Source organism: Kineococcus terrestris (assembly GCF_041020755.1).
Taxonomy (GTDB): domain Bacteria; phylum Actinomycetota; class Actinomycetes; order Actinomycetales; family Kineococcaceae; genus Kineococcus; species Kineococcus terrestris.
The window spans coordinates 57,426-158,026 of the sequence record NZ_JBEUEI010000006.1 but is presented as its reverse complement, the minus strand read 5'-3'; the positions used below and the strand labels follow the sequence as shown (position 1 = coordinate 158,026).

88 protein-coding genes (1 of these 88 only partly in view) are annotated in these 100,601 nt (G+C 77.0%); 21 read left to right on the top strand and 67 right to left on the bottom strand.

The window, feature by feature from the left end; all coding sequences use genetic code 11:
• Positions 1–365: 365 nt before the first annotated feature.
• From tyrS to infC, 17 genes are all read right to left on the bottom strand, one after another.
• Positions 366–1,634: a tyrosine--tRNA ligase gene (gene tyrS, locus AB8M62_RS06090; RefSeq protein ID WP_369068955.1), complete on the bottom strand. Its 1,269-nt coding sequence runs from the start codon at positions 1,632–1,634 to the stop codon at positions 366–368.
• A gap of 84 nt (positions 1,635–1,718) precedes the next feature.
• Entirely contained in the window at positions 1,719–2,366 is a 648-nt protein-coding gene (locus AB8M62_RS06085; protein ID WP_369068954.1) for a DNA-3-methyladenine glycosylase, read from the bottom strand.
• Positions 2,351–3,814, bottom strand: coding sequence for an argininosuccinate lyase (argH, locus tag AB8M62_RS06080; RefSeq protein ID WP_369056521.1), 1,464 nt, complete (start codon positions 3,812–3,814; stop codon positions 2,351–2,353). The genes AB8M62_RS06085 and argH overlap by 16 nt, the downstream gene beginning before the upstream one ends.
• Positions 3,811–4,443 (bottom strand): arginine repressor, encoded by a 633-nt coding sequence (locus tag AB8M62_RS06075; RefSeq protein WP_373694861.1) that lies wholly within the window; start codon positions 4,441–4,443, stop codon positions 3,811–3,813. The genes argH and AB8M62_RS06075 overlap by 4 nt, the downstream gene beginning before the upstream one ends.
• Positions 4,440–5,366, bottom strand: a complete 927-nt coding sequence (gene argF, locus AB8M62_RS06070; protein WP_369068953.1) for an ornithine carbamoyltransferase — start codon at positions 5,364–5,366, stop codon at positions 4,440–4,442. The genes AB8M62_RS06075 and argF overlap by 4 nt, the downstream gene beginning before the upstream one ends.
• Positions 5,363–6,655 carry an acetylornithine transaminase gene (locus AB8M62_RS06065; RefSeq protein WP_373694860.1) on the bottom strand — a complete coding sequence of 431 codons (1,293 nt, stop codon included), beginning with the start codon at positions 6,653–6,655 and terminating at the stop codon, positions 5,363–5,365. Before AB8M62_RS06065 ends, argF begins: the two co-directional genes overlap by 4 nt.
• Positions 6,652–7,575, bottom strand: coding sequence for an acetylglutamate kinase (gene argB / locus AB8M62_RS06060; protein WP_369068952.1), 924 nt, complete (start codon positions 7,573–7,575; stop codon positions 6,652–6,654). The genes AB8M62_RS06065 and argB overlap by 4 nt, the downstream gene beginning before the upstream one ends.
• Positions 7,576–7,583: 8 nt before the next feature.
• Entirely contained in the window at positions 7,584–8,735 is a 1,152-nt protein-coding gene (gene argJ, locus AB8M62_RS06055) for a bifunctional glutamate N-acetyltransferase/amino-acid acetyltransferase ArgJ (RefSeq protein WP_369056523.1), read from the bottom strand.
• Positions 8,732–9,790, bottom strand: a complete 1,059-nt coding sequence (gene argC, locus AB8M62_RS06050) for an N-acetyl-gamma-glutamyl-phosphate reductase (RefSeq protein ID WP_369068951.1) — start codon at positions 9,788–9,790, stop codon at positions 8,732–8,734. The genes argJ and argC overlap by 4 nt, the downstream gene beginning before the upstream one ends.
• A gap of 45 nt (positions 9,791–9,835) precedes the next feature.
• Positions 9,836–10,675, bottom strand: coding sequence for an SDR family NAD(P)-dependent oxidoreductase (locus AB8M62_RS06045; RefSeq protein WP_369056525.1), 840 nt, complete (start codon positions 10,673–10,675; stop codon positions 9,836–9,838).
• Positions 10,668–13,241, bottom strand: coding sequence for a phenylalanine--tRNA ligase subunit beta (gene pheT / locus AB8M62_RS06040; RefSeq protein ID WP_369068950.1), 2,574 nt, complete (start codon positions 13,239–13,241; stop codon positions 10,668–10,670). The genes AB8M62_RS06045 and pheT overlap by 8 nt, the downstream gene beginning before the upstream one ends.
• On the bottom strand, positions 13,241–14,395 hold the full coding sequence (pheS, locus tag AB8M62_RS06035) for a phenylalanine--tRNA ligase subunit alpha (protein ID WP_369056527.1): 1,155 nt from the start codon (positions 14,393–14,395) through the stop codon (positions 13,241–13,243). Before pheS ends, pheT begins: the two co-directional genes overlap by 1 nt.
• Positions 14,396–14,492: 97 nt before the next feature.
• Positions 14,493–15,722: a sensor histidine kinase gene (locus tag AB8M62_RS06030; RefSeq protein ID WP_369068949.1), complete on the bottom strand. Its 1,230-nt coding sequence runs from the start codon at positions 15,720–15,722 to the stop codon at positions 14,493–14,495.
• 62 nt (positions 15,723–15,784) lie between these two features.
• A complete protein-coding gene (locus AB8M62_RS06025) occupies positions 15,785–16,690 on the bottom strand; it encodes a TrmH family RNA methyltransferase (RefSeq protein ID WP_369056534.1) in 906 nt (301 codons plus the stop codon).
• Positions 16,691–16,733: 43 nt separating this feature from the next.
• Positions 16,734–17,120: a 50S ribosomal protein L20 gene (rplT, locus tag AB8M62_RS06020; RefSeq protein ID WP_369056529.1), complete on the bottom strand. Its 387-nt coding sequence runs from the start codon at positions 17,118–17,120 to the stop codon at positions 16,734–16,736.
• Between the two features lie 115 nt (positions 17,121–17,235).
• Positions 17,236–17,430, bottom strand: coding sequence for a 50S ribosomal protein L35 (rpmI, locus tag AB8M62_RS06015; protein WP_369056530.1), 195 nt, complete (start codon positions 17,428–17,430; stop codon positions 17,236–17,238).
• Positions 17,431–17,500: 70 nt separating this feature from the next.
• Entirely contained in the window at positions 17,501–18,118 is a 618-nt protein-coding gene (infC, locus tag AB8M62_RS06010) for a translation initiation factor IF-3 (protein WP_369053647.1), read from the bottom strand.
• A 291-nt stretch (positions 18,119–18,409) separates the two neighbouring features.
• Here infC and AB8M62_RS06005 point away from each other — a divergent pair, with 291 nt between their 5' ends.
• Both AB8M62_RS06005 and AB8M62_RS06000 read left to right on the top strand, forming a co-directional pair.
• Positions 18,410–18,820, top strand: a complete 411-nt coding sequence (locus AB8M62_RS06005) for a DUF1844 domain-containing protein (RefSeq protein ID WP_369068948.1) — start codon at positions 18,410–18,412, stop codon at positions 18,818–18,820.
• A 173-nt stretch (positions 18,821–18,993) separates the two neighbouring features.
• Positions 18,994–19,560: a DoxX family protein gene (locus AB8M62_RS06000; protein ID WP_369068947.1), complete on the top strand. Its 567-nt coding sequence runs from the start codon at positions 18,994–18,996 to the stop codon at positions 19,558–19,560.
• Between the two features lie 49 nt (positions 19,561–19,609).
• Here the strand turns inward: AB8M62_RS06000 and AB8M62_RS05995 are convergent, their stop codons facing one another.
• The 9 genes from AB8M62_RS05995 to AB8M62_RS05955 all read right to left on the bottom strand — a co-directional run bounded on the left by AB8M62_RS05995 (position 19,610) and on the right by AB8M62_RS05955 (position 27,792).
• Positions 19,610–20,215, bottom strand: coding sequence for an SseB family protein (locus AB8M62_RS05995; RefSeq protein ID WP_369068962.1), 606 nt, complete (start codon positions 20,213–20,215; stop codon positions 19,610–19,612).
• Between the two features lie 200 nt (positions 20,216–20,415).
• Positions 20,416–21,174 carry a bifunctional 1-(5-phosphoribosyl)-5-((5-phosphoribosylamino)methylideneamino)imidazole-4-carboxamide isomerase/phosphoribosylanthranilate isomerase PriA gene (priA, locus tag AB8M62_RS05990; protein ID WP_369068946.1) on the bottom strand — a complete coding sequence of 253 codons (759 nt, stop codon included), beginning with the start codon at positions 21,172–21,174 and terminating at the stop codon, positions 20,416–20,418.
• Positions 21,175–21,249: 75 nt separating this feature from the next.
• Entirely contained in the window at positions 21,250–21,930 is a 681-nt protein-coding gene (gene hisH, locus AB8M62_RS05985; RefSeq protein ID WP_369068945.1) for an imidazole glycerol phosphate synthase subunit HisH, read from the bottom strand.
• 5 nt (positions 21,931–21,935) lie between these two features.
• On the bottom strand, positions 21,936–22,535 hold the full coding sequence (gene hisB / locus AB8M62_RS05980; RefSeq protein WP_369053483.1) for an imidazoleglycerol-phosphate dehydratase HisB: 600 nt from the start codon (positions 22,533–22,535) through the stop codon (positions 21,936–21,938).
• Positions 22,532–23,668: a histidinol-phosphate transaminase gene (locus AB8M62_RS05975; protein WP_373694863.1), complete on the bottom strand. Its 1,137-nt coding sequence runs from the start codon at positions 23,666–23,668 to the stop codon at positions 22,532–22,534. The genes hisB and AB8M62_RS05975 overlap by 4 nt, the downstream gene beginning before the upstream one ends.
• A 129-nt stretch (positions 23,669–23,797) precedes the next feature.
• Positions 23,798–24,778, bottom strand: a complete 981-nt coding sequence (locus tag AB8M62_RS05970) for a C-terminal binding protein (protein ID WP_369053485.1) — start codon at positions 24,776–24,778, stop codon at positions 23,798–23,800.
• Positions 24,779–24,868: 90 nt separating this feature from the next.
• A complete protein-coding gene (locus AB8M62_RS05965; protein ID WP_369053487.1) occupies positions 24,869–25,432 on the bottom strand; it encodes a hypothetical protein in 564 nt (187 codons plus the stop codon).
• Positions 25,429–26,742, bottom strand: a complete 1,314-nt coding sequence (hisD, locus tag AB8M62_RS05960; protein WP_369053651.1) for a histidinol dehydrogenase — start codon at positions 26,740–26,742, stop codon at positions 25,429–25,431. Before hisD ends, AB8M62_RS05965 begins: the two co-directional genes overlap by 4 nt.
• Before the next feature lie 129 nt (positions 26,743–26,871).
• On the bottom strand, positions 26,872–27,792 hold the full coding sequence (locus AB8M62_RS05955; RefSeq protein WP_369068943.1) for a PhzF family phenazine biosynthesis protein: 921 nt from the start codon (positions 27,790–27,792) through the stop codon (positions 26,872–26,874).
• Positions 27,793–27,851: 59 nt separating this feature from the next.
• On the opposite strand from AB8M62_RS05955, the gene AB8M62_RS05950 reads away from it, so the two are divergent.
• Both AB8M62_RS05950 and ybaK read left to right on the top strand, forming a co-directional pair.
• Positions 27,852–28,532, top strand: a complete 681-nt coding sequence (locus tag AB8M62_RS05950) for an LON peptidase substrate-binding domain-containing protein (protein ID WP_369068942.1) — start codon at positions 27,852–27,854, stop codon at positions 28,530–28,532.
• Between the two features lie 23 nt (positions 28,533–28,555).
• Entirely contained in the window at positions 28,556–29,068 is a 513-nt protein-coding gene (ybaK, locus tag AB8M62_RS05945; protein ID WP_369068941.1) for a Cys-tRNA(Pro) deacylase, read from the top strand.
• A gap of 18 nt (positions 29,069–29,086) precedes the next feature.
• On the opposite strand, the gene AB8M62_RS05940 is transcribed toward ybaK, so the two are convergent.
• The 4 genes from AB8M62_RS05940 to AB8M62_RS05925 all read right to left on the bottom strand — a co-directional run bounded on the left by AB8M62_RS05940 (position 29,087) and on the right by AB8M62_RS05925 (position 32,481).
• Positions 29,087–29,617 carry a hypothetical protein gene (locus AB8M62_RS05940; RefSeq protein ID WP_369068940.1) on the bottom strand — a complete coding sequence of 177 codons (531 nt, stop codon included), beginning with the start codon at positions 29,615–29,617 and terminating at the stop codon, positions 29,087–29,089.
• Between the two features lie 50 nt (positions 29,618–29,667).
• Positions 29,668–30,564 (bottom strand): glycosyltransferase family 2 protein, encoded by an 897-nt coding sequence (locus AB8M62_RS05935; RefSeq protein WP_369068939.1) that lies wholly within the window; start codon positions 30,562–30,564, stop codon positions 29,668–29,670.
• 238 nt (positions 30,565–30,802) lie between these two features.
• A complete protein-coding gene (locus AB8M62_RS05930; protein ID WP_369068938.1) occupies positions 30,803–31,279 on the bottom strand; it encodes a hypothetical protein in 477 nt (158 codons plus the stop codon).
• A gap of 254 nt (positions 31,280–31,533) precedes the next feature.
• Positions 31,534–32,481, bottom strand: a complete 948-nt coding sequence (locus AB8M62_RS05925) for a glycosyltransferase family 2 protein (RefSeq protein WP_369068937.1) — start codon at positions 32,479–32,481, stop codon at positions 31,534–31,536.
• Positions 32,482–32,939: 458 nt separating this feature from the next.
• Between AB8M62_RS05925 and AB8M62_RS05920 the strand changes: the two genes are divergently transcribed.
• Both AB8M62_RS05920 and AB8M62_RS05915 read left to right on the top strand, forming a co-directional pair.
• On the top strand, positions 32,940–34,322 hold the full coding sequence (locus AB8M62_RS05920) for a glycosyltransferase family 2 protein (protein ID WP_369068936.1): 1,383 nt from the start codon (positions 32,940–32,942) through the stop codon (positions 34,320–34,322).
• Entirely contained in the window at positions 34,319–36,493 is a 2,175-nt protein-coding gene (locus tag AB8M62_RS05915; RefSeq protein ID WP_369068935.1) for a glycosyltransferase, read from the top strand. Before AB8M62_RS05920 ends, AB8M62_RS05915 begins: the two co-directional genes overlap by 4 nt.
• 18 nt (positions 36,494–36,511) lie before the next feature.
• On the opposite strand, the gene AB8M62_RS05910 is transcribed toward AB8M62_RS05915, so the two are convergent.
• The 3 genes from AB8M62_RS05910 to AB8M62_RS05900 all read right to left on the bottom strand — a co-directional run bounded on the left by AB8M62_RS05910 (position 36,512) and on the right by AB8M62_RS05900 (position 41,129).
• On the bottom strand, positions 36,512–37,843 hold the full coding sequence (locus tag AB8M62_RS05910; RefSeq protein WP_369068934.1) for a lipopolysaccharide biosynthesis protein: 1,332 nt from the start codon (positions 37,841–37,843) through the stop codon (positions 36,512–36,514).
• Between the two features lie 128 nt (positions 37,844–37,971).
• The gene (locus AB8M62_RS05905) at positions 37,972–38,865 is read right to left on the bottom strand and encodes a beta-1,6-N-acetylglucosaminyltransferase (protein WP_369068933.1); all 894 of its coding nucleotides are present in this window, start codon (positions 38,863–38,865) and stop codon (positions 37,972–37,974) included.
• A complete protein-coding gene (locus AB8M62_RS05900; protein WP_369068932.1) occupies positions 38,862–41,129 on the bottom strand; it encodes a hypothetical protein in 2,268 nt (755 codons plus the stop codon). Before AB8M62_RS05900 ends, AB8M62_RS05905 begins: the two co-directional genes overlap by 4 nt.
• 317 nt (positions 41,130–41,446) lie before the next feature.
• Between AB8M62_RS05900 and AB8M62_RS05895 the strand changes: the two genes are divergently transcribed.
• Complete coding sequence (locus tag AB8M62_RS05895; RefSeq protein ID WP_369068931.1) at positions 41,447–43,216, top strand: glycosyltransferase; 1,770 nt, start codon at positions 41,447–41,449, stop codon at positions 43,214–43,216.
• A gap of 22 nt (positions 43,217–43,238) precedes the next feature.
• Here AB8M62_RS05895 and AB8M62_RS05890 read toward each other — a convergent pair whose 3' ends face one another.
• The gene (locus AB8M62_RS05890) at positions 43,239–44,369 is read right to left on the bottom strand and encodes a glycoside hydrolase family 16 protein (protein WP_369068930.1); all 1,131 of its coding nucleotides are present in this window, start codon (positions 44,367–44,369) and stop codon (positions 43,239–43,241) included.
• Between the two features lie 196 nt (positions 44,370–44,565).
• Between AB8M62_RS05890 and AB8M62_RS05885 the strand changes: the two genes are divergently transcribed.
• Positions 44,566–45,699: a glycosyltransferase gene (locus AB8M62_RS05885; protein WP_369068929.1), complete on the top strand. Its 1,134-nt coding sequence runs from the start codon at positions 44,566–44,568 to the stop codon at positions 45,697–45,699.
• 30 nt (positions 45,700–45,729) lie between these two features.
• On the opposite strand, the gene AB8M62_RS05880 is transcribed toward AB8M62_RS05885, so the two are convergent.
• Positions 45,730–46,275, bottom strand: a complete 546-nt coding sequence (locus AB8M62_RS05880; RefSeq protein ID WP_369053507.1) for a serine acetyltransferase — start codon at positions 46,273–46,275, stop codon at positions 45,730–45,732.
• 319 nt (positions 46,276–46,594) lie between these two features.
• Here AB8M62_RS05880 and AB8M62_RS05875 point away from each other — a divergent pair, with 319 nt between their 5' ends.
• A complete protein-coding gene (locus tag AB8M62_RS05875) occupies positions 46,595–47,449 on the top strand; it encodes a glycosyltransferase family 2 protein (RefSeq protein ID WP_507237568.1) in 855 nt (284 codons plus the stop codon).
• A gap of 137 nt (positions 47,450–47,586) precedes the next feature.
• On the opposite strand, the gene dnaE is transcribed toward AB8M62_RS05875, so the two are convergent.
• The 22 genes from dnaE to mraZ form a co-directional block, all read right to left on the bottom strand.
• On the bottom strand, positions 47,587–51,126 hold the full coding sequence (gene dnaE / locus AB8M62_RS05870; protein ID WP_369068927.1) for a DNA polymerase III subunit alpha: 3,540 nt from the start codon (positions 51,124–51,126) through the stop codon (positions 47,587–47,589).
• Between the two features lie 151 nt (positions 51,127–51,277).
• Positions 51,278–52,201 (bottom strand): RluA family pseudouridine synthase, encoded by a 924-nt coding sequence (locus AB8M62_RS05865; protein ID WP_369068926.1) that lies wholly within the window; start codon positions 52,199–52,201, stop codon positions 51,278–51,280.
• Positions 52,194–52,835 carry a signal peptidase II gene (gene lspA, locus AB8M62_RS05860; RefSeq protein WP_369068925.1) on the bottom strand — a complete coding sequence of 214 codons (642 nt, stop codon included), beginning with the start codon at positions 52,833–52,835 and terminating at the stop codon, positions 52,194–52,196. The genes AB8M62_RS05865 and lspA overlap by 8 nt, the downstream gene beginning before the upstream one ends.
• 78 nt (positions 52,836–52,913) lie before the next feature.
• Entirely contained in the window at positions 52,914–53,438 is a 525-nt protein-coding gene (locus tag AB8M62_RS05855) for a TraR/DksA family transcriptional regulator (RefSeq protein ID WP_369068924.1), read from the bottom strand.
• A gap of 124 nt (positions 53,439–53,562) precedes the next feature.
• Positions 53,563–54,294, bottom strand: a complete 732-nt coding sequence (locus AB8M62_RS05850) for a DivIVA domain-containing protein (protein WP_369068923.1) — start codon at positions 54,292–54,294, stop codon at positions 53,563–53,565.
• Between the two features lie 109 nt (positions 54,295–54,403).
• Positions 54,404–54,700 (bottom strand): YggT family protein, encoded by a 297-nt coding sequence (locus AB8M62_RS05845; RefSeq protein ID WP_369068922.1) that lies wholly within the window; start codon positions 54,698–54,700, stop codon positions 54,404–54,406.
• A 101-nt stretch (positions 54,701–54,801) separates the two neighbouring features.
• Positions 54,802–55,341: a cell division protein SepF gene (locus AB8M62_RS05840; protein WP_369053517.1), complete on the bottom strand. Its 540-nt coding sequence runs from the start codon at positions 55,339–55,341 to the stop codon at positions 54,802–54,804.
• 82 nt (positions 55,342–55,423) lie between these two features.
• Complete coding sequence (locus tag AB8M62_RS05835; RefSeq protein ID WP_369068920.1) at positions 55,424–56,179, bottom strand: YggS family pyridoxal phosphate-dependent enzyme; 756 nt, start codon at positions 56,177–56,179, stop codon at positions 55,424–55,426.
• The gene (locus AB8M62_RS05830) at positions 56,176–56,934 is read right to left on the bottom strand and encodes a purine nucleoside phosphorylase YfiH/LACC1 family protein (RefSeq protein WP_369068918.1); all 759 of its coding nucleotides are present in this window, start codon (positions 56,932–56,934) and stop codon (positions 56,176–56,178) included. The genes AB8M62_RS05835 and AB8M62_RS05830 overlap by 4 nt, the downstream gene beginning before the upstream one ends.
• 44 nt (positions 56,935–56,978) lie before the next feature.
• Complete coding sequence (ftsZ, locus tag AB8M62_RS05825) at positions 56,979–58,373, bottom strand: cell division protein FtsZ (RefSeq protein WP_369053523.1); 1,395 nt, start codon at positions 58,371–58,373, stop codon at positions 56,979–56,981.
• A gap of 240 nt (positions 58,374–58,613) precedes the next feature.
• Positions 58,614–59,714, bottom strand: coding sequence for a cell division protein FtsQ/DivIB (locus AB8M62_RS05820; protein WP_369068917.1), 1,101 nt, complete (start codon positions 59,712–59,714; stop codon positions 58,614–58,616).
• On the bottom strand, positions 59,714–61,165 hold the full coding sequence (gene murC, locus AB8M62_RS05815) for a UDP-N-acetylmuramate--L-alanine ligase (RefSeq protein ID WP_369068916.1): 1,452 nt from the start codon (positions 61,163–61,165) through the stop codon (positions 59,714–59,716). The genes AB8M62_RS05820 and murC overlap by 1 nt, the downstream gene beginning before the upstream one ends.
• Positions 61,158–62,270, bottom strand: coding sequence for an undecaprenyldiphospho-muramoylpentapeptide beta-N-acetylglucosaminyltransferase (gene murG, locus AB8M62_RS05810; protein WP_369068961.1), 1,113 nt, complete (start codon positions 62,268–62,270; stop codon positions 61,158–61,160). Before murG ends, murC begins: the two co-directional genes overlap by 8 nt.
• Positions 62,271–62,272: 2 nt before the next feature.
• Complete coding sequence (ftsW, locus tag AB8M62_RS05805; protein WP_369053529.1) at positions 62,273–63,619, bottom strand: putative lipid II flippase FtsW; 1,347 nt, start codon at positions 63,617–63,619, stop codon at positions 62,273–62,275.
• A gap of 3 nt (positions 63,620–63,622) precedes the next feature.
• Positions 63,623–65,233, bottom strand: a complete 1,611-nt coding sequence (gene murD, locus AB8M62_RS05800) for a UDP-N-acetylmuramoyl-L-alanine--D-glutamate ligase (RefSeq protein ID WP_369068915.1) — start codon at positions 65,231–65,233, stop codon at positions 63,623–63,625.
• Entirely contained in the window at positions 65,230–66,315 is a 1,086-nt protein-coding gene (mraY, locus tag AB8M62_RS05795) for a phospho-N-acetylmuramoyl-pentapeptide-transferase (protein WP_369053533.1), read from the bottom strand. The genes murD and mraY overlap by 4 nt, the downstream gene beginning before the upstream one ends.
• Positions 66,312–67,769, bottom strand: coding sequence for a UDP-N-acetylmuramoyl-tripeptide--D-alanyl-D-alanine ligase (locus tag AB8M62_RS05790; RefSeq protein WP_369068914.1), 1,458 nt, complete (start codon positions 67,767–67,769; stop codon positions 66,312–66,314). Before AB8M62_RS05790 ends, mraY begins: the two co-directional genes overlap by 4 nt.
• Complete coding sequence (locus AB8M62_RS05785) at positions 67,766–69,436, bottom strand: UDP-N-acetylmuramoyl-L-alanyl-D-glutamate--2,6-diaminopimelate ligase (protein WP_369053653.1); 1,671 nt, start codon at positions 69,434–69,436, stop codon at positions 67,766–67,768. Before AB8M62_RS05785 ends, AB8M62_RS05790 begins: the two co-directional genes overlap by 4 nt.
• Before the next feature lie 118 nt (positions 69,437–69,554).
• The gene (locus AB8M62_RS05780) at positions 69,555–71,375 is read right to left on the bottom strand and encodes a peptidoglycan D,D-transpeptidase FtsI family protein (protein ID WP_369053537.1); all 1,821 of its coding nucleotides are present in this window, start codon (positions 71,373–71,375) and stop codon (positions 69,555–69,557) included.
• 62 nt (positions 71,376–71,437) lie between these two features.
• Positions 71,438–71,878 (bottom strand): cell division protein FtsL, encoded by a 441-nt coding sequence (ftsL, locus tag AB8M62_RS05775; protein WP_369068913.1) that lies wholly within the window; start codon positions 71,876–71,878, stop codon positions 71,438–71,440.
• Positions 71,878–72,990 (bottom strand): 16S rRNA (cytosine(1402)-N(4))-methyltransferase RsmH, encoded by a 1,113-nt coding sequence (gene rsmH / locus AB8M62_RS05770; RefSeq protein ID WP_369068912.1) that lies wholly within the window; start codon positions 72,988–72,990, stop codon positions 71,878–71,880. The genes ftsL and rsmH overlap by 1 nt, the downstream gene beginning before the upstream one ends.
• Before the next feature lie 234 nt (positions 72,991–73,224).
• Positions 73,225–73,656: a division/cell wall cluster transcriptional repressor MraZ gene (gene mraZ, locus AB8M62_RS05765; RefSeq protein WP_369053543.1), complete on the bottom strand. Its 432-nt coding sequence runs from the start codon at positions 73,654–73,656 to the stop codon at positions 73,225–73,227.
• 457 nt (positions 73,657–74,113) lie between these two features.
• On the opposite strand from mraZ, the gene AB8M62_RS05760 reads away from it, so the two are divergent.
• The 3 genes from AB8M62_RS05760 (at position 74,114) to AB8M62_RS05750 (ending at position 78,893) form a co-directional block, all read left to right on the top strand.
• Entirely contained in the window at positions 74,114–75,133 is a 1,020-nt protein-coding gene (locus AB8M62_RS05760) for an AAA family ATPase (RefSeq protein ID WP_373694859.1), read from the top strand.
• A 137-nt stretch (positions 75,134–75,270) separates the two neighbouring features.
• Positions 75,271–76,593: a DUF58 domain-containing protein gene (locus AB8M62_RS05755; RefSeq protein WP_369068911.1), complete on the top strand. Its 1,323-nt coding sequence runs from the start codon at positions 75,271–75,273 to the stop codon at positions 76,591–76,593.
• Positions 76,590–78,893, top strand: coding sequence for a transglutaminase TgpA family protein (locus AB8M62_RS05750; RefSeq protein ID WP_369068910.1), 2,304 nt, complete (start codon positions 76,590–76,592; stop codon positions 78,891–78,893). Before AB8M62_RS05755 ends, AB8M62_RS05750 begins: the two co-directional genes overlap by 4 nt.
• A gap of 179 nt (positions 78,894–79,072) precedes the next feature.
• Here AB8M62_RS05750 and AB8M62_RS05745 read toward each other — a convergent pair whose 3' ends face one another.
• The 6 genes from AB8M62_RS05745 to AB8M62_RS05720 form a co-directional block, all read right to left on the bottom strand.
• Positions 79,073–79,474, bottom strand: coding sequence for an SCO2097 family morphological protein (locus tag AB8M62_RS05745; RefSeq protein ID WP_369053549.1), 402 nt, complete (start codon positions 79,472–79,474; stop codon positions 79,073–79,075).
• A 148-nt stretch (positions 79,475–79,622) separates the two neighbouring features.
• Positions 79,623–80,915, bottom strand: coding sequence for a DNA polymerase IV (dinB, locus tag AB8M62_RS05740; protein WP_369068909.1), 1,293 nt, complete (start codon positions 80,913–80,915; stop codon positions 79,623–79,625).
• A 66-nt stretch (positions 80,916–80,981) separates the two neighbouring features.
• Complete coding sequence (locus AB8M62_RS05735; RefSeq protein WP_369053553.1) at positions 80,982–81,728, bottom strand: methyltransferase domain-containing protein; 747 nt, start codon at positions 81,726–81,728, stop codon at positions 80,982–80,984.
• A gap of 139 nt (positions 81,729–81,867) precedes the next feature.
• Positions 81,868–86,106 (bottom strand): DNA polymerase III subunit alpha, encoded by a 4,239-nt coding sequence (locus AB8M62_RS05730; RefSeq protein ID WP_369068958.1) that lies wholly within the window; start codon positions 86,104–86,106, stop codon positions 81,868–81,870.
• 95 nt (positions 86,107–86,201) lie between these two features.
• On the bottom strand, positions 86,202–86,741 hold the full coding sequence (locus tag AB8M62_RS05725; RefSeq protein ID WP_369053555.1) for an SAV_6107 family HEPN domain-containing protein: 540 nt from the start codon (positions 86,739–86,741) through the stop codon (positions 86,202–86,204).
• Positions 86,742–86,899: 158 nt separating this feature from the next.
• Complete coding sequence (locus AB8M62_RS05720; protein ID WP_369068908.1) at positions 86,900–87,361, bottom strand: DUF6504 family protein; 462 nt, start codon at positions 87,359–87,361, stop codon at positions 86,900–86,902.
• Positions 87,362–87,660: 299 nt separating this feature from the next.
• On the opposite strand from AB8M62_RS05720, the gene AB8M62_RS05715 reads away from it, so the two are divergent.
• The 7 genes from AB8M62_RS05715 to AB8M62_RS05685 all read left to right on the top strand — a co-directional run bounded on the left by AB8M62_RS05715 (position 87,661) and on the right by AB8M62_RS05685 (position 93,888).
• A complete protein-coding gene (locus tag AB8M62_RS05715; protein ID WP_369068907.1) occupies positions 87,661–88,338 on the top strand; it encodes a YbaK/EbsC family protein in 678 nt (225 codons plus the stop codon).
• 61 nt (positions 88,339–88,399) lie between these two features.
• Entirely contained in the window at positions 88,400–89,335 is a 936-nt protein-coding gene (locus tag AB8M62_RS05710) for an alpha/beta fold hydrolase (RefSeq protein WP_369068906.1), read from the top strand.
• 9 nt (positions 89,336–89,344) lie between these two features.
• Positions 89,345–90,067: a monooxygenase gene (locus tag AB8M62_RS05705; protein WP_369068905.1), complete on the top strand. Its 723-nt coding sequence runs from the start codon at positions 89,345–89,347 to the stop codon at positions 90,065–90,067.
• Positions 90,068–90,138: 71 nt separating this feature from the next.
• Positions 90,139–90,375 carry a hypothetical protein gene (locus tag AB8M62_RS05700; protein WP_369053565.1) on the top strand — a complete coding sequence of 79 codons (237 nt, stop codon included), beginning with the start codon at positions 90,139–90,141 and terminating at the stop codon, positions 90,373–90,375.
• 84 nt (positions 90,376–90,459) lie between these two features.
• Positions 90,460–91,272, top strand: coding sequence for a carotenoid biosynthesis protein (locus AB8M62_RS05695; RefSeq protein ID WP_369053567.1), 813 nt, complete (start codon positions 90,460–90,462; stop codon positions 91,270–91,272).
• The gene (locus AB8M62_RS05690) at positions 91,269–92,402 is read left to right on the top strand and encodes a glycosyltransferase family 2 protein (RefSeq protein ID WP_369053569.1); all 1,134 of its coding nucleotides are present in this window, start codon (positions 91,269–91,271) and stop codon (positions 92,400–92,402) included. The genes AB8M62_RS05695 and AB8M62_RS05690 overlap by 4 nt, the downstream gene beginning before the upstream one ends.
• A 7-nt stretch (positions 92,403–92,409) precedes the next feature.
• On the top strand, positions 92,410–93,888 hold the full coding sequence (locus tag AB8M62_RS05685; RefSeq protein WP_369053571.1) for a phytoene desaturase family protein: 1,479 nt from the start codon (positions 92,410–92,412) through the stop codon (positions 93,886–93,888).
• A 9-nt stretch (positions 93,889–93,897) separates the two neighbouring features.
• Here the strand turns inward: AB8M62_RS05685 and AB8M62_RS05680 are convergent, their stop codons facing one another.
• Complete coding sequence (locus tag AB8M62_RS05680; RefSeq protein ID WP_369053573.1) at positions 93,898–94,566, bottom strand: CDP-alcohol phosphatidyltransferase family protein; 669 nt, start codon at positions 94,564–94,566, stop codon at positions 93,898–93,900.
• Between the two features lie 215 nt (positions 94,567–94,781).
• Here AB8M62_RS05680 and AB8M62_RS05675 point away from each other — a divergent pair, with 215 nt between their 5' ends.
• Positions 94,782–95,876: a polyprenyl synthetase family protein gene (locus AB8M62_RS05675; RefSeq protein WP_373694862.1), complete on the top strand. Its 1,095-nt coding sequence runs from the start codon at positions 94,782–94,784 to the stop codon at positions 95,874–95,876.
• Complete coding sequence (locus AB8M62_RS05670; protein WP_369053576.1) at positions 95,873–97,447, top strand: phytoene desaturase family protein; 1,575 nt, start codon at positions 95,873–95,875, stop codon at positions 97,445–97,447. The genes AB8M62_RS05675 and AB8M62_RS05670 overlap by 4 nt, the downstream gene beginning before the upstream one ends.
• A gap of 13 nt (positions 97,448–97,460) precedes the next feature.
• Here AB8M62_RS05670 and AB8M62_RS05665 read toward each other — a convergent pair whose 3' ends face one another.
• The 3 genes from AB8M62_RS05665 to AB8M62_RS05655 form a co-directional block, all read right to left on the bottom strand.
• Positions 97,461–98,615 (bottom strand): bifunctional 2-methylcitrate synthase/citrate synthase, encoded by a 1,155-nt coding sequence (locus tag AB8M62_RS05665; protein WP_369068904.1) that lies wholly within the window; start codon positions 98,613–98,615, stop codon positions 97,461–97,463.
• An 88-nt stretch (positions 98,616–98,703) separates the two neighbouring features.
• Positions 98,704–99,624 (bottom strand): methylisocitrate lyase, encoded by a 921-nt coding sequence (gene prpB / locus AB8M62_RS05660; protein WP_369068903.1) that lies wholly within the window; start codon positions 99,622–99,624, stop codon positions 98,704–98,706.
• Positions 99,624–100,601, bottom strand: the 3' portion of a protein-coding gene (locus AB8M62_RS05655) for an MmgE/PrpD family protein (protein WP_369068902.1). 540 nt of this gene lie beyond the right edge of the window; only the last 978 of its 1,518 coding nucleotides appear in the window; its start codon lies off the right edge, out of view; it ends in the stop codon at positions 99,624–99,626. The genes prpB and AB8M62_RS05655 overlap by 1 nt, the downstream gene beginning before the upstream one ends.

Sequence of the window (100,601 nt, the reverse complement as noted above, 5' to 3'; positions counted from 1 at the left end):
CGAGGAGAATGGAGGACAACACCAAAGGAAAACCCACGACCACCACACGCACACAACGCACGAAGATGGCCACAGGGGTTACAACATTGGCATCAACACTTGGCACACTGTTGAGTTCTCAAGAACCGGACGTCACGCCTGGGACGGCCACTCGGTGAGCGGACCTCCGCAGGGACAACTTTCCCATCATAACCTCGTCAGCGGCCGTGGAAGACCACCTTGGAAGTGTCCTGCGTCACCCCTCGCTGCAGGCGGCTCGTCGTGCCTCTCGGCCCTCCGTGCTGCCCCCGCTCGCGGCGACGTGAAGAACAGTAGACGCCCGGGGGGCCGCGGGGCAAATCCGCGGCGGCCCCCGGGCCGATCCGCTACTGCGGCAACGGGATCGAGGCCGCTGCGAGGGCCTTGCGACCCCGTCGCAGCACCGCCCAGCGCCCGTGCAGCAGCGGCACGTCCGCCAGCGTCGCGTCCGCCTCGGCGACCTTGACGTTGTTGACGTACGCACCGCCCTCGGCGATCGTCCGGCGCGCCGCCGAGCGGCTGGCCACCAGACCCGTCTCAGCGAACAGCTGCGCCAGCGGCACCTCGCGCGAGGCCGGCTCGGCCGTGGGCAGCTCCGCCAGGGCCGCCGCCAGGGTCGCCGCGTCCACCTCGCCCAGGTCCCCCCCGCCGAAGAGCGCCGCCGCCGCCTGCTCGGCGGCGCGGGCGGCGTCCTCGCCGTGGACCAGGACCGTGACGTCGTGCGCCAGCGCCCGCTGCGCCGCGCGGGCCCTCGGCTCCTCGCGCGCCTGGCGCCCCAGCTCGGTGATCTCCTCCCGGGAGCGGAAGGAGAACGCCTTCAGGTAGCCCTCCACCTGGGTGTCCTCGGCGTTCAGCCAGAACTGGTGGAAGGCGTACGGGCTCGTCAGCTGCGGGTCCAGCCACACCGCGCCCGACTCCGTCTTGCCGAACTTGGTGCCGTCCGCCTTGGTCAGCAGCGGCGTGGCCAGCGCGTGGACGGTCGCGCGGTCCACCCGGCGGACCAGCTCGCAGCCGGCGGTGATGTTGCCCCACTGGTCCGAGCCGCCCAGCTGCAGCGAGCACCCGTGCCGGCGGTGCAGCTGCAGGTAGTCGTTGGACTGCAGCAGCACGTAGCTGAACTCGGTGAAGCTGATGCCCGTGGTGGCCAGCCGCTTGGCGACGGCCTCGCGGTCCAGCATCCGGTTCACGCTGAAGTGCTTGCCCACGTCCCGCAGCAGCTCGATCGCCGTCATCTGCGACGTCCAGTCCAGGTTGTCCACCATCGTGGCCGCGGCCGGGCCCTCGAAGTCCAGGAACGGCGCGATCTGCTGCTGCAGGCGCCCCACCCACCCGGCGACGACCTGCGGGTCGTTCATCGTCCGCTCCGCGCTGGCGCGCGGGTCCCCCACCAGGCCCGTCGCCCCGCCGACCAGCACCAGCGGCCGGTGCCCGGCCAGCTGCAACCGCCTCGCGGTCAGCACCTGCACCAGGTGCCCCACGTGCAGGCTGGCCGCCGTCGGGTCGAAGCCCACGTAGTACGTGAGCGGGCCGTCCGCCAGAGCCTGGCGCAGCGCGGCCTCGTCGGTGGACTGCGCCACCAGGCCCCGCCACCGCAGTTCCTCCCAGACGTCGCTCACGACTCTGCTCTCCTCGTGTCTCCCGGCCCCGCCGGGCGGGCGCCGATCGCCCGCCGGACAGCGTGCCACGGCCCGCGGGCGGCCTCAGGCGCCCGGTCGGGTGCGCCGGGCGCGGCGGGGCACCGCCGCCCGGTACGCCGAGACGGTCGGGTCGCCGTCGACCCACGCCCGCCACTCGGTGGTCCCGCCGGGCCCGGACACCCCCACGCGCGGTCCCCACCGCACGACCTCGTCGCCCACCGGCTCGCCGGCCAGCACGTGCAGGGGCCCGTCCGCGCACACGTCGGCGCCGTCCCGGGCCCGGTCGACCCCCAGCGCCGACGTCAGGCGCGCCGGTCCGCGGGCCAGGTCGGCGTCGCGGCGGGCCGCCGCGCGCCGCGAGCGCGCCAGCTCCACGCCCTCGACGACCTCGCCGGCGCGCAGGAGGACCGCCGAGGCCGTCCCCTCCGGCCCGCAGACGAGGTTGGCGCACCAGTGCACCCCGTAGGAGAAGTAGACGTAGGCGTGCCCGGGCGGGCCGAACATCACCGCCGTGCGCGGGGTGCGCCCGCGGTAGGCGTGCGAACCGGGGTCCAGCGGACCGGCGTAGGCCTCCACCTCGCTCAGGCGGACCACCACCGCGCCCTCGGGCGTGCGGTGGCGGACCACCCGCCCCAGCAGGTCGCGCGCCACGACGAGCACGTCGCGGTCGAAGAACGCGCGCGGCAGGGCGCCCGTCAGCTCGTCAGCCACGCCCGGTGCTCCGCGAGCGCCGCGCGCGCCGCCTCGAGCTGCTCGGCCACCCGCACCGGTGCAGTGCCCCCGACGCCGTCGCGCGAGGACAGCGACCCCTCGAGGCTGAGGACGGAGCGGACCTCGGGCGTCAGGTGCGGGGAGATCCCGGCGAGGTCGTCGTCGGTGAGGTCCCACAGCTCCACGCTCGTGCCCTCGGCCGCCGAGCGCTCCTCGCAGCGGCGCACGCAGGCCCCGGCCACCACGTGCGCCTCGCGGAAGGGCACGCCCCGGCGCACCAGCCACTCGGCGACGTCCGTGGCCAGCGCGAAGCCCAGCGGGGCCAGCTCGGCCATCCGGTCGGTGTGGAAGCGCAGCGTGCCGACCATCCCCGCGACGGCCGGGAGCAGGACCTCCAGCGTGTCGACCGCGTCGAAGACCGGTTCCTTGTCCTCCTGCAGGTCCCGGTTGTAGGCCAGCGGCAGGCCCTTGAGGGTGGCCAGCAGGCCCGCCAGGTCGCCGATCAGCCGGCCCGCCTTCCCGCGCGCCAGCTCGGCGACGTCGGGGTTCTTCTTCTGCGGCATGATGCTCGACCCCGTCGACCAGGCGTCGTCGAGCGTGACGAAGGAGAACTCCTTCGTCGCCCAGGCGATGACCTCCTCGGAGATCCGGGACAGGTCCACGCCGATCATCGCGGCGACGAAGGCGAACTCCGCGGCCACGTCGCGCGAGGCCGTGCCGTCGATGGAGTTCTCCACGCTGGCGGTGAACCCCAGCTCGCGGGCCACCGCCGCGGGGTCCAGGCCGAGCGAGGAACCCGCCAGCGCGCCCGAGCCGTACGGCGAGACGCCGGCGCGCACGTCCCAGTCGCGCAGCCGCGACACGTCGCGCAGCAGCGGCCACGCGTGCGCCAGCAGGTGGTGGGCCAGCAGGACCGGCTGGGCGTGCTGCAGGTGCGTGCGTCCCGGCAGGGCCGCTCCCGGGTGGGCGGCGGCCTGCTCGCACAGGGCCTCCACGACGTCGAGGACGCCCGCCGCGACCACGCGCGCGTGCTCGCGCAGGAACATCCGCAGCAGCGTGGCGATCTGGTCGTTGCGCGAGCGCCCCGCCCGCAGCCGGCCCCCGACCTCGGGCCCGGTGCGCTCCAGCAGGCCCCGCTCGAGCGCGGAGTGGACGTCCTCGTCGTCCTCGGCGGCGGTGAAGGCGCCGGAGACGACGTCGGCCTCCAGGGCGTCCAGCCCGGCCAGGAGCGCGTCCAGGGTCGCCTCGTCGAGCAGGCCGGCGGCGCGCAGGACGCGGGCGTGCGCGCGCGAGCCCGCCAGGTCGTAGCGCGCCAGGCGGAAGTCGAAGTGGGTGGACTTCGACAGCGCCGCCATCGCGGCCGCCGGGCCGGACGCGAACCGCCCGCCCCACAGGCCCTTCTCCCCGGCGGTGCCCGGTGCGGGCGCGGGGGCCTGGTGCTGCGTCACGGTCGCTCCTCGTCGTCGGTGTGCAGGTCGTCGGTGTCCGCGACGTCGACCTCGACGTCGTCGCCGGCCGGGTCGTCGGCCGCCGGGGAGTCTGCCGCACCCGCGGCGGCGTCCCGGCGCGCCAGGGCCAGGAACCGCTCGGCGACGGCGGGACCGCCGGCGGGGTCGCGGCAGATGACCAGCACCGTGTCGTCGCCGGCGATGGTGCCCAGCAGCGACGGCAGGACCGAGTGGTCGACCGCGGAGGCCAGGAACTGCGCGGCCCCGGGCGGGGTGCGGAGCACCACGAGGTTCGCCGACGCCTCCGCCGACACCAGCAGCTCCTCGCACCAGCGCGCCAGGCGGGCGTCCAGCACCTCCTGCCCCACCCCGCTGCGCGGAGTGCGGTCACCGCCCTCGGCCGGCAGCGCGTACACCAGGCCGCGCTCGCCGTCGCGCACCTTCACCGCGCCCAGCTCGACGAGGTCGCGCGAGAGCGTGGCCTGCGTGACCGCCACGCCCTCCTCGGCCAGGTGGGCGGCCAGCTCGGTCTGCGAGCGCACCGGCCGCCGGGCCAGCACGGCGGCGATGCGGTCGTGGCGGAACGCCTTGGTGCCCGCGCCGGCGGTCCGGGCCGACGCCTCGCTCACGCGCTGCGCGAGCGCTCGAGCAGCCAGACCAGCAGCGCCTTCTGCGCGTGCAGCCGATTCTCCGCCTCGTCCCACACCAGCGAGCGCGGGCCGTCGAGGACCTCGGCCGCGATCTCCTTGCCGCGGTAGGCGGGCAGGCAGTGCAGGACGACCGCGTCCGGCGCGGCGGCGGCCAGCAGGCCGCTCGTCAGGGCGAAGGGGGCGAAGCGCTCGGCGCCCGCGGAGTCCTGGCCCATGCTCACCCAGGTGTCGGTGGCCACGACGTCCGCGCCCTCCACGGCCGCGGTCGCGTCGTGCACCACGCGGACCGACCCGCCGGTGCGGGCGGCGACCTCCTCCGCGCGGCGCACCACGTCGGGGTCGGGCAGGTCGGTGGCCGGGGTGCCGACGCGCACGTGCAGACCGGCCGTCGCCCCGCCCAGCAGGTACGAGTGGGCCATGTTGTTGGCGCCGTCCCCGACGTAGGCCAGGGCGCGCCCGGCCAGGTCGCCGCGGTGCTCGGCGACCGTCAGCAGGTCGGCCAGCACCTGGCAGGGGTGGAACAGGTCCGACAGGGAGTTCACGACCGGCACCCGGGAGTGAGCGGCCATCTCCTCCAGCCCGCTCTGCGCGGAGGTGCGCCACACGATGGCCGCGACCTGCCGCTCCAGGACGCGGGCGGTGTCGGCGACCGGCTCGCCGCGGCCCAGCTGCGAGCCGGCGGCCTCCAGCACCAGCGGCACGCCGCCCAGCTCGGCCACCCCGACGGAGAAGGACACCCGGGTGCGCGTGGACGGCTTGTCGAACAGCAGCGCGACCGTGCGCGGGCCCTCCAGCGGCCGCGCGGCGAAGCGGTCGGCCTTCAGCCGGGCGGCCAGGGCCAGGACCTCGGCCTGCTCGGCGGGCGTCAGGTCGTCGTCGGCGAGGAAGTGCCGGACGGTCACGGGGTTCCTCCTGCGGTGGTGGTCTCCGCCAGGGCGGCGTCCAGGAGCGCGGGCAGCGCGGCCGTGAACAGGTCCGCCTGGTCGGTGGTCAGGACGAGCGGCGGGGCGATCCGGACCGTGTCCGGGCGCACCGCGTTGACGATGAACCCGGCGGCCAGCGCGTGCCGGGCCACGGCCGGGGCGACCGGCTCGGCCAGGCCGATCCCCAGCAGCAGGCCCGCCCCGCGCACCCCCGTCACGAGCGGGTGGCCCAGCGCCTCCACACCGGAGCGCAGGTGCCGGCCGGTGCGGCGCACGTGCTCCAGCACGCCGTCGCGCTCGATCGCGTGCAGCGTGGCCAGGCCCGCCGCGGCCGCCACCGGGTTGCCCCCGAACGTCGTGCCGTGCTGCCCGGCGCCCAGCAGGGCCGCGGTGCGCTCGCCGAAGGCGATCGCGGCGCCCACGGGGACACCGCCGCCCAGGCCCTTGGCGCTCGTCAGGACGTCGGGCACGACACCGCCGTGCTCGCTCGCCTGGTGGGCGAACCACTCCCCGCAGCGCCCGATCCCCGTCTGCACCTCGTCCAGCACCAGCAGGGCGCCGTGCGTGCGCGTGATGGCGCGGGCGGCCTCCAGGTAGCCCGGCGGTGCCGGCGTGACACCGCCCTCGCCCTGCACGGGTTCCAGGAACACCGCGGCCGTGGCGCCGTCCACGGCGCGCCCCAGCGCGCCGACGTCGCCGTAGGGCACGTGCTCCACGCCACCGGGCAGCGGCTCGAACGGCGCCCGGTAGGCCTGCTTGTGGGTCAGCGCCAGCGCGCCCAGCGTGCGGCCGTGGAAGCCGTCCACCGCCGCGACGATCTTCGTGCGGCCGGTGCGGCGGGCCATCTTGAACGCGGCCTCGTTGGCCTCGGCGCCGGAGTTGCAGAAGAACACCCGCGAGCCCTCCGGCGCGCGCGCCACCTGCAGCAGGCGCTCGGCCAGCGCCACCTGCGGGACCGTGGCGAAGAAGTTCGACACGTGCCCCAGCGTCGCCAGTTGCGACGTCACCGCGGCCACCAGCAGCGGGTGCGCGTGCCCCAGGGCGTTGGTGGCGATCCCGGCCAGCAGGTCCAGGTACCGCTTCCCGTCGGCGTCCCAGACCCAGCAGCCCTCCCCGCGCACCAGGACGCGCTGCGGGACGCCGTAGGTGCCCATGACCGAGGAGGAGTAGCGGGCCAGCCAGGCCTCCGCACCGCCCTCGGCGACGGGCAGGGCGTCGACCCCCGCCTCCCGCGCCGCGCGCTCGACCTCCACCGCTCCCCCTCTCACGGCACGACCATCGTGCCGTTGCCGGAGGTCGTGAAGACCTCCAGCAGCACCGAGTGCGCGAGCCGGCCGTCGATGACCGTCGCGCGCGGCACCCCGCCGCGCACGGCCCGCAGGCACGCCTCCATCTTCGGGACCATCCCCGACTGCAGCGACGGCAGCAGGTCCGCCAGCTCCGCCGCGCTGATCTCGCTGACGAGCGAGCTGGTGTCCGGCCAGTCCCGGTACAGCCCGGCCACGTCCGTCATGACGACGAACTTCTGCGCGCCCAGCGCGACGGCGATCGCGGAGGCCGCCGTGTCCGCGTTGACGTTGAGGACCGAGCCGGGCACGAGCGCGCCGTCGTCGTCGACCTCGGGCGCGACGGTGGACACGACGGGGATGCGCCCGGCGTCCAGCAGGTCGGTGACCGCTCGCGGGTCCACCCCCACGACGTCGCCGACCAGGCCCACGTCGACCAGCTCGCCGTCGACCAGTGCGGGCCGCCGGCGCGCGCGCAGCAGCCCCGCGTCCTCCCCCGACAGCCCGACGGCCAGCGGCCCGTGGGCGTTGAGCAGGCCGACGAGCTCGCGGCCGACCTGGCCGGTCAGGACCATCCGCACGACGTCCATCGCCTCGGGCGTGGTCACCCGCAGCCCGCCGCGGAACTCGCTGGGGATGTCCAGGCGGTCCAGCATCGCCGAGATCTGCGGGCCGCCGCCGTGCACGACGACGGGCCGCAGGCCGGCGGTGCGCAGGAACACGACGTCCTCGGCGAACGCGCGCTTGAGGTCGTCGTCGACCATCGCGTTGCCGCCGTACTTGACGACGACGAGGGCGCCGCGCCAGCGCTGCAGCCACGGCAGGGCCTCGACGAGCACGCGGGCCTTGTCGGTGGGCGACAGGTCCGCCGGGTCGGGGGTCGCGCTGTCCTGGGGTTCCACGGCTCCGCTCACGTCGAGTAGGCGCTGTTCTCGTGCACGTAGGCGTGCGTCAGGTCGTTGGTCCACACCGTGGCGCTCGCGTCCCCGGCGTGCAGGTCGACGAGCACGTGGACCTCGCGCGGGGCGAGGTCGACGTCGGCCGGGTCGGCGTGCGGGGCGCCGCCCACGCACACCGCGACACCGTTGAGCGAGACGTCCAGCGCGGCCGGCTCGAACGCGGCGCCCGTCGTGCCGACGGCGGCCATGACGCGGCCCCAGTTGGGGTCGCGGCCGAAGACGGCGGTCTTGAAGAGGTTGTTGCGCGCGATCGAGCGGGCCACCTCCACCGCGTCGTCCTCGCTCGCCGCACCCACGACCTCGACGGCGATGTCGTGCTCGGCGCCCTCGGCGTCGGCCACGAGCATCCGGGCCAGCTGCGCGCACACCGCGCGCACCGCCTCGTCCAGCGCCGCGGGCTCCGGCGTCGCGCCGGAGGCGCCGCTGGCCAGCAGGACGACCGTGTCGTTGGTCGACGTGCAGCCGTCGGAGTCCACCCGGTCGAAGGTGGTGCGCGTCGCGGCGCGCAGGGCGCGGTCGAGGTCCTGCGCGCTCGCGACCGCGTCGGTGGTCAGGACGACGAGCATCGTCGCCAGGCCCGGCGCGAGCATGCCCGCGCCCTTGGCCATGCCGCCCACGACGAACCCGTCGCCGTGCACGAGCGCCTGCTTGGACACCGTGTCGGTCGTCATGATCGCCGTGGCGGCCTGCGAGCCGCCGTCGGCGTCGAGCTGGGCGTGGGCGGCATGGGTGCCGGCCAGCACCCGCTCGCGGTCCAGCGGCACGCCGATGAGCCCGGTGGAGCAGACCACGACGTCCGCGGCCCCGCAGCCGACGAGCTCGCCGACGAGCTCGGCGGTGGCGTGGGTGGTCTGGAACCCCTCCGGGCCGGTGAAGCAGTTGGCACCGCCGGAGTTCAGCACCACGGCGCGCACGCGCCCGTCCGCGCTGGCCCGCTCGCTCCACAGCACCGGGTGCGCCTTGCAGCGGTTGCCGGTGTAGACCGCGGCGGCGGCGTCCAGGGGGCCGTCGTTGACGACGAGGGCGACGTCGGGCCGGCCGGAGGCCTTCAGCCCGGCGGTCACGCCCGCGGCGCGGAAGCCGGCGGCCGCGGTGACGCTCACGGCGCCACCCCCGTGGCCGGCAGGCCCGTCGTCTCCGGCAGGTCCAGGGCGATGTTCACGCTCTGCACGGCTCCTCCCGCGGTGCCCTTGGTGAGGTTGTCGACGGCGGCCACGACGAGGACGCGCCCGGCGCGCTCGTCGACCGCCAGCTGCAGGAGCACCGCGTTGCTGCCGAGGACGGCGGCGGTGCTGGGCCAGCGGCCCTCGGGCAGCACGTGCACGAACGGCTCGCCGGCGTACGCGTCGGCCCACGCCGCGCGCACCGCGGCCGGGTCGGCGCCCGGCGCCAGGCGCGCGGTGCAGGTGGCGAGGATGCCGCGGGCCATCGGCGCCAGCGTCGGGGTGAAGGAGACGGTGACCGGCCCGCCGCCCGCGGCGGCGAGGTTCTGCTCGACCTCGGGGGTGTGCCGGTGCGAGCCGCCCACGCCGTAGGGGCTCATCGACCCCATGACCTCCGCGCCCAGCAGGTGCGGCTTGAGGCTCTTGCCGGCCCCGGAGGTGCCCGAGGCGGCGACGACGACGACGTCCTCGCCGGCCAGCAGCCCGGCGGCGAAGCCGGGCGCCAGGGCCAGGCTGACGGCCGTCGGGTAGCAGCCGGGGACGGCGATCCGGCGCGCGCCGCGCAGCCGCTCGCGCTGGCGGCCGCCGCCGGCCAGGGGCAGCTCGGGCAGGCCGTAGGGCCACGTCCCGGCGTGCGGGGTGCCGTAGAAGCGCTCCCACGCGGCGGGGTCGGCCAGCCGGTGGTCGGCGCCGCAGTCGACGACGAGCACGTCCTCGCCCAGAGCGGCGGCCACGTCCGCGGACGCGCCGTGCGGCAGGGCGAGGAACACGACGTCGTGGCCGGCGAGGACCTCGGGGGTCGTGGGCGCGAGGACGCGGTCGGCCAGCGGGTGCAGGTGCGGCTGCAGCTCGCCGAGGGCCGTGCCGGCGTTGGAGGCGCCGGTCAGCGCGCCCAGCTCCACCCGCGGGTGCTCCAGCAGCAGCCGCAGCAGCTCACCGCCCGCGTACCCGCTGGCGCCCGCGACGGCGACCTTCAGCCGCCCGTTCGAGATCATGTGCATGACCATACACGCGAGCGCGTGCTCATGCAGACGGCGGGGTCAGGCCAGCGGGTCGTCCGGTCCCCACGGCACCACGTCCAGGCGGCGGGCCCGCGGGTCCAGGCCCCGGGCCGCCGCGGCGGCCAGCGAGGCGGGCGTGTCCGCACCGACGCGCACGAACCGGCCCGAGAACGCGTCCAGCTCCCCGCGCGCCACGGCCAGGACCATCGCGACGACGTCGGCGGCGTCCGTCCACTCCGTGCGCCCGGCGTGCTGGGCCATCCCGGTGGACATCCCCGTGCGCACCACGCCCGGCGAGAGCTCGAAGGCGCGCACGCCGTGCTCGGCGCCGGCCGCGGCCACCGCGCCGCCCAGGCGGAACAGCGCCGCCTTGCTGGCCCCGTAGGCCGCGTGCAGGCCGGAGTCCTTGTGCGCCGCGCCCGAGCTGAGGTCGACCACCCGCCCGGCGCCGCGCGCGACCATCCCCGGGACCACGGCCCGCACCAGCGCGAACGGCCCCAGCACGTTGGCCTCCAGCACCGCGCGCACCTGGTCCAGGTCCGCCTCCCACACGGGCACCTCGTCGGCCTCGATGCGCCCGGCGCAGTTGACCAGCAGGTCGGTGCCGCCCAGCTCGGCCTCCAGGGCCGCCACGGCCGCCGGGACCGCGGCCACGTCGGTGACGTCCAGGACGGTCGCCACCGCGCGGCCGCCGGAGCCCGCCGCCCGGCACCGGTCGGCGACCTCCTCCACGAGCGCGTCCAGGGCGTGGGCGTCGCGCGCCAGCGCCCCCACCGACCAGCCGGCCGCGGCCAGCCCCAGCACCAGCTCGCGGCCGATCCCGCGCGAGGCGCCGGTGACCAGGGCGGTGCCGGGCCCGGTCGCAGCGGCCTCAGCCACGCTGCACCGCCCCGGTGCGCCGCGCCGCCTCGGCCACCGCCGCTTCGCGGGCGGCGCTGGCCTCCTCCGCCGTCAGGGTGCGGTCGGGGGCCCGGAAGCGCAGCGCGTAGGCCAGCGACCTGCGGCCCTCGCCGACCTGCGCGCCGGTGTAGACGTCGAACAGGCGCACGTCCTCCAGCAGCTCGCCGGCCCCCTCGCGCAGGGCGGCCTCGACCGCGGCCGCTGCCACGCCCTCCTCCACCACCAGCGCGACGTCCTGGGTGGCCGCCGGGTACCCCGACAGCTGCGCCACCTGCGGGGGCGCGCCGACCCGCGCCAGCAGGACGTCCAGGTCCAGCTCGAACGCCGCCGAGCGCGCCGGGAGCTCCAGCGCGGCCAGCGCCGCCGGGTGCAGCTCGCCGGCGTGGCCGACGAGGTGCCCCGCCGCCGTGCTCACCCGCGCGCACCGGCCCGGGTGCCACGGCGCGCGCTCGGCGGCCTCGACGACGACCTCCACGCCCACCGCCGCGGCGACCGTGCGCACCGCGTCGACCGCGTCGGCCCACAGCACCGGCTCGCCGCCGCGGGCGAAACCGTCGGCGGCCGCGCCCGGCGGGCGACGGGTGCCGGTGAGCACACCGGCCACGTGCAGCGGCTGGACCGGCACCGCGGCGAGCAGGGCGGCCAGCTCCTCCTCGCCCGGTCGCCCGCCCACGCCCGGCACCGGGGCCGGTCCGGCGCCGGCGACCGGGTGGGTCACGCTGCCGAACTCCACCAGCGCCAGGTCGCGCAGACCCCGCGAGACGTTGCGGCGCACCACCTCCACCAGCGAGTCCAGCACGCTGGTCCGCATCAGCGGCTGCTGCTCCGACAGGGGGTTCGCCAGCCGCAGCGCCGCGCGCCGCGGGTCGTCGGCGGGCAGGCCCTGCGCGTCGTGCACGGCGGCGGCCACGAACGGGTAGGACAGCACCTCCACGAAGCCGTCGTCGGCCAGCGCGCGCGCCGCCGACCGCCGCGCGCGCTGCCCGGCGGTCAGGCCCCGCCCGGCCGGGGCGGCCGGCAGCACCGAGGGGATCGCGTCGTAGCCGCGCAGGCGGGCGACCTCCTCCACCAGGTCCACCGGCTGGGTCAGGTCCGGGCGCCAGGTCGGCGGCACGACCGCGAGGTCCGCGCCGTCCGCCGTCACGGTGCAGCCGACCTCCTCGAGGGCGGCGACGACCTCACCCTCGGTGAACGGCGTGCCGACGACCCGCTCGGCGAGGGACACCGGCACCCGCAGCGCGGCCGGGGCTCCGGGGGCTCCGGGGGCGACGACGTCGGTGGCCGCCGGGTCGGCGGTGCCGCCGCCGTGCTCGACGAGCAGGCGCACCGCCAGCTCGGCCACCTGCGCGGTCATCGCCGGGTCCACGCCGCGCTCCCAGCGCTTGGCGCCCTCGGTGTGCAGCTTGTGCCGGCGGGCGGTGCGCGCGACGGAGACGGGCGAGAAGTGCGCCGCCTCGACGAGCACGTCCGTGGTCGCCGCCGACACCTCGGTGCTCGCACCGCCCATGACACCGGCGAGCGAGAGCACCCGCGAGGTGGAGGGGTCGCCGGGCACCTCGTCGGTGATGAGCAGGTCCTCGGGGTCCAGGAGGCGCTCGACGTCGTCGAGGGTGGTCAGCCGCTCCCCCGGGCGGGCGCGGCGCACCACCAGCTCGCCCTGCAGCTTCGCCAGGTCGTAGGCGTGCAGGGGCTGGCCGGTCTCGAGCATGAGGTAGTTCGTCACGTCCACGGCCAGCGAGATCGAGCGCATGCCGGCCTGCCGGACCCGGTCGGCGACGAACCGCGGCGTCGGGGCGGTGGGGTCGATCCCGCGGACCACGCGGGCGACGAACCGGTCGCAGCCGACCGCGCCGCGCACCGGGGCGTCGTCGGCCAGGCGCACCGGGTGACCGGGGCCGGACGGGGTCGGCACGTCGACGGCGACCGGGTCGCGGAACACCTGCGCGACGGGGCGGCGGGTGCCGTGCGCGTACTCGCGGGCGATGCCGCGCACGCTGAAGCAGTACCCGCGGTCCGGGGTGACGTTGACCTCGACGACCTCCTCGTCCAGGCCCAGCAGCGCCAGCGCGTCCTGCCCCGGGGTCAGCCCGGCGCCGGGCAGGTGGCGCTCGAGGACGATGATCCCGGAGTGGTCCGCGCCCAGGCCCAGCTCCTTCGCCGAGCAGATCATCCCGTCCGAGACGTGCCCGTACGTCCTGCGCGCGGCGATGGCGAAGCCGCCGGGCAGCACCGCGCCCGGCAGCGCGACCACGACGGAGTCGCCGGCGGTGAAGTTGTGCGCGCCGCAGACGACGCCGCGGTGCCCGTCGGGGCCGTTGTGCTCGGGCCCGACGTCGACGTGGCACCAGTTGACCGTCTTGCCGTTCTTCTGCGGCTCGGGCACGAGGTCGAGCACGCGGCCGACCACGAGGGGGCCGGTCACGTCGGAGGTGTGCACGCCCTCCTCCTCCAGGCCCACCCGCACCAGGGCCGCCGCCACGTCCGCGCCGCGCGCGCCGGGCTCGAGGTCGACGTGCTCGGCCAGCCAGCTCAGGGGGACCCGCATCAGAGCTCGTCCTGCCCCTCGCCGGCGGCGGCCGGGACGCGGCCGCCGAGGACGTCGGCCACCCCCGACGCCGACAGGTCCTCCACGCCGAACGCCCGGCTGAACCGCACGTCACCCTCCACCATGTCGCGCATGTCCGTCACCCCGTTGCGGAACATCAGGGTCCGCTCGATCCCCATCCCGAAGGCGAAACCCCGGTAGCGCTCCGGGTCGACCCCGCACGCGCGCAGCACGTTCGGGTTGACCATCCCGCAGCCGCCCCACTCGATCCAGCCGCGCTCGGCCTCCCGGCCCAGGGAGAAGCGCAGGTCCAGCTCGGCACTGGGCTCGGTGAACGGGAAGTACGCCGGGCGCCAGCGGGTCTCGACGGCGTCGCCGAACATCGCGCGCGCGAAGTGGTCCAGCGTGCCCTTCAGGTGCGCCATCGTCAGGCCCTCGTCGACCGCGATGCCCTCCAGCTGGTGGAACACCGGCGTGTGCGTGGCGTCCAGCTCGTCGGTGCGGAACACCTTGCCGGGGCAGACGACGTACAGCGGCACGCCGCGGGTCAGCAGCGAGCGCGCCTGCACCGGGGAGGTGTGGGTGCGCAGCACCAGGCCCGAACCCGCTCCGCCGCCCTCGTCGGCGACGTAGAAGGTGTCCTGCATCTGCCGGGCCGGGTGGTCGGCGTCGAAGTTCAGCGCGTCGAAGTTGAACCACTCGGCCTCGACCTCGGGGCCCTCGGCGACCTCCCAGCCCATCGCGGTGAACACGTCCGCCACGCGCTCCATCAGCAGCGGCAGCGGGTGGCGCGCACCGCGCTCGGGCCGGCGCGCCGGCAGGGTGACGTCCACGACCTCCGCGCGCAGGGCGCGCTCCTCCTCCTGCGCGCGCAGGAGCTCGGTGCGGGCGGCCAGGGCCTGGTTCAGGCGGCCGCGGGCGGCGCCCACGCGCTTGCCGGCGGCGGCCTTCTCCGGGCCGGGCAGGGCGCCGATCTCCCGGTTGGCCAGCGCCAGGGGGCTGCGGTCCCCGGCGTGCGCGAGGCGCACCGCCTTCAGCTCCTCCAGGTCGGCGGCGCCGGCCACGGCCGCCAGCGCGGCGTCCAGGGCCTGCTGCACGGCCTCCTCGGCCACGGCTCCTGCGGCCCGGGCTGCCGGGTCCTGCTCTGCGGGCATGCGCTCCGTCCTCGTGTCTCGCCGATGCGCGGTGCGGGCGGGCCCGCGGCGGTGATCCTCCCAGACGGGCGCGGCCGGGGGCGGGTCGGGCGGCGGGTCAGGCGGCGGGGGCGTCCTCGCCGGGCGGGGGGCCCGCGGGCAGCCGGACCGTGAAGCGGGCACCGCCGGAGGCGGCCTCGTCGACCGTGACGTCCCCGCCGTGCGCCTCCAGCAGCCCGCGCGTGACGTACAGGCCGAGGCCGGTGCCGCTGCGCTGGCCGCCGTGCCAGAACTTGGAGAACACGTAGGGGCGGTTCTCGGCCGGCACGCCGTCGCCCTCGTCCTCCACCGCGAGGACGACCTCGCCCGCCCCGCCCGGCTCGACGGCGGGGTCGTGGGAGACGGTCACCGTCACCGTGCCGGCGCCGTGGCGCAGCGCGTTCTCCACGAGGTTGGTCAGCACCTGCGCCATCCGGTCCGGGTCGGCCCACAGCTCCGGCAGGTCACCGGCCAGGTCCAGGCGGAAGCGGTCGTCGTCGTAGCCGGCGAGCAGCAGGCGCTCGACGTGCTCGCGCACCAGGGCGGGCAGGTCGAAGGGGCGCCGGTGCACGCGCAGGCGGCCGGTGTCCACGCGCGAGACGTCGAGCAGGTCCCCGACCAGCCGGGTGACGCGGTCGGCGTCGGCGGCCACCGTGGACAGCATCAGCCGCTTCTGCTCGTCGCTGAAGCGCTCCCAGCGGCGCAGCAGGGTCGCCGTGAACTGCTTGACGGACGTCAGCGGCGAGCGCAGCTCGTGGGCGACGGTGGCGATGAGGCTGGCGGCGTCGGACTCCGCGCGCCGGCGCTCGCCGGTCCCGCGCAGGGCGACGACGACGCGCGCGGGGCGCCCGGCGGCGTCGCGGACGGTGCGGGCGGTGACCAGCAGCTCGGAGCCGCCCGGCAGCAGGAGCATGCGCTCGGGGTGGCGGTCGGCGTCCGCGCCCGCCGTCCCCGCCGCGGCCCCGTCGGCCGCCGGTCCGGTGCTCCGCCAGCTGTCCCACCAGCGCCGGCCCGAGGTGTCCTGCAGCGGCAGCGCGCGGCGGACGTGGACCCCCACCAGGCGGGCGGGCTCGCGGTGCAGCAGCGCCGCGGCGGCGGCGTTGACGGCGGCGATGGTGCCGTCGGCGTCGACGACGAGGACACCGTCGGGCAGGTCGTCCAGGGCCAGCGGCGGGTCCGGCGCGGCGGGGGCCCCGGGGGCCCCGGGCGCGCCGGCGCCGTCGGGACCGGTGTGCGGGGCGGGTGCCGCGGGCAGCGGGGACGGCACGGCCGCGGCGGCGGCCTCGGCGCTCCCCCTCGCCTCCGGCACGGGGCGAGGCTAGGGCATCCTCCGCCGGGCACCACCCCGCGCGCCGCGCGCCGCCCGGCCGCTCACCCCGCGGGCGGTGCCGCCGGGGCGTGCCCGGCGGCCGGGTGCCGGCGCTGGGCGCGGGCGCTGGCGTACAGGCAGACCACGGCCGCGGTGGCCAGGTTCAGGCTCTCCGCGCGCCCGTGCAGGGGCACCCGCACGACGGCGTCGGCGCCGTCGCGGCCCGCGTCGTCCAGGCCCTGCGCCTCGTTGCCGAACAGCCACGCGGTGGGCCGGCGCAGGTCCGGCCCCGCGACCGGTGGGCCGCTGCCGGCGAGCGCGGCGGCGTCGGCCAGGTCGTCCAAGTCGTGCTCGCCCGTGCCGTCGGCGGCCAGGACCTGCACGCCCGCGGCGCGCAGGGCGTCCAGCAGCGCCTCCAGCCCGGCACCGGCCACGACGGGCAGGTGGAACAGGCTGCCGGCGGTGGAGCGCACGACCTTGGGGTTGTGCACGTCGACGCTGGCGGCGCTCAGGACGACGGCATCGGCGCCGGCGGCGTCCGCGGCGCGCAGGACCGTGCCGGCGTTGCCGGGGTCGCGGACGCGGTCCAGGACGGCCAGCAGGCGCGGGCCCGCGGCCAGGACGTCGTCCAGGCGGGCCGGGCGCTGCGGGCAGACGGCCAGCAGGCCCTGCGGGGTGACGGTGTCCGTCATGGCCGCCAGCACCTCGTCGGTGACCTCGACGACGCGCACGCCGCTGCGCTCGGCGGTGCCGACGACGTCGGCGTACCGCTGCGCCGCCGCGGCCGTCACGTAGAGGTCGTGCACGACGGCACCAGCGCCCGACGAGGCGCGGGCGGCGGCGTGGGCGGCGACCGCCTCGCGCACGGCCTGCGGCCCCTCGGCGAGGAAGGTGCCGGTGCGCGAACGCACCGAGCGCCCGGCCAGCGCCCGCACCGACCGCACCCGCTCGGAGCGGGGGTTGGTCAGCACGGTCGCGGCCGGGCGCCCGGTGTCCTGCGCGGGGGCAGGATCAAGCGGCGGAGCTCTGCGCCGCCGGGGCGGCGGGCAGGGCGGCCCGGGAGACCTGCACGAGGGCGGCGAACGCCGGGGCGTCGGAGACGGCCAGCTCGGCGAGCATGCGGCGGTCGACCTCGACACCGGCGGCCTTCAGGCCCTGGATGAACCGGTTGTAGGTCATGCCCTCGGCGCGGGCGGCCGCGTTGATGCGCTGGATCCACAGGCGGCGGAAGTCGCCCTTGCGCGCCTTGCGGTCGCGGTACGCGTAGACGAGGGAGTGGGTGACCTGCTCCTTCGCCTTGCGGTACAGCCGCGAGCGCTGGCCGCGGTAACCGCTGGCCTGCTCGAGGACGACGCGGCGCTTCTTCTGGGCGTTGACTGCGCGCTTCACGCGTGCCACGGGGTGTTCTCCTCACATGTCGAGCCGCGGGCGCCGGCGGTCCGTCGGACGACGGTCGCGCGCTCCGCGGCGGGGGTGGTCGGGGCCGCCCCGGGGGTGCCCGGCGCGGCGGCGGTCAGCGGCCCAGGAGCTTCTTGATCTTCTTGGCGTCGGCGGGGGCGACGACCGCGTCCATCGACAGCCGGCGGGTGCGCTTGGTCGCCTTGTGCTCGAGCAGGTGGCGCTTGCCGGCGCGCTCGCGCAGGACCTTGCCGGAGCCGGAGATCCGGAAGCGCTTCTTGGCGCCGGAGTGGGTCTTGTTCTTGGGCATGCTGATCTCCTGGATCGTTCGTGGTCTGGCCCGGGCCCGCGGCGCCCGGCGGGCGCCGCGGGCCCCGGTGTCAGGACGCGGTGGCGGCCGACTCGTCGGCGGCGGCGACCTGCTCGTCGGCGGTGGTCCCGGCGGCGTCCGCCTCCTTGCGGCGACGGTCCTCGGCCTTGGCCTCGGCCTTCTTCTTGTGCGGCCCGATGACCATCACCATGTTGCGGCCGTCCTGGCGCGGCGAGCTCTCGACGCTGCCCAGGTCGGAGACGTCCTCCGCGAGGCGCTGCAGCAGCCGGAAGCCCATCTCGGGCCGGGACTGCTCGCGCCCGCGGAACATGATCATCACCTTGACCTTGTCCCCCGCCTTGAGGAACCGCTCGACGTGGCCCTTCTTGGTGCCGTAGTCGTGCGGGTCGATCTTCAGGCGGAAGCGGATCTCCTTGAGGATCGTGTTCGACTGGTTCTTGCGGGCTTCGCGGGCCTTCATGTCGGACTCGTACTTGAACTTGCCGAAGTCCATGAGCTTGCAGACCGGGGGACGCGCCTGCGGGGCGACCTCGACCAGGTCGAGACCGGCCTCGTCGGCGAGCCGCAGCGCGTCCTCGACGCGCACGATCCCGACCTGTTCGCCGTTGGGGCCCACGAGCCGCACCTCGGGAACACGGATGCGGTCGTTGATGCGGGGCTCGCTGATGTGCTGCTCCTTCGTCGTTCGTCGGGGGGCCGCCGGACACGAGGAAGGCCCCCGCGCGCGGACGCGCACGGAGGCCTGCCTGATCCGGCGCCGGACGCGGATCACCCACGACGACGACGCCTCGCCCGCCGTCCGGGGACGGCGAGCTGGACCGGGACCCGGCGGTGCGCTGCACCGCGGGTGGGAGGAGGCCTCCGCTTCGCGCTCCGGCCCCACGAACGCCGCCCGGGCCGCCGGAGCGGCCGCGGGACCGGTGACGTGAGCCGGTCGGTCACCTGCGAGGGTACCAGCATGTCCTCACCCGATCCCACCGGCGACACCCCGGGCAGCGTCCCGGGCGGACCCGCCGACGCCGCCGCCGCGGACGCCACCGCCGCCGACGCCGCCCGCGACATCGCCGAGGTGCCCGCCGCCGAGCTGGTCACCACCGCCTGCGTGCACCTGATGAGCGCCGCGGCCGTCAAGTGCGGCCTGGCCGAGGACGCCGAGGAGGCCGGGCACCTGGACCTGGCCGAGGCGCGGGTGCTCATCACCGCGCTGGCCGGGCTGGTGACGGCCGCCGCCCCCGAGATCGGCGACCGGCACGCGCGCCCCCTGCGCGACGGCCTGCGCTCGCTGCAGCTGGCGTTCCGCGAGGCCTCCGTCGTGCCCGACCCGCCGGGGCGGGGCCCCGGGGAGAAGTACACCGGCAGCGTCGTCTGAGCCCCGGGCCCGCGCTCGGGCGCGGGGGCGGGCGCGCCGCGGCGGGCCGGAGGTGGTTGAGTGCCGGACGACCACGGGCGCTCGGTCCGCCCCCGTGCGTCCGGGCCGCTCCGGGGCAGGGACAGGACGACAGAGCGACACCGCTGCAGACCGCGCACCACTGGAGGACCACCGTGACTCTCCCCACCAGCGACCTGGGCCTGCTGGCCCTGCGCCTCGGCGTCGGGGGCACCCTCGCCGCGCACGGCGCGCAGAAGCTGTTCGGCGCCTTCGGCGGCGGCGGCATCGAGGGCACCGCGGGCGCCATGCACGCCATGGGCTTCCGCCCCGGTCGCCAGAACGCGATCCTCGCCGGGCTGGGCGAGACGGCCGGCGGCGTGCTGCTGGCCGCCGGGCTGGCCACCCCGGTCGGCGGGGCGGCGACCGCGGCCACGATGGCCGCCGCCTCCACCGTCCACGTGCCCAACGGCTTCTGGGCGACCTCCGGCGGGCTGGAGTACCCGGCCGTCCTCGGCCTGGCGGGCGCCTCGCTGGCCGTGGCGGGCCCGGGCCGCTACTCCCTGGACGCCGCCCTGGGCGGGCGCCTGAACAAGCCGTGGATGAGCGCGCTGGCGCTGCTGGGCGCCGGGCTGGGCGCCGCGCTGACGATCCGCAAGCGGCAGGCCGCCGTGGCGGCCGAGGCCGCCGAGCAGTCCGCGGACGCCCCGGCCGACTCCCCCGCCACACCCGTCGCCTCCTGAGCGCGAGCGCCGGCCCGGTCCCCGGGCCGGCGCACGGGCCCGCCGGACCTCAGGCGGGCAGGACCCGCAGCTCCAGGCTGTCCACCCGTGTCGCCACCTCCAGCACCGCCACCCGCCGGCCCACCTCGGCGGTCAGCTCGGCGAGGGCGGCCCGGTCCAGGCCGGGCGCGACGCCCAGCACCAGGCGCAGCTCGGCACCCTCGCCGGCCTCGCAGCGCACGCCCCGCAGCGCGGTCAGGTCGCCCAGGCCCGCGCGCAGCCCCTCGGCCACCTCCGGGTCGAACGGCGAGGGCGTCCACGCCTCCTGCCGGGCCAGCGCCCACAGCGCCGGGCGGCGCACCACGAACGTCACGGGCCCGGCGGGGTCGAGGACGAGCGCCTCGCAGCGCTCCTGCACACCCGACAGCGCGGCGCGGGCCGCGTCCACGGGCACCGGGCGCGCGTCGGCGCGCCAGCGGCCCAGCGCCTCGACCGCGGTGAACAGCGGCAGGGCGCGCCGCCCGTCGGGGCGCGTCAGCAGGGCCAGCGCCATGTCGGCGCTCTTGTCGCCGGCCGGCCCGGCCGGCCGCGGGTCGGCCTCGCCGAGCACGGCGACGACGGGGGCGAACAGGCGCGTGCCGGCCAGCGCGGCGACGACGGCCTGCTCCGCGCGCAGGCGCCCCGCGGGGTCGACCGCGGCACCCGCCGTCCCGCCGTCGAGCGCGGCCCACGCCCGCAGCGCGCCGGCCAGGAGCTCGTCGCGGCCGCCGTCGTCGGCGGCGAACGGGTTGGGCAGCAGCGTGCGCCCCGCCCACGGGACGCCGGCGGAATCGGCGGGACCGGGTCCGGCGGGGTCCTGGGGGCGCTGGGGGCCGGTCAGGGCCGTCCCGCCACGTCCAGCGCCTCGGGCAGGGTGAACGCCTGCGCGTACAGCGCCTTGCCGACGATCGCGCCCTCCACGCCCACCGGGACCAGCTCGCGCAGGACGCGCAGGTCCTCCAGGCTCGACACGCCGCCGGAGGCGACGACGGGGGCGCTGGTGCGCGCGCACACCTCGCGCAGCAGGTCGGTGTTCGGCCCGCGCAGCGTGCCGTCCTTGGTCACGTCGGTGACGACGTAGCGCGAGCAGCCGTCGGCGTCCAGGCGGGCCAGGACCTCCCACAGGTCCCCGCCCTCGCGGGTCCAGCCGCGCGCGGCCAGCGTGGTGCCGCGCACGTCCAGGCCCACCGCGATCCGGTCGCCGTGGCGGGCGATGGCCGCGCGGGTCCAGTCGGGGTCCTCCAGCGCCGCGGTGCCCAGGTTGACGCGGCGGCAGCCGGTGGCCAGCGCGGCCTCCAGGGAGGCGTCGTCGCGGATGCCGCCGGACAGCTCGACGGCCACGTCCAGGCGGCCGACGACCTCGGCGAGCAGCTCGCGGTTGGAGCCGCGGCCGAAGGCGGCGTCGAGGTCGACCAGGTGCACCCACTCCGCGCCGGCCTCCTGCCAGGCCAGGGCGGCGTCCAGCGGCGAGCCGTAGAACGTCTCGCTGCCCGCCTCCCCCTGCACGAGGCGCACGGCCTGCCCGTCGGCGACGTCCACGGCGGGCAGCAGCTCGAGGCGGGCGGGGTTGTCGGTGGAGCGGGGCGCGTCGGTCACGGGGGGCCACTCTAGGGCGCCCCCCGGGCGGGGTCCGCGGTGCTCCCGACGGCCCCCGGGCCGCCCGGGAACCGCTCAGCCCAGCGAGCGCACCCAGTTGCGCAGCAGCTGCGCGCCGGCGTCTCCGGACTTCTCCGGGTGGAACTGGGTGGCCGACAGGGGCCCGTTCTCCACCGCGGCCACGAACGGGGCGCCGTGCTCGGCCCACGTGACCCGCGGCGGCTCGACGAGACCGCCGGTGGTGTCCACCAGCTCCCAGCGCTGCACGCCGTAGGAGTGCACGAAGTAGAAGCGCTCGTCCTCCACGCCCTCGAAGAGGACCGAGCCCGCCGGCACGTCGAGGGTGCTCCAGCCCATGTGCGGCACGACGTCCGCGGGCAGGCGCTCGACGGCACCGGGCCACTGGCCCAGGCCCCGCTCGTCCCCGGCACCGGGCTCGGTGGAGCGCTCGAACATCACCTGCAGGCCCACGCAGATGCCCAGCACGGGCCGCCCGCCCGCCAGGCGGCGGTCCACGACCTCCTCGCCGCCGACGGCGCGCAGCCCCTCGGCGACGGCCGCGAAGGCGCCGACCCCGGGCACGACGAGGCCGTCGGCCTCCGCCGCGGCGCGCCTGTCGGAGGTCAGCTCCACGTCGGCGCCGACGCGCTCCAGGGCGCGCACCGCGGAGCGGACGTTGCCGGAGCCGTAGTCGAGGACGACGACCTTCTTGCCGGTGCCGCCGCGGGTGGTTCCGGTCTCGTTCGTGCTGGTCACACCGGTCACAACGCGCCCTTGGTCGACGGCACTCCCTGCACGCGCGGATCGGGCTCGACGGCGTAGCGCAGGGCGCGCGCGAGCGCCTTGAACTGCGCCTCGACGACGTGGTGGGGGTCGCGGCCGGCCAGCACGCGCACGTGCAGGGCGATCTGGGCGTGGAAGGCGAAGCTCTCCAGCACGTGCCGGGTCAGCGAGCCGGTGAAGTGCCCGCCGATGAGGTGCAGCTCCTGACCGGCCGGCTCGCCCGAGTGCACGCAGTACGGGCGGCCGGAGACGTCGACGACGACGTGGGCCAGCGCCTCGTCCAGCGGGACGGTGGCGTCGGCGAAGCGGCGGATGCCGCTCTTGTCGCCCAGCGCCTGCCGGAACGCCTGCCCGAGGACGATGGCGGTGTCCTCGACGGTGTGGTGCACGTCGATGTGGGTGTCGCCCTTCGCGCGCACCGTCAGGTCGACGAGGGAGTGCTTGCCCAGCGCCGTCAGGACGTGGTCGTAGAACGGCACCGTCGTGTCGATGCTCGTGCGGCCCGTGCCGTCCAGGTCGAGCTCGACCAGGACGCTCGACTCCGAGGTCGTCCGCTCCACGCGCGCCGTGCGGCTCACCGCTGTCCTCCCGTGCTGTCCGCGAGCCGGCCCTCCGGCCGGCCCGTCACCTCGTCCAGGGCGTCCTGGAACGCCGTCATCTCCCGCTCCGTGCCCACGCTCACGCGCAGCCAGCCGTCCGGGCCGGTCTCGCGGATCAGGACGCCGCGCTCCAGCAACCCCCGCCACACCGCGTGCCGGTCGGCGAAGCGGCCGAACAGGACGAAGTTCGCGTCGCTGTCGGCGACCTGGAACCCCTTGCGCCGCAGCACGTCCACCGTCTCGTCGCGGCGCGCGCGCAGCTCGTCCACGCGGCCCAGCAGGAGCTGCGAGTGGGCCAGCGCCGTCCGGGCCACGGCCTGAGTGACCGCCGACAGGTGGTAGGGAAGGCGGACCACCCGGAGCGCGTCGACGAACGCGGTCGAGGCGGCCAGGTAGCCGACGCGGGCACCGGCCAGCGAGAACGCCTTGCTCATGGTGCGGCTGACCGCGAGGTTGCCGTGCTGCGGCAGCAGCTCCAGCGCGCTGGGCACCCCGGCGCGGCGGAACTCCCCGTACGCCTCGTCGACGACGACGACCGCGCCGCCGGGCAGTTCTCGCACGGCGTCGAGGACGGCCTCGACGGTGGCCAGCGGCAGGGCGGTGCCGGTGGGGTTGTTCGGGCTGGCCAGCAGCACCACCGACGGGCGGTGCCGGGCGACCTGCTCGCGCACGTGCGCGACGTCGAGGGTGAAGTCCTCCGCGCGCCGGCCCGCGACCCAGCCGGTGAGGGTGTCGCGCGCGTACTCCGGGTACATGGAGTACGTCGGGGCGAAGCTGAGCGCCGTGCGGCCAGGACCGCCGAACGCCTGCAGCACGTGCAGCATGACCTCGTTGGAGCCGTTGGCGGCCCACACCTGCTCGGGCACGAGCTCGGCGCCGGACTCGGTGCGCAGGAACGCGGACAGGTCGGCGCGCAGGTCGAGGAACTCCCGGTCGGGGTAGCGGTTCAGGCCGGTGGCCGCGCGCGCCACGGCGGCCGCCACGTCGTCCACGACGACCTGCGGGACGGGGTGCGGGTTCTCGTTGACGTTGAGGACGACGGGCACGTCCAGCTGCGGGGCGCCGTACGGCTCCTCCCCGCGCAGGTCGTCGCGCAGGGGCAGGTCGGCCAGGGTCGTGGCCGCCGCGGGCGCCGGCGAGGTGCCGGTGCCCGGGCCGGTGGGCGCGCCCGGCGAGGTGTCGGTCGTCACGGCGCCAGTCTCCCAGACCGCGCGGCGCCCCCGGGACGGCCGGGGCGGCGCTCACGCGCCGGCGTCACCGCTCCCGCGCAGCGCCCCCGGGTTGAGCACGTGCGGGCTGCCGCGCCCGGACAGGACGTCGACGACGTTCTGCACGGTGCGCCGCTTCAGCTCGCCGTAGGACTCCTCGGTGTACCAGGCCAGGTGCGGGGTGAGGACCACCTGGTCCAGCTCGGTGAGGGGGTGCCCGGCCGGCAGCGGCTCGGTCTCGAAGACGTCCAGGCCCGCCCCGTGCAGCCGGCCCGCGCGCAGCGCCTCGACGAGGGCGCCGGTGTCGACGACCCCGCCGCGGCTGGTGTTGACGAGGACGGCGTCCGGGCCGAGCAGGGCGAGCTCCGAGGCGCCCAGCAGGTGGTGGGTGGCCGGGGTCAGCGGCACGTGCACCGACACCACGTGCGCGCGCCGCAGCAGCTGCGCCAGCTCGACGACCTCCACGCCCGCGACCGTGGTCCCGGGCTCGTGGCGGGCGTCCACGCCGAGGACCCGGTAGCCCAGACCGGCGGCCTTGCGGGCGGTCGCCGCGCCGATGAGGCCGAGGCCGAGGACGCCGAAGACGCGGCCGCCGAACCCGTGCAGGGGACGGACCGCCTCCAGGCCGCCCGTGCCCGCGCGCACGCCGCGGTCCATCCACGGGATGCGCCGCGCGGCGGCCAGCGCGAGGGCGATCGCGTGGTCGGAGACGGCCTCGGTGCCGTAGTCGGGCACGTTGCACACCGCGACCCCGCGCGCGGTGCACGCCTCGACGTCGACCGTGTCCACGCCGACGCCGTAGCGCCCGACGGCCCGCACGGTGGGCAGGGCGTCCAGGAGGGCGGCGTCGATCCGCGCGTACTGCACGACGAGGCCGTCCGCGCCGGCGGCCTGCTCGGCCAGCTCGGCGGGGCTGCTCGCCCGGGCGACGACGAGCTCGGCGCCCGCGGCGGCGGCGACCTCGCGCTCGGGCTCGACCGAGTCCTGGTCGATGTCGGTGATGACGATCCGCACGGGTCCTCCGGCCGCTCGACGGGCGCCGGCCGGGGTGCGCCGGCGCGGGACCAGCCTCCCGCAGGACGGCGCCGGAGCGCCCGCCGGGGCTCAGCCCTCCCGGCGGCCCTTGAACAGCTTCCAGAACGCGCCGGCCTTGGAGCCGTCGCCGCCGGCGACGCCGCCGGCCTCGGCCGGGTCGAGGGAGCCGAGGACGAGCCGCTGCACCGTGTCCGGCCACACCGACAGGAGCAGCCCCGCGCGCGGGTCCTCCCCGCGCTGCCCGTCGCGCCAGGTCTGCCCGTCGATGGACTCCTCGCCGCGCAGCAGCAGGACCAGCTCGGCGCCGCGCAGCACGGTGGACAGGGCCTCGGCGTCCCGCTCGCCCGTGGCGGGGTCCTGGGCCACGAGCGCGCAGCCCAGGCCGCGCACGGGCACGACCCAGGCGTGCACGTCGGCGAGGGTGCACACCTCGGCCAGCTTGCGGGCGTTGGTGGCGGGCACGACGAGCACGGCGGCCTTCGGCGGCTTCGGGCCGAACTCGCGGGCGAACTCCTCGTCGAGGGCGTCGAGGTCGAACGACTCCCCCTCCGGCAGGTCCGGCAGGTCGGGGTGCTCGCGGTCCCCGGGGCCGCCGGGGCCGCCGGGGGTCCCGTCCCGCTCGTCGCCGCTCACGCGAACCGCGCCGTGACGGCCGCGCCGTGCGCGGGCAGGTCCTCGGCCTCGGCCAGGGCCACCACGTGGGCGGCGACCTCGCGCAGGGCCGGCTCGTCGTAGTCGACGACGTGGACGCCGCGCAGGAACGTCTGCACGCTCAGCCCCCCGGTGTGCAGCGCCGTCCCCCCGGTGGGCAGGACGTGGTTGGAGCCGGCGCAGTAGTCGCCCAGCGACACCGGCGAGTGCGGGCCGACGAAGACGGCGCCGGCGCCGCGCACCCGCGCGGCCACCGCGCGGGCGTCGGCGGTCTGCACCTCCAGGTGCTCGGCGGCGTAGGCGTCGACGACCGCCAAGCCCGCCTCGACGTCGTCGACGAGGACGACGGCGGACTGCTCACCGCCCAGGGCCTGCGCGATGCGCTCGGCGTGCCGGGCGGCCGGCACCCGCACGGCCAGGGCGGCGTCGACGGCGTCGGCCAGCGCCTCGGAGTCGGTGACGAGGACCGCGGCGGCCATCGGGTCGTGCTCGGCCTGGCTGACGAGGTCGGCGGCCACGTGGTCGGCGTCGGCGGTGTCGTCGGCCAGGACGGCGATCTCGGTGGGCCCGGCCTCGGAGTCGATGCCGACGACGCCCTGCACGTACCGCTTGGCGGAGGCCACGTACACGTTGCCCGGTCCGGTGACGACGTCCACGGGCTCGACGGCGAGCGCGCCGTCCTCGTCGCGGGCGCCGTAGGCGAACATCGCCACGGCCTGCGCGCCGCCGACCGCGTACACCTCCTGCACGCCCAGCAGGGCGCAGGCGGCGAGGATCGTGGGGTGCGGCAGGCCGCCGTGCTCGCGCTGGGCGGGCGAGGCGACCGCGATCGAGGCGACCCCGGCCTCCTGGGCGGGGACGACGTTCATCACGACGCTGGACGGGTACACCGCGCGCCCGCCGGGCACGTACAGCCCGACGCGGCCCACCGGCACCCAGCGCTCGGTGACGCTGGCCCCGCTCGCCAGGCGGGTGGTGGTCTCGGTGCGGCGCTGGTCGGCGTGCACGAGGCGGGCCCGGCGCACGCTCTCCTCCAGGGCGGCGCGCACGCCGGGGTCCAGCTCCTCCAGCGCCCGCGCCAGGACGGCCGCCGGCACCCGCGGGTCCGGCACGTCGACGCCGTCGAAGCGGCGGGTCAGCTCGCGCAGGGCGGCGGTGCCGCGGGCGCGCACGTCCTCGCAGATGGGGGCGACCACGGCCAGGGCGCTGGCCACGTCGACGCCGGCGCGGGGCACGACGGTGCGCAGGGAGGCGGCGTCCAGGTGCTGCCCGCGCAGGTCGATCCGGCGCAGCGGGGCCGGACCGGCGGCGGGGGCCGCCGGAGCCGGTGCGGGGGTCGTCGCGGGGCTCGTCACGGGGCGGCAGTCTACGGCGCCGGGACGCGGCGGCCGAGCCCGGCGGACCCCCGCGGGCGGTGCGGCTCAGGCGAGCAGCTGCGCGTCCAGGACGGTCACCGCGCGGCCGGTCAGCAGCACGCGGTCGCCGCGCAGCTCGACCTCGAGGACGCCGCCGCGCGGGGAGACCTGGTGGGCGGTGAAGCGGGTGCGGCCCAGCCGCGGCGCCCAGTACGGCGCCAGGGCGCAGTGGGCGCTGCCGGTCACCGGGTCCTCCGCCACCCCGACGCGCGGGCCGAAGAAGCGCGAGACGACGTCGGGCGCGGCCAGCGCGGCGTCCTCCGCCACCGGGCGGGGGGCGGCCGCGGCCGTCACGACGACCCCGCGGGCGTCGATCGCCGCCAGCGCCGCCAGGTCGGGCACCAGCGCGCGGACGGTCTCCTCGTCGGCGACCTCCACCAGCACGTCGTCGCCGCCGCGCGCGCACACCTCGACGCGCACCGCGAGCGCCGCGGCGAGCCGGTCCGCGAGGTCGGCGCCCGGGCCGGCGGGGTCCACCGGCGCGACGGGCTTCGCGGGCAGGTCCAGCACCACCCCGCCGTCGCCCACCTCGGCGCGCAGGTCGCCGCTGCGGGTGGCGAAGACGTAGGGGCCGGTCTCGCCGTCGGCGTGCAGGACGTGCGCGGCGGCCAGGGTCGCGTGCCCGCACAGGTCCACCTCGACGGTGGGCGTGAACCAGCGCAGGCCGTAGCGGCCGGGCGCCCCGCCGCGCACGGCGAACGCCGTCTCGGACAGGTTCAGCTCCGCGGCCACCCCGCGCATCCACGCCTCGTCGCCGGCGCGCGGGTGGCCGGCGTCCAGGACGACGACGGCGGCCGGGTTGCCGGAGAACGGGCGGTCGGTGAACGCGTCGACGGTGCGCAGCCGCACGGTCGCCCCGGAGGCGCTCGCGGAGGCGCTCGGGGAGGCGCTCGGGGAGGTGGTCGGGGCGCCCGGCGGGGTGGTCACGGCGCGAGCCTAGGCCCGGCTCCGCGGCGCGCGGCGGACGTCCCCCTAGGGTGAGCCGCGTGATGCGACGCCTGCCGCTGTTCCCCCTGGGCAGCGTGCTGTTCCCCGGTCTCGTGCTGCCGCTGAACGTCTTCGAGCCGCGCTACCGGCTGCTCGTGCAGGACCTCGTGGCCGCCGGCGAGGCGGAGGACGGGACGCCGCAGGGCTTCGGGGTGGTGGCCATCAAGGCCGGGCACGAGGTGGGCACGGGCAACGCGCAGGCCCTGCACGAGGTCGGCTGCCTGGCCCTGCTGCGGGAGGTCACCGAGCTGGACGACGGCCGCTACGAGGTGGTCACCGTGGGGGCGACCCGCTTCCGCCTGCTCGGCATCGACGAGGAGGCCGGCACCCCGTACCTGACCGGGCTGGTGGAGCCGTTCGGGCAGGACGAGGAGGACCTGGAGGACGACGCCGACGTCGCCGCCCTCGCGCAGGGCGTGGCCACCCGCTTCGACCAGTACCGCGAGGCCCTCGACATCGGCGGCTCCGCGGTCCCCGAGGACCCGTCCGTGCTGTCGTACCTCGTGGCCGCCGCGATGGTGCTGCAGGTGCCGCAGCGCCAGGAGCTGCTGGAGGAGCCGGACACCGCCTCGCGGCTGCGCGCCGAGCTGGCGCTGCTGCGCCGCGAACTGGGACTGGTGAGGGCGCTCGGCGCGGTCCCGGCCACCGAGCTGCCCGGCCCGCCGGCCAACCCCAACTGAGACCGGACTGCGGGAGGAGCGGCGTGGCCAAGCGGGGCGGACGGGCGCCGGAGGCCGCCACCCCGGCGCTGGCGGCGCTGGTGGCGGCGGGGGTGGCGCACACCGCGCGCCCCTACGCGCACGCGGCGGACGAGCACGCCTACGGCGAGGAGGCCGTGCGGGCGCTGCGCGCCGGCGGCCTCGACGTCGTCGCCGAGCAGGTGTTCAAGACGCTCGTGGCCGACGTGGACGGCCGCCTCGTCGTCGCCGTCGTCCCCGTGCCCCGCAGCCTGGACCTCAAGGCGCTCGCCGCGGCGGCCGGCGGCAAGCGGGCGGCGATGGCCGACCCGGCGCGCGCGCAGCGCTCCAGCGGCTACGTCCTGGGCGGCATCAGCCCGCTCGGGCAGCGCACACCGCTGCCGACGGTGGTGGACGCCTCCGCCGCGGGGTTCGCGACCGTGCTGGTCAGCGCGGGACGGCGGGGGCTGCAGGTGGAGCTGGCGCCGGAGGACCTGGTGCGGCTGACGGGCGCGACGCTGGCGGACGTCGCCCGCTGACCTCCTCGCCCGGGCGTCTCAGCCCTCCGGTCGGCGCACCCAGTCGCCGACGGCCGAGGCCAGCGTGACCAGCGCGACGACCGCCGCCGCGGCGAACGGCTGGACGAGGACGACGCCCCACGCCAGCAGGCCCACGTGCGCCGGGTCCGCGGGGTCCGCCGGCGGCAGGGCGCTGCCCGTCCCCGCCGCCAGGAGCGCACCGGCCAGGGCGCCGGCCACGGCGGTCAGCAGGGTCGCCAGTGGCGCGGGGCGGGCCGTGCGCAGGACGAGCACGCCGACGAGGACACCGGCGAGCCCGGTGAGCACCGCGAAGGAGCCGTCGCGGGCCACCTGCAGCGCCGCCGGGGTGGCGACGACGGGCTCTCCGACGAGCCACCCCGGCGGGGTGCGGGCCAGCGCCCACCACGCCACGCCCAGCAGCAGGCCGGTCACGGCCTGGCCCAGGAGCAGCAGGACGAGCGGACGGCGGCCGTCCGCGCGCGAGCGCTGGGGCGCTGCCGCGGCCGGCCGGCCCTCCGCAGGGGCCGCGGGTCCGAGGTGATCGCTCACCCCAGGACCCTACGGGTGCCCGCGCGCCGGTGCCGCGCAGTGCCGGCGGTTCAGAGGCTCGCGGTGCGCTCCTCGACCGCGGTCAGGTCGACGACCCGTGCAGCCCGCTCAGCAGGCGCGGCGGCCTGCAGCGCCCGCTCCACGGAGGCGACGTCGACGAGGGGCGCGAGCTCGGCGGCCGGCACCTGGGACGGGATGCGCACCGGCACCCGGACCGGCTTGCGCAGCCGCTCGACGACCAGGGCGGTCAGCACCCGGAAGCCGTCGCGGAAGGTGTTCAGGTTCGACTCGCCGTGGATGCGCGGGTGCTCGAAGCTGGGCACCTCGGTGATCGTCAGCTTCGACTTCGCGATCCGCGTGTTGATGAGCGTCTCGATCTCGAACCCGTCGCCCCAGCGCTTCTCGTCCCTGCTCTCCCCCGAGGGGTCCAGCTCCAGCACCTGCAGGCACTGCGTCCAGAAGGCGTTGTAGCCGTAGCACAGGTCGGTGTAGCGGGTGCCGAACAGCACGTTCGCCACGAGGTTCAGGCCCCAGTTGCCCACCTTGCGCAGGCGGGTGATGTCGGTGCTGCCCCCACCGGCGATGAAGCGGCTGCCCTTGGCGAAGTGCGCGCCGGCCGTCAGCGCGGCCACGTAGCGCTCGATCTCGCCCGGGTGCGCCGAACCGTCGGCGTCCAGCATGACGATGACGTCACCGGTGACGGCGGCGAAACCGCAGGCCATCGCGTTGCCCTTGCCGCGGCGGTTCTGCAGGACGATCTTCACGTCCGGGCGCAGCGCCTTGGCGGTCTCGATGGTCCCGTCGGTGGAGCGACCGTCCACGACGATGACCTCGTGCAGGTCCTCGGGCAGCAGCGCGAACACGTGCGGCAGGTTCGCCGCCTCGTTGTAGGTCGGGACGACCACGCTCACGCGCGGCGCAGTGACGACAGCCTCGTTCTCGGACATGGCGCTCCCCCGGTGCTCGAACGGTCAGGGGCCCGGTTTCGCCTCTCGCTCCCCGCCGGGCCACGGCGACCAAGGACGCCCGACGGATCACAGCTCACCCGATGCTTCCTCGCACGTTCACCGGCGCGTTGCACCGGTGGCGGAGGAACTGCGAGAACGGTAGTTCTTGAGGAAACTGACAGTCACACGATCAGCACTCGATGCACCCGTCCGGACGAGCGGGTGCCGCAGCAGCTCGTCAGGGGAGTTCCCGCGGCCGGGGCGGTCCCTCCACGGTGACGGCTGCGAGTTCCACCCGTTCCAGGAGTTCCTCGAGCAGCCTGAGCAGGACCCGGTCGTCCTGCTCGTGCTGGAGGGCGACGCACGCGGTCAGCCGGCCTCCGGCCGCGGTCAAGGACCCGAGGGGCGGGAGGGCCCCACGGGCTGCCAGCTCCGGCGCCGACACGTGCGACGGCAGCCGCCCGTCCACCGGTGCGGCGCTGCCCCGCACCGCGGACCGCACCGTCCAGCTCTGCTCCCGGGCCGCGGGCCGCAGCTCGACGGACACCAGGAGCACCGGGACGTCGGCGTCCGTCTCGCGGGAGCGGACGAGCACGGTGGTGACGAGCGCACCCCGCCCCGCTCGCACCCCCTCGACGGCGATCTCCACTCCCACCTGGTGGGCCTCCAGGAGCTCCGGCACCGGGAGCTCGCGCTGGAGGTAGAGGAGCGGCACGACCGACCAACCGCAGCGCTCCGTCAGAGTCCTCACGGCTCGGTGGCGCACGGTCGCAGCGCGCCGGCGACGCCGCCGTCCCGTTCCTCCGCCGGTACCCCACACCGGACGACCCCCTCATAGGTCGCAGGGCGTCGAGTGATCTCAGGGCACAGTGTGTCACGGCACCGGGCACCCCGTGAAGGTGCGGGCGAAGCCCCGGGACGACCCCCCGCCGGAGCGACGGACCGTCCCCGTCCGGGCGGCCCGGTGGTTCAGCGGGTGCTGGCGTGCCTGCGCGCGTCAGTGAGGTCGATGACCACCGGGACCTGCTCAGCCGGGGTGAGGACGTCCGCCGCCGGCACCGGCGCGGGTGCGTTCCGCAACGTCTGCTCCACAGCGGCGATGTCGACGACGGGAGCCACCACGGGGACGACACCGTGACGGGTGGCGTGGACGGCCTGCACGGGGATGCGCACCGGCACCCGGACCGGCTTGCGCAGCCGCTCGACGACCAGGGCGGTCAGCACCCGGAAGCCGTCGCGGAAGGTGTTCAGGTTCGACTCGCCGTGGATGCGCGGGTGCTCGAAGCTGGGCACCTCGGTGATCGTCAGCTTCGACTTCGCGATCCGCGTGTTGATGAGCGTCTCGATCTCGAACCCGTCGCCCCAGCGCTTCTCGTCCCTGCTCTCCCCCGAGGGGTCCAGCTCCAGCACCTGCAGGCACTGCGTCCAGAAGGCGTTGTAGCCGTAGCACAGGTCGGTGTAGCGGGTGCCGAACAGCACGTTCGCCACGAGGTTCAGGCCCCAGTTGCCCACCTTGCGCAGGCGGGTGATGTCGGTGCTGCCCCCACCGGCGATGAAGCGGCTGCCCTTGGCGAAGTGCGCGCCGGCCGTCAGCGCGGCCACGTAGCGCTCGATCTCGCCCGGGTGCGCCGAACCGTCGGCGTCCAGCATGACGATGACGTCACCGGTGACGGCGGCGAAACCGCAGGCCATCGCGTTGCCCTTGCCGCGGCGGTTCTGCAGGACGATCTTCACGTCCGGGCGCAGCGCCTTGGCGGTCTCGATGGTCCCGTCGGTGGAGCGACCGTCCACGACGATGACCTCGTGCAGGTCCTCGGGCAGCAGCGCGAACACGTGCGGCAGGTTCGCCGCCTCGTTGTAGGTCGGGACGACCACGCTCACGCGCGGCGCAGTGACGACAGCCTCGTTCTCGGACATGGCGCTCCCCCGGTGCTCGAACGGTCAGGGGCCCGGTTTCGCCTCTCGCTCCCCGCCGGGCCACGGCGACCAAGGACGCCCGACGGATCACAGCTCACCCGATGTCAGCCCCTGCAGAAGACCCGTGCAGACCCACCCCGCTGGGGATCCAGGAGCTGAGTGAGACTCTAACGACCTGCTGGCACACGTGGCTACACGACGAGCACCAATTCATCACAAGAGATGGGTCCGTAGTCCGCTGTGACTAGTCCTCACGGGGGTTCTCCGCACCTCTGCCCGCGCATTTGCTACCGAGAGTGCTAAACAGTGACGCTCAGGTATGACACGTACCCGCGCGGCGCGACCGGCGCGAGCGGAAGCCGCTCCCGTCCTACGATCGGTCCGCCCCTCCGACCCGGCGGCCGGCGCAGGGTTCCGGCCGCCCCACCCGTTCGACACAGCGAGGAGGAGGACGACCGGTGCAGGCAGACAGCGCCGTGCTGGTCGCGACGGCCGACGCGCCGACCGCGGACACCGCGGACGTGGTGGACAGCGTGCACCGAGCGGTCCGGGCAGCCACCCGCACCGACGACCACCACTGCCGCACCGCGTGGGTGCTGGTGACCGTCCGGGGCACGCCCCTGGGCGTCATCCCCCGCGCCCCGCTGCCCCTCGACCGGGACGACGTGACCCGCCGCGTCCGGGAGATGTCGCCCGGCCCCCGACCCCGGACGTCCCCCGTCCTGACGTGCCGCGCACCGCTGTCCAGCGCCACGGTCGTCGTCGCGACCGCCGTCCGGCGGCCCGGTGGCCTGAGAGCGTGCCTGGAGAGCATCGCTCAGCTGGACCACGACGACCACGACGTCGTGGTGGTCGACAACCGGCCGGAAGCCCCTGCGGCCGATGCGCTGCCCGACCTCGTGGCCGGCCTTCCCCGCGTCCGCGTGGTGCGCGAGGCGCGACCGGGCGTGGGGGCCGCGCGCAACGCGGGCCTCGCAGCCGCCACCGGGCGAGTGGTCGCCTTCACGGACGACGACGTGCGCGTCGACCGGGGGTGGCTCACCGCCCTCGTGCAGCGGCTCGACTCCTCCCCCGAGGTGCACGCGGCCACCGGCCTGGTCGTGCCGAGCGAGCTCGTCACCCCCGCGCAGCAGCGCTACGAGCTCCACTACGGCGGCGCCGGTGCGCCGAGGGTGCTCGAGGCCCACGACGTCCGGCTGCGGGCCGGTGCCGGCAAGTGGATCGATCCGCGGTTGCGCGTGCGGACCCCTCGCGGTGGCGCGGGCGTCAGCTCGCTGACCGCCTACGGCGTCGGGGCGTACGGCAGCGGCTCGAGCATGGCCTTCCGCCGGGACGTCCTGGTGGCGCTGGGCGGGTTCGACCCGGCGCTCGGGACGGGGACCCCCTCGTGCGGCGGAGAGGACCTGCGCGTCCTGGTCCAGGTCCTCTACCGGGGAGGCACCGTCGCGTACGAGCCGCGGGCCGTCGCGCACCACCGGCACCGGCGCTCGGACCGAGCGCTGCGCGAGCAGGTGCGCGGCGGGGGCGTGGGCTTCACCGCGATGATCACCTCCCTGGTCCTGCAGGACCCCCGCCACCTGCTGGCGCTCGGCTGCACCGCGCCGACGGCCGGGCTGCGCAAGCTCGCGGGTGCGCGCGCGGCCACCGCAGCACCGCCCCCGGCGGATGACGACGGCGCCGAGCTGCACGAGCTCGCACGGGTCGAGGCGGAGGGCCTGCGCGCCGGACCGGGCGCGTACCTGCGCAGCCGCCGCGCGGCGCGTACGGCGGTCGGGGCGGACGCGGTGGAGTCGGTGACCGTGGCGACGGCCGCGGCGCGAGGACAGGAGGAACGTCGATGACGGGTTCGCGCACGACGACAGCGGTCGTGGTCTGCGCCTACACCGAGGAGCGCTGGGGTGACCTGCTCGACGGGTACCGGGCGCTGCAGCGGCAGACCCTGCCCCCGGACGAGGTCGTCGTCGTCATCGACCACAACGACGCCCTGCTGCGACGCGCCCGCGCCACCCTGACGGCGGCCACGGTCGTCCCGAACAGGCTCGAGCGCGGGCTCTCCGGAGCGCGGAACACGGGTGCCGCCGAAGCCTCCGCCGACCTCCTGCTCTTCCTCGACGACGACGCCGTCCCCTCCGACGACTGGGTGCAGCGGAGCACCACCCCCTTCGAGGACCCCTCGGTGATCGGCGTGGGCGGGTGGGCCGTCCCGCAGTGGAGGGGGTCCACCCGCCCCGGTTGGCTCCCCGAGTCCTTCCTGTGGGTCGTCGGGTGCAGCTACGAGGGACTGCCGCGGCACGTCGCGGAGATCCGCAACCCCATCGGCGCCACCATGGCTCTGCGACGGTCGTCCGTCCTGGACGCGGGCGGTTTCACCTCGGGCATCGGCCGGGTGGGCAAGCACCCCGTGGGGTGCGAGGAGACGGAGCTGTCCATCCGCATGCGGCGGCTGTCACCCGGCGCGCGCATCCTGCTCGAACCGGCGGCCGTGGTCCACCACCGGGTGACAGCCGAGCGCACGACCGGGCGGTACTTCCTCCGCCGCTGCTTCTGGGAGGGGTACTCGAAGGCCCTCGTGGCCCGGGTCGTCGGCACCGACGGTGCGCTCTCGTCGGAGCGCGCCTACTCGACGCGCGTCCTCCCCGCGGCCGTCGCGAGGGGGGTCGCGCGCGCCGCGCGGCACGGCGACCTCGACGCCGGGGCCCAGGCGGCCGCCGTCGTCGCCGGCTTCGGCACGACCGCCGCGGGGTACGCGTACGGGCTGCTGACCGCCGCCCGGGGTGCCGGCACGCCGGACCAGGGGGCCGGAGCTCGTCGCGAGCAGCTGCCCGTGGCGTGCGGTGAGGTGGAGCTGACGCGGGGGCAGGCGGGTGTTCCCGCTCCGCCGCCCGGCGCGGCGTCGCTGCGCCTCCTGCTGAGGTCCCGCGGCGAGGTGCTGGGCTACGCCACCGCCCCGGGTGGGAGCGCTCCCCGCCTCGAGGAGCTCGAGCGGCAGCTGACGCCGGCGGCCCGGCAGCGGGCGGAGTCCGGCGAGAGCACTCCCCTGGCGGCCGTCCCCGCCGACCGGCGGGTGACCGTGGCGGTGTGCACCCGTCAGCGCCCCCGGGAGCTCGAGCGCTGCCTCACCTCCCTGACGGGCCTCACCTACGCCGACCTGGAGGTCCTCGTCGTCGACAACGCTCCTCGCGACGACAGCACGCGCGAGGTCGTGCAGCGGGTGGCGCGCGTCGACCCCCGCGTCCGCTACGTCCGGGAACCGGCGCCCGGGCTCTCGCGGGCGCGCAACCGGGCCCTGCGGGAAGCGGAGGGGGACGTCCTGGCGTTCACCGACGACGACTGCCGCGTGGACCCCCTGTGGGTCGACGCGCTCGTCCGCGGTTTCCAGCGCCGCGAGGACGTCGGGTGCGTCACGGGTCTCGTCTCCACGGCTTCGCTCGAGGACCCCGTCGAGTCGTGGTTCGAGGACCGCGTCTCCTGGTCGGAGGTCCACCCGCCCGCCCTCCACGCCCGCTCCTCAGCGCCCGCCGACGAGCCGCTGTTCCCTTACGCGGCCGGAGGTTTCGGCACCGGCGCGAACTTCGCCGTCGACACCCGGCTCCTGCGCCGGCTCGGGGGTTTCGACGAGGCGCTGGGAGCCGGTACGCCCAGCCGCGGCGGCGAGGACCTGGACCTGTTCGTCCGGGTGCTCAACGCAGGAGCAGCCATCGCCCAGGAACCCTCGGCCGTCGTGTGGCACTACCACCGCGCGGACCTGGCGGCCCTGCGGCGACAGGTGTACGGCTACGGCTCCGGCCTGAGCGCGTTCTACGCGAAGCTGCTGGCCGACCCCACCACCAGGACGGACGTCCTCAAGCGCGTTCCCGCCGGAGCGGCCCGGCTGGCCCTCCTGCGCGAGCGGGCCGCCCGCCCCGGCCGGGTGGGCGACCGCCCGCCGCGGGACCTGTTCGCGCGGGAGCTGAGCGGCATGGCGGCCGGCCCGCTGCTCTACTGGCGCGGCCGCCGCGGCGCGCAGCGCTGAACGCCGGCACCCGGCGGCTCACACGGCGCGCTCACGGCGCTGGGCGAGCCTGATCCGCCAGGCGAACCACGGCAGGCACGCGACCCCCGCCCCGAACAGGAGCCAGCGGTCCACACCCAGCGCCGGCAGCGCCAGGGCGCAGCCCCCCAGCGCGACGGTGCCGCCCGCGGCCAGGACGGTGCGCACGCGGCTGCGGGGCCAGAGCCCCTGGCGACGGGTGTACCACCACAGGCACACCGCCTGGAGCCCGGAGGCCACGACCGTGGCCAGCGCGGCCCCCGTCACCCCCAGAGGTCCGATGAGCACGATGTTGAGGACCACGTTGCTCACCGCGGCGATCAGCACGGAGACGGCGATCGGACGGCTCCTGCGGGCCATGACGAGCGCGCGCTCGGCGGCGGTCGACACGATCGTCGGGAAGGCCGTCACGAGGACCAGGTAGGTGACGGGCACCAGGCTGTCGGTGCGGAACGACGGCGGCGCCACCACCGACAGGACGACCGGGGCGCCGCAGGTGAGACCGATGACGACGGGCAGGAGGATGCCCACCATCTCGTCGCGCGAGGTGCCGAGGACGTCGCGCCGCCGGACCTCGTCGCGGATCGCGCTGAGGCCGGCCGTCCACGCGGCGCTCGTGGCGCCGATGAGGATGACGACGACCGAACCGACCGTGTAGGCGATCTGGTACCTGCCCACCTCCTCCGACCCGAGCCAGCGCTGCAGGATGAGGCGGTCGCTGGCGTTGAGGACGAAGGTGGACAGACCGGCGATCGCCAGGGGCACCCCGATCGCCACGGCACGGGCGACGAGGCCTTCGGCGCGGACCCCGCGCAGGGTGGGACGCGTCAGCACGACCGCGAGCACGGCAGCCGCCGCCAGGCTGACGACCCCTCCCCACGCGTACGCGGCGGCGGAACCGGGCCGAGCGCCCAGGAGCACCAGACCCACCAGTTGCGAGGCGACGGTCGCGAGGAAGTTGAGCACGGTGAAGGCGCGGAGGCGGTCCTGCGCCATGAGCAGCGCGAGGCAGACCTGCACGAAGGCCGAGGGGGCGGTCCACAGCACCGCCGGCCACACGACGTCGACGTGCTGCGAGAGGCCGAGGACCGGCGTCCACGCACCCGCCGTGACCAGCGCGACGGACGTCACGGCCGTGCCGACGACGGCGCTCAGCGCCAGCAGCGTCCGCGCGCCCGCGAGGCCGGAGTCCTGGTTGTGCTCGACCACGACGGCGCGGTCGGCGCCGAGGACGGCGACGACGATCAGGATCTGGTTGAGGGCGATCGCCGAGGACAGCGCGCCGAACTGGCCGGGGCCCAGGGCGTGGGCCAGGACGGGTGAGATGACCACCGAGCTGCCGATCTGGAGGCACCACCCCACGACGAACAACAGCCCCCGGCCGAAGAGGGAGTCGGGAGAACCGCCGGGACCCCGTTCGGGGTCCTCGGCGCCTCCCCGGTCGGCCGCACCCGGAGTCGTCACCGGTCTGCCGCCCGCAGTTCGCGGTCGATCGCGTCCGGGAGCCCGGGGCTGCCGCTCGTCGAGAGCTTGCGCGCGAAGAACATCGGGTGCCCGGTGAGCTGGCCGCCGCGGGCCCGGCGCAGCGCGGGCATGTCGGCCAGCGTCAGCCACGGAGGGCTCTTGCGCCGCTCGGCGCCCCACCCGATGTACCACAGCGCCAGCGAGGTGCTCGAGGCCGCGTAACCGGGGACGAGCCGGGGGGTGTTGAGGACGGAGGGGATGAAGCTCTCGTCCGGGGCCCACGCGCGCCGCCAGAACCGGACAAGACCCGGTTCGTCGTCGACGACCCGCAGCAGGGCCTCGACGTGCTCGCGGGCGAGCACCTTGTAGGCGGAACCCCCGTGGAAGGCGACGTCCTCGGGCAGCCGACGCGGTACGGGCAGGCGCAGCATCTTCCGGCGCCACGAGGTGTGCGCGAAGCGCAACCGGTGCATGCCCCCGGCGACCCCCCAGCCGGGGAACGGGAGGCTGTGGTGCTCGGCGAAGGACGAACCCGGGTGGGTGCCCACGAAGTCGGAGACGGTGGAGCTGCTGGCCAGCGGGTAGTCGCTGCCGCTGAGGAGCGCGACGTGGGTCACGTGCGGCAGGGACAGCGCCCGCCGGTAGCCGTCCAGCTCGACCTCGACGCCGTCCCAGGTGGCCCAGCGGGTCCTGCGCCGCTCCAGCAGGCGGCACCGCGCCGGGAGACCCTCCACCATGGCGCGGAACACGGGTTCCGGTGTCGCGGCGTCGCAGTGCAGGAAGACGGGGAAGGGGTCGAGGGCCTCGACGAGGCGGCGGACCTGGGGCGGGTCGTCGTGGGCCAGGACCACGCACGCCAGCGGTGGACCGGCCGCGGGCACCGCGGTCACCGGCTCCCCCCCGCCCGCCGGTACACCCGCACCTCGGGCTGGTCGAGCACCGTCGTGAAACCCGCGCCGGCCAGCGACGCCTCCAGACGGTCGAGGTCCCCGGGCGAGACGAGGCAGGCGTAGGCGCAGTACCGGGTGGTGGCGTCGGAGAAGACCATCCAGGTGGCCCCCTCCGCGCTCGTCAGGGCCCGCGCGTACTCGTCGACCTCGTCCACCGCCAGCGGCTCGGGCACCTGGCCGACCAGGTCGTTGACGGCCACCACCGGAGGAGCTTCCAGACCGACCGAGACGGGCAGGGGGACGTTCGGGCTGGGCGCGACCACGACGTCCTCGGAGACCGCGCGCTCGGCGATCAGGCGCGAGGCGCGCAGGTCGGCGACGTCGACGTGGAACCTCGACTCCGGCTGCAGGCTGACAGCGGTGAACAGGCTCGCGACGACGAGCAGGGGGACACCGAACCGCACGGCCGACCCCCGCGCGGCGGATCCCGGCCCCCCGCGACCGTCGGCCCGGAGCGAGGGCCACACCGCCCAGGCGGCGGCGACGCTCAGCCACGGGAGGGCGAAGAGCACGACCCGCAGCCGCCCCTCCCCGCCGTAGGTCTGCCCCGCGAGCACGAGAGCCGGGCTGAAGGCCAACCAGAACACCACGAGGGCCTGCCGCAGCATGCCCGCCCGGGCCCGGCGGACGAGCCCGACCGCTCCCCACGCGTAGACGGCGGCCGTGAGCGACCACGTCCCGTAGCCCTGCAGCACGTCGGCGAACGGCCTGGCGGCGCGGTTGCCGGGCGAGTAGGTGGCGTTCGCCACCGGGTCGAAACCGCTGAAGATCCCGAAGCTGGAGCGGATGTAGTCGAGGTTCAGCACGAGGTAGGCCACGGTCACCACGGCCATGGCCACTGGCAGCCCCCGGGGTCGGACCAGACCCAGGACGCTGAGGGGCAGCAGCGCGAGGACGACGAAGTAGGGCGTCAACTGGTGGCTGCTGGTCACCGCGGTGTGCAGCGCCAGCACGAGCAGCGCGGTACCCAGCGCCGACGTCCCCGCGCGCGGCGGCGCGGCGTCGGCGCCACCCGGGACGAGCAGCGCACCGGAACCCCTGCGCGCGCCCAGCACCGTGCTCGCGGCCCGCTCGACGAGGCGGCCCAGGCGTCCCGGCTCGCCACCGCCGGACAGGCTCAGGACGAGGAGGAAGCCGGCCAGGGCGAGCGCGTAGGCGTACGCCTGGGGGGCGAAGTAGTTCTGCCCGATCCAGTTGCCGACGGTGAAGACGAGTCCGGCCGCCCAGGCGGTGCGCCGGGAACGCGTCAAGAGGAACGCGATCGCCACCACCAGGAACACGTTGACCAGCGCGAACCCGGGTTCGGCCCAGGCGGCGTAGGTGGCGGCGCTCGGCACCCCGAGCACGTGGTCCACGATCGCGGCGGCACCGAAGAAGGTGGGCCAGCGCTGGTAGATGTCCGGGTCCTGGCTGATGACACCCGTCCGCACGAAGTAGTCGGCCACGGCCACGTGCTTGTAGGTCCAGGAGAAGCGGGGCACCGCCTCGACGACGGCGGGGGTCGCGTAGTAGACGACCTGCAGCAGGACCAGCGGCACGGCCGGCCACGCTCGGCGACCACCCCGGAGCAGCTCGCCGAGCGCCCAGAGGAGGGTCACGGCGAGAGCCGCGTACCACGTCAGGGGCAGGACCTCGAGCAGGCCCCACACGCCCATCCCGTCGATGTCCGCGCCGAGGACCGCCGTGGACCACAGCGCGAGCACGAGGACCAGCAGGGCCGGGCGCACGAGGAGCCGCGGCCACGCACGCCGCTGGGGACCGGCCCCGGCCACCGGCCCGGCCCCCGCGGGCGGTCGGCCCGACCGGCGGAGCGCACGCGCGCAGCGCAACGACGCCACCGCCGTCCCGACCACCAGGGCGGCGACCGCGGCGGCGGTCGGGTACCACCCCACGAGCTCGAGCTGGACGAGGGCCAGGAGTCCGAGCACGCCCAGGCCCACCGCGGGAGCGAGCGCCCAGCGGGCCCAGGGTTCGAGGTGCCGCAGGCCGCCCACCACGGCCGTCCCGGGCACGAGCACGAGCGCGACGGCGCCGAGCACCGCCGCCGCGGGGGGTGCGGGCAGGCCGCGCGCGCTGGTCGACACGACGACGGCGAGGCCGGCAGCGCCCAGGACGACCGTGGCGACGTCGGCACCGGTCCGGCGCGGCGGTAGCGCGCTGGACGGTCCCGGGCGGCTGTCGACGTCAGCGGCTCGCCCGTGCATGCAGAAACCTCCCGGTGGAACGCGGACGAGGCCTGCAGCCTGCGTGCGCGTCGCGGCAGCTGCTCCTCCCTGTGGACGCCAGTGTCGCAGTCACCATATCCACGGGCGGGCGCTGCGGGAGCGGTGTCGACCGTTCGGGGGCGCGGCGCCCACCACCCGGGTGATGCCCGCCCCGGGCCCGCGCACGGCTGGCATCATGACCGGGTGAGCGTGCAGCGGCTCGTCCCCACCCTTGCTCCGGCGCACCCGTCACGTCCGGCGGTGGGACGCGGCCACCCGCGCGGGGCGGAGCCGCAGCGGTCGCGGGCGTCGGCCAGGTGACCGGCTCACCCGACGTCAGCGTCGTCGTCCCGACGTACGAACGGCGCGAGATCGTCCTGCAGTGCCTCGACTCCCTGGTGCGGACGACGTCCGACCTGTCGTGGGAGGTCGTCGTCGTGGTCGACGGTTCGACGGACGGGACGGCTGCGGCGATCGCAGCGCGCACCTGGCCCGTCGACGTCCGCGTCGTCACCCAGGTCAACCGGGGCTCCGCGGCGGCGCGCAACGCGGGAGCCGCCGCGTCGTCCGCGGAGTTCCTGCTCTTCCTCGACGACGACATGGTGGTCGAGCCGTCGATCCTCGACGAGCACCACCGCTGCCTCACCGCCGGCGCCGACGCTGTGGTCGGCCACATCGACGTCCACCCCTCGTCCACGCCGTCGATCCTCGTCCCCAGCCTGCGGCGCTGGAGCGTGAAGCGCAGGGAACGCCTGCTGGCCGCCGGCTCCGTCCCGCTGCAGGACATGCTGACGGGCCAGCTCAGCGTCCGGCGCGCGCTGTTCGAGGAGCTCGGCGGGTTCGACGCGGACATCACCGCCGCGGGGCGCTTCGGGGGCGAGGACACCGACTTCCTGCAGCGGCTCGTCTCCCGGGGGGCGCGGCTGCGCTTCGCTCCCGGTGCCGTGTCGCACCAGGTGTACGTCCTCACCCCCCGGGCCAACCTCGTCCAGTGGCGCGACAGCGGACGGGCGGACGTGCGCCTCGGCGCCAAGCACCCCGGGCTGGACCTGGAGATGCAGCGCCGCCACGGCAGGGACACCGCCCGCGGGCGCGTCCTGCGGGCGGTCGCCAGGGCGGCGCCGGAGGCGCTGGTGAGCAGGTCGTCCGCGACGGTGAGGTGGATGAACCCCGGGGGCCGCGGAGAGGTCGCGGCCCGCGCCGCGTTCACCGTCCTGCGCGACCTGCACTACTGGGCCGGCGCGGCGGAGGCCGCGGGGCTGGCCCCCGCCTCGTTCCCGCGGGTCCTGGCCTACCACGCGGTCGACCGGACGACCGCCGGGCCGGTGGGCGAGTGGGCCGTCGACCCGGACCTCTTCGAGCAGCAGCTGACGGCGCTCCTGCGCGCCGGGTACACCTTCCTCACGACGGCGGAGCTGGTGGCGAGCGTGGCCGGCGGGCGACGGCTCGGCCGGTCCCTGCTGCTCACCTTCGACGACGGGTACGCCAGCCTGCTGCGGCACGCCCTGCCCGTCACCCGTCGCCTGGGCGTCCCCGCGACGGTGTTCCTGGTCACCGGCGAGCTGGGAGGCACCAACTCGTGGGAGGCACCTCCGTGGGGCGGCGCCGAGGACTTGCTGGACGCCGAGGGGGTGCGCGTCCTCCTCGACGCCGGCTGGGACGTCGGCAGTCACACCCACCGGCACCGCAACCTGACCAGGCTGACCGACGAGGAGCTGACCGAGGAGCTGACCGCGCCCTTCGAGGTCCTCGCGCGCGCCGGACTGCCGCGACCGCCGGTCCTGGCGTACCCCTTCGGCGAGCACGACCACCGCGTCAGGCGAGCCGCCGCGCGGGCCGGCTACGACGTCTCGTTCGCTCTGTCGGGTCCGGCTCGGAGGCCCTCCCGGCGAGCCGTGCACGCCGTGCCCCGGATCGAGGTGCGCAGGCACCACGACCCCTCCGCGCTGCTCCGCGCGGTGGGTTCGCCCCCCCGCGCCGTGCGCGCGCGGGTGCGCGCCGAGCTGGCCGCGGTGGTCCGCGGCCTGCCGGTGCGCGCGAGCAGGCCCGGTTCCACCTCGGGTCCGCTCGCACGGGCCCCGCGGTGAGAGCTGGGGCGGTCGCGAGGGGTCAGGGCGCGTAGCGGTAGGCCACCGCCCAGTCCACCTCGACCCGTCCGACGGCCGCCGGGTCCGGCAGCGGGCCGTCCACGGTGGTCTCCGCCTGGAGCACCCAGTGCATGGAGGTCGTCGGCACCCCGCGGGTGACCGTCGCCACGGGAACGCCGTCCCACAGGAAGGTGACCCGGCCAGGAGTCCACTCGGTCGTGGCGACGTGCCAGTCGGAGGTGTCGTCCGGCGCGTAGGCGCGCGTGACCGGCAGGAAGGTCGGGGGCGTGCCTCCCGTCAGGGACCCGGCCACCAGGGACGCGGGGGACGGGCGGTCACCGAGCGCGCCGACCTCGGGCCAGTCCAGCTCGCCCTTGTTCCAGTCGTCGTCGTCGGGCCACAACAGGAAGGCGATCTTGTACCCGGGTGTCGCGGACGTGCGGAACCGGAGGCTGTAGCGGCCGTAGGTCTGCCCGTACGTGGGCAGCTTCGGCACGGGCGCCGCCACGAGGGGCCTGCTGTTCTCGGTGTGCATGTCCCAACGGAGAGCCCCGTCCCGCACGGACAGGACCTTGCCCGGGGTGTAGGTGCCCTTGTTCGAGGTGTCCAGCAGCCCGTCGTACCCCTCCCACTTCGCGCCGTAGACGGTGCCGGGGAAGGAGCCCACGGGCACGGGCGTGGTGAAGTCGTCCGCGAAGACCTGCCTCCAGCCCGGGAGGTCCCCCACGGGCATGGACGTGGCCGACGAGGAGGTCGACGGCGTGGTGGCTGTCGTCGTCGAGGGGACGGTGAACCAGCGCACGCTGCCGATGGTCCTCCACGAACCCGCGATCAGCGCGCAGGTGAAGGCCGAGTAGGTGCCGGGAGCGAACGTCCGGCTCTTGACGACGCGGGTGCTCCGGGAGGTGAGGAGGACGTTCGAGACCTTGGGGAAGTCGAGGTTCCTGCCCTGGGCGTCACGGGCGCAGACACCGAGGCGCGAGGCGAGGACGGGTGCGTCCGTCGTGACGACGGTCGTCGCCGTCGCGCTGGTGCCCGACACCGCCACCGCGGTGACCGCGGAGTAGGACACGGCGGCCTCGGCCGGTGCGGCGCCCCCGGCGAGGACGGCGACGGCGGCGAGCAGAGCGGTGACAGCGCGACGGCGGCGCACGTGTCCTCCTGGGGTCGAGCGGACGGTGTTCCCTCCCCGGTTCAGTCGGTCGGCCCTGCGAGGCCCTTGAGGCGGTGGTGACGTCTGCCTGGGGCGCAGGAGCACGACGGCCGGCGTCCTCGGCGAGGGCTAGCAGCACCGTCTCCTCACCCAGGAACCCTCCCCACCCCTCGCGCTCCGCCTAGAGTCACGTCTCGTGCACCTGCTCTACGTGACCGAAAGCGTGCCCAACAAGGACCCGGTCCACGGCGACGGCAGCTCCGCCATTCCCTACGAGGTGCTGCGCAACCTCCCCCCCGACGTCCGGGTCGACCTGGTGACCTTCGCGGGGGTCGCCGTCCCGGACGACGTGCTGCGACGGTGCGCCAGCGTGCAGTGCCTGCCGGAACGAGGACGCAGGGCCGCGCTCGCCGGTTCCGCGCTCACGCCGTTGTCCGTGGGCGGTGCGGCCCGCACCACGGTGCGCGCGCGCCGTGCGGTGCGCGCGGCGTCACGGCGTGCCGACGTGACGCTGTTGCACGGACCGCACGTCATCGGCCTGGTGCACGAGGTCTCCGGCCCCGCGGTGTTCCAGACGGTCGACCCGTGGTCGCACCAGGTGACGATGCAGGCCGCTGCGTCGTCCGGTCCGCTGGCTCGGTACCGGAGGTTCCAGGCGGCGCGAGCCCTGGAGCTCGAGCGGCGTCTGCCGGAGCACATGGCGCTGCTCACGGTGGGCCGGGGCGACGCGGAGGCGTGGAGCCGCGAGCTGGGTCGGCCGGTGACAGCGGTCCCCCTCGGCACCGACAGCGGCGGCTCCCCCTGGGCCCCGCCCGCTGGACCGCCGACCGTGTGCTTCGTCGGCAGCCTCGACTACGGTCCCAACGTCGAGAGCGTGGGCGCGCTGGTGCGCGAGATCGCCCCGCGCATCTGGGACGCCGCACCCGAGACCAGGTTCGTCCTGGCCGGGAGGCGACCGGTCCAGGCCGTCGCCGACCTCGCCGGTGACCGCGTGGAGGTCCGCGCCAACGTGCCCGACGTGAGCGACGTCTTCCGCTCGGCGCACGTGGCCGTCTTCCCGGACCGCAGCGGTCTCGGAATGCGCAACGCCGTCACCGAAGCGGTCGCCGTCGGGATTCCCGTGGTCGCGAGCGCGGTGGCCGCGCGTGAACAGCCGGCCCACCCGCTCCTGCGCGTCGCGCAGGACGACGAGGACCTCGTGCGCCTCGCGCTGAGCGCTCTGACGTCGACGGACGCGGCCGTGACGACCACCGGGACGCCGAGGACGTGGGCGGACGTCGCGGAGGACCACCTGAGGGCCTGCGAGGAGGCGTCGCGGCGGGCGGTGTGACCGCGGCGACGGACGACGTCCTCGCCGCGGTCACCGGCCCTGGGCGGGGTCGTCGATCCGCACGAGCTGCGCCGGATTGCCCCGGACGACCCCGTGGTCCGGCACGCTGTCCAGGACGAGGGCCAGCGCAGCGACCCGCGCGTGGTCCCCGATGTGGATGTCACCGACGACGACGCAGCCGGCACCGAACTCGACGTGGTCGCCGACGCTGACGACCCCCCTCTCGGAACCGTCCCGTCGGGTGCTGTTGCCGATGGTCACGCTCTGACGCAGCGTGCAATCGGCTCCCATCCGCACGCCCGGGTTGAGGACGATGCTGTGCGGGTGGAAGAGCTTCAGCCGCGGACCCACCTCGAGCTGGTGCGGCAGTTCCACGCTGAAGACCAGGGACGTGAAGAACCGGTAGGACCAGGCCACCAGGAGGCCCGGGAATCCCCACCGGCGGTAGGCCCACTGGGCCAGTCGGAACCACGCCAGCACGAGCTGCGAGTCCGGGTATCGCCGGTTGACCCGCCAGTCCTGGAAGACCCACGCGGTGAACCGCTCCGGCGGCTCGGCGGACCTTCTCCCACGCATCGTGCCTCCCGTCGCCACGTGACCCGCCGGGTCGGCCGGCAGGTGCCGTCGACGCCCTCCACCCCTGCTCACGGGCGAGGAGTGCTCCCGGGCGAGCAGCGTCGGCAGCCTAGCCTCACGGCGGTGGTGAGGTGGCCGGGACGGCGGTGGTCGACCCGACCGGGTCAAGGGGCCACCGCTCGAGGTGGCTCGCGTCGGAACGGGACCGGCCGGGACACCCCTGTGGTTCGATGAGCCGGCAGCAGGTGCACCCGGGGGCGGGTGCCGGACGTACGGAGGTGTGGCGGTGCGCGGCGGGCACGAACGGATCAGCGTCCTGATGCCGGCGCGCGACGCGGCGGCCACGGTCGAGGCCGCGGTGCGCACCACGCTGCGCGCCCTTCCGCGCGAGTCCCAGCTGCTCGTCCACGACGACGCGAGCTCGGACGGTACGGGGGCGGTGCTGGCATCGGTGGAGGATCCGCGGCTCCGGGTGCTGCGCAGCGACTCGGCCCGCGGCGTCGCCGGCGGGTTGAACCACCTCCTGGAACAGGTCGACTCGGACGTCGTCGCCCGCATGGACGCCGACGACGTGTGCCTGCCCTGGCGGTTCGCCTTGCAGTTGCGGGCCCTGCGCGCGGGTGCGGACGTCGTCTTCTCCACCGTCGTGGGCACGGGCGACGTGGGGCGCGCTCCCGTCCGCGTCGCGCCGCCGCTGCCGCTGCCCGCGGACGCCTTCGCGCTGCACCTGCTCGTGGCGAACCCCGTCGCCCACTCGACGATGCTGGGCCGCACGGACGTCCTCCGCGGGGCGGGGGGTTACCGGCCCGCTCCCGCGGAGGACTACGACCTCTGGCTGCGGCTGGCAGCCGCCGGCCACCGCCTCACCCGCATCGGCACCCCGTGCGTGCTGTACCGGTTCCACGGGGGGCAGCTCACGGCGTCCGCCGACTGGGCGCAGCGCTCAGCGTCCGACCCGGCGCTGCGAGAGGCGTACGCCGCCCTGTCCCAGCACCTCCTGGGCCGGGAACCCGTCTGGTACGGGGACCTGCGCGGCGACGGCGTCGGCGAGGACGGCCCCGCGAGGATCGAGCAGTTCACCCGTGCCGTGACGACCGCGGCCCGCGATCTGCCAGCGCTGCAGCGCCGCTTCCTGACCGCGAAGCTGCAACGGTTGCCGGGGCGCGCCCCCTGAGGGACCCCACCGCTCGGTGAGGCGGTGACGGCCGGGCCGAGCCGACTCGTCGAGCGTTCATCGCGCGGCGAGGACCCGGCTCCACGCCCGAGCGACCCAAGCCCTCTCCGGGGGCGTACCGGCGCCCGCAGACGCCCTCACACCAGGCACGAGGGCCCGAGCAGCGCCTTCAGGTCCCCGAACAGCGCCGGGCTGGGCGTCACCCGCAGCGCGTCGTCCAGGCGCATGAGGGTGCCGCCGCCCCCGGCCTTCGTCAGCCGCAGCCGCACCTCGGTCATGCCGGGGTGGGTGGTCAGCACGTCCTTGAGGCGCTCGACGACCGGCGGGGTGCACCGGGCCACGGGCAGGGACACCGTCACGGGCATGCCGTCGGTGGCGGACACGTCCGGCACGGTCAGCTCGGAGGCGTAGATGGTCGGCACGTCGTCGCGGCGGTTGACGCGCCCGCGCACGACGACGACGAGGTCCTCGGCGAGCAGCTGGGCGACGGCCGCGTACGCCTGGGGGAAGAACAGGCACTCGATGGCGCCCTCGAGGTCCTCCACCGTGACGATCGCCCACGGGCTGCCCTGCTTGGTCATCTTGCGCTGCAACCCGGTGATCATGCCGGCGATGGTGATGTTCGCGCCGTCGGGGCGGCCGTCGTCCTGGGTGAGCGCGGCGATCGAGCAGTCCGAGGCGTTGGCCAGCAGGTGCTCCAGGCCGAACAGCGGGTGGTCGGAGACGTAGAGGCCCAGCATCTGGCGCTCGTGGGCCAGCAGCTCGGCCTTGTCCCACTCGGGCAGCTCGGGGATCTCCACGGTGAACCCGCCGCCGGCGGGGCCGTCGTCGCCGCCGAGGCCGGCGAACAGGTCGAACTGCCCGATGGCCTCGTTGCGCTTGACGTCCACGACCGCGTCGACGGCGTCCTCGTGCTTGGCGACCAGCGCGCGGCGGCGGTGGCCGAGCGAGTCGAACGCGCCGGCCTTGATGAGCGACTCGATGGTCCGCTTGTTGCAGACCACCGCGGGCACCTTGGTGAGGAAGTCGGTGAACGACTCGTAGCGGCCGGAGGCCTCGCGGGCGGCGGTGACGGCGTCCACGACGTTGGCGCCGACGTTGCGGATCGCGGTCAGGCCGAAGCGGATGTCGGTGCCGACGGCGGTGAAGTTCGCGCTGGACTCGTTGACGTCCGGCGGCAGCACCTTGATGCCCATGCGCCGGCACTCGTTGAGGTACAGCGCCGACTTGTCCTTGTCGTCGCGCACGCTGGTGAGCACCGCGGCCATGTACTCGGCCGGGTAGTTCGCCTTGAGGTACGCCGTCCAGTAGGACACCAGCCCGTAGGCGGCCGAGTGGGCCTTGTTGAACGCGTAGTCGGAGAACGGGACGAGGATGTCCCACAGCGCCTTCACGCACTCCGCGGAGTAGCCGTTCTCCTTCATGCCCGCCTCGAAGCCGACGAACTCGGCGTCGAGGACCTCGCGCTTCTTCTTGCCCATCGCGCGGCGCAGCAGGTCGGCCTTGCCGAGCGTGTACCCGGCGACCTTCTGCGCGATCGACATGACCTGCTCCTGGTACACGATCAGGCCGTACGTCGTGCCCAGGATCTCCGCGAGCGGCTCGGCCAGCTCGGGGTGGATCGGGGTGATCTCCTGCTGGCCGTTCTTGCGCAGCGCGTAGTTCGTGTGCGAGTTCGCACCCATCGGCCCCGGCCGGTACAGGGCGCCGACCGCGGAGATGTCCTCGAAGTTGTCCGGGCGCATCAGGCGCAGCAGCGAGCGCATCGGCCCGCCGTCGAACTGGAACACGCCCAGGGTGTCGCCGCGCGAGAGCAGCGCGTACGTCGCCGGGTCGTCCAGCTCCAGGGAGTCCAGGTCGACCGGGTCCTTGCCGTTGAGCACGACGTTCTTCAGCGCGTCGTCGAGGATCGTGAGGTTGCGCAGGCCCAGGAAGTCCATCTTGACCAGCCCGAGCGTCTCGCACGTCGGGTAGTCGAACTGGGTGATGATCGCGCCGTCGGCCTCGCGCTTCATGATCGGGATGAGGTCGATCAGCGGCTCGCTCGACATGATGACGCCGGCGGCGTGCACGCCCCACTGGCGCTTCAGACCCTCCAGGCCGCGCGCGGTGTCGACCACGCGCACGACCTCGGGGTCGCTCTTGTACAGCTCGCGGAACTCCCCCGCCTCGGAGTACCGCTTGTGGCCCGGGTCGAAGATCCCCGACAGCGGGATGTCCTTGCCCATGACGGCCGGCGGCATCGTCTTGGTGATCCGCTCGCCCATCGCGAACGGGAAGCCGAGCACGCGGGAGGAGTCCTTGACGGCCTGCTTGGCCTTGATGGTGCCGTAGGTGACGATCTGCGCGACGCGGTCGGTGCCGTACTTCTCCACGACGTACTGGATGACCTCGCCGCGGCGGCGCTCGTCGAAGTCGACGTCGAAGTCGGGCATCGACATGCGCTCGGGGTTGAGGAAGCGCTCGAAGAACAGCCCGTGCCGCAACGGGTCCAGGTCGGTGATCTTCATGGCGTAGGCCGCCATCGACCCGGCGCCCGAGCCGCGGCCGGGGCCGACGCGGATGCCGTTCTCCTTGGACCAGTTGATGAAGTCGGCGACGACGAGGAAGTACCCGGCGTACCCCTTGGAGGTGATGACCTCGATCTCGTAGTCGGCCTGCTTGCGCACGTCGTCCGGGATCCCGGCCGGGTAGCGCTGGGCCAGGCCGCTCCAGACCTCCTTGACGAACCAGCTCTCCTCGTCCTCCCCCGGCGGGCAGGGGAAGCGCGGCATGTACGCGCCGGTGGACTCGGTGAACTCCACCTGGCAGCGCTCGGCGATGAGCAGGGTGTTGTCGCACGCCTCGGGGTGGTCGCGCCACAGGTGGCGCATCTCCGCCGGGCTCTTGAGGTAGAACTCGTCGGCGTCGAACTTGAACCGCTTGGGGTCGGCCAGCGTCGAGCCGGACTGCACGCACAGCAGGGCCGCGTGCGCCTGCGCGTCGGCGGCGGCCGTGTAGTGCAGGTCGTTGGTCGCGACCAGCGGCAGGTCGAGGTCCTTGGCCAGCTTGAGCAGGTCGTCCTGGACCCGCTTCTCGATGTCCAGGCCGTGGTCCATCAGCTCGCAGAAGAAGTTCTCCCGGCCGAAGATGTCGCGGAAGTCCGCCGCGGCGGCGCGCGCCTCGTCGTACTGGCCCAGGCGCAGGCGGGTCTGCACCTCGCCGGAGGGGCAGCCGGTGGTCGCGATGAGCCCGTCCGCGTAGCTGCTGAGCAGCTCGCGGTCCATGCGGGGCTTGTAGAGGAACCCCTCCAGGCTGGCCAGCGAGCTCATCTTGAACAGGTTGTGCATGCCCGCGGTGTTCTGCGCGAGCATCGTCATGTGGGTGTACGAGCCGGCGCCGGAGACGTCGTCGCCGGGGCGGCTGGACTGGTCGCCCCACTTCACGCGGGTCTTGTCCTGGCGGGCGGTGCCCGGGGTCAGGTACGCCTCCACGCCGATGATCGGGTTGACGCCGTGCTTGCGGGCGGTCTTCCAGAAGTCGTAGGCGCCGAAGACGAAGCCGTGGTCGGTGGTGGCCAGTGCCGGCATGCCCATGGCCGCCGACTCGCGGAAGAGGTCGTCGACCTTGGCGGCGCCGTCGAGCATCGAGTACTCGGTGTGGACGTGCAGGTGGACGAACGAGTCCGCGCTGGCCATGCGAGGCGCCTCCTGAGCGGTGCGGGTGGTGCGGGTCGAGCACGTGGAGCGGGTCGTGCGGGCGCCGGCGGGGCCGGCGCGACCCGTCGATCGTAGGCGCCGCCCACGACACCGGCGGGCAGCCTCGCCGGGGCCCACCGGGCGGTCACGCTCAGTCGGCGAGCCGCTCCAGCGCCGTGGCCAGGTCGGCCGGGTAGGGGCTGGTGAACTCGACCGGCCGCCCCGTGCCCGGGTGCTCGAAGCCCAGCCGGACGGCGTGCAGCCACTGGCGCGACACGCCCAGCCGCTCGGCCAGGACGGGGTCCGCGCCGTAGGTCAGGTCACCCACGCACGGGTGGCGCAGCGCCGCGAAGTGCACCCGGATCTGGTGGGTGCGCCCCGTCTCCAGGTGCACCTCGACCAGGGCCGCGGCCCGGAAGGCCTCCTGCACCTCGTAGTGCGTGACGCTCGGCTTGCCGTCGGCGGTGACCGCGAAGCGCCACGCGCTGCCGGGGTGGCGCCCGATGGGCGCGTCGATCGTGCCGCGCAGCGGGTCCGGGTGGCCCTGCACGAGCGCGTGGTAGACCTTCTCGACCGTGCGCTCCTTGAAGGCGCGCTTGAGCACGGTGTACGCGGCCTCCGTCTTGGCGACGACCATCAGGCCGCTCGTGCCCACGTCGAGGCGGTGCACCACGCCCTGGCGCTCGGCCGCGCCGGACGTCGCGACCGCGTACCCGGCGGCGGCCAGGCCGCCGACGACGGTGGGCCCCTCCCAGCCGGGGCTGGGGTGGGCGGCCACCCCGACCGGCTTGTCGACGACCACGAGGTCCGCGTCGTCGTGCACGACGGTGAGCCCCTCGACGACCTCGGGCACCACGACCGGCGCGGACGGCGGGTCGGGCACCTCCACCTCCAGCCAGGCGCCGGCGCGCACGCGGTCGGACTTGCCGACGGCGACGCCGTCGACGAGGACACCGCCCGCGGCGGCCACCTCCGCGGCGCGGCTGCGCGAGATCCCCAGCAGGCGCGCCAGGGCCGCGTCGACGCGCTCGCCCTCCAGGCCGTCGGGCACGGGCAGGCTGCGGACCTCAGGCACCCGTCCTCCCGCGCTCGCGGCGGGAGGGCTCCCGGGTGCCGTCGAGGTTGACCCCGCGCAGGCCCAGCAGGGCGATGAGCACGGCCGCGGCCACGATGGCGGAGTCCGCCACGTTGAAGATCGGCCAGTTCGGCAGCTCGAGGAAGTCGACGACGTGCCCGCGGCCGAAGCCGGGCTGGCGCAGCAGCCGGTCGGTCAGGTTGCCCGTCGCCCCCGCCAGGAGCAGGCCCAGCGCCAGCGCCCACGGGCCGCTGCGCAGCTTGCGGGCCATCCGGACCACCACGACGACCACCGCGGCGGCCACGAGGGTGAAGACCCACGTCATGCCGGTGGCGAGGCTGAAGGCGGCGCCGGGGTTGCGGATGAGGTGCAGCTGCAGCAGCTCGCCGACGAACGGCTGCGGGACACCGGGCTCCAGCTCGGCCACGGCCAGCACCTTGGTCAGCTGGTCCGCCGCGTACACGAGCAGGGCGATCACGAACAGCGCCCCGGTGCGGCGCGGGCGCGCGGGGGCGGCGGGCCCGGCGTCCGAGGGCTGCGCCGGGTCGGTCGCGTCCGCCGCGGCCGGGCGCGCGCCGGCGGGGACCTCGGGGTCGTCGGGGCGGGCCGCGTCGGGGCCGGGGATCTGGCTCATCGCCCCCCGATCCTCCCACGGGGCCGGGGGCGACCCGGTGCGGGCCGGGCGCCCGGGACGCCCGGCCCGCGCCGCTCCTCAGCGCCGCTCGGCGCGCGCCTTGCAGCCGACGCAGAGGGTGACCCGCGGGAACGCCTGCAGCCGGGCCTTGCCGATGGGGCCGCTGCACGACTCGCACGTGCCGTAGGCGCCGGAGGCCAGGCGCACGAGGGCGCGCTGGGTCTGCTCGAGCAGGTCGCGGGCGTTGTTGACGATCGTCATCTCGTGCTCGCGCCCCGCCGTGGCGGCGCCGTGGTCCACCTGGTCGTCCCCGGCGCCCTCCCCGCCGGCCGACACGAGCGCGGAGAAGGAGGAGGTGGCCGCGGCCACGTCGGCGCTCAGGCGCACCACCTCCGCGTCCAGCTCCGCGCGCACCCCGTCCAGCTCCTCCGGCGTCCAGGCGTCCTCGGACGCGGCCACCGGCAGCTCGCGCACGGCCTCGGCGCGGCGGCGGGCGCCCGAGCGCGCCGCCGCGCGGGCGGTCGTGCGCACCGCCGGCGCCCGCCCCGCCGCCGCGGGTGCCCCCGCCGTGCCCGCCTCCTGCACCGCCACGTCCTGCGTCATGGTCCCCCCTCGTCGCGCGACCCCCTGCCGCGTGCGGGTGAGCGTAAGGACAATGACTCCTAGTGAGCAAGCGGAAACGGAAAGTCACTCACTCGGGGCCGGGCGGAGCACGGACGGACCAGCGTCAGCGGGCGACGGCGTCGTCCGGGACGGCGCGCGGACTGCGGCGCAGCTCCGTCAGCTGCGTCGTCATGAAGTCCTCCAGCTGGCGCCGGTAGGCGTCCTCGCGCCCGTGCAGCTGGCGCAGGGCGGCCTCGAGCCGCTCGCGCCGGGTCTCCAGGTCGCCCAGCGTCCGGTCGCGCTGCTCCTCGGCGTCGGCGACGACGCGGGCGGCCTGCTCCTGCGCGGAGGACACCAGGGCGTCGCGCTGCTGCTCGCCGTCGCGGACGTACTCGTCGTGCAGGCGCTGGGCCAGGGCGATCACGCCGGCCGCCTGCGTCGCGGCGTCCGGCGCCCCGGTGCCGCGCTCGGCGACCGGCGCGGCCGCAGCGGCGGAGGCGGCGGGCGCGGCGGACGGGAGGGCGGCGGCGTCCTCGGAGGCCGCGCTGCCCGCCCCGTCCTCGCGGACGTCCGGGACGGCGGCGGCCGCGGTGACCCCGCTGACCCCGCCGTCGCGGGGAGCGGCGTCGGCGACGGCCGCGGCGGGCGCGCGACCGCTCCCGTCACCGGACAGCTCGGCCACCTGCTCGCGGCACCCGTCCAGCTGGGCGCGCAGCTCCTCGTTCTCCGCGTTCAGGCGGCGCAGCTCGGCGACCACCTCGTCGAGGAAGTCGTCGACCTCGTCCTGCGCGTACCCCTCGCGCACGCGGGTGGGGTTGAAGCGCTTGTTGACGACGTCTTCCGGACTGAGCGGCATGGCAGGGCCTCCACCGTCTCGGCCGCCCCCGGCGGACGGCGGACCTCGTCACCGTAGCGGAGCGGCACCCGCGCGCCCGGGAGGCCGCGGCGGCGCGGGACGGGCGCGATCAGGCGACGGCGGCCATGCGCTGCAGCACCGACAGCAGGATCGAGCAGGCGATGGCCAGCACGAGGAAGGCCAGGTCGAGCTGGACGGCGCCCAGGCGCAGCGGCGGGATGACGCGCCGGAGTGTCTTCAGGGGCGGGTCCGTCACCGTGTAGACGGCCTCGGCGAAGACCAGCACCGCACCGCGGGGGCGCCACTCGCGCGAGAGGGCCTGCACCCAGTCCAGCACCAGCCGCCCGATCAGGCAGAGGAAGAAGATCAGGACGACGAGGGCCAGGAACGAGAAGAGCGCGGACACCCGGTCATCCTGCCTGACGGACGGTGGTCGTAGAGGTCGTCACGTCGGCGCAACGCCCCGCAGGACCCGCGGGTTCCGGCCGCTCACCCGTCCGGCGGACCTCACGACTGGTTGAAGAAGGTGCGCTCCTGGGGACGCTCCTCCTCCTGCGAGGCCACCTCGACGTTCTGCGGCGACAGCAGGAAGACCTTGTTGGTGACGCGCTCGATCGAGCCGTGCAGCCCGAACACGAGGCCGGCGGAGAAGTCCACGAGCCGCTTGGCGTCGCTGTCGCTCATGTCCGTGAGGTTCATGATGACCGGCACGCCGTCGCGGAAGCTCTCCCCGATGGTCTTGGCCTCGTTGTAGGTGCGGGGGTGGATGGTCGTGATGCGGTGCAGCTCCGGGCCGCTGGACTGCTGGACCACGTGGGCCACCTGCCTCCTGATCGGGGTCACCTGACCGGTGGTCTCCGCGCGCGCCGGCACCTCCGCGGGCTCCTCGCGCACGCGGTGCTCGACGCGCACCTGGTCGCGCGGCTCGCTGCGCACCTCGCGCACGGGCTCGGTGCGCGCTCGGGTGGCCTCGGGCTCGTCCTCGGCGTAGCGGTCGTCCTCGGCGAGGCCGAGGTAGACCATCGCATTGCGCAGCGCGCCGGCCATCGCAGGCTCCTCGAGTGCTCGTCAGCTGGTGGTGCACGGTTCTTCTGCCGGGGCCGACCGGGGGCGGGCGGCTGCCCGGACGTTACCGCGGCGCCGGGCGCGGGCCGAGCACCGCGCTGCCGACACGCAGGTGTGTCGCCCCCGCCGCCACGGCCTGCTCCAGGTCGCCGCTCATGCCCGCCGACAGCCCCGTCGCCGACGGGTGCTCGCGGCGCAGCGCGAGGGACAGCTCGTGCAGGACCGCGAAGGCGCGGGCGGGGTCCGCGTCCCGGGGCGCCACGGCCATGAGGCCCGCCAGGCGCAGCGCGTCCGCGGCCGCCACGGCCTCGGCCAGGGCGGGCACGTCGGCGGCCGGCGCTCCCCCGCGACCCGGGTCGGCGTCGTGCCCCAGCGCCGGCGCGAGGTCCACCTGCAGGAAGACCTCCAGCCGGCGCTGCGCGTCGTGCGCGGCGCGGTCCAGCGCCCCCACCAGGCGGGCGCGGTCCACCGAGTGCACGGCCGTCGCGTAGCGGGCGACCGAGCGGGCCTTGTTGGTCTGCAGCTGGCCCACGAAGTGCCAGCGCGGCGCCGCGGACCCCAGCCGCGCGGCCACGTCGGCGGCCTTCGCCGCCGCCTCCTGGTCGCGGTTCTCCCCCACGTCGCCCACTCCGAGCCCGACCAGCTCGAGCACGTCGCCGGCCGGGAAGTGCTTGGTCACCACGACCAGCGTCAGCTCGCCCGGGTCGCGGCCGGCCGCGCGGGCGGCGGCGTCCACCCGCCCGCGCACCGCCGCCAGGCGCTCGCGCAGCTGGGCGGCGCGGTCGGCGGGGGCCCCGCCCCCGTCCGGACCCGCGCTCACGGCGCGCCGGGCGCGGTCAGGACGACCGCGCCGCCGGAGCGGCCGGTCGTCCCGGAGCGCCGGTAGGAGAACAGGTCGGGGTCCTCGACGGTGCACCCGCCGACGCGCGCCACGTCGCCCGCGGGCACGCCCGCCGCCGCGCACTGCGCGAGGACACCGGCCGGGACGTCGACAGCCGCTGTGCCCCAGCGGGTCCGGGCGCGGGCGGCCGGCACGGCCGAGGCCACCGCGGCCGCCATCGCCTCCGGCACCTCGTAGCAGGCCCCGCACACCGAGGGGCCCAGGCGCACCAGCGGGCGCCGCGCTCCCAGGTCCCGCACCGCCGCCAGCAGCGCGGGCACGACACCGGCCACCAGACCGGGGCGCCCGGCGTGCGCGACGCCGACCACACCGGCGTCCGGGTCGGCGACCAGGACGGGCACGCAGTCGGCGACCACCACGGCCAGCGCGACGCCCGGGTCGGTCGTCACGAGGGCGTCGGCCTCCGGCGGGCGGGCCGCCAGCCGCTCGGCGTCCGCGGCGCGCACGTGGACGACGTCCGCGCCGTGCACCTGCGTCGGCACGAGCAGCGCGCGGGCCCCCAGGGCGCGGCGCAGGACGTCGCGGTGCCGGGCCACCCGGTCCGGGTCGTCGCCGACGTGCGCGCCGAGGTTCAGCCCGGCGAAGGGCCCGCCACCCGGCTCGCCGCCGGCCCGGGTCGTGAAGCCGCCGCGCACCGCCGCCGGCAGGCCCGCGTCCAGCAGGGGCGCGGGCACGGCCGGTCCCCGGGTCGCGGTGCCCGTCGCGGTGGCGTCCGGCGTCACTTCAGGAAGTCGGGGACGTCGAGGTCCTCCTCCTCGACCCGGCCGCGGCCGGGACGGCGGGTGGCGCCGGCGCCGTCGTTGGGCAGCTCGATGATGCGCGGCACCTGCACCGGGTCCTCGCCGGGCACCACGTGCGGCGCCTGCTGCTGCGCGTACGCGGGCTGCTGCGGCTGCTGCTGGGCCGGCTGCTGCTGCGGCGCCTGCTGGCCGTAGTGCTGCGGCTGCTGGGCCGGCGGCGCGTAGTGCACGGGCTGCTGCTCGGGCGCGGGCGCCTGCTGCGGGGCCTGCTGGGGCGCCTGCTGCTGGGGGGCGGCCTGCTGCTGCCACGCGTCCTGGCGGCTGCTGCGCGGGGGCACGGCGGCCGCCTGCGGCACCGCGCTGCCCTGGGGCGAGCGGCCCGGCGCCTGCTGGCCCAGGGCGCGCTCGTCGCGGCGGCGCACCGGGCTGCCGCTGTCGAAGCCGGCGGCGATGACGGTCACGCGGACCTCGTCGCCCAGGGCGTCGTCGATGACGGCGCCGAAGATGATGTTGGCCTCGGGGTGCGCGGCCTCCTGCACCAGGCGGGCCGCCTCGTTGATCTCGTACAGGCCGAGGTCGGAGCCGCCCTGGATGGACAGCAGCACGCCGTGGGCGCCGTCGATGCTGGCCTCCAGCAGCGGCGAGGAGATCGCGCTCTCGGCGGCCTGGATCGCCCGGTCGTCGCCGCGCGCGGAGCCGATCCCCATGAGGGCGCTGCCGGCGCCCTGCATGACGGACTTCACGTCGGCGAAGTCGAGGTTGATCAGGCCCGGCGTGGTGATGAGGTCGGTGATGCCCTGCACACCGGACAGCAGCACCTGGTCGGCCGACTTGAAGGCGTCGAGGATGCTGACCTGCTTGTCGCTGATCGACAGCAGCCGGTCGTTGGGGATGACGATGAGGGTGTCGACCTCGTCGCGCAGCTCGGCGATGCCCGACTCGGCGCTGTTGGCGCGGCGGCGGCCCTCGAAGGTGAAGGGGCGGGTGACGACGCCGATGGTCAGCGCGCCCAGGGAGCGGGCGATGCGGGCCACGACCGGCGCGCCGCCGGTGCCCGTGCCGCCGCCCTCGCCGGCGGTGACGAAGACCATGTCGGCCCCCTTGAGGACCTCCTCGATCTCCTCGGCGTGGTCCTCGGCGGCCTTGCGGCCGACCTCGGGGTCGGCGCCGGCGCCGAGACCGCGGGTGAGCTCGCGGCCGACGTCGAGCTTGACGTCGGCGTCGCTCATGAGCAGCGCCTGCGCGTCCGTGTTGACGGCGATGAACTCGACGCCCTTGAGGCCGACCTCGATCATCCGGTTGACCGCGTTCACCCCGCCGCCGCCGACGCCGACGACCTTGATGACCGCTAGGTAGTTCTGCGGAGCTGCCACGTCGAGTGCCTCTCGCCTCTTTCGCCGATGCCGTGCGTCGCCCCGGGAGGACCCGGACCGTTCCTTCAACCTTCACCCTCAGGTAGAGGGTCAACGTTATGTCATGTTCTGCTGGTGGAGGACCGTAGGGATCCGCGGGCTCCACGTGCAACCGCCGCCCCGGCGTGTCGCCGAAGGACTTGCCGCAGGACACCGGATCGGCACAACCCGCGGCCTCGACCCTCGACCGGCGGTCGAGGGTCAGGAGACCGCCGGGACGTCGGGCGCCGACACGTCCACGCGCTGCGCGGAGGCGATGTCCTCCTCCTGGAGCATCCGCTGCAGGACCTCCGCCTTGCGCTCGGGACGCTCCGCACCGCCCCACAGGACCTCCGGGCCCTCCCGCAGCCGCAGCAGCACCTCGTCCGGCGAGCGGGCGGAGATGTCCGCGACGCGGTCGCGCACCGCGGCCGGCAGGGACGCGTTGACGTCCAGCGCCGCCTGCAGCGAACCCGGCAGCGCGGTCACCACGTCCACGCTGACGAGCGGGACGCCCGGCGGCGGCACCGGCTCGGAGACCAGCACCCGGCCGGCGCCGTCCACGAGGTCGACACCCCCGTCGCGGCTGGGCACGGCCGCCACGGCCTGGCGCTCGGCCACCTCGACGACGAGCGTGCCCGGCCACTCCCGGCGCACCCGCGCCGACTCCACGAGCGGCAGGGCGCCCACCTCGGCGGCCAGGGAGCTCGCGGGGACGACCGCCAGCGGGCGGCCCACCTGCGCCTGCGCGATCCGCTCGACGAGCACCACGTCGGTGCGCGCCGTCCCGGTCACCCGGACCTGCTCCACCCGCAGCCAGGGCGAGCCCAGCAGGACCCACCCGGCCAGCCCGACGAGCGCCGCGAGCGGCAGCACGACGGCGAGCAGGCGGCGCGCGCGGCGGGCGCCGGGACGCCGCGCGGGCAGGTCGGCGACGCGGTCCGGGCGCCGGGCGTCCGCGGCCGGGCGCACCGTGCCGCTGCCCCGCCCCGCGCCGCCCCGGGCGCGCGCGTCCGCACGGGCGTCCCGGCCGGCGCGCTCGTCCCGGCCCGCGCGGACCCGCCCGGGAGCACCGGCCGGCCGCTCCTCGGAGGCCGGTGCCGGGCGCGGTGCCCGGCGGGCGGCGGGCGCGCCCGCGGACGGCCGGGCCGGGCTCGCGCCGCCGGCCGCGCGCACGGCCCGCCGGCGCCGGGCCGGCCCCTGCACGGCGCCGGGCGGCGGGACCAGCTGGGAGGCGTCCAGGGCGTCGCCGCGGGCGGGGCCCGCCGGGGAGCCCGGCGCCGGGCTCGCGGGAGGGGTGCGGGGTCGGGTGGGGCGCGCCACTACGCCTCCCCCGGGCCGGCGGCCAGCCGCGCCAGCACGCGCGGCCCCAGCCGGGTGACGTCGCCCGCGCCGACGGTCAGCAGCAGGTCGCCCGCGCGCAGCAGGCCGTCCAGCAGCTCCAGGGCGTCGTCGGCGCCGGGCACGTGGTGGACGCTGTCCGCCGGCAGCGGCACGGCATCGGCCACCAGCGCCCCCGTCACCTCCGGGTCCGGGTCCTCGCGGGCGACGTAGACGTCGAGGACGAGGACGACGTCGGCCAGCGCCAGGGCCCGGGCGAACTCGCCCGCGAAGGTGCGCGTGCGGCTGACCAGGTGCGGCTGGAAGACGACGACCACGCGCCCGTCGCCCGCGACCGGCCGCGCGGCGCGCAGGAGGGCCTCCACCTCGGTGGGGTGGTGGGCGTAGTCGTCGACCACGCGCACCCCGCGCGCCTCGCCCTTGCGCTCGAAGCGGCGCCGCGCGCCGCCGAAGGAGGCGAGCCCGGCCAGCACCCCCTCGGCGGGGGCGCCCAGCCAGCGCGCGGCCGTCCAGGCGGCGGCCGCGTTGAGCAGGTTGTGCTCACCGGGCACGGCCAGCCGCAGCGCGTGGGCGCCGTCGCGGTCGTGCAGGAGCGCGGTCGGCTCGGCGCCGCCGGTGACGTCGCTCAGGCGGACGTCGGCGTCGGCGGCGCGCCCGTAGGTCAGGACCGCCCGGCCGTCGCGGCGCACGTCCCCGGCCAGCGCCCGCGACCCCGGGTCGTCCGCGCAGGCGACGAGGACGCCGCCGGGCAGCACGCGGGCGGCGAAGTCGGCGAAGGCCGCCGTGACGGCCTCCGCGGTGCCGTAGTGGTCCAGGTGGTCCGGCTCGACGTTGGTGACCACGGACAGGACGGGGGCGTAGGCGCGGAACGAGCCGTCGGACTCGTCCGCCTCGGCGACGAAGACGTCGCCGGTGCCCTCGCGGGCACCGCCGTCGCTGCCGCCGACCAGCTCCCCGCCCACGGCCGAGGACGGGTCCAGGCCCGCGGCGCGCAGCGCGACGACGAGCATCGAGGACGTCGTCGTCTTGCCGTGGGTGCCGGCGACGGCCACGCCGCGCCGGTCGGCCATGAGGGAGGCCAGCGCCTCGGAGCGGTGCAGCACGCGCAAGCCGCGCCGGCGCGCCTCGACGAGCTCGGGGTTGCCCGGCCGCACGGCGGTCGAGACGACGAGCGTGTCGCCGGGACCCAGGTCGCCCAGGTGCGCGGCGTCGTGACCGACGTGCACGCGGGCGCCGAGCGCGCGCAGCCCGTCCAGGACCTCCGAGCCGGCGGCGTCGCTGCCGGAGACCTCGAGCCCGCGGGCGAGGAGCAGGCGCGCCACGCCCGACACGCCCGCGCCGCCGATCCCGACGAGGTGGACCCGGCCCAGCGCGGCGACGGGCACGGGCGCGGCGGTGCCGGGCGCGCCGCCGCCCGGGCGCGCCTCAGCCACGGACCGGCTCCTGCGCCCCGGAGGCCGCGGCCTCCACGAGGTCGGCCAGGCGCTCGGCGCCGTCGTGCACGCCGGAGGCCGCGGCAGCGCGCGCCGCGGCCGCCCGGCGCTCGCCGTCCACCAGCAGCGGCAGCACCCGCTCGCGCACCACCGCGGCGTCGAAGCGGGCGTCGTCCACGAGCTCGGCACCGCCGGCGGCGACGACGCCCTCGGCGTTGCGGCGCTGCTCGCCGTTGCCGATCGGCAGCGGCACGTACACCGCGGGCAGGCCCAGCGCCGTCAGCTCGGCGACCGTCCCGGCCCCGCTGCGGCAGACCACGAGGTCGGCGGCCGCGTAGGCGGAGGCCATGTCGTCCAGGTACTCGCGCACCAGGTAGCGGGAGCGGTCGACGCCGGCCGGCAGCGGCACCGCCTTGCCGCGGCCGCTGGCGTGCAGCACCTGCGCCCCGGCGGCCAGCAGGTCCGGCGCCGCGTCGGGCAGCACCTGGTTCAGGCGCTGCGCGCCGAGGGAACCGCCCGTCACCAGCAGGGTCGGCGCGTCGGGGTCGAGACCGAGGGCGCGCCGGGCCGCGGCGCGCCGCTGCGCGCGGTCGGGCGCGGCGGCCAGGTCCGTGACCTCCCGGCGCAGCGGCATCCCGGTGCGCACCGCCCCCGGCAGCGGGGTGCCGGGGAAGGTGACGGCCACGGAGCGGGCCCAGCGGGCCCCGAGCCGGTTGGCGACACCGGGCAGGGAGTTCTGCTCGTGCACGACGACGGGGACCCCGGCGCGGCGCGCGGCCAGGTACGCGGGAACCGCCACGTACCCGCCGAACCCCACGACGACGTCCGCGGACGAGCGGGCCAGCGCCTCCGAGGCGGCGGCCACGGCCGCGCGCAGGCGTCCCGGCAGGCGCACCAGGTCCAGGGACGGCTTGCGCGGCAGCGGGACCCGCGGCACGACCGCGAGCTCGTAGCCGCGCTCGGGCACCAGCCGGGCCTCCAGCCCCTCGACCGTGCCGAGCACGAGGAAGCGGGCACCGGGCCGCCGGGCGCGCAGCGCGTCGGCCGTGGCCAGCAGCGGCGCGACGTGACCGGCGGTCCCGCCACCGGCCAGCAGGACGGACAGGCTCACGAGGACCTCCGGCCGCGGCTGCGGTCGGGAGCGCCCGCGCCGCGCCGCGGCAGGACGGCGAGCGAGCGGCGCACGACCGACTCGCGGGCGCGCAGGGCTTCCGGCGCACCGGGTTCGGCGCGCGCGAAGGACAGCAGGACCCCGATCGCGCACAGGGTCAGGACGAGGGCCGAGCCGCCGGCCGAGATGAGCGGCAGCGGAACCCCGATGACGGGCAGCAGGCTCAGGACCACGGCGATGTTCAGCAGCGCCTGGCCGACGATCCACGTGCCGAAACCCACGACGGCGAGCTTGACGAACAGGTCCTGCGAGCGGCGCACGAGCCGCACGCAGGCCAGGGCGAACGCCCCGAACAGCGCCAGCACGGCGAGCGTGCCGGGCAGGCCGAGCTCCTCGCCGAGGACGGCGAAGATGAAGTCGTTGTGGGCCTCGGGCAGCCACTGCCACTTCTCCCGGCTGGCGCCCAGGCCGAGGCCCCACCAGCCGCCGGAGGCCAGGGCGTACTGGCCCTGGACGGGCTGCCAGGCCAGGCCCTGGATGTCGGCCGTGGTGGCCGGGGACTCGGTGAGCCAGTGCGCGACGCGGTTCATGCGGTTCTGGCTGCTGAGCACGAGGGCGGCCGCGACCGCGGCGCCCGCGCCGCCGGCGAGCGCGAAGAACCGCGCGGGGACGCCGGCGACCCACAGCATCCCGGCGACCACCACCATCATCACCAGGGCGGTGCCGAGGTCGCGCTGCAGGAGGACGAGCCCCGTGGTCAGCGCGCAGCTGGGCAGCAGGGCCCCCAGCAGCTGCAGGGGCTTGTGCAGGACGTCGCGCTTGCGCACGAGGGCGAGCGCGCACGCCAGCACGAGCGCCACCTTCGCCAGCTCCGAGGGCTGCCCCTGCAGCGGGCCGAGCACGATCCAGTTGCGGTTGCCCTTGACCTCGTGGCCGATGCCGGGCACGAACACGGCGAGCATCAGCAGCGTCGAGACGCCCAGGACGGGCAGCGCCAGGCGCGACCAGGCGCGCGCGGGCACCCGGCTGGCCACGAGCAGGCCGAGGGCTCCCAGGACGGCGAACGTCGCCTGGTTCTTGAACAGCGTGAACTGCGAGCCGTAGATCCGCAGGGACTCCACGCTGGAGCTGGACAGCACCATCACCAGGCCGATGACCACGAGCAGCGCCGTGGTGGCCAGCAGGATGTGGTGGGTGGCCAGCGGGGAGTCGAGCAGGCGGGTGCGCTCGCGCACCCACGCGCCGACGGCCTCCAGGCGGGCGTGGCGGGGGCGCGCCGGGGCGGCGGGCGAGGACCCGCGCGCGGGACGGGGCGAGGGGCGGGGCGGGGTCGTGGTGGCCACGGCTCAGCGCCCCGTCGCCCGCCGGCGCACGGCGGCGGCGAACTCGTCACCGCGGTGGGCGTAGGAGACGAACTGGTCCATCGACGCGCACGCCGGCGCGAGCAGGACGGTGTCGCCGGGGCGGGCGAGCCCGGCCGCGCGGGCCACCACGGCGTCCATCAGGGCGGGGGCGGCGGCGACCCGGGGATCGGTGGGCGCGTCGGCGCCGGGGGCTGCAGCGGGCACCCCGGCAGTCTCCGGGAGGTCCACCTCGACGACCGGGACATCGGGGGCGTGTCGGGCCAGCGCCTCGCGCAGCACGTGCCGGTCGGCGCCCAGCAGGACGACGGCGCGCAGGCGCTCGCGGGCGCCGGCGACGAGGTCGTCGAACCGGGCGCCCTTGGCCAGACCCCCGGCGATCCAGACGACGGAGCCGAAGCCGGCCAGCGACGCGGCCGCCGCGTGCCCGTTGGTGGCCTTGGAGTCGTCGACCCAGCGGACGCCGTCGAGGTCGGCGACGCGGGCGACGCGGTGGGGGGCGGGCGCGAAACCGCGCACGCCGTCGCGCACGGCCGCCTGCGGGACGCCGTGCGCGCGCGCCAGGGCGGCCGCGGCCAGCACGTTGTCGACGGTGTGCCGGCCGGCGGGCACGCCGTCGCGCGCCAGGTCGGCCAGCGTGCACAGCTCGGCGGCGCTGCTGCGCCGCTCCGGCACGAACGCCCTGTCGCACAGCACGTCCTCGACGACGCCGAGCATCCCGACGGCGGGTACGCCGCGGGTCAGGCCGACGGCGCGGGCGCCCTCGACGACGTCGGCGTCGCGCACCAGCTGCAGGGTGCGCTCGTCGGCGTCGTGGTAGACGACGGCGCGCTCGGTGTTCTCGTACACCCGGCCCTTGGCCAGCGCGTACGCGTCCATCGAGCCGTGCCAGTCCAGGTGGTCGGGCGCGACGTTGAGGCAGGCGGAGGCCAGCGGGCGCAGCGAGGCCCGCGTGTCGGTGGACAGCCAGTGCAGCTGGTAGCTGGACAGCTCGACCGCGAGGACCTCGTAGCCCTCGGGGTGGCGCATGGCCTCCACGAGCGGGGTGCCCACGTTGCCCGCCGAGGCCGCGCGCAGCCCGGCCGCGCGCAGCACCGCGACCGTCAGCTCCACCGTCGTGGTCTTGCCGTTGGTGCCGGTCAGCGTCAGCCACGGCGCGGCGCCGGTCTCCGGGCGCATCCGCCAGGCGACCTCCACGTCCCCCCACACCGGCACGCCGGCCAGCCCGGCCCCCGCCAGCAGCGGGGAGTCCGGCCGCCAGCCCGGGGAGGTGACCACGAGGTCCACGGCGCCCCAGCCGTCCGGCGGGGCGGCCAGGTGCTCGGGGCCCAGGTGCGTGCGCGCGCCCAGGACCTCCAGCAGCTGCGCCTTCTCCCGCTGCTGCTCGCCCGCGGCGGCGTCGACGACGACGACCTCGCAGCCGGCCTCCAGCAGGGCGTCGGCCACGGCGAAGCCGGACACGCCCAGCCCGAGGACGAGGGTGCGCAGGCCCGCCCACGGCGAGCCGGCGTGCCGCAGCGAGCGCACCCGGTCGGTGTCCTCCGCGCGCGGGGACGGGTTGCCCAGCCAGCCGTCCGCCGCGCTGCGCCCCGTCATTCGCCGACCACCCACTCCGCGTAGAACAACCCGAGGCCGAGCGCCACGAAGAGCCCGGCGATGATCCAGAACCGGATGACGATGGTGACCTCGCCCCACCCCGCCAGCTCGAAGTGGTGCTGCAGCGGCGCCATCCGGAACACCCGTCTGCCGGTGAGCTTGAAAGAACCCACCTGCAGGATCACCGACAGCGTGATGAGCACGAACAGGCCGCCCAGCACCACCAGCAGCACCTGCGTGCGCGACAGGATCGCCAGGCCCGCCAGGGCACCGCCCAGGGCCAGCGACCCGGTGTCCCCCATGAAGATCTTCGCGGGGCTGGCGTTCCACCACAGGAACCCGAAGCAGGCGCCCATCACGGCCGCGGCCACCACCGCCAGGTCCCGCGGGTCGCGCACCTCGTAGCAGCGGCGCTCGATCTCGGTGAGGGTGGCGCAGTTCTGGTTGGACTGGAACGTCCCGATGAGCACGTAGGCGCCCAGCACCATCGTGGTCGCGCCCGTGGCCAGCCCGTCCAGGCCGTCGGTGAGGTTGACGCCGTTGCTGACCGCGGAGGTGATGACCAGCGCCCACACGACGAACAGCAGCGTGCCGCCCACCGTGCCGGCGAACGCCAGGTCGAAGCGGGTGTCGCGCAGGAACGAGATGTTCGTCGAGGCGGGGAACACACCGTCGGCGGAGGGGAACTGCAGCGCCAGGACCGCGAACGCGATCCCGACCAGGCCCTGCCCGGCCAGCTTCGCCCTCGGCCGCAGGCCCAGGCTCTGCTTGCGGGAGATCTTCAGGAAGTCGTCGAGGAAACCCACGACGCCCAGGCCGGTCATGAGGAACAGCACGAGCAGGCCCGAGGCCGTCGGCGGCCGCCACAGCACCAGGTGGGCCGCCGCGTACGCCAGCAGGGACGCCAGGATGATGACGGCCCCGCCCATCGTCGGGGTGCCGCGCTTGACGTGGTGGGTGGTCGGGCCGTCGTCGCGGACGAACTGCCCGTAGCCGCGGTGCACCAGCCAGCGGATGTACAGCGGGGTGCCGAACAGGGCGACGACGAGCGAGACGGCGCCCGCGATGAGCACGATCCTCACGCGCGCGCCCCCGTCGCCGCCGCCAGGCGCTCGGCCAGCGGGCCCAGGCCGGCGGAGTTGGACGCCTTGACCAGCACGACGTCGCCGGGGCGCAGCTGCTCGCGCAGGAACTCCTCGGCGGCGGCGACGTCGGGCGCGAACGCCGCCTCGTCGCCCCAGGAGCCCTCCATCACGGCGCCCGTGTACGCCGGGCGCGCGCCGGCGCCGACGACGAGCAGGCGCGAGACGTCCAGGCGCACCGCCAGGCGGCCCACGGCGTCGTGCTCGTCGCGGGAGGTGTCCCCCAGCTCGAGCATCTCCCCCAGCACCGCCCAGGTGCGGCGCCCGCCGGCCATCGCCACGAGGGCGCGCAGCGCGGCGCGCACCGAGTCGGGGTTGGCGTTGTAGGCGTCGTGGACGACGGTGACGCCGTCGGGCCGCTCGGTGACCTGCATGCGGCCCGGGCTGCGCGGCTCGGCCGCCGACAGGTCCCGCGCCACGTCGTCGAGGTCGCGGCCGGCGACCAGCGCCACGGCCGCCGCGGCCAGCGCGTTGGGCACCAGGTGCTCGCCGTGCAGGCGCAGCGCCACGGGCGCGCGCCGGCCGTCGGCGACGAGGGTGAAGGAGGGGCGGGCGAGGTCGTCGAGGACGACGTCCTCGGCGCGCACGTCGGCGCCGGCCTCGAGCCCGAAGGTGAGCGCGCGGGCGCTCGTGCGCGAGGCCATGGCGGCCACGCGGTGGTCGTCGGCGTTCAGGACGGCCGTGCCGTGCGCGGGCAGCGCCTCCACGAGCTCGCCCTTGGCCAGCGCGGTGGCCTCCAGCGAGCCGAACTCCCCGACGTGGGCGGCGCCCACGTTGAGGACGACGGCCACGTCCGGCGGCGCGGTGCGGCACAGCGCGGCGATGTGCCCGGGTCCGCGCGCGCCCATCTCCGCGACGAGCACGCGGGTGCCCTCGCCCACGCGCAGGACGGTCAGCGGCACGCCGACCTCGTTGTTGTAGCTGCCCTGCGGGGCGACGACGTCGCCGAGGGGGGCCAGGACCTGGGCGAGCAGGTCCTTGGTGGTCGTCTTGCCGGCCGAGCCGGTGACCCCGACGACGAGGGGGCGCGCGGCGCCCTCCCCCCGCCGCCCGCGCAGGCGCGCCAGCACGCCGGCGGCCAGCGCGCCCAGGGCCGCCTGGCCGTCGGCCACGCGCACCACCGCGGCGGCCCCCTCGGCGGCCCCCTCGGCGGCGGGGAGCCCGAGGCCGGCCGGGTCGCGCTCGGACAGCACGACGACCGCGCCCGCGTCGACCGCGGCGCGGGCGTGCTCGTGCCCGTCGGTGCGCTCCCCGCGCAGGGCGACGAACACGGCACCGGGGGCGGCCAGCCGCGAGTCGACGACCACGGGACCGGTCGCCCGCGCCCGCGGGTCCCCGGCGGCCACCTCGCCGCCCACCAGCTGCGCGACCTCCGCCGCGCTCAGCCCGATCACGCCCTACCTCCCGGCACGTCCACGTCCACGTCCTCGTCCACCGGGTCCGGGGCGGTCCCCGGACCCTCGTCGCGCCGGGCGCGTCGCCACGCCAGCAGCGCCTCGCGGGCCACCTCGCGGTCGTCGAAGGGGTGCACGACCCCCGCGACCTCCTGACCGGTCTCGTGGCCCTTGCCGGCCAGCAGCACGGTGTCCCGCGGGCCGGTGCAGCGGGCCAGGGCCGCGGCGACCGCGGCGCGCCGGTCGGCCACCTCGACGACCTCCACGGTGTCCTCCCCGCGCGCGGCGGCCGCCTCCCGCGCGCCCGCGAGGACCGCGGCGCGCACGGCCGCGGGCTCCTCCGAGCGGGGGTTGTCGTCGGTGACGACCACGACGTCGGCGCCGGTCGCGGCCGCCCGGCCCATCACGGGCCGCTTGCCGCGGTCGCGGTCGCCGCCCGCGCCCAGCAGGCACACCAGGCGCCCGGGGGTCTGCGCGCGCAGGGTGGCCAGGACGCGCTCCAGCGCGTCGGGCGTGTGCGCGTAGTCGACGACGACGAGCGGCTCGGGCGCGCCGGTGCCGACGGGCTGCATGCGCCCGGGCACCCCGTCGGCGGCGGGCAGGCCGCGCTCCACCTGCTGCGCGTCCAGACCGGCGGCCAGCGCCGCCACGGCCGCCAGCGCGGCGTTGGCGACGTTGAAGCGCCCGGGCAGCCCGACGCGCAGCCGCAGGCGCGTGCCGTCGCGGTGGCGCAGCGCGAAGGAGCTGCCCGTCCGCTCGGCGACCACGTCCGCGACCGTCCAGTCGGCGGACCCGCCACCGCCGGCGGACCCCTCGCCCGTGGCGACGGTGGTCACGGGCAGCCCGGCCGCCGACGCCAGCTCCGCCACGCGCGCGCCCCAGCCGCCCGGGGCGTCGACGGCCACGACGGCCGCGCGCGCCCGCGCCGGGGTGAACAGGGACGCCTTGGCGAGGAAGTAGTCCTCGACGGTGCCGTGGAAGTCCAGGTGGTCCTGGCTGAGGTTGGTGAAGACGGCGACGTCCACGACCAAGCCGTCCACGCGGTGCAGCGCCAGGGCGTGGCTGGAGACCTCCAGCGCGCAGCCGCGCACCCCGGCGTCCACCATGCGGCGCAGCAGGGCGTGCAGGTCGGGCGCCTCCGGCGTGGTCCGCACGCTCGCCACGCGCTCGCCCGCCACCCGCGTCTCCACCGTGCCCAGCAGGCCGGTCGTCCAGCCCGCCGAGCGCAGCAGCGCCTCCACGAGGTAGGCCGTCGTGGTCTTGCCGTTCGTGCCGGTGATCCCGACGGTGGTCAGCAGGTCGCCGGGACGCCCGTGCACGAGGGCCGCCACCTCGCCGAGGACGGCGCGCGGGTCGTCGACCACCCAGGCGGGCAGGCCGGCGGCCGCGACGTCCGCGGCGCCCGCGGGGTCGGTCAGGGCCAGCCGCGCGCCGGCGGCCGCGGCCTGCGCGGCGAAGCGGGCGCCGTGCGCGCGGGCACCGGGCAGGGCCGCGTACAGGTCGCCGGGGGCCGTGCGCCGGGAGTCGAGGGTGACGCCGGTGACGGTGCCGCCCGGCTCCGGCGCGGCCGCCGGGCCCGCCGGCCGGGGCAGCGCGCCCAGGAGGCGGGAGACGTCGCCCACGGTCGCCGACCCGCGGGCGCTGCCGCCGGCGGGGTCGTCGGTCATCGGCACGGGGGGAGGTTACCCGCCCGCACGGCCCGCCCCGGCGCGACGCTCCCGGCCACCGCGGCGGCAGCGGCGCCGGCCGCGCGGGGGCGGACCGGCGCGGGACCTGACGCGGACGTCACGGGGCGACGCCCCACTCCAGCGGCAGCCGCGCGGGTTCCGACGCCGAGGGGGGCACCCCGCGCTGGCGCAGCGCGTACGTCATGACGTCCTTGAACACCGGCCCGGCCGTGGAACCGCCGTAGTAGCTGGTCCGCGGGTCCTGCAGGATCACCGCGACGACCAGCTGCGGGTCGTCGGCGGGCGCCATCCCGATGAACGAGGCCGTGTACCCGTTGTAGCGCCCCACCTCGTCGTCGTAGCGCTGCGCCGTACCGGTCTTGCCCGCCACCAGGTACCCGGGGATGTTCGCGGCCTGCGCGGTGCCGCCCTCCTCGACGACGGCCTCCATCATCTGCCGCAGCGTCGTGGCGGTCCCGCTGCTGACGACCCTGCTCGAGGCGGGTGCCGGCGACGGCGTGTAGTCGCCGTCGGGGCTGGAGGTGCCGGAGACCAGCGACGGTTCCACCCGGACGCCGTCGTTGGCGATGGTCGCGAACACCGACGCGGCCTGCACGGCGTTGACGGACAGGCCCTGCCCGAACATCACCGTGAACCGCTGGCTGCCGGAGTACTCCTCGGGCGGCGCGACGATGCCGGCCGTCTCCCCCGGGAACTCCAGCGCCGTGCGCGAGCCGAAGCCGAACGCCCGCTGGTAGTCGTACAGGGTCCCGGCGTCCAGCTTCTCGCCCGCCATGATCGTGCCGGTGTTGCTCGAGGTGGCGAGCACGCCGGCGAGGGTGAGGTTCTCGTCCTCGTGCGAGTGCGAGTCGTGGAACACCTTGTCGGCGCGCTCGATCTCGTCGGGCACCACGAAGCGGCTCGCGGGGGTCTCCACCCCCTCCTCCAGGACGGCGGCCATCGTGACGACCTTCGCGGTCGACCCCGGCTCGAAGGCCTCGGTCAGCGCCGTGTTGTTCAGCTGCGTGTTGGTGAACCCGGTGAGGTTCGAGGGGTCGATGCTCGGCGCGCTGGCCAGGGCGAGCAGCCGTTGCTGGCGGTCCATCACCACCACGGTGCCCGACCGCGCACCGGTCTCCTCGACCTTGGCGGCGATGGCGGTCTGCGCCTTCCACTGCAGGTCGCGGTCGATCGTCAGGTGCAGCGAGTGCCCGTCGACGGCCTCGGTGGTCTCGCTCTCCCCCAGCGGGATCTGCTGGCCCTGCAGGCTGCGCTCGTAGCGCATCGAGCCGTCGGTACCGGTCAGCAGCTCGTCGTCGGCCATCTCCAGGCCCGACAGCGCCTGCCCGTCGCGGCCCAGGACGCCGACGAGCGTGGAGGCCGCGTCGCCGGCCGGGTAGATGCGCTGCGTCGTGCGCTCGCTGGCGATGCCGGACACGTCCAGGGCCACCACCCGCTGCCACGTCTCCGGGGTCAGCCCGCGCGCCAGCACGGCGTAGCGGCCCTCGCCGGTCAGCTTGCCCGTCAGCGTCTCCTCGTCCACGCCGAGCACGGGCGCCAGCAGCCGGGCCGCGCCCGCGGGGCCCTGCGGCAGGTCCTCGTCCCGGGGGCTGCCGTCCGCGCGCGTGTTGAACGAGGCGATGATCGAGGGGTCGGCCACGACGGTGCGCCGCTCCACCGAGGTGGCCAGGACCACCCCGCGCGCGTCGAGGACCTCGCCCCGCTCGGCGTGCAGGGTCAGCTGCGAGGTGCGCTGGGCGAGCGCCCGCGCGGCCAGCGCGGAGGCGTCGGCGCCCTGCAGCTGCACCAGCCGCGCGCACAGCAGCGCGAGCACGAGCATCACGGCGAGCACCCACAGGCGCAGGCGGCGGTCGGGTCGCACGGCGGCCCCGCGGGCACCGGCGGCGGTGCGGGAGGTGGGACGGGACGGGCGGGGCACGTCGCTGCGGCTTCCTCTCGGGCGTCGTCGGGTCGGGGCGTCCTCGGGTCGGGGCGACCCGCTCAGGGGGTGGTCGCGGGCGCGGGGTCCTGCGTGGCCCCGGGCTCGGGCGGCGCGACGGCGGCCGTCGGCTCGCCGAGCGCCTCGTCGGCCGTCAGGTGCACCGGGGCCGGCGCGGGGACCATGCCCAGCTCGGCCGCGCGCCGCGCCAGCTCCTGCGGCGCCGCCCGCTCGGCCAGCGACTCCTGCGCGGCCTCCTGCTGCTCGGCCAGCCGCTGCGACTGCACCTGCAGGTCGGTGATGCGGTAGGCGTCGCCCGCGACGGCGATGTTCGTCATCAGCAGGCCGAACAGGCCGAGGGTGAGCAGCACGACGCAGGCGAGCGGCAGCGGCACGCGCAGCCGGCGCGCGGACGGCGGGGTGATGACGCGCAGCGCCGGGCGGTCCGCGGCGGCCTCGGCACGCGCGCGGGCCCCGCGGGCCGCGATCAGTGGCTGGCTCATCACCGGCTCCTTCCGTGCGTCGTGCCGATCGGGTGGCCCGGGCCGCTCTCGCGCGGTCCGGGCGGGTCGTCCGCGCCGAGCTCGCCGGGTCGTGCGCGGCGAGCGGGCCGCGGGCGGGACGGTTCCCGCCCACGATCATCCGGCGGTCGCCGGCGCACGGCGCGCAGGCGCGCCGAGGCGGCGCGGGGATTCCGGGCGAGTTCCGCCTCACCGGCGCCCCGCCCGCGCAGCAGGAGTTCCGCGCGGGGTTCCGAACCCGGCGGCAGCACCGGCAGGCCGGGCGGCGCGGTCGACGTCGACAGCGCCGCGAACGCGCGCTTGACGAGCCGGTCCTCCAGCGAGTGGAACGTCAGCACGGCGAACCTGCCGCCGGGGGCGAGGCGGTCGAACACCGCGGGGACCGTCCGCTCGACGACGCGCAGTTCGTCGTTGACGGCGATGCGCAGCGCCTGGAACGTGCGCTTCGCGGGGTTGCCCCCGGTGCGGCGCGCGGCCGCGGGGACGTTGGCGCGCACCAGGTCCACGAGCCGGGCGGAGTTCCGGAACTCCTCCTGGGCGCGGGCGCGCACGAGGGCGGACGCGATGCGGCCGGCGAACCTCTCCTCGCCGTACTCGCGCAGCACGCGGGCCAGTTCCGCCTGCGGCAGCGTGTTCAGCAGGTCGGCGGCCATCGGGCCGTCGGAGGTGGCGTCCATCCGCATGTCCAGCGGCGCGTCGCGGGCGTAGGAGAAACCCCGCACGACCTCGTCGAGCTGCAGCGAGGAGACGCCCAGGTCGAGGAACGCCGCGTCGACCGCGGGCAGCCGCAGCTCGTCCAGGACGCGGGGCAGTTCGTCGGAGACGGCGTGCGCGAACGTGACGCGGCCGGCGAACGGGGCGAGCCGGGCGCGGGCCAGTTCGAGCGCCTGCGGGTCCCGGTCGACGCCGACCAGGTGCAGCCCCGGCAGGCGGCGCAGGAGTTCCTCGGCGTGCCCGCCCATGCCCAGCGTGCCGTCGACGCAGACGGCGCCCTCGTGCTGCAGAGCGGGCAGGAGGACCTCGACGCACTCGGCCAGCAGGACCGGGACGTGCAGCTCCCGCGCGGGCGCCCCGCCGTCCGGCCGACCCGTCACGTCCCCCTCCCCCGCGTCCGTCACGTGCCCGCTCGTGGTGCTCCCGTCGGTGTGGCGGTCGCCGGCGCGGTGCGGGCGGTCGGACCACCCACCTGCCGCCGGGCCAGGTCCCCATCCGCTCCGCGGTCCGCGGGCCTGGCGCCGGGGAAGTGGCGTCAGGGCAGCGGGGTGCGGGAGCGGCTGGAGGCCTCGCTCGACGGTCGGACCCCCGCGGAGCGGGGGTGCGCGCACGGGTCAGACGATCCCGGGGAGCACCTCCTCGCGCTGGTCGGCGAAGGCGGGCTCGGCACCGGCCAGGTAGGTCTCCCAGGTCGGCAGGTCCCAGACCTCGACGCGCGAGCCGGCGCCGATGACCGCGACGTCGCGGTCCAGACCGGCGTAGGCGCGCAGCAGCGGCGGCACGGTGAAGCGGCCCTGCTTGTCCGGCTTCTCGTCCGAGGCGCCCGACAGGAAGACGCGCAGGTAGTCGCGCGTCTCCTTGCGGGTCAGCGGCGCGCGCCGCAGCTCCTCGTGCATCCGCTCGAACTCCTGCAGGGGGAAGAGGTAGAGGCATCGCTCCTGGCCCCGCGTGAGCACGAGGCCGTCGAGCAACTGGTCCCTGAACTTGGCGGGGAGGACCAGCCGCCCCTTGTCGTCCAGCCGCGGGGTGTACGTGCCCAGGAACACGCGCACCCCCGCCGGACGGCACTCACGGCCCCCGGTGCGAGCCGCTGCGCTCCACCGTACTCCACTTTCCTCCACCGTCAACGCGGACCCACCGTCCGTAGTCGCGCGGCGACGACATCGCCGCAGGTCAGAGCGGTGGAGCGCGGTGGAGGGCCGCGCGCCCGCCCCCCGGCCCCTCCACCCGGCCCCACCGCGCCCACCGGGGTCGCCGGCGCCGGCCGCGCAGCACCCGCCGCAGCACCCGCCGCAGCACCCGCCGCAGCACCCGCCGCAGCACCCGCCGCCGGACCCGCCCGGGACCCGCCCGCGGGAGGGCCGTCCGGGTCCCGGGCGGGGGCGTGGACGGGCAGGAGGGGGTACCGGTGGGGCACAGTGGGGGGGCGCTCCCCCGGGGCCCGCCCGGCGGCGCGCGCCGCAGCACGAGGGCCGCCCAGGGCCCGCGACGAGACGAGGGCACGTGACGACGACGAGCGCACCCCCCGGCAGCCCCTCCGCGCCGGAGCCGGTGCCCTCCGGCGCCGACCCGGCGCAGGCGCTCGCCCGGCTCGCGGGCACCGCGGACCGGCTCGCCGCGGCCGTCGACCGCGTCATCCAGGGCAAGGACGAGACCGTCCGCCTGGCGATCACCGTGCTGTTCGCCGAGGGGCACCTGCTGGTGGAGGACGTGCCCGGCGTCGGCAAGACCATGCTGGCCAAGGCCCTGGCCCGCGCCGTGGACGGCAGCGTGCGGCGCGTGCAGTTCACCCCGGACCTGCTGCCCAGCGACGTCACCGGCTCCAGCGTCTGGAACCAGGATCGCGGGGACTTCGAGTTCCGCCCGGGCGCGGTCTTCGCCAACGTCGTCATCGGCGACGAGATCAACCGCGCCTCGCCCAAGACGCAGTCGGCGCTGCTGGAGTGCATGGAGGAGGGGCAGGTCACCGTCGACGGCACCACCTGGCCCCTGGAGCGGCCGTTCATCGTCTTCGCCACGCAGAACCCGGTCGAGATGGACGGCACGTACCCCCTGCCCGAGGCCCAGCGCGACCGCTTCACGGCCCGCATCTCGATGGGCTACCCCTCCGCGGAGGCCGAGCTGCTCATGCTCTCCGAGCACGGCGCCGTGGAGCCGCTGGCGGGCCTGCGGCCCGTCGTCCACGTCGACGAGGTGCGCGAGCTGATCCGCGCGGTGCGCTCGGTGCACGCGGCGCAGGCGCTGCAGCAGTACGTCGTCGACCTCGTGCGCAGCACCCGCGAGCACCCCGACCTGCGGCTGGGCGCCTCGCCGCGGGCGGCGCTGCACCTGCTGCGGACCGCGCGCTCGCGCGCCGCGCTGGACGGGCGCGACCACGTCCTGCCGGACGACGTGCAGGCGCTGGCCGTGCCGGTCGTGGCGCACCGCCTGGTGCTGACCGCCGACGCCCAGCTGTCCGGGCGCACCGGCGAGGACGTCGTCGTCGACGTCCTGCGCCGGACCCCGCTGCCGGTCCCCCGGTGACACCCGCCGCCGGCGCTCCCTCGACCTCGGGTGGAGCCTCGGACCCGGCCGCGGCGTCCGGCCGGACCCGGACGCGCCCCACGGCGCGCGGGGCGGCCCTGGCGCTCGCCGGTGCGGGGGCCGCCGTGGCGGGCCCGGTGCTCGGCCAGGGGGACCTGTTCAGCGTCGGTGTGCTCCTGCTGGTGCTGGTCGCGCTGGGAGCCGTCGCCGCCCACCGCGGCGCCGGCAGCCTCGACCTCGAGTCGAGGTCGAGGGACCTCGTCGTGGAGGCCGGCTCCCCCGCGCCGGTCCGCCTCACCGTCGTCGTGCGGCGCCGCGCCCACGCCGCCCGGGTCGTCGTCGAGGACGCGGCCCCCGTGCTGCTGGGCGGCGGCGCCCGCCTGGGCGTGCCGCCGCGCGAGCCCGGGCGGACGGCGTCCCTGGAGCACGTCGTCACCTCCGAGGTGCGCGGCTCCTTCCGCCTCGGCCCCGCCGCCGTGCGCAGCGGCGACCTGTTCGGCCTGGCCCGCTCGCGGCGGCGCCTGGGCGGCGCCGTGGCGATCGACGTCCTGCCCCGGGTGCACCGCCTCGCCGAGCTGACCCTCGGAGACGTCGGCGGCTCGCGCGGCTCCTCGGCCAGCGCGGCCTCCACCAGCTCCCCCGACGACGCGTCCATCCGCGAGTACCGCGTCGGCGACGACCTGCGCCGCGTGCACTGGCGCTCGACCGCGCGCCGCGGCACGGTCATGGTCCGCTCGGACGAGCACCCCGGGCACCCGGACGCCGTCCTCCTGCTCGACGACCGCGCGGGCGCCCACCGGGGCCCGGGGCCGGCCTCCTCCCTGGAGCACGCCGTCAGCACCGCGGCCTCCGCCGCCGTGCACCTGCACCGGCGCGGCCACCGCGTCCGGCTGCTGCACGCCGGCGCGCTGGACCGGGTCCGCGAGGCGGACGAGGCGTCCGCCGTGCGCCACCTGCTGCGCAGCCTGGCCCGCCTGCGCCCGGCGCGCGAGGACTCCCTGGCCCGGTCCGTGCGCGCGCTCGGCCGCTCCGAGTCCACGCTCCTGGTCGCCGTCCTCGGCGACGTCGACGAGCGCGACGTCCAGCCGCTGCTCAGCGCCCGGCCGCTGGGCGCACCCGCCCTCGCGGTCCTGCTGCGCACCCGCACCTGGGCGGGCACCGGGTCAGGGGGCACCGACCCCGACGCCGACCGGCGCCTGGACCGCGCGCGCCTGGTCCTGGCCCGCGCCGGGTGGCGCACCGCCGTCGCCGAGGCCGGTGAGCCCGTGCCGGTCGTGTGGGAGCGCCTGGCCCGCAGCGGTGCCGGTGCCCGGCGCGCCCCCGCCCCGGGCGCGGCCGGCGGTCCCGGACCGGCCGCCGGGGGTGCGACCATCGAGGGGGGCTCCGACGCCGCGCGGACCCCGCCGTCCCCGCGACCCGCCGGCCGACCCGCCGGCCGACCCCCGAGCGAGGTACCGTGACCCGCAGCGCCCGGACCGCCTGCTGGGCGGGCCTCGCCTCCGCCGCCGTCGTCCTGTCCGTGCGGCCGCTGGTCTCCGGCACCGGCTGGCTCGTGCCCGCCCTGGCCGTCGTGGCCGCCGTCACCGGGACCGGCCTGCTCGTGCGCGCGCTGACCCGCCGGCCGGGGCTGGCCGCGGGCGTCCAGCTGCTCGTGCTCCTCGGCGCCGTCCTGGTCCTCTTCGGCGGCAGCACCACGGTGCTCGGCGTCGTCCCCACCTCCGCGACACCCGCCCGCCTGGCCCAGCTGTTCGGCGATGGCGTGCAGGTGGTGCGCAGCTACAGCGTGCCCGCGGTGGACCTGCGCGGGCTGCGGCTGCTGCTGGTGGCCGGCGCCGGGCTGACCGCGTGGGCCGTGGACCTGCTCGCCGTGGCTCTGCGCCACCCCGCCCTGGCCGGTGTGCCGCTGGCCGCGGTGTACGCGGTGCCGGTGGTGCTCGCCCCGGGCGGCTCCTCCGGGTGGGCGCTCGCGCTCGTCGCCGTCCCCTACCTCGTCCTGCTGGTCACCGCCGGTGACGGGCGCCGGCGCTGGGCGGGCTCCGCCCGCGCCGGCGTGCGCTCGGCCCGCACCGCGGCGGCCGCCGGCACGGGCGCGGTGGCGCTGGTGGCCGCCGTCGCGGTGCCCGCCGCCGTCCCCGGGCTCGACGAGCGCGCCCTCACCTTCGGCGGGGGCGGCGGCGACACCATCGCCGTCATCAACCCCATCCTCAACCTCAAGGCGAGCCTCGGGGCGCGCTCCGACGCGACGATCCTGTCCTACGAGACCGACGAGGACGACCCCGAGCCGCTGCGCATCGTCACCGCCGACGTCTTCGACGGGCAGACGTGGGCGCCGAGCACGGGCGCCGACATCCCCCGCCGCCAGCGCGTGCAGGACGGGCTCAGCGACCCGCCGGGGATGTCGGGGGCCGTCCGCGAGCAGTCCGCCGTGCGCCGGACCAGCATCGCGGTGCGCGGGCTGGACCAGACGTACCTGCCGCTGCCCTACCCCAGCACCCGCGTCGAGATCGACGGCGACTGGCTGTACGAGACGAGCAGCCTCAACGTGGTCGGCGACGGGGAGACGACCCGCGGGCGCACCTACACCGCCACCCACCTGGAGGTGCGCCCCACCGAGGAGCAGCTGCGCACCGCGCCACCCGCTCCCGGCGACGTGCAGGAGGTCTTCACGGCCCTGCCCGAGGGGCTGCCCGAGGTGGTGTTCGAGACCGCGCGCGAGGTGACCGCCGGTGCCGCCGACGCCTACGAGCGGGCGGCGCTCATGCAGCGCTGGTTCCGCTCCACCGGCGGCTTCACCTACTCCACGACCGCCCCCAACGACGGCGGCTCCGACGCCGTCGCCGCCTTCCTGCAGGAGAAGTCGGGCTTCTGCGTCCAGTACGCCTCCGCGATGGCCGTCATGGCCCGCACGCTGGGCATCCCCGCCCGGGTGGCCATCGGCTTCCTGCCCGGCGAGGAGGTCAGCGACGGGCGCTGGCGCATCAGCGCCCAGGACGCCCACGCCTGGCCCGAGCTGTGGTTCTCCGGTGTCGGCTGGGTCCGGTTCGAGCCCACCCCGGCCACCCGGACCGGGCAGTCGCCCTCCTACTCGCAGCCGCGCACCCCCGTCACGCCCGTCACGCCGAACGCTCCGGCCGCCGCGCCGCAGGGTCCGGGCCCGTCCGCGGACGCCCCGGCGCCGGAGGAGGAGACCAGCGCCGCCGAGGCGGGCGGGGCGGCGGGCGCCGACGGCGAGCTGACCGGCTGGCAGCGCGTCGCGGCCCTGCCGTGGGGCTGGCTGGCGCTCGGGCTCGCCGCGCTGGTCGCGCTGCTGCTGCCCGCCGCGTCCGCCGCGGCGCTGACGCGGCGGCGCTGGCGCGGCGCCGTGGACGGGGCGACGGCCGCCGAGGCCGCCTGGGCCGAGCTCGTCGACCGCACCCGCGACCTCGGGGCGCAGTGGCCGGCCTCGGCCACCCCGCGGCAGTCGGCCGCCGCGCTGGGACGGCTGGTGGACCTGCCCGGCCAGGCGCAGGAGGACCTGGCCCGGGTGCGCCGGGCGGTCGAGGGCGCTCGGTACGGCGCGGGCTCGCGGCCGTCCGCGCCGGGCGCGGGCGGCACCGGGGTGCTGACGCGCGCCGCGACCGGTGGCCGCCTCGTGCGCGCCGACGTGGACGCCGTGGTGGCGGCGGTGGCCCGCCAGCGCCCGGCGGCCGTGCGGTGGCGGGCGCGCCTGCTGCCCACCGCGGGGCTGCGGGCGCTGCTGGCCTGGTGGGACAGGGGCTGACCCTCCCCCCGCCGCCCACCCGGTCGGCTCCCGCGGCGTTCCCGGCGGGCTCTCCGGGAGGCGTCGCCGGGCCGAGGGGGACGTCCCCCGACGCGCGACACCCGGCCGCGCGGTGCGCGGCCGGGTGTCGGGTCAGGTGCGGGGTCGGGGCGCAGGACCGGGAGGCCGGCGCCGCGGGGTCACCACTGGTTGCGGCGGCGGTCCCAGCGCTGCTCCATGCGTTCCATGAACGAGCCGCCGCGGCGCGGCTTGGGCCCGCTGGGCGGGCGCGGGCCCGATGCGGCGGGAGGCTGCCCGGCCGGCTTCGCGTCGGTCCCCCTGGCCGGAGAGAAGGCCCAGATGGTGCCGGCGAGCATGACGATGAAGCCGCCCGCCCCCAGCCAGATCTGGCTCGTGCTGACCCCGATGACGAGGAGCACGAGACCCACCACGACGGCGGCGATGCCGACGACCAGACGTCGGCGCGCACCCCCGGCTCCGTGGCGGGAACCCCGCATGGCGTTGGCGAACTTCGGATCGTCCGCGGACAGCGCACGTTCCATCTGCTCGAGCAGACGCTGCTCATGTTCAGAGAGCGGCACCTGTACCTCCTGGCGTGCGCACGGTGAGGGTTCGAGGATAGGTCCCCGCGGGTGGGGGCGAAACTCGACTGGTCCATGGTCCCCCACCGCGTCCGCGTCCGGGGTCCGAACGCGTCGGTCGACGACCCGACGGCCCAACGCCCGGCCCCTACCAGGTGGTTCCCGCGGGCCCGTCGCCGGGTGCTCCGGCCGCGTCCGGCCCTCCCGCCGCCCCCGTCCCGCCGGGCGGGCCGAGCAGGGTGGCGGGGCGCACCGCCCCGTCGCCGAACCGGGCCCCGGCGCGGTCGACCGCCCCATCGGCCTCGCGCCACCCGCGCTCGCGCTCGCCCAGCGCCAGCTGGTGCGGCTGACCGGCCGAGCGGGCCAGCCCCTCCAGGCGGACCCCGACCAGCCGCACTCGCGCGCGCTGCAGGCCGAGGGCGTCGAAGAGGTCGCGGGCGGTGGCGTGCACCTCGCGGGTGACGTCGGTGCGCTCGGCCAGCGTGCGCGAGCGGGTGATCGTGCTGAAGTCGGCGAAGCGCACCTTCAGCACGACGGTGCGCCCCGCCAGGCCGGCCGCGCGCGCCCGCGCCGCGGTCCGCTCGGCCAGCCGCAGCAGCTCCCGGTGCACGAGGCGGGGGTCGTCCACGTCGCGGGCGAAGGTGCGCTCGGCGCCGACGCTGCGCTCGGGGGCGGTCGCGACCACCCGCCGCTCGTCGCGCCCCCACGACAGGGCGTGCAGCCGGCGCCCGGTGCCCTCGCCCAGCGCGCGCACCAGCGTGGCGACGGGCGTGTGCGCGACGTCGGCCACCGTGCGCAGCCCCAGCCGCAGCAGGACCTCCTCGGTGCGCTCGCCCACCCCCCACAGCGCCCCCACCGGCAGGGCGTGCAGGAAGGCCACCGTCCGCGCGCGCGGCACCACGAGCAGGCCGTCGGGCTTGGCCGCCGCCGAGGCCAGCTTCGCGACGAACGGCGCCGAGGCCACCCCCACCGAGCAGGTGATGCCCTGCTCGTCGGCGATCCGGTCGCGCAGCAGCCGCGCGATCCGGGCGGGACCGCCCAGCCGGCGCACGGCGCCCGCGACGTCGAGGAACGCCTCGTCCAGGCCCAGCGGCTCCACCACCGGGGTGACCGAGCGGAAGACCTCCACCACCCCGGCCGAGACGCGCGCGTAGTCGGCGTGGTGGGGGGTCAGCACCGTGGCCTCCGGGCACAGCCGGCGGGCGCGGCTGACCGGCATCGCCGCGTGCACGCCGCGGCGGCGCGCCTCGTACGTGGCCGACAGCACCACCCCGCGCGCCCCGCCGCCCACCACGACCGGGGTGCCGGCGAGGTCGGGCCGGCGCAGCAGCTCCACGGACGCGTAGAAGGCGTCCATGTCGACGTGCAGCACCGTGCACCCGGTGTCGTCGGCGTCCGCACCGCCCCAGCCGCCCGGGCGGGGCGGGTGGCGCCGGCTCACGCCGGACCGCCCGGACCGCTCGCGCCGTCCGCACCACCCGCGCCCCGCGCGGCGCGGGCGCGGGGATCAGCCCCGCACGGCGTGCAGGTGCAGGTGCCCGGCCAGCGGCAGCAGCTCCGGCGAGCGCGAGGCCGCCGACTCCAGCGCGCGCAGCAGGGCGAGCTCGGCGTCGGACCCGGCGCTCGCCGGGGGCACCACGTCGGCGAAGGTGCGGGTCCCCTCGACGTCGGTGACGGTGAACCCCGCCCGCTCGGCCAGCCCGGTGGCCGAGGCGCGGTCGAAGCGGCGGCGCAGGGGGTCGGTGGCGCTCCAGCGGTGCGCCTCGTCGGACAGGGCGTGCAGCGCCTGCTCCAGGCGGCCGGCCAGGGCGCGGGAGAGCACCGTCGCGGGCCACTGCGCCACCAGCAGGCTGAGCCGGCCGCCCGGGCGCAGGACGTCGTGGGCCGCGCGCAGCGCGGCGAGCGGGTCGTCGACCACCTCGAGCACGCCGTGGCACAGGAGCAGGTCCGCGCTGCCCGCCGGCAGCAGCGACGCCAGGTCGGCCGCGTCGCCCTGCACCGAGCGCACCCGGCCGGCGAGCCCGGCCTCCACCGTGCGCCGCTCGAGCGCGGCGAGCGCGTCGGGGCTGGGGTCGACCACGACGACGTCGTGCCCCAGGCCGGCCACCCGCACGGCCAGGCCGCCGGTGCCGCCGCCCAGGTCCACCACGGCCCGGGACCCGCCGTCCGGGGCGGGCGGCAGGTCGGCGAGGAGTCGCTGCACGCCCTCCCAGAGGACCGTCGACGTCCGGGGGCGGCCCCGCTCCTTCGCCACGCGCTCCTCCAGGTGGTCCTCGTGCGGCGCGCGCCGGCCCGGCGCGCGTCCGCGCCCCACCCTAGACACGGCACCGGGCCGCGGTGCGGGACCTCCCGCGGCGCGGGAGGGGTGCCCGGGCGCGCGGGGACGGCGGCGGTCACCACCCCGAGCTGCCGGGGCTGGAGCTCCACAGCCTGCGGGGGGCGCCCGCCCGCCGGGCCCGTCCGGGGTCCACCGGGTCCACCGGGTCCACCGGGTCCCCGGGCTCGGGGCCGGGCGGCGGGTCCGGCGCCCGACCCGGCGCAGGAGCGGCGGCCAGAGCACGACCACCGCGGGGGTCCGCGCCGGCAGGACGGACGTCCGCGTAGGGCGACTGGCGGAAACCGCTGGCGTGCACCAGCACCCGCCGCCGGCCCGCCACCCGTCCGCGGTCGGGAACGCCGGGCCCGTCGGGAACGCCGGGCCCGTCGAGGACGCCGGGCCCGGCGGGGACGCCGGGAAGGCCGGGCTCTGCGGCCGGTCGCGCGCCGGCGCGCGGCAGGGGCGGGCGCGCCGCCACGGGCCGGCTGGAGCGGCTCGCGGCCGCCCCGGCGACCGCCGCCGCGGAGCGGAACCCCGGGTCCGGGGCGGCGGCGATCAGCCCGCGGACGGCCGCCTCCCCGCCGGCGGTCCACGCCTCCCACAGCGCGGGCAGCTCCCACGCCCCCGTGGCCCGCAGCGAGACGCCGCGCGGGCCGGTGCGGCGCAGGACGCCCCGCACGAGGAGCAGCCAGGAGTGGAACACCGTCGCGGCGTACGGGCCCTGGGCGTCCTCGAAGAACGTGGCGTCCAGCGGGCCCGTGGAGTCGTCCAGCGTCAGGAACACCACGCGACGCCCCGAGCGCACGGGCGGTGTCTGGGTGGCGACCTTGACCCCGGCGACCAGGAGCTCGGCCGAGCTGCGGCGGCGCCGCAGGTCCCGGGCCGCCGTCACGCCCAGCGCCCGCAGCAGCGGGCCGTACGGCTGCACGACGTGCGCGCTGACGTCCAGGCCGAGGACGTCGAGCTCGGCGCGCACCCGCTCGGCGGCCGACACCTCCGGCAGCCCGGACGGCACCAGCCGCTCCGGGGCGTCCCCCAGGTCCAGGGCCAGCTGGGCGCCGCGGTCCGCCTCGCCCGGGCGGCGCGGCGCCCGCGAGCGCGCCGCGGCGGCGGCCCGCACGTCCCCCGCCGCGCCCGCCGCGCCCGCCGTGCCCGTCGCGCCCGCGGGCTCGGGGAGCGGGCGGCGCGGGGCGGGGGCGCCGCGGCGGCCGGCGCCCGGCCGGGCGCGGGCGGACCGGTCGAGCTCGGCGACCTGCAGCAGCAGGTCGCGGTGCGTGGTGCGCCCGCGGCGGGGCACCGGGTCGCCGTCCGGGCCGGCGGGGCGCAGACCGTGCACGGCGTCCAGCGCGCCGGCCAGCACCAGCCGCTCGGCGACCGGCCGCGACGGGCGCGCCCGCTGCCACAGGTCGGCCAGCGACCGGTACGGCTGCCCCGCGACGATCCGGGCCACCTCGGCCGCGGAGATCCCCCGGACCTCCGTCAGCGGCAGGCGCAGGCCGTACCCGGTGCCGTCGGCGACGCCGTCGCCCAGCCCGTCGGGGTCGCGCACCGGCGCACCGCCCGACCACGGCGCGGGCAGCGCCGGGCCACCGGGACCCGGCCCGCCCGCGGACGGGCCGCCGGGCGGGCCGTCGGGCAGGCGCTCGACCCGGTAGACGTCGTCGGAGCGGTCGACGTCCGGGCCCAGGACGGCGACGCCGAGGTGGCGGGCGTCGTCCAGCAGCAGCCGCTTGGGGTACATGCCCGGGTCGTGGGTGAGCACGCCCGCCAGGAACGCCGCCGGGTGGTGCGCCTTCAGCCACGCCGACTGGTACGTCGGCAGCGCGAACGCGGCCGCGTGCGCCTTGCAGAACCCGAAGGAGGCGAACGCCGTCAGCACCTCCCACACCGCGTCCACCGCCGCCGGCGGGTACCCGCGCTCGAGGGCGCGGCGCCGGAACTGCGGTTCCAGCTCCCGCTGGCCGGTGCGGGTGCCCAGGTGGCGCCGGTACTCGTCGGCGGCCGCGAGGCCGTGCCCGGTGGTCGCCTCGAGGATCCGGACGACCTGCTCGTGGAAGACCACGACCCCGCACGTCTCCTCCAGCACGGGCCGCAGCCGCTCGTCGGGGTAGCGCGGCGCCTCCCACCCCTGCCGGGCGCGCAGGAACGGCGTCACCATGTCCGACTTCACCGGCCCCGGCCGGAACAGGGAGATGTCGACGACGAGGTCGGCGAAGGTGGTGGGGGCGAACTTGCCGACCAGCTCGCGCTGGCCGGGCGACTCGACCTGGAAGCAGCCCAGCGTCCGGGTCGAGCGCACCAGCCGGAAGGTCGCCGGGTCGTCCAGGGGGACCTGCGCGCGGTCGTCGAGGTCGACGTCGACGCCGTCCACGCGGGCGACCTCCCGCACGGCGTGGGCCATCGCCGACTGCATCCGGATGCCGAGCACGTCGAGCTTGAGCAGCCCGAGGTCCTCGACGTCGTCCTTGTCGAACTGGCTGACGGGGAACCCCTTCCAGCTCGCCTCGACCGGGGTGCGCCGCAGCAGCCCGGTGCCGGACAGGACGACGCCGCAGGGGTGCAGGGCGAGGTGGCGGGGCAGGCCGTCGAGGCGCTCGACGAGGTCGAAGAACGCGTCCAGGCGCTCCTCGCCCAGACCGCTGCGGCGCAGCTCGGGCAGGTCGGCGACGGCGGCGCGCGCGTCGCGGGCCCGCACGTGCGGGAACGCCGTCGCGATGGCGGCCACCTCCGCCGGCGGCATCCCGAGGGCGGCGCCGACGTCGCGCACGGCGTGCCGGACGCGGTAGGTGTCCATCATCGACACGCACGTCACCCGCCGGGCGCCGAAGCGGTCGAGCACCGCCCCGTAGACCTCCTCGCGGCGGGCGGACTCGACGTCGAGGTCGATGTCGGGCAGCTGCCCGCGCAGGGGGTTGAGGAACCGCTCCATGAGCAGGCCGTGCTCCAGCGGGTCGACGCCGGAGATCCCCAGCAGGTGGTTGACCAGGCTGCCCGCCCCCGAGCCGCGGGCGGCGACCCGCACCCCGAGCCCGCGCACCAGGTCGCACACGTCGGCCACGGTGAGGAAGTAGGCGGCGAAACCCGTCGCGGCCACGGTGCTCAGCTCCTCCTCCAGGCGCCGGCGCACCCGCTCCTCCCGGGCGGCTCCCGCCCCGGGGTAGCAGCGGCCGACGCCCGCCTCGCAGCGCGCGCGCAGCACGGCGGCGGGGTCCTCGCCCGGCGCCAGCCGCAGGGCCTCGCGGTCGGGCAGGTGGTGCTCGCCGATCCCGAGGTCGGCGCGCGGGTCCAGGCGCGCGCGCTCCGCGAGCGCCCGGGTCGCGGTGAGCAGCTCGCGGGCCAGCCCGTCCCCGCCGCCGGCGGCGCGGGCGACGTCGGCCGCGGTGCGGGCCATGTCCGCCGCGGGCAGCAGGTGCTCCTGGGCGGTGGTGCGGTCCACGTGCCGGGTGTCCAGGGGCACGAGCCGGCGCACCGCGTCGAGCAGGTCGGCGGTGGGTGCCTCGCGCGCGGTGGCGCAGCGGGCCGCGGCGGTCAGGACCGCGGGGACACCGGCCTCGCGGGCCAGCAGCAGGGTCCGCGCGGCCTGGTCGAGGGCGCCGGGGGTGCCCGGCCGGGCGTGGTGGTGGACGACCTCCACGTGCAGGCTGCCCGGCGGCAGCAGCCGCGCCCACCGGTGCAGGTGCTCGCGGGCGAGGTCGTCGCGGTGGGCGAGCACCGCCCGCCCCACCGGTGAGGACGGCCCGAGCAGGACCGCCAGGGCCGCGCCCCCGCCGGGGGCGTGCGCGTGGGCGGCGACCAGCTCGGGCGGGGCGGTCGGGCGGCCGCGCTCGGCGCCCAGGTGGGCGGCGCTGACCAGCTCGCACAGGGCGCCCCAGCCGTTCCCGGCGCCGGCGTCGCCCAGGGCCAGGACCGTCGCGCGGGGCAGCCGCGGGTCGACCGCCCGACCGCCGCGGGCCGGTGTCCGCCGGCCCGTCCCCGGCGCGCCGGCCGCGGGCGCCCCGGCGGGCCGCGCACCGGGGGGACCGGCGGAGGAGCCCCCGCAGGACCCGGTGGCCAGGTCGACGCCAAGGACCGGGGCCAGGCCGGCGTCCTGGCAGGCGCGGACGAACTTCACCGCCCCGTACAGGCCGTCGCGGTCGGTCAGCGCCAGGGAGTCCATCCCGAGCGCGGCGGCCCGCTCGACCAGGGCCGCGGGGGTGGAGGTGCCGTGGCGCAGCGAGTACCCGGAGGCGACGTGCAGGTGGGTGAACGGCGGTGCGGGCCGGGCGGGGACGGCGGCGGTGCGGGTGGTGCGGGGGGTGGGGACGGGGTGGTGCATCGGGTCCTCTGCGGTCACGCCCGCGGGGAAGGACGGAGCAGCGGTGGTTCGTGGTGCGGGTGCCGGCGGTGCGCCGGTGGTGCGGGTGCCGGCGCTCAGCCCGCCAGCGGGTGCGTGCGCGAGAGCCCGAGGACGTCCTCGACCGCGTGGTGGAACGCCTCCGCCGCCGCGAGCAGGGCGTCGGCGGCCGCGGCGTCGACCACCCCGGTGCGACCGGCCTCGACCGCGGCGCGCCGCCCGGCGCTGGCGGTGAACTCGGCGGCCCAGACGGTCAGCTCGGGCGCCAGCTGCGGCAGGACCTCCCAGACGCTGCGCGGGCCGCCGCGGCGCCGGCGGGGCGCGGCCGCGGCCCGCCCGGCCGCGGTGCCGGTCCGGCGGGCGGGCGCCGCGGGGACGGGCCCGGGGTGGACTGCCAGGACGGCCGCGCCGGCGCGCAGGGCCGCGAGGTGGGCGTGCACGTAGCGCTCGGCGGGGTCCTCGGCGCGGAAGGCGGCGAGCAGCTCGCGCTCGGAGCGGTCGAGCAGGTCGAGAGCGGCGGTCGTGAGGGGCCGGGGGCCCGGCTCCGGCGCGTCCGGCGGCGCGCCGTACCGCGCGGTGGCGCGCGGGCCCCGCGAGGTGTCGGCCGCGGTGGTCATGGTCCTCCTCCCGCGCCGGCCGAGCCGGCGCCTGCGTGCTGTCGTCCCACCCGTCGTGCTGGTGCTGCGGTGCTGGAGCGGTGCTGGAGCGGTGCTGCTGCTGCAGCGCTGGAGGTGCGTGGCGCGGGGTGCGCAGGGTGCGCGGGACCGGTGCGCGGTCAGTCCGCGACGCGCAGCAGGACCCACTCGTCGTCCCCGGCGGTCCTGTCCGCGGTGGTCCCGTCCCCGGCGCCAGGACCAGGGGTACCAGCCGCCTCCGACACGAGCTCCCGTCCGCGACCGCCGCCGTCCGCGGCGGCCGTGCCGGGGGCGGCGCGGCGGGCGAGGTCGTAGACGCCGACGGCGGAGACCCGGCCGACCCCCGCCTCGACCCGCCACACCTCGCGCTCGAGGTCGCCGACCTCCTGGACGGACCCCGCGCGCGCCGGCGCGGCGAGCGGCTCGTCCCCGTGGACGGCGGCGACGGCGGGCTGCTCCCACCAGGCCAGGCGCTCGCGCCAGTGCGAGAGCACGGAGCGCACGACGTACAGGCGGCCGCGCCAGACGAACTGCACCGGAGCGGCCTCGTCGTCGCCGATCGCGCCGGAGCGGACGTGCACGGTGTCGCAGAACCGTCTCACCGGACCTGCCTCCCCTCCTCGAGCCGGCACCGCCGGAGGGCTCCGGCGGTGGGCGAGCCGGGGGAAGACGGCTCCACGACGCACCCGGCGGGCGGACGGGCGGGAGCTTCCCCTCTCCCGTCCACCCGCACCGCCGGGCGGCCGCGGCGTTCGAACACCTGTTCGAACTGTGATCGACGGTACACCACGGCGCCCCGGCCGCGTCAACGGGGAGCGGCGCCCCTGTGGACGCCGGGACCGTGGCCGCAGGACCCGCTCCGCCGCGCTCCGGAGCCCCGCGCGGCCTACGGTGCAGGGGCATGAGGTGGACGCCGCCCGTCCTGCTGCACCGCTCGCCCGCCCGCGGGGACCGCGTGCGCGACGGCCCGGTGCCGACCGGGGGGACGGGGCCGGCGCGGACCGCCACCGCCCCGCGGGACGACCCCGGGGAGCACCCCGGCGAGCACCCCGGCGAGCACCCCGCGGTCGCCGCCACCGCCGCCGCCCTGGCGGCCCTCGCCGCGGCCGGCACCGTCGTGGAGCTGCCGCCGGGCCTCGACGACCCCGCCGACCGGGCCGCCCACCTCGGCGCCGCCCCCGAGGCGCTGGCGGTGACCGGGGTGCTGGTGGCGCGCTGCAGCCGGGCGGGGCTGCCCGCCGGCTCGACCGGCACGGGCGGGGTCGACGTGCGCCCCGACGAACCCGTCCTCGTGGTCCGCGCGGGCGTGCACCGCACGCTGCCGGGCGTGCTCGCGGGGGTCCTCGGGCTGGCGCGGCTGGACCCCGCCGACGACGCCCTCGCGCACCGGCTCACCGGGGCCGCGCCGGGCAGCGCCGCCCCCGTGGGGCTGCCGGTGGCCCTGACGACGTTCGTCGACGTCGCGCTCGCCGTGCACCCGGCCGTGTGGGTCCCGGCGGGCCACCCCCGCGCGGTGTTCCGCACCCGCTACGACGAGCTGCTGCGCCTGACCGCCGGGCACCCGGTCGAGCTGGGCTGACCCGCGGCACCCGCGGGGCGCGGGGCGGGAACCCCCGGCGCCGCCCGGGCGTGCAGGGGACGTGGGGGCGACGGCACCGGGCACCGCCGCGGGCGCCGGGCCCGGGCCGGAGGGGCTGTGCACCGCGGCCGCGGGCACCGGCGACCCGGCGGCGCCCCGCGTGCTGCTCGTGCACGGCCTCGGCGGCGCCTCGACCGCCTGGGCGCCCGTCACCGGCGACCTCGGGCGCGACCACCGGCTGCTGCTCGTCGACCTGCCCGGGCACGGGCGCAGCCCGGTCCCCGGCCCGTCCGAGGGGCCGGACGCCATGACGCCGGCCGCGCTCGGCCGGCGGCTGCTGGCGCTGGCGGTGCGCCTGCGCGGCGAGGACGGCCACCCGGTGCACCTGGTGGGGCACTCCTTCGGCGGGTGGGTCGCGCTGGAGGCCGCCGCGCGGGACGACCCGGCGGACCCGGCGCTGGCCGGCCTGGTCGCGCTGGCCCCCGCGGGTCTGTGGCGCAGCGCGCGCCGGCGGCCGCCGCTGCTGCCGACCGGCCAGCGCCTGGCCCGCTGGGCGCGGCACCTGCCGCAGGGGTTCGTGACGGGAGCGCTCGGGCGCACGCTGGCGTTCACGGCGACCAGCGCGGCCCCGCGCGCGCTGCCGGTGGCGCTCGCGCGCGACGCCCTGGAGGCGGTCGCGTCCGCACCGGGCTACCCCGCCGCGGACGCGGCCCTCGCCGCCGGGGCGTTCACGCGCGCGGCGGACGTGCGCGTGCCGGTCGTCGTCGTGACCGGGGCCCGCGACCGCGTCCTGCCGCCGGCGTACCTGCGGCGCGAGCTCGCCCCGCCGGGCGCGCGCTGGGAGCGCTGGGAGCGCTGCGGGCACGTGCCCGCGTGGGACCGGCCCGGCGACGTCGCCCGCCTGGTGCGCGCCCACGTCGCCGCCCACGAGCGCGGGCGCGGGCGCGGGGACGAGCGCGGGGACGACGGGCGGGCCGCGCCCGCGGGACGGACGTAGGGTCCGCTGGTGCCCGCCCAGCCCCCCGAGCAGCCCGCCCAGCCGCCGCCCCCGCTGGTCACCCTGCACCTGTGGACGGTGCCGCCCCGCGCCGTGCCCTTCGCCGTGGGCCGGATGGTGCTGGACCGGGTGCTGCTGGCCCGCACCCCCGGCGCGCGCTTCCACAAGCTGCTCGGCACCGGCGACGGGCGCACGTTCACCGTCCGCGACGCGGACCCGCTGCGCTGGGCCGCCCTCGTCGCCTGGGACTCGGCGGCCGACGCGGCCGCCTTCGAGCGCTCCGCGACGGCGCGCGCGTGGCGGCGGGCGGCGAGCGAGACGCTGCGCGTGCAGCTGCGGCCGCTGAGCAGCCGCGGCCGCTGGTCGGGCCGCGAGCCGTTCGGTCCCCCCGCGCGCGCCCCGCACACCGGGCCGGTGGCCTCGGTGACGCGGGCGCGGTTGCGCCCGGGGCGGGCGCTGTCCTTCTGGCGGGCGGTGCCGCCCGTGGCGGCGGAGCTGCGGACGGTGCCGGGCCTGCGGTTCGCCGTCGGCCTGGGCGAGGCGCCGCTCGGCTACCAGGGCACCTTCTCCCTGTGGGAGTCCGCGGACGCGCTGAGCGGGTTCGCCCACCGGGGCCCCGCGCACCGCGACGTGATGGTCCGCACCCCCCGCGAGGGCTGGTACGCCGAGGAGCTGTTCGCGCGCTTCGCGGTGGAGCGGCTGGAGGGGACGGTCGACGGGCGCACCCCCTGAGCACCGCCCCCTGAGCACCGCCACCCGGACGGGTCTGCCCCGCGGGCCGCCGCGCCCGGGACGCTGGTGCGGTGGAGACCGTCCTCGCCCTCGCCGGTGGGCTCGCGCGCGCCGTCGCGGGCGCCCTGACGTGGCTGTGGGCCCTCGGGCCGCACCCGGACGCCGCGCGTCCGGCCAGCGCGCTGCCCGCCGGGCGGGCCCGGCGCGCGCACGCGGCCGCGTGGCGGGCGGGCCGGGCGCTGGCGGTGGCGTCGGTCCTCGCGGTGGCGCTGGGGCTCCTGGCGCTGCGGCGGCTGCTGCCGTCCTGAGCGCCGCCGGGTCCGGTGCGAGCGCCGGGGCGGGCGCGCAGGTCCCGCGGGGCCGGTGTCGCCGGCCGTCCCTAGAGTGAGCGGGTGCCCCACCGCCCGCCCTCCCGCGCCCTGCGCGCGGTGACCGGCGTCCTGACGGGCGCCGCCGTCCTGACCCAGGTCGCCCACCCGCTGCTGCGCGGGGAACGGCTGCGGCGCACCACCATCGGCTCGGTGGGGGTGTTCAGCGCGGCCGCCGTGGCGGACGCCGCGCGCCGCGGCGGGGCGCGCGGGGCGGTGCGCACGCTGGCCGTGGCCGGCGGGCTGGGGCTGCTGGCCGAGGCCGTCGGCACCCGCACCGGCCGGCCCTTCGGCCGCTACCGCTACGCCGGGACGCTGGGCCCGCAGGTCCTGGACGTGCCCGTGGTCGTGCCGCTGGCGTGGACGATGGTGGCCCACCCGGCCGTGCAGCTGGGCCGGCGGCTGGCGCGGCGGCTGCCGCCGGGCCGCCGCCGCGACGGCGCGGTCGTCGCCGCCGCCGCGTGGACCCTGGCCAGCTGGGACCTGTTCCTGGACCCGCAGATGACGGCCGCCGGGCACTGGGCGTTCGAGGTGCCGCACCCGCACCTACCGGGCCTGCCGGGGATCCCGCTGAGCAACTACGCCGGGTGGCTGCTGACGGCCACGGCCGTGTGCGCGGGCCTGCACCTGCTCGTCCCGGAGGAGCCCGCCGCGGGCACGGCGGGCGCCGCGGGCCCCTCGCAGCGGGTGCCGGCCTGGCTGCTGGGCTGGACGTGGCTGGGCTCGGCGCTGGGCAGCGCCGCGTTCTTCGGCCGCCCGGCCGCGGCCGCCTGGGGCGGGGCCGCGATGGGGCTGACCGTGGGCCCGTACCTGCGCGACCTGCGGGCCGGCGCGTGAGGCGCGGCCCCGGCGCGGCCCGGGCGCTGCTGCGCGCGGCGGTGCGCGGCGGGTCGGCGGCGGCCGTGCTGCTGACCGCGCACACCGCGCTGAACGCCCGCGCGCTGCGCCGCCCGCCGGTGGACCCGCCCGCGGTGGCCGAGCGGGTCAGCGTCCTGCTGCCCGCGCGCGACGAGGCCGAGCGGGTGGGCGCGTGCCTGGCGGCGCTGCTGGACCAGGTGCAGGTGGGCGAGGGGTACGAGGTGCTGGTCTGCGACGACCGGTCCACCGACGCGACGGCGTCCGTCGTGCGGGCCGTCGCGGCCGGCGACCGGCGCGTGCGGCTGCTGGAGGGCGCGGACCCGCCGCCGGGGTGGCTGGGCAAGCCGGCCGCGTGCGCCCGCCTGGCCGCCGAGGCCCGCGGGGACGTCCTGGTGCTCGTGGACGCCGACGTGGTGCTGGCCCCGCACGCGGTGGCCGCGGCGGTGGCGCTGCTGCGCGGCAGCGGCCTGGACCTCGTCAGCCCGTACCCGCGCCAGCTGGCGCTGACGTGGGCCGAGCGGCTCGTGCAGCCGCTGCTGCAGTGGTCGTGGCTGACGACGCTGCCGCTGCGGGCGGCGGAGACGTCGCGGCGGCCGTCGCTGGCGGCGGCGAACGGGCAGTTCCTCGTCGTCGACGCGGCCGCGTACCGGCGCGCGGGCGGGCACGGCGCGGTGCGCGGGGAGGTCCTGGACGACGTGGCGCTGGTGCGCGCGGTGAAGGCGGCCGGCGGGTCCGGCGGGGTCGTGGACGGCACGGACCTCGCGGTGTGCCGGATGTACGGGGGCTGGTCCGAGCTGCGCGCGGGGTACGCGAAGTCGCTGTGGTCGGCGTTCGGCGGCCCCGCCGGTGCGGTGGCCGTGGGCGCCGGGCTGCTCGTCGTCTACGTGCTGCCGCCGCTGGCGGCGCTGACCGGGTCGCGGGCGGGGGCGCTGGGCTACGCGGCGGGGGTGGTGGGCCGCTACCTGGCCGCCGAGCGCACGGGCGGGCGCTCGCTGCCGGACGCCCTGGCGCACCCGGTGTCGGTGGCGCTGCTGGTGGGGCTCGTCGCCGACTCCCACGCCGCCCGGCGCCGCGGGTCGCTGCGCTGGAAGGGGCGTCGGGTCGCGTGAGGCACCGGTGAGCCGGGTCGTCGTCGTCGGGGCGGGGCTGGGCGGTCTGTCGGCGGCCGCGCGCCTGGCCGCGCGCGGTCACCGCGTGGAGCTGGTGGAGCAGGCGCCGGGGGTGGGCGGCAAGCTCGGCTGGTTCAGCCGCGACGGCTTCTCCTTCGACACCGGTCCCTCGCTGCTGACCCTGCCCGCGGTGCAGCGCGACCTGTTCCTCAAGACCGGCGCGCCGGTCGAGGACGTGCTGGACGTCGTGCCGCTGGACCCGGTGGCGCACTACCGCTTCGGCGACGGCACGCACCTGGACCTGCCCGGCGGCGGGGTGCCGCGGGTGGTGCGCGCGCTGGACGAGGCGCTGGGCGCGGGCACGGGCGCGCAGTGGGCGGCGTTCCTGGGCCGCGCGTCGCAGGTGTGGGACGTGGCCCGCGAGCCGTTCCTGGAGTCCCCGCTGCGCGGCGCCTCGACGCTGCTGCCGCTGGCGCGGGACGTGCGGGCGCTGCGGACGGTCGCGCCGTGGCGCAGCCTGCGCGGGCTGGGCCGGCAGTACCTGCGCGACGAGCGGCTGCGGGTGCTGCTGGACCGCTACGCCACCTACTCCGGCTCGCACCCGGCGAAGGCGCCCGCGGCGCTGGCCACGGTCCCGTTCGTCGAGCAGGCCTTCGGCGCCTGGTACGTGCGCGGCGGCCTGCACCGCCTGGCGCTGGCGGTGGCCGAGCGGGCCGCCGAGCGGGGGGTGCGGGTGCGCACGGGCACCGCGGTCGCGGAGGTGACCACGGCCGGCGGGCGGGTGGACGGGGTGCGGCTGGCCGACGGCGGGCACCTGGGCGCCGACGTCGTCGTCTCGGCCGTGGACGCGGCGCAGCTGTACGGCCGGCTGCTGCCGCGCCCGCGGCTGCGGCCCTCGCCGCGGCGGCGCTCCTCCTCGGGGTTCGTGCTGCTGCTGGCCCTGGACGGGCGCACCCCGGGCCTGCGCCACCACACGGTGCTGTTCCCCGGCGACTACGACGCCGAGTTCCGCGACCTGGCCGCGGGGCGGCCGGTGGCCGACCCGACGGTGTACGTCAGCGCTCCGGACGACCCGGCGCTGCGCCCGGACGAGGGCACCGAGGCGTGGTTCGTGCTGGTCAACGCGCCGGTGCACGACCCCGGCGGGGCGCCGCCGGGCGGCACCGACTGGCGCGCGCCGGGGCTGGCGGAGTCGTACGCGCGCACCGTGCTGGACGCGATGGCCGCGCGCGGCCTGGACGTGCGCGACCGGCTGCGCTGGTGCGAGGTGCGCACGCCCGCCGACCTGGCCGAGGACACGCTCAGCGACGGCGGCGCCATCTACGGCTCCTCCAGCGACGGGGCCCGCTCGGCGTTCCTGCGCCCGGCCAACCGCTCCCCCGTGCCGGGCCTGTTCCTCGTCGGCGGCAGCGCGCACCCGGGCGGCGGGCTGCCGCTGGTGGGGCTGTCGGCGCGCATCGTCGCCGACCTCGTGGGCGACGCCTGAGCGGTGGCCTCAGCCGGCGGGGCGGTCCAGCGCCCGCAGCCGGCGCCCCAGCGCCAGCGCGACCTGGACGGCGGCCACGAGGCCCAGCACCAGCCACACCCCGGCGGCCAGCGACGCCCACGGCGGCCCGGGGCGCACCGCGCCGGCCGCCGCCGCCGAGGCCGCCAGCGCGACCCGCACGGGCCGCTCGGCGACGCTGACGACGCCCACCTCGCCGACCCCGGCGCCCTGGACGCGGGCGCGGGCGTACTCCTGCAGCTGCGCCAGTCCGCCGGCGGCCAGCGCCAGCGCGGGCGGTGCGCCGCAGCCGAGCAGGACGAGCGCGCAGCAGGCGTCGCCGACGCGGTCGCACACGGCGTCGAGGACGGCGCCGAGCGCGCTGGTCGCCGAGCGCAGCACCGCGACGGCGCCGTCGAGGTTGTCCAGGACCCCGCCGGCGGCCAGCAGGAGCGCCGCCGCGAGCGCCGCGGCACCACCGGGACCGCCGCGCACGGCCAGGACGGCGGCGGCCACCGCGGCCAGCGCGCCGGCGAGGGTCACGGCCGAGGGCGGGACGCGCGCGGCGGCCAGCGGGCGGGCCAGCGCGTGCGCGCCGGTCAGCCAGACGCGGACCACCCCGGTGGGGGCGGCACCGCCGTGCAGGGCGGACCAGCGCCGCAGGTAGGTCTCCCGGTCCACGCGGCCGACCCTAGGCGCAGCGGGCCCGCGGGTCCGGCGCGGCGGCCCGGCGCGCCGGGCGGGTGACTTCGGCCCACCCGCTCGCCCGCGACCCTCAGCCTGCTTAGAGTGCGGCTGTGCCGCCTCCCCCGCCCAGCCCCAGCACCGGAGCGCCCACGGTCGAGGAGACCCTGGAGCTGTCCTGCGGCGACGACGCCGCGCGCCTGCCCGCCGCGGTGCTGGACGAGGCGCGCAGCACCACCGCGTGGCTGCGCGCCGCGGTGGAGGACGAGCTGGCGGTGTTCGTCGGCGAGCAGGAGCTGCTGCTGCGCGAGGTGGACCCGGAGACCGGTCCCGTGCTGGACGCGGTGCGGGCCCTGCTGTCCGGCGGCAAGCGGCTGCGCCCGTCGTTCTGCTTCTGGGGCCACCGCGGCGCCGGCGGCGACGGCGGCGAGGAGGGCCGCGGCATCCTGCGCGCGGCGGCGGCGCTGGAGCTGTTCCAGGCGGCGGCGCTGCTGCACGACGACGTGATGGACGACTCCGACACCCGACGCGGGCAGCCGGCGGCGCACCGCCGCTTCGCCGCGCAGCACCGGGCGGCCACCTGGTCGGGCAGCGCGGAGCGCTTCGGCCTGGCCGGGGCGGTGCTGGCCGGGGACCTGTGCCTGGCGTGGAGCGACGAGGTGTTCGCCCGCTCCCCCTTCCCCGCGGAGCGGCTGTGGGCCGGGCGGCGGGTCTTCGACACGATGCGCACCCAGCTGATGGGCGGGCAGTACCTGGACATGCTGGAGCAGGCGTCCTCGGCCTCGCGCGGTGCGGCCGGCGCGGTGGAGCGCGCGCGGCGCGTCGTGCGGTTCAAGAGCGCGAAGTACTCCATCGAGCACCCGCTGCTGCTGGGCGCGGCGCTGGCCGGCGCCGACGACGCGCTGGTGGCCAGCTACTCGACGTTCGGGCTGGCGCTGGGCGAGGCCTTCCAGCTGCGCGACGACGTGCTGGGCGTGTTCGGCGACCCGTCGGTGACGGGCAAGCCGGCCGGGGACGACCTGCGCGAGGGCAAGCGGACGGTGCTGGTGGCGCTGGCGGTGCAGGCGGCCGACGCGCGCCAGGCGGCGCTGGTGGAGCGGCTGCTGGGCGATCCCGACCTGGACGGGCGGGGGGTGGACGCGCTGCGCGAGGTCCTGGTGGCCACGGGCGCGCTGGAGCGGGTGGAGGACCTCATCACCACGCAGGTCGAGGTGGCGTGCACGGCGCTGGAGCAGGCGGACGTGGACGCGACGGCGCGCGCGGCGCTGCACGAGCTGGTCGTCGCGGCGACGGCGAGGCGCTCGTGAGCCGCCTGTCGCGGACCCTGGACTGGCTGCCGGGACGCACCCGGCACGTCGAGGGCCCCAGCGAGCACGTGGTCGTCGTCGGCGCGGGCCTGGCGGGCCTGTCGGCGGCGATGCGCCTGGCGGGCGCGGGCCGGCGGGTGACCGTCCTGGAGCGCGAGGACGTGCCGGGCGGGCGGGCCGGGCTGGTGGTGCGCCCGGGCACGGGCACCGACGGCAGCGCCGGGGAGTACCGCTTCGACACCGGCCCGACGGTCCTGACGATGCCGGACCTCATCGCCGACTGCTTCGACGCCCTGGGCGAGGACATGGGCGACTGGCTGGACCTGCACCCGGTGGAACCGCTGTACCGGGGGCGCTTCGCCGACGGCAGCTCGCTGACGGTGTCGGCGGACGTGGACCGCACGGCCGACGCGATCGCGGAGCTGGCCGGCGGCGCGGAGGCCGACGGGTACCGCCGCTTCGTCGAGCACGTGGGGCGGCTGTACCGCTACGAGATCCGCGACTTCATCGACTCCAACATCGACACGCCGCTGGACCTGCTGCGCCCCAACCTGGTGCGGCTGGTGGCGGCGGGCGGGTTCGGCAAGATGGCCCCGCACGTGGCCAAGTACCTCAAGGACGAGCGCGTGCAGCGGATGTTCTCCTTCCAGGCGCTGTACGCGGGCCTGGCCCCGCAGGACGCGCTGGCGCTGTACGCGGTGATCGCCTACATGGACTCGGTGGCGGGGGTGTTCTTCCCGCGCGGCGGCATGCACGCGCTGCCCACGGCGATGGCGGCGGCCGCGGAGAAGCACGGGGTGGAGTTCTCCTACGGCACCGAGGTGACCGCGGTGGAGCACCGCGGCGGGCGGGCCCGCGCGGTCCTGACGGCCGACGGCCGGCGGATCGAGGCCGACGTGGTGGTGCTGAACCCGGACCTGCCGGTCGCCCACCGGGACCTGCTGGGCCGCGACCCGTGGCGGGTGCGCCACCTGACGTACTCGCCCTCGTGCTACCTGCTGCTGGCGGGGTCCTCGGCGGACTACCCGGACCCGGTGCACCACAGCATCCACTTCGGCGAGCAGTGGGAGCAGGTGTTCCGCGAGCTGCTCGACGGGCGCCTCATGAGCGACCCGTCGGTGCTGGTCTCGCGCCCGACGGTCTCGGACCCGGGGCTGGCCCCGGCGGGCAAGCACGTCTACTACGTGCTGTTCCCCACGCCGTCGCTGTCGGCGGGCCGGGCGCGCCTGGACTGGGACCGCATCGCCCCGCGCTACCGCGAGCACGTCATGCGGGTCATGGAGGAGCGCGGCTACCCGGGGTTCGAGCAGGCCGTGGAGGTCGAGGACGTCACGACGCCGGCGGACTGGGAGCGGCGCGGGATGGCCGACGGCGCGCCGTTCGCCAGCTCGCACGCCTTCCGGCAGACGGGCCCGTTCCGCCCGGGGAACCTGTGGGGCGAGAACGTCGTGTTCACCGGCTCGGGCACGCAGCCGGGCGTGGGCGTGCCGATGGTGCTGGTGTCGGGGCGGCTGGCCGCCGAGCGCGTCACCGGCCGCGACCGCACCTACCGCTCGCGCGCCTGGCGCTGAGGGCCCCGGGTCCTCAGCCCGGCAGGTGCCGCTCGGGCGGGCCGGAGTACGCCGACAGCGGGCGCACGAGGGCGTTGTCGGCGCGCTGCTCGACGACGTGCGCGGTCCAGCCGGGCAGGCGGGCGGCGGCGAACACGGGCGTGAACAGGGGCGTGTCCAGACCGGTGAGCGCGTAGGCGGGTCCGGCGGGGAAGTCCAGGTTGGGCTTGAGGCCCTTGCGCCGGGCCACGCCCTCCTCCAGCGCCGCGTACAGCTCCAGCACGTCGGTGCGCCCGAGCGAGCGGGCCAGCCGCTCCAGCGCGGCGCGCATCGTCGGCACCCGCGAGTCGCCGTCGCGGTAGACGCGGTGGCCGAAGCCCATCACCTTGCGGTGCGCGGCGAACGCCTCCTCCAGCCACGCCTCGGCGCGCTGCGCGGCGCCCTCCCCCGGCCCGATCTCCTCGAACAGTTGCCAGACGGCCTCGTTGGCCCCGCCGTGCAGCGGTCCCCCGAGCGCCCCGACGGCCGCGGTGACGGCCGAGTGCAGGTCCGCCAGCGTCGAGGTGACCACGCGCGCGGTGAACGTGGAGGCGTTGAAGGAGTGCTCGGCGTACAGCACGAGGGAGACGCGGAACGCGTCGACGGCCTCGGGTCCGGGCACGGCGCCCAGCGCGGCGTGCAGGAAGTTCTCCGCGTACCCCAGGTCCTCGCGCGGTGGCACCGGCTCCAGCCCGTGCCGGCGCCGCTGCAGGTGCGCGACGACCCCGGGCAGCGCCGCGAACAGGCGCTCGGCCTTGGCGAGCTCGGCCTGCGGCGAGCTGTCGGCGGCCTGCGGGTCGTGCAGGCCCAGGACGCTGACGGTGGTGCGCACGAGGTCCATCGGGTGCGCGGCGGCCGGGGCGGCGTCCAGGACGTCGGTGACCTGGCGGGGCAGGGCGCGCGCGGCCCGCTCGCGCCCGAGGAACGCCTCCAGCTGCGCGGCGTCCGGCAGCTCCCCGTGCCACAGCAGGAACGCCACCTCCTCCGGCGAGCAGCGGGCGGCCAGCTCCTGCACCGGGTACCCCCGGTACAGCAGCGAGTTCGTCGCCGGGTCGACCCGCGAGATCGCCGTGGTGTCGGCCACCACCCCCGCCAGGCCCTTGCGGACCTCGTCCTGTCCCGCGCTGCTCGTCCTGCCGGTGGTGCTCACGTGTCGCTCCTTCGCGTCGTCGCGTGCGGTGCGTGCGGTGCGTGCGGTGCGTGCGGTGCGTGCGGTGCGTGCGGTGCGTGCGGGCCCGTCAGCCCGGCCGGTGGGTGCGGTTGCCCTCGAGGGTGACGTCGTAGACGGCGGTGTCGAAGACGCCGTAGGAGGCGTAGTCGAGCAGGTCGTACAGCTCGGCCCGGGTCTGCATGCGCTCGACCTCCCCGGCCAGGGTCCCCTCGCGCGCCAGGGCGTCCAGGGCGCGGTCGGCGGCGCCCATCGCCAGCCGCAGCAGCGAGACCGGGTGGATCACCACGCGCACGCCGGCGTCGCGCAGCTGGTCGTGGGTGAACAGGTCGCTGCGGCCGAACTCGGTCATGTTCGCCAGCACCGGCACCTCGACGGCGCTCGCGAGCGCCTCGAACTCGCCCAGGTCGGCCAGCGCCTCGGGGAAGACGACGTCGGCGCCGGCGTCGACGAGGGCCCGGGCCCGCTCGAGCGTGGCGTCCAGGCCCTCCAGCGCGCGCACGTCGGTGCGGGCGACGACGACGAGGCCGTCGTCGCGGCGGGCGCCGACGGCGGCGGTGACGCGGCGCACCGCGGTGGGCAGGTCGACGACCTGCTTGCCCTCCAGGTGCCCGCAGCGCTTGGGGTTGACCTGGTCCTCCACGTGCAGGGCCGCGACCCCGGCGTCCTCGAGCACCTGCACGGTGCGGGCGAGGTTGAGCGGCTCGCCGAAGCCGGTGTCGGCGTCGACGAGGACGGGCAGGTCGGTGGTGCGGGCGACCTGCGCGGCGCGCTCGGCGACCTCGGACAGGGTCGTCAGGCCGACGTCGGGCAGGCCGAGCTCGGCGGACATCACGGCCCCGGACAGGTAGACGCCCTCGAACCCCTTGCGCTGCACCAGCCGCGCCGACAGGGGGTTGACGGCGCCGGGGAAGCGCAGCAGGTCGTCCCCGGCCAGCGCGGCGCGCAGGGCGGCGCGCTTGGCGGCGGGGGTGGTGGTGGCGTGCAGCATCAGAACAGCCCTCCGGGCAGCGGGACGGAGGCCAGCAGCTCGTCGGGGGCGACGACGCCGAGGGCGCGCACGCCGGCGGCGTCGAGCTCGGGCAGGTGCTGGGCCAGGTCGGCGAAGCGCTCGACCTCGGCGTCGGGCAGGACGCCGGCGGCCAGGACGCGCAGCTTGTCCAGGTACTGCGGGCGGGCGAAGGGGCGCGCGCCGCGCGGGTGGGCGTCGGCGACGGCGATCTCGTCGGCGACGGTGCTGCCGTCGGCCAGGACGGCCTCCAGGCGGGCGCCGAACGCGCGGCGGTCCGGGTCGGGGTCGTGGTACCGCTCGGTCCAGACGGGGTCCTCGACGGTGGTGATCTTCCGCCAGAGGGCGACGGTGTCGGGGCGGGCGGCGCGCTCGGGGGCGTAGGAGTCCTCGTGGTGCCAGCGGCCGTCCTGCAGGGCGACCGCGACGATGTACGGCACGGAGTGGTCGAGCGTCTCGCGGCTGGCCGACGGGTCGTACTTCTGCGGGTCGCCGGAGCCGGAGCCGATGACGGTGTGGGTGTGGTGGCTGGTGCGCAGCACGATCGAGCGCACGCGGTCGGGGTCGGCCAGCTCGGGGTGCTCGCGGTGCAGGCGGCGGGCGAGGTCGATGAGCGCCTGCGCCTGGTACTCCGCGGAGTGCTCCTTGGTGTACGTGTCGAGGATCGCCCGCTTGGGCTCCCCCGGCTCCGGCAGCGGCACCTCGTAGACGGCCTCGGGGCCGTCGAGCAGCCACGCGACCACCCCGTCCTCGCCCTCCCAGACCGGCGCTGGCGACGTCTGCCCCCTCATCGCGCGGTCGACGGCCTCCACGGCGGCCTTGCCGGCGAAGGCGGGCGCGTACGCCTTCCACGTGGAGATGGCTCCCTTGCGGGACTGGCGGGTGGCGGTGGTGGTGTGCAGCGCCTGCCCGATCGCCTGGTAGGTCGTCGCCACGTCGAGGCCCAGCATGGTGCCCAG

Coding starts and splice junctions, on each gene's coding strand:
- AB8M62_RS05840 (WP_369053517.1), bottom strand. CDS start 55,341: ATGGCCGGCGCGCTGCGCAATGCGATGGTCTACCTCGGCCTCGCCGAG.
- prpB (WP_369068903.1), bottom strand. CDS start 99,624: ATGCTGCACGCCACCACCACCCCCGCCGCCAAGCGCGCCGCCCTGCGC.
- pheS (WP_369056527.1), bottom strand. CDS start 14,395: ATGCCCGCAGAGCAGGACCCGGCAGCCCGGGCCGCAGGAGCCGTGGCC.
- AB8M62_RS05875 (WP_507237568.1), top strand. CDS start 46,595: ATGCCGGCGCGCGACGCGGCGGCCACGGTCGAGGCCGCGGTGCGCACC.
- AB8M62_RS05725 (WP_369053555.1), bottom strand. CDS start 86,741: ATGACCACCGCGGCCGACACCTCGCGGGGCCCGCGCGCCACCGCGCGG.
- AB8M62_RS05715 (WP_369068907.1), top strand. CDS start 87,661: ATGAGGTGGACGCCGCCCGTCCTGCTGCACCGCTCGCCCGCCCGCGGG.
- murD (WP_369068915.1), bottom strand. CDS start 65,233: ATGACGGGGCGCAGCGCGGCGGACGGCTGGCTGGGCAACCCGTCCCCG.
- AB8M62_RS05730 (WP_369068958.1), bottom strand. CDS start 86,106: ATGCACCACCCCGTCCCCACCCCCCGCACCACCCGCACCGCCGCCGTC.
- AB8M62_RS05785 (WP_369053653.1), bottom strand. CDS start 69,436: ATGACCGACGACCCCGCCGGCGGCAGCGCCCGCGGGTCGGCGACCGTG.
- AB8M62_RS05925 (WP_369068937.1), bottom strand. CDS start 32,481: ATGTCCGAGAACGAGGCTGTCGTCACTGCGCCGCGCGTGAGCGTGGTC.
- rpmI (WP_369056530.1), bottom strand. CDS start 17,430: ATGCCCAAGAACAAGACCCACTCCGGCGCCAAGAAGCGCTTCCGGATC.
- AB8M62_RS05880 (WP_369053507.1), bottom strand. CDS start 46,275: ATGCGTGGGAGAAGGTCCGCCGAGCCGCCGGAGCGGTTCACCGCGTGG.
- AB8M62_RS05915 (WP_369068935.1), top strand. CDS start 34,319: ATGACGGGTTCGCGCACGACGACAGCGGTCGTGGTCTGCGCCTACACC.
- pheT (WP_369068950.1), bottom strand. CDS start 13,241: ATGCGGGTCCCCCTGAGCTGGCTGGCCGAGCACGTCGACCTCGAGCCC.
- AB8M62_RS05935 (WP_369068939.1), bottom strand. CDS start 30,564: ATGTCCGAGAACGAGGCTGTCGTCACTGCGCCGCGCGTGAGCGTGGTC.
- ftsL (WP_369068913.1), bottom strand. CDS start 71,878: ATGAGCCAGCCACTGATCGCGGCCCGCGGGGCCCGCGCGCGTGCCGAG.
- AB8M62_RS05850 (WP_369068923.1), bottom strand. CDS start 54,294: ATGCCGCTCAGTCCGGAAGACGTCGTCAACAAGCGCTTCAACCCCACC.
- AB8M62_RS05855 (WP_369068924.1), bottom strand. CDS start 53,438: ATGACGCAGGACGTGGCGGTGCAGGAGGCGGGCACGGCGGGGGCACCC.
- lspA (WP_369068925.1), bottom strand. CDS start 52,835: ATGAGCCAGATCCCCGGCCCCGACGCGGCCCGCCCCGACGACCCCGAG.
- dnaE (WP_369068927.1), bottom strand. CDS start 51,126: ATGGCCAGCGCGGACTCGTTCGTCCACCTGCACGTCCACACCGAGTAC.
- AB8M62_RS05900 (WP_369068932.1), bottom strand. CDS start 41,129: ATGCACGGGCGAGCCGCTGACGTCGACAGCCGCCCGGGACCGTCCAGC.
- AB8M62_RS06005 (WP_369068948.1), top strand. CDS start 18,410: ATGTCCTCACCCGATCCCACCGGCGACACCCCGGGCAGCGTCCCGGGC.
- argC (WP_369068951.1), bottom strand. CDS start 9,790: ATGATCTCGAACGGGCGGCTGAAGGTCGCCGTCGCGGGCGCCAGCGGG.